General features: G+C 59.9%; 112 protein-coding genes (2 of these 112 running past the window's edge). 63 read left to right on the top strand and 49 right to left on the bottom strand.

Annotation, left to right across the window (positions count from 1 at the left end; all coding sequences use genetic code 11):
- A protein-coding gene (gene malM / locus BHU62_RS11385) for a maltose operon protein MalM (RefSeq protein ID WP_073532104.1) crosses the window boundary here: on the top strand, nt 1-34 show its 3' end. The gene continues 872 nt to the left of window position 1, outside the view; 34 of the gene's 906 nt are visible here — the last part of the coding sequence; its start codon lies off the left edge, out of view; its stop codon occupies nt 32-34.
- Between the two features lie 55 nt (nt 35-89).
- On the opposite strand, the gene BHU62_RS11380 is transcribed toward malM, so the two are convergent.
- The 3 genes from BHU62_RS11380 to BHU62_RS11370 are packed head-to-tail and all read right to left on the bottom strand — an operon-like array spanning nt 90 to nt 3,503.
- Nucleotides 90-1,073, bottom strand: coding sequence for a nucleoside hydrolase (locus tag BHU62_RS11380; protein WP_073532103.1), 984 nt, complete (start codon nt 1,071-1,073; stop codon nt 90-92).
- Between the two features lie 21 nt (nt 1,074-1,094).
- Nucleotides 1,095-2,096: a LacI family DNA-binding transcriptional regulator gene (locus BHU62_RS11375; protein WP_073532102.1), complete on the bottom strand. Its 1,002-nt coding sequence runs from the start codon at nt 2,094-2,096 to the stop codon at nt 1,095-1,097.
- Nucleotides 2,097-2,120: 24 nt separating this feature from the next.
- A complete protein-coding gene (locus BHU62_RS11370) occupies nt 2,121-3,503 on the bottom strand; it encodes an MFS transporter (protein ID WP_073532101.1) in 1,383 nt (460 codons plus the stop codon).
- A 392-nt stretch (nt 3,504-3,895) separates the two neighbouring features.
- Here BHU62_RS11370 and ubiC point away from each other — a divergent pair, with 392 nt between their 5' ends.
- Both ubiC and ubiA read left to right on the top strand, forming a co-directional pair.
- Complete coding sequence (gene ubiC, locus BHU62_RS11365; protein WP_038874327.1) at nt 3,896-4,411, top strand: chorismate lyase; 516 nt, start codon at nt 3,896-3,898, stop codon at nt 4,409-4,411.
- Between the two features lie 17 nt (nt 4,412-4,428).
- Nucleotides 4,429-5,301 carry a 4-hydroxybenzoate octaprenyltransferase gene (gene ubiA / locus BHU62_RS11360; RefSeq protein ID WP_073532100.1) on the top strand — a complete coding sequence of 291 codons (873 nt, stop codon included), beginning with the start codon at nt 4,429-4,431 and terminating at the stop codon, nt 5,299-5,301.
- A gap of 66 nt (nt 5,302-5,367) precedes the next feature.
- Here ubiA and plsB read toward each other — a convergent pair whose 3' ends face one another.
- Nucleotides 5,368-7,833: a glycerol-3-phosphate 1-O-acyltransferase PlsB gene (plsB, locus tag BHU62_RS11355; protein ID WP_073532099.1), complete on the bottom strand. Its 2,466-nt coding sequence runs from the start codon at nt 7,831-7,833 to the stop codon at nt 5,368-5,370.
- A 148-nt stretch (nt 7,834-7,981) separates the two neighbouring features.
- Here plsB and BHU62_RS11350 point away from each other — a divergent pair, with 148 nt between their 5' ends.
- The 3 genes from BHU62_RS11350 to dinF all read left to right on the top strand — a co-directional run bounded on the left by BHU62_RS11350 (nt 7,982) and on the right by dinF (nt 10,502).
- Entirely contained in the window at nt 7,982-8,350 is a 369-nt protein-coding gene (locus tag BHU62_RS11350; RefSeq protein WP_073532098.1) for a diacylglycerol kinase, read from the top strand.
- 102 nt (nt 8,351-8,452) lie between these two features.
- Nucleotides 8,453-9,061, top strand: a complete 609-nt coding sequence (gene lexA, locus BHU62_RS11345) for a transcriptional repressor LexA (protein WP_025160136.1) — start codon at nt 8,453-8,455, stop codon at nt 9,059-9,061.
- 103 nt (nt 9,062-9,164) lie between these two features.
- Nucleotides 9,165-10,502, top strand: coding sequence for an MATE family efflux transporter DinF (dinF, locus tag BHU62_RS11340; RefSeq protein ID WP_073532097.1), 1,338 nt, complete (start codon nt 9,165-9,167; stop codon nt 10,500-10,502).
- Between the two features lie 95 nt (nt 10,503-10,597).
- On the opposite strand, the gene zur is transcribed toward dinF, so the two are convergent.
- Nucleotides 10,598-11,110, bottom strand: a complete 513-nt coding sequence (gene zur / locus BHU62_RS11335; protein WP_015379223.1) for a zinc uptake transcriptional repressor Zur — start codon at nt 11,108-11,110, stop codon at nt 10,598-10,600.
- Nucleotides 11,111-11,354: 244 nt separating this feature from the next.
- Between zur and BHU62_RS11330 the strand changes: the two genes are divergently transcribed.
- Entirely contained in the window at nt 11,355-11,927 is a 573-nt protein-coding gene (locus BHU62_RS11330) for a sugar O-acetyltransferase (RefSeq protein ID WP_073532096.1), read from the top strand.
- 37 nt (nt 11,928-11,964) lie between these two features.
- Here the strand turns inward: BHU62_RS11330 and BHU62_RS11325 are convergent, their stop codons facing one another.
- Nucleotides 11,965-12,510, bottom strand: a complete 546-nt coding sequence (locus tag BHU62_RS11325) for an RNA polymerase sigma factor (protein WP_078062045.1) — start codon at nt 12,508-12,510, stop codon at nt 11,965-11,967.
- An 18-nt stretch (nt 12,511-12,528) separates the two neighbouring features.
- Nucleotides 12,529-13,062, bottom strand: coding sequence for a tetratricopeptide repeat protein (locus BHU62_RS11320; RefSeq protein ID WP_073532095.1), 534 nt, complete (start codon nt 13,060-13,062; stop codon nt 12,529-12,531).
- Between the two features lie 201 nt (nt 13,063-13,263).
- Between BHU62_RS11320 and dusA the strand changes: the two genes are divergently transcribed.
- Both dusA and pspG read left to right on the top strand, forming a co-directional pair.
- Entirely contained in the window at nt 13,264-14,274 is a 1,011-nt protein-coding gene (dusA, locus tag BHU62_RS11315; protein ID WP_073532094.1) for a tRNA dihydrouridine(20/20a) synthase DusA, read from the top strand.
- A 157-nt stretch (nt 14,275-14,431) separates the two neighbouring features.
- Nucleotides 14,432-14,650, top strand: coding sequence for an envelope stress response protein PspG (gene pspG, locus BHU62_RS11310; RefSeq protein ID WP_073532093.1), 219 nt, complete (start codon nt 14,432-14,434; stop codon nt 14,648-14,650).
- Nucleotides 14,651-14,949: 299 nt separating this feature from the next.
- Here pspG and BHU62_RS11305 read toward each other — a convergent pair whose 3' ends face one another.
- On the bottom strand, nt 14,950-15,933 hold the full coding sequence (locus BHU62_RS11305; RefSeq protein ID WP_073532092.1) for a quinone oxidoreductase: 984 nt from the start codon (nt 15,931-15,933) through the stop codon (nt 14,950-14,952).
- Between the two features lie 180 nt (nt 15,934-16,113).
- Here BHU62_RS11305 and dnaB point away from each other — a divergent pair, with 180 nt between their 5' ends.
- Nucleotides 16,114-17,538, top strand: coding sequence for a replicative DNA helicase (gene dnaB, locus BHU62_RS11300; protein WP_025160134.1), 1,425 nt, complete (start codon nt 16,114-16,116; stop codon nt 17,536-17,538).
- Between the two features lie 17 nt (nt 17,539-17,555).
- Nucleotides 17,556-18,635, top strand: coding sequence for an alanine racemase (gene alr, locus BHU62_RS11295; protein ID WP_073532091.1), 1,080 nt, complete (start codon nt 17,556-17,558; stop codon nt 18,633-18,635).
- 44 nt (nt 18,636-18,679) lie between these two features.
- Here alr and BHU62_RS11290 read toward each other — a convergent pair whose 3' ends face one another.
- Nucleotides 18,680-19,447: a transporter substrate-binding domain-containing protein gene (locus BHU62_RS11290; protein ID WP_073532090.1), complete on the bottom strand. Its 768-nt coding sequence runs from the start codon at nt 19,445-19,447 to the stop codon at nt 18,680-18,682.
- A gap of 215 nt (nt 19,448-19,662) precedes the next feature.
- Here BHU62_RS11290 and BHU62_RS11285 point away from each other — a divergent pair, with 215 nt between their 5' ends.
- The 5 genes from BHU62_RS11285 to maa all read left to right on the top strand — a co-directional run bounded on the left by BHU62_RS11285 (nt 19,663) and on the right by maa (nt 23,010).
- A complete protein-coding gene (locus BHU62_RS11285; RefSeq protein ID WP_004936775.1) occupies nt 19,663-20,130 on the top strand; it encodes an Lrp/AsnC family transcriptional regulator in 468 nt (155 codons plus the stop codon).
- Nucleotides 20,131-20,211: 81 nt separating this feature from the next.
- Nucleotides 20,212-21,405 carry an amino acid aminotransferase gene (locus BHU62_RS11280; protein WP_073532089.1) on the top strand — a complete coding sequence of 398 codons (1,194 nt, stop codon included), beginning with the start codon at nt 20,212-20,214 and terminating at the stop codon, nt 21,403-21,405.
- A gap of 125 nt (nt 21,406-21,530) precedes the next feature.
- Entirely contained in the window at nt 21,531-21,947 is a 417-nt protein-coding gene (locus tag BHU62_RS11275; protein WP_073532088.1) for a secondary thiamine-phosphate synthase enzyme YjbQ, read from the top strand.
- Between the two features lie 4 nt (nt 21,948-21,951).
- Complete coding sequence (locus BHU62_RS11270) at nt 21,952-22,305, top strand: MmcQ/YjbR family DNA-binding protein (protein WP_073532087.1); 354 nt, start codon at nt 21,952-21,954, stop codon at nt 22,303-22,305.
- A 147-nt stretch (nt 22,306-22,452) separates the two neighbouring features.
- A complete protein-coding gene (gene maa / locus BHU62_RS11265) occupies nt 22,453-23,010 on the top strand; it encodes a maltose O-acetyltransferase (protein WP_073532086.1) in 558 nt (185 codons plus the stop codon).
- Between the two features lie 31 nt (nt 23,011-23,041).
- Here maa and BHU62_RS11260 read toward each other — a convergent pair whose 3' ends face one another.
- Nucleotides 23,042-24,094 carry an NAD(P)-dependent alcohol dehydrogenase gene (locus tag BHU62_RS11260; protein WP_073532085.1) on the bottom strand — a complete coding sequence of 351 codons (1,053 nt, stop codon included), beginning with the start codon at nt 24,092-24,094 and terminating at the stop codon, nt 23,042-23,044.
- 229 nt (nt 24,095-24,323) lie between these two features.
- Nucleotides 24,324-27,152 (bottom strand): excinuclease ABC subunit UvrA, encoded by a 2,829-nt coding sequence (uvrA, locus tag BHU62_RS11255; protein WP_073532084.1) that lies wholly within the window; start codon nt 27,150-27,152, stop codon nt 24,324-24,326.
- Nucleotides 27,153-27,428: 276 nt separating this feature from the next.
- Here uvrA and ssb1 point away from each other — a divergent pair, with 276 nt between their 5' ends.
- The gene (ssb1, locus tag BHU62_RS11250) at nt 27,429-27,959 is read left to right on the top strand and encodes a single-stranded DNA-binding protein SSB1 (protein WP_073532083.1); all 531 of its coding nucleotides are present in this window, start codon (nt 27,429-27,431) and stop codon (nt 27,957-27,959) included.
- Nucleotides 27,960-28,020: 61 nt separating this feature from the next.
- Here ssb1 and BHU62_RS11245 read toward each other — a convergent pair whose 3' ends face one another.
- Nucleotides 28,021-28,935 (bottom strand): LysR family transcriptional regulator, encoded by a 915-nt coding sequence (locus BHU62_RS11245; protein WP_073532082.1) that lies wholly within the window; start codon nt 28,933-28,935, stop codon nt 28,021-28,023.
- A gap of 747 nt (nt 28,936-29,682) precedes the next feature.
- Between BHU62_RS11245 and BHU62_RS11240 the strand changes: the two genes are divergently transcribed.
- Nucleotides 29,683-30,897 (top strand): MFS transporter, encoded by a 1,215-nt coding sequence (locus tag BHU62_RS11240; protein ID WP_073532081.1) that lies wholly within the window; start codon nt 29,683-29,685, stop codon nt 30,895-30,897.
- Nucleotides 30,898-31,089: 192 nt separating this feature from the next.
- Here BHU62_RS11240 and BHU62_RS11235 read toward each other — a convergent pair whose 3' ends face one another.
- Together BHU62_RS11235 and bhsA are read right to left on the bottom strand one after the other, a co-directional pair.
- Complete coding sequence (locus tag BHU62_RS11235) at nt 31,090-31,839, bottom strand: 3-oxoacyl-ACP reductase family protein (RefSeq protein ID WP_073532080.1); 750 nt, start codon at nt 31,837-31,839, stop codon at nt 31,090-31,092.
- A 148-nt stretch (nt 31,840-31,987) separates the two neighbouring features.
- A complete protein-coding gene (bhsA, locus tag BHU62_RS11230) occupies nt 31,988-32,248 on the bottom strand; it encodes a multiple stress resistance protein BhsA (protein WP_073532079.1) in 261 nt (86 codons plus the stop codon).
- 280 nt (nt 32,249-32,528) lie between these two features.
- Between bhsA and BHU62_RS11225 the strand changes: the two genes are divergently transcribed.
- From BHU62_RS11225 to BHU62_RS11210, 4 genes are all read left to right on the top strand, one after another.
- Nucleotides 32,529-33,197 (top strand): glutathione S-transferase family protein, encoded by a 669-nt coding sequence (locus BHU62_RS11225; protein ID WP_073532078.1) that lies wholly within the window; start codon nt 32,529-32,531, stop codon nt 33,195-33,197.
- Nucleotides 33,198-33,244: 47 nt separating this feature from the next.
- Nucleotides 33,245-33,652, top strand: coding sequence for a VOC family protein (locus tag BHU62_RS11220; protein WP_073532077.1), 408 nt, complete (start codon nt 33,245-33,247; stop codon nt 33,650-33,652).
- 333 nt (nt 33,653-33,985) lie between these two features.
- On the top strand, nt 33,986-35,347 hold the full coding sequence (locus tag BHU62_RS11215; RefSeq protein WP_073532076.1) for an NCS2 family permease: 1,362 nt from the start codon (nt 33,986-33,988) through the stop codon (nt 35,345-35,347).
- A gap of 197 nt (nt 35,348-35,544) precedes the next feature.
- Entirely contained in the window at nt 35,545-37,194 is a 1,650-nt protein-coding gene (locus BHU62_RS11210; protein WP_073532075.1) for a Na+/H+ antiporter, read from the top strand.
- A gap of 76 nt (nt 37,195-37,270) precedes the next feature.
- Here the strand turns inward: BHU62_RS11210 and BHU62_RS11205 are convergent, their stop codons facing one another.
- Complete coding sequence (locus tag BHU62_RS11205) at nt 37,271-38,158, bottom strand: LysR family transcriptional regulator (RefSeq protein ID WP_073532074.1); 888 nt, start codon at nt 38,156-38,158, stop codon at nt 37,271-37,273.
- 140 nt (nt 38,159-38,298) lie between these two features.
- Between BHU62_RS11205 and BHU62_RS11200 the strand changes: the two genes are divergently transcribed.
- On the top strand, nt 38,299-38,721 hold the full coding sequence (locus BHU62_RS11200; protein WP_073532073.1) for a CidA/LrgA family protein: 423 nt from the start codon (nt 38,299-38,301) through the stop codon (nt 38,719-38,721).
- Nucleotides 38,714-39,403: an LrgB family protein gene (locus BHU62_RS11195; RefSeq protein ID WP_073532072.1), complete on the top strand. Its 690-nt coding sequence runs from the start codon at nt 38,714-38,716 to the stop codon at nt 39,401-39,403. The genes BHU62_RS11200 and BHU62_RS11195 overlap by 8 nt, the downstream gene beginning before the upstream one ends.
- Nucleotides 39,404-39,449: 46 nt before the next feature.
- Here BHU62_RS11195 and BHU62_RS11190 read toward each other — a convergent pair whose 3' ends face one another.
- The 4 genes from BHU62_RS11190 to lpxO form a co-directional block, all read right to left on the bottom strand.
- Nucleotides 39,450-43,388, bottom strand: a complete 3,939-nt coding sequence (locus BHU62_RS11190) for a non-ribosomal peptide synthetase (RefSeq protein ID WP_073532071.1) — start codon at nt 43,386-43,388, stop codon at nt 39,450-39,452.
- A gap of 700 nt (nt 43,389-44,088) precedes the next feature.
- Complete coding sequence (locus BHU62_RS11185; protein ID WP_073532133.1) at nt 44,089-44,784, bottom strand: CTP synthase; 696 nt, start codon at nt 44,782-44,784, stop codon at nt 44,089-44,091.
- A gap of 120 nt (nt 44,785-44,904) precedes the next feature.
- On the bottom strand, nt 44,905-45,825 hold the full coding sequence (gene lpxP / locus BHU62_RS11180) for a kdo(2)-lipid IV(A) palmitoleoyltransferase (protein WP_073532070.1): 921 nt from the start codon (nt 45,823-45,825) through the stop codon (nt 44,905-44,907).
- Nucleotides 45,826-46,126: 301 nt separating this feature from the next.
- On the bottom strand, nt 46,127-47,032 hold the full coding sequence (lpxO, locus tag BHU62_RS11175) for a lipid A hydroxylase LpxO (protein WP_073532069.1): 906 nt from the start codon (nt 47,030-47,032) through the stop codon (nt 46,127-46,129).
- Nucleotides 47,033-47,276: 244 nt separating this feature from the next.
- Between lpxO and BHU62_RS11170 the strand changes: the two genes are divergently transcribed.
- Nucleotides 47,277-47,618, top strand: a complete 342-nt coding sequence (locus BHU62_RS11170; RefSeq protein ID WP_046897212.1) for a hypothetical protein — start codon at nt 47,277-47,279, stop codon at nt 47,616-47,618.
- Between the two features lie 120 nt (nt 47,619-47,738).
- On the opposite strand, the gene fis is transcribed toward BHU62_RS11170, so the two are convergent.
- The 11 genes from fis to BHU62_RS11115 all read right to left on the bottom strand — a co-directional run bounded on the left by fis (nt 47,739) and on the right by BHU62_RS11115 (nt 57,473).
- Nucleotides 47,739-48,035: a DNA-binding transcriptional regulator Fis gene (gene fis / locus BHU62_RS11165; RefSeq protein WP_000462905.1), complete on the bottom strand. Its 297-nt coding sequence runs from the start codon at nt 48,033-48,035 to the stop codon at nt 47,739-47,741.
- A complete protein-coding gene (gene dusB, locus BHU62_RS11160) occupies nt 48,017-49,021 on the bottom strand; it encodes a tRNA dihydrouridine synthase DusB (RefSeq protein ID WP_073532132.1) in 1,005 nt (334 codons plus the stop codon). The genes fis and dusB overlap by 19 nt, the downstream gene beginning before the upstream one ends.
- Before the next feature lie 393 nt (nt 49,022-49,414).
- Nucleotides 49,415-50,296 carry a 50S ribosomal protein L11 methyltransferase gene (gene prmA, locus BHU62_RS11155; protein ID WP_073532068.1) on the bottom strand — a complete coding sequence of 294 codons (882 nt, stop codon included), beginning with the start codon at nt 50,294-50,296 and terminating at the stop codon, nt 49,415-49,417.
- Between the two features lie 11 nt (nt 50,297-50,307).
- Nucleotides 50,308-51,753: a sodium/pantothenate symporter gene (gene panF, locus BHU62_RS11150; protein ID WP_073532067.1), complete on the bottom strand. Its 1,446-nt coding sequence runs from the start codon at nt 51,751-51,753 to the stop codon at nt 50,308-50,310.
- Nucleotides 51,743-51,985, bottom strand: a complete 243-nt coding sequence (locus tag BHU62_RS11145) for a YhdT family protein (RefSeq protein WP_004936865.1) — start codon at nt 51,983-51,985, stop codon at nt 51,743-51,745. The genes panF and BHU62_RS11145 overlap by 11 nt, the downstream gene beginning before the upstream one ends.
- Nucleotides 51,986-52,137: 152 nt before the next feature.
- A complete protein-coding gene (accC, locus tag BHU62_RS11140; RefSeq protein ID WP_073532066.1) occupies nt 52,138-53,487 on the bottom strand; it encodes an acetyl-CoA carboxylase biotin carboxylase subunit in 1,350 nt (449 codons plus the stop codon).
- A gap of 12 nt (nt 53,488-53,499) precedes the next feature.
- Nucleotides 53,500-53,964, bottom strand: a complete 465-nt coding sequence (gene accB / locus BHU62_RS11135; protein WP_073532065.1) for an acetyl-CoA carboxylase biotin carboxyl carrier protein — start codon at nt 53,962-53,964, stop codon at nt 53,500-53,502.
- Between the two features lie 33 nt (nt 53,965-53,997).
- Nucleotides 53,998-54,450, bottom strand: coding sequence for a type II 3-dehydroquinate dehydratase (gene aroQ, locus BHU62_RS11130; protein WP_004936891.1), 453 nt, complete (start codon nt 54,448-54,450; stop codon nt 53,998-54,000).
- Between the two features lie 287 nt (nt 54,451-54,737).
- Nucleotides 54,738-55,337, bottom strand: a complete 600-nt coding sequence (gene msrQ / locus BHU62_RS11125; protein WP_073532064.1) for a protein-methionine-sulfoxide reductase heme-binding subunit MsrQ — start codon at nt 55,335-55,337, stop codon at nt 54,738-54,740.
- The gene (gene msrP, locus BHU62_RS11120) at nt 55,338-56,339 is read right to left on the bottom strand and encodes a protein-methionine-sulfoxide reductase catalytic subunit MsrP (protein WP_073532063.1); all 1,002 of its coding nucleotides are present in this window, start codon (nt 56,337-56,339) and stop codon (nt 55,338-55,340) included.
- Between the two features lie 156 nt (nt 56,340-56,495).
- A complete protein-coding gene (locus BHU62_RS11115) occupies nt 56,496-57,473 on the bottom strand; it encodes an MDR family oxidoreductase (RefSeq protein WP_073532062.1) in 978 nt (325 codons plus the stop codon).
- 204 nt (nt 57,474-57,677) lie between these two features.
- On the opposite strand from BHU62_RS11115, the gene csrD reads away from it, so the two are divergent.
- The 10 genes from csrD to BHU62_RS11065 all read left to right on the top strand — a co-directional run bounded on the left by csrD (nt 57,678) and on the right by BHU62_RS11065 (nt 72,016).
- A complete protein-coding gene (gene csrD / locus BHU62_RS11110; RefSeq protein WP_073532061.1) occupies nt 57,678-59,612 on the top strand; it encodes an RNase E specificity factor CsrD in 1,935 nt (644 codons plus the stop codon).
- Between the two features lie 412 nt (nt 59,613-60,024).
- Nucleotides 60,025-61,068, top strand: coding sequence for a rod shape-determining protein MreB (gene mreB, locus BHU62_RS11105; protein WP_003855260.1), 1,044 nt, complete (start codon nt 60,025-60,027; stop codon nt 61,066-61,068).
- Between the two features lie 94 nt (nt 61,069-61,162).
- Nucleotides 61,163-62,167, top strand: coding sequence for a rod shape-determining protein MreC (gene mreC / locus BHU62_RS11100; RefSeq protein ID WP_073532060.1), 1,005 nt, complete (start codon nt 61,163-61,165; stop codon nt 62,165-62,167).
- A complete protein-coding gene (gene mreD, locus BHU62_RS11095) occupies nt 62,164-62,652 on the top strand; it encodes a rod shape-determining protein MreD (protein WP_004936918.1) in 489 nt (162 codons plus the stop codon). Before mreC ends, mreD begins: the two co-directional genes overlap by 4 nt.
- Nucleotides 62,653-62,789: 137 nt before the next feature.
- The gene (locus tag BHU62_RS11090) at nt 62,790-63,374 is read left to right on the top strand and encodes a Maf family protein (protein WP_073532059.1); all 585 of its coding nucleotides are present in this window, start codon (nt 62,790-62,792) and stop codon (nt 63,372-63,374) included.
- A 38-nt stretch (nt 63,375-63,412) separates the two neighbouring features.
- A complete protein-coding gene (gene rng / locus BHU62_RS11085) occupies nt 63,413-64,882 on the top strand; it encodes a ribonuclease G (protein ID WP_073532058.1) in 1,470 nt (489 codons plus the stop codon).
- Between the two features lie 88 nt (nt 64,883-64,970).
- Nucleotides 64,971-68,777 (top strand): AsmA2 domain-containing protein YhdP, encoded by a 3,807-nt coding sequence (gene yhdP, locus BHU62_RS11080; protein WP_073532057.1) that lies wholly within the window; start codon nt 64,971-64,973, stop codon nt 68,775-68,777.
- Nucleotides 68,774-69,634 (top strand): deaminated glutathione amidase, encoded by an 861-nt coding sequence (gene nit1, locus BHU62_RS11075; protein WP_073532056.1) that lies wholly within the window; start codon nt 68,774-68,776, stop codon nt 69,632-69,634. The genes yhdP and nit1 overlap by 4 nt, the downstream gene beginning before the upstream one ends.
- Nucleotides 69,635-69,641: 7 nt before the next feature.
- Nucleotides 69,642-71,087 (top strand): metalloprotease TldD, encoded by a 1,446-nt coding sequence (gene tldD / locus BHU62_RS11070; RefSeq protein ID WP_073532055.1) that lies wholly within the window; start codon nt 69,642-69,644, stop codon nt 71,085-71,087.
- A 161-nt stretch (nt 71,088-71,248) separates the two neighbouring features.
- Nucleotides 71,249-72,016, top strand: a complete 768-nt coding sequence (locus tag BHU62_RS11065; RefSeq protein ID WP_073532131.1) for a CDP-diacylglycerol diphosphatase — start codon at nt 71,249-71,251, stop codon at nt 72,014-72,016.
- 58 nt (nt 72,017-72,074) lie between these two features.
- On the opposite strand, the gene BHU62_RS11060 is transcribed toward BHU62_RS11065, so the two are convergent.
- Complete coding sequence (locus BHU62_RS11060; RefSeq protein WP_073532130.1) at nt 72,075-73,754, bottom strand: PglL family O-oligosaccharyltransferase; 1,680 nt, start codon at nt 73,752-73,754, stop codon at nt 72,075-72,077.
- A gap of 702 nt (nt 73,755-74,456) precedes the next feature.
- Nucleotides 74,457-75,398, bottom strand: coding sequence for a nucleoside hydrolase (locus BHU62_RS11055; protein WP_073532054.1), 942 nt, complete (start codon nt 75,396-75,398; stop codon nt 74,457-74,459).
- Nucleotides 75,399-75,605: 207 nt separating this feature from the next.
- Here BHU62_RS11055 and BHU62_RS11050 point away from each other — a divergent pair, with 207 nt between their 5' ends.
- Nucleotides 75,606-75,881 (top strand): zinc ribbon domain-containing protein, encoded by a 276-nt coding sequence (locus BHU62_RS11050; protein ID WP_073532053.1) that lies wholly within the window; start codon nt 75,606-75,608, stop codon nt 75,879-75,881.
- The gene (locus BHU62_RS11045) at nt 75,878-76,222 is read left to right on the top strand and encodes a hypothetical protein (RefSeq protein ID WP_073532052.1); all 345 of its coding nucleotides are present in this window, start codon (nt 75,878-75,880) and stop codon (nt 76,220-76,222) included. The genes BHU62_RS11050 and BHU62_RS11045 overlap by 4 nt, the downstream gene beginning before the upstream one ends.
- Here BHU62_RS11045 and aaeR read toward each other — a convergent pair.
- The gene (aaeR, locus tag BHU62_RS11040) at nt 76,213-77,124 is read right to left on the bottom strand and encodes an HTH-type transcriptional activator AaeR (protein ID WP_073532051.1); all 912 of its coding nucleotides are present in this window, start codon (nt 77,122-77,124) and stop codon (nt 76,213-76,215) included. The genes BHU62_RS11045 and aaeR overlap by 10 nt on opposite strands.
- A gap of 315 nt (nt 77,125-77,439) precedes the next feature.
- Here aaeR and aaeX point away from each other — a divergent pair, with 315 nt between their 5' ends.
- The 5 genes from aaeX to BHU62_RS11015 all read left to right on the top strand — a co-directional run bounded on the left by aaeX (nt 77,440) and on the right by BHU62_RS11015 (nt 81,604).
- Nucleotides 77,440-77,643 (top strand): p-hydroxybenzoic acid efflux pump operon protein AaeX, encoded by a 204-nt coding sequence (gene aaeX / locus BHU62_RS11035; protein ID WP_004936952.1) that lies wholly within the window; start codon nt 77,440-77,442, stop codon nt 77,641-77,643.
- 7 nt (nt 77,644-77,650) lie between these two features.
- Nucleotides 77,651-78,586, top strand: a complete 936-nt coding sequence (gene aaeA, locus BHU62_RS11030) for a p-hydroxybenzoic acid efflux pump subunit AaeA (protein WP_073532050.1) — start codon at nt 77,651-77,653, stop codon at nt 78,584-78,586.
- On the top strand, nt 78,586-80,553 hold the full coding sequence (gene aaeB, locus BHU62_RS11025; RefSeq protein ID WP_073532049.1) for a p-hydroxybenzoic acid efflux pump subunit AaeB: 1,968 nt from the start codon (nt 78,586-78,588) through the stop codon (nt 80,551-80,553). The genes aaeA and aaeB overlap by 1 nt, the downstream gene beginning before the upstream one ends.
- A gap of 281 nt (nt 80,554-80,834) precedes the next feature.
- Complete coding sequence (locus BHU62_RS11020; RefSeq protein ID WP_073532048.1) at nt 80,835-81,299, top strand: ribonuclease; 465 nt, start codon at nt 80,835-80,837, stop codon at nt 81,297-81,299.
- Nucleotides 81,300-81,304: 5 nt separating this feature from the next.
- Entirely contained in the window at nt 81,305-81,604 is a 300-nt protein-coding gene (locus BHU62_RS11015; protein WP_073532129.1) for a barstar family protein, read from the top strand.
- A 30-nt stretch (nt 81,605-81,634) separates the two neighbouring features.
- Here BHU62_RS11015 and yjgA read toward each other — a convergent pair whose 3' ends face one another.
- Nucleotides 81,635-82,183 (bottom strand): ribosome biogenesis factor YjgA, encoded by a 549-nt coding sequence (yjgA, locus tag BHU62_RS11010; RefSeq protein ID WP_019453156.1) that lies wholly within the window; start codon nt 82,181-82,183, stop codon nt 81,635-81,637.
- A 190-nt stretch (nt 82,184-82,373) separates the two neighbouring features.
- Here yjgA and BHU62_RS11005 point away from each other — a divergent pair, with 190 nt between their 5' ends.
- The 4 genes from BHU62_RS11005 (at nt 82,374) to cybC (ending at nt 85,100) form a co-directional block, all read left to right on the top strand.
- Nucleotides 82,374-82,736 (top strand): type II toxin-antitoxin system RelE/ParE family toxin, encoded by a 363-nt coding sequence (locus BHU62_RS11005; protein ID WP_073532047.1) that lies wholly within the window; start codon nt 82,374-82,376, stop codon nt 82,734-82,736.
- Nucleotides 82,720-83,058, top strand: a complete 339-nt coding sequence (locus BHU62_RS11000; RefSeq protein WP_073532046.1) for a helix-turn-helix domain-containing protein — start codon at nt 82,720-82,722, stop codon at nt 83,056-83,058. Before BHU62_RS11005 ends, BHU62_RS11000 begins: the two co-directional genes overlap by 17 nt.
- A gap of 176 nt (nt 83,059-83,234) precedes the next feature.
- Nucleotides 83,235-84,575 (top strand): metalloprotease PmbA, encoded by a 1,341-nt coding sequence (gene pmbA, locus BHU62_RS10995; RefSeq protein ID WP_073532045.1) that lies wholly within the window; start codon nt 83,235-83,237, stop codon nt 84,573-84,575.
- Nucleotides 84,576-84,713: 138 nt separating this feature from the next.
- The gene (gene cybC / locus BHU62_RS10990) at nt 84,714-85,100 is read left to right on the top strand and encodes a cytochrome b562 (RefSeq protein WP_073532044.1); all 387 of its coding nucleotides are present in this window, start codon (nt 84,714-84,716) and stop codon (nt 85,098-85,100) included.
- A gap of 4 nt (nt 85,101-85,104) precedes the next feature.
- Here cybC and BHU62_RS10985 read toward each other — a convergent pair whose 3' ends face one another.
- Nucleotides 85,105-85,887, bottom strand: coding sequence for an AraC family transcriptional regulator (locus tag BHU62_RS10985; protein WP_073532043.1), 783 nt, complete (start codon nt 85,885-85,887; stop codon nt 85,105-85,107).
- A gap of 284 nt (nt 85,888-86,171) precedes the next feature.
- Here BHU62_RS10985 and BHU62_RS10980 point away from each other — a divergent pair, with 284 nt between their 5' ends.
- The 3 genes from BHU62_RS10980 to BHU62_RS10970 are packed head-to-tail and all read left to right on the top strand — an operon-like array spanning nt 86,172 to nt 89,285.
- The gene (locus tag BHU62_RS10980) at nt 86,172-87,626 is read left to right on the top strand and encodes an FAD/NAD(P)-binding protein (protein ID WP_073532042.1); all 1,455 of its coding nucleotides are present in this window, start codon (nt 86,172-86,174) and stop codon (nt 87,624-87,626) included.
- Nucleotides 87,623-88,504, top strand: a complete 882-nt coding sequence (locus BHU62_RS10975; protein ID WP_073532041.1) for a formyltransferase family protein — start codon at nt 87,623-87,625, stop codon at nt 88,502-88,504. The genes BHU62_RS10980 and BHU62_RS10975 overlap by 4 nt, the downstream gene beginning before the upstream one ends.
- Nucleotides 88,497-89,285 carry a sulfite exporter TauE/SafE family protein gene (locus tag BHU62_RS10970; protein ID WP_073532040.1) on the top strand — a complete coding sequence of 263 codons (789 nt, stop codon included), beginning with the start codon at nt 88,497-88,499 and terminating at the stop codon, nt 89,283-89,285. The genes BHU62_RS10975 and BHU62_RS10970 overlap by 8 nt, the downstream gene beginning before the upstream one ends.
- A gap of 37 nt (nt 89,286-89,322) precedes the next feature.
- On the opposite strand, the gene rnk is transcribed toward BHU62_RS10970, so the two are convergent.
- Complete coding sequence (gene rnk / locus BHU62_RS10965) at nt 89,323-89,733, bottom strand: nucleoside diphosphate kinase regulator (protein WP_004936993.1); 411 nt, start codon at nt 89,731-89,733, stop codon at nt 89,323-89,325.
- A gap of 453 nt (nt 89,734-90,186) precedes the next feature.
- Here rnk and BHU62_RS10960 point away from each other — a divergent pair, with 453 nt between their 5' ends.
- The 10 genes from BHU62_RS10960 to BHU62_RS10915 all read left to right on the top strand — a co-directional run bounded on the left by BHU62_RS10960 (nt 90,187) and on the right by BHU62_RS10915 (nt 99,115).
- Nucleotides 90,187-90,504 (top strand): glycine dehydrogenase, encoded by a 318-nt coding sequence (locus BHU62_RS10960; RefSeq protein WP_088776050.1) that lies wholly within the window; start codon nt 90,187-90,189, stop codon nt 90,502-90,504.
- A 36-nt stretch (nt 90,505-90,540) separates the two neighbouring features.
- Nucleotides 90,541-90,906: a glycine-rich SFCGS family protein gene (locus tag BHU62_RS10955; RefSeq protein ID WP_033636151.1), complete on the top strand. Its 366-nt coding sequence runs from the start codon at nt 90,541-90,543 to the stop codon at nt 90,904-90,906.
- Complete coding sequence (locus tag BHU62_RS10950) at nt 90,906-91,202, top strand: DUF4312 family protein (protein WP_019453147.1); 297 nt, start codon at nt 90,906-90,908, stop codon at nt 91,200-91,202. Before BHU62_RS10955 ends, BHU62_RS10950 begins: the two co-directional genes overlap by 1 nt.
- 30 nt (nt 91,203-91,232) lie before the next feature.
- The gene (locus tag BHU62_RS10945; protein ID WP_073532038.1) at nt 91,233-92,009 is read left to right on the top strand and encodes a DUF4311 domain-containing protein; all 777 of its coding nucleotides are present in this window, start codon (nt 91,233-91,235) and stop codon (nt 92,007-92,009) included.
- Nucleotides 92,010-92,020: 11 nt separating this feature from the next.
- Nucleotides 92,021-92,671 (top strand): DUF4310 family protein, encoded by a 651-nt coding sequence (locus BHU62_RS10940; protein ID WP_033636148.1) that lies wholly within the window; start codon nt 92,021-92,023, stop codon nt 92,669-92,671.
- A 64-nt stretch (nt 92,672-92,735) separates the two neighbouring features.
- The gene (locus BHU62_RS10935; protein ID WP_073532037.1) at nt 92,736-93,875 is read left to right on the top strand and encodes an amidohydrolase/deacetylase family metallohydrolase; all 1,140 of its coding nucleotides are present in this window, start codon (nt 92,736-92,738) and stop codon (nt 93,873-93,875) included.
- Nucleotides 93,859-94,977 carry a DgaE family pyridoxal phosphate-dependent ammonia lyase gene (locus BHU62_RS10930; protein WP_073532036.1) on the top strand — a complete coding sequence of 373 codons (1,119 nt, stop codon included), beginning with the start codon at nt 93,859-93,861 and terminating at the stop codon, nt 94,975-94,977. Before BHU62_RS10935 ends, BHU62_RS10930 begins: the two co-directional genes overlap by 17 nt.
- On the top strand, nt 94,974-95,714 hold the full coding sequence (gene dagF / locus BHU62_RS10925) for a 2-dehydro-3-deoxy-phosphogluconate aldolase (protein WP_033648993.1): 741 nt from the start codon (nt 94,974-94,976) through the stop codon (nt 95,712-95,714). Before BHU62_RS10930 ends, dagF begins: the two co-directional genes overlap by 4 nt.
- A 218-nt stretch (nt 95,715-95,932) precedes the next feature.
- The gene (locus BHU62_RS10920) at nt 95,933-97,147 is read left to right on the top strand and encodes a lactonase family protein (protein WP_073532035.1); all 1,215 of its coding nucleotides are present in this window, start codon (nt 95,933-95,935) and stop codon (nt 97,145-97,147) included.
- A gap of 51 nt (nt 97,148-97,198) precedes the next feature.
- The gene (locus BHU62_RS10915) at nt 97,199-99,115 is read left to right on the top strand and encodes a BglG family transcription antiterminator (RefSeq protein ID WP_073532034.1); all 1,917 of its coding nucleotides are present in this window, start codon (nt 97,199-97,201) and stop codon (nt 99,113-99,115) included.
- Between the two features lie 3 nt (nt 99,116-99,118).
- Here BHU62_RS10915 and BHU62_RS10910 read toward each other — a convergent pair whose 3' ends face one another.
- From BHU62_RS10910 to BHU62_RS10850, 13 genes are all read right to left on the bottom strand, one after another.
- Nucleotides 99,119-99,541: a helix-turn-helix domain-containing protein gene (locus BHU62_RS10910; RefSeq protein WP_073532033.1), complete on the bottom strand. Its 423-nt coding sequence runs from the start codon at nt 99,539-99,541 to the stop codon at nt 99,119-99,121.
- Nucleotides 99,538-99,849: a type II toxin-antitoxin system HigB family toxin gene (locus tag BHU62_RS10905; protein ID WP_073532032.1), complete on the bottom strand. Its 312-nt coding sequence runs from the start codon at nt 99,847-99,849 to the stop codon at nt 99,538-99,540. The genes BHU62_RS10910 and BHU62_RS10905 overlap by 4 nt, the downstream gene beginning before the upstream one ends.
- A gap of 297 nt (nt 99,850-100,146) precedes the next feature.
- Nucleotides 100,147-100,419, bottom strand: coding sequence for a PTS phosphocarrier protein NPr (npr, locus tag BHU62_RS10900; protein WP_073532031.1), 273 nt, complete (start codon nt 100,417-100,419; stop codon nt 100,147-100,149).
- Nucleotides 100,416-101,270: an RNase adapter RapZ gene (rapZ, locus tag BHU62_RS10895; protein ID WP_015379177.1), complete on the bottom strand. Its 855-nt coding sequence runs from the start codon at nt 101,268-101,270 to the stop codon at nt 100,416-100,418. Before rapZ ends, npr begins: the two co-directional genes overlap by 4 nt.
- A 129-nt stretch (nt 101,271-101,399) precedes the next feature.
- Nucleotides 101,400-101,861, bottom strand: a complete 462-nt coding sequence (gene ptsN, locus BHU62_RS10890) for a PTS IIA-like nitrogen regulatory protein PtsN (RefSeq protein WP_016930212.1) — start codon at nt 101,859-101,861, stop codon at nt 101,400-101,402.
- A gap of 156 nt (nt 101,862-102,017) precedes the next feature.
- On the bottom strand, nt 102,018-102,305 hold the full coding sequence (gene hpf / locus BHU62_RS10885; protein WP_004937038.1) for a ribosome hibernation promoting factor: 288 nt from the start codon (nt 102,303-102,305) through the stop codon (nt 102,018-102,020).
- A 23-nt stretch (nt 102,306-102,328) separates the two neighbouring features.
- Nucleotides 102,329-103,762, bottom strand: coding sequence for an RNA polymerase factor sigma-54 (gene rpoN / locus BHU62_RS10880; protein WP_073532030.1), 1,434 nt, complete (start codon nt 103,760-103,762; stop codon nt 102,329-102,331).
- Nucleotides 103,763-103,814: 52 nt separating this feature from the next.
- Nucleotides 103,815-104,540: an LPS export ABC transporter ATP-binding protein gene (lptB, locus tag BHU62_RS10875; RefSeq protein ID WP_004937040.1), complete on the bottom strand. Its 726-nt coding sequence runs from the start codon at nt 104,538-104,540 to the stop codon at nt 103,815-103,817.
- Nucleotides 104,541-104,546: 6 nt separating this feature from the next.
- Nucleotides 104,547-105,086, bottom strand: a complete 540-nt coding sequence (gene lptA, locus BHU62_RS10870) for a lipopolysaccharide ABC transporter substrate-binding protein LptA (RefSeq protein WP_073532029.1) — start codon at nt 105,084-105,086, stop codon at nt 104,547-104,549.
- Nucleotides 105,055-105,633, bottom strand: a complete 579-nt coding sequence (gene lptC / locus BHU62_RS10865) for an LPS export ABC transporter periplasmic protein LptC (protein ID WP_073532028.1) — start codon at nt 105,631-105,633, stop codon at nt 105,055-105,057. The genes lptA and lptC overlap by 32 nt, the downstream gene beginning before the upstream one ends.
- Nucleotides 105,630-106,184, bottom strand: coding sequence for a 3-deoxy-manno-octulosonate-8-phosphatase KdsC (gene kdsC, locus BHU62_RS10860; RefSeq protein WP_073532027.1), 555 nt, complete (start codon nt 106,182-106,184; stop codon nt 105,630-105,632). The genes lptC and kdsC overlap by 4 nt, the downstream gene beginning before the upstream one ends.
- A gap of 17 nt (nt 106,185-106,201) precedes the next feature.
- Complete coding sequence (gene kdsD / locus BHU62_RS10855) at nt 106,202-107,188, bottom strand: arabinose-5-phosphate isomerase KdsD (protein ID WP_073532026.1); 987 nt, start codon at nt 107,186-107,188, stop codon at nt 106,202-106,204.
- Nucleotides 107,189-107,204: 16 nt separating this feature from the next.
- Complete coding sequence (locus BHU62_RS10850; protein ID WP_033644493.1) at nt 107,205-108,182, bottom strand: calcium/sodium antiporter; 978 nt, start codon at nt 108,180-108,182, stop codon at nt 107,205-107,207.
- A gap of 302 nt (nt 108,183-108,484) precedes the next feature.
- On the opposite strand from BHU62_RS10850, the gene mlaF reads away from it, so the two are divergent.
- The 4 genes in view from mlaF to mlaC are tightly spaced (at most 14 nt apart) and all read left to right on the top strand, a layout consistent with a single transcriptional unit that may run on beyond the window.
- The gene (gene mlaF / locus BHU62_RS10840; protein ID WP_073532024.1) at nt 108,485-109,300 is read left to right on the top strand and encodes a phospholipid ABC transporter ATP-binding protein MlaF; all 816 of its coding nucleotides are present in this window, start codon (nt 108,485-108,487) and stop codon (nt 109,298-109,300) included.
- A gap of 4 nt (nt 109,301-109,304) precedes the next feature.
- A complete protein-coding gene (gene mlaE / locus BHU62_RS10835) occupies nt 109,305-110,087 on the top strand; it encodes a lipid asymmetry maintenance ABC transporter permease subunit MlaE (protein WP_073532023.1) in 783 nt (260 codons plus the stop codon).
- A 4-nt stretch (nt 110,088-110,091) separates the two neighbouring features.
- On the top strand, nt 110,092-110,640 hold the full coding sequence (mlaD, locus tag BHU62_RS10830) for an outer membrane lipid asymmetry maintenance protein MlaD (RefSeq protein WP_073532022.1): 549 nt from the start codon (nt 110,092-110,094) through the stop codon (nt 110,638-110,640).
- Nucleotides 110,641-110,654: 14 nt separating this feature from the next.
- On the top strand, nt 110,655-111,192 hold the 5' portion of the coding sequence (gene mlaC, locus BHU62_RS10825; RefSeq protein WP_073532021.1) for a phospholipid-binding protein MlaC. Its footprint extends 92 nt past the window's final position; 538 of the gene's 630 nt are visible here — the first part of the coding sequence; the start codon lies at nt 110,655-110,657; its stop codon lies off the right edge, out of view.

Raw genomic sequence — 111,192 nt, 5'->3', positions numbered from 1 at the left:
AACGTTTATCAGCAGCGTAAAAGGCAAGGGGTAACCCCCGACGCTGCCGATGCTGGCTCGATGATTGGTGCGCCTCGGCGCACCTTTTTTCATCCGCGAGCCAGCGTTGCACCGATCAACGCCAGCAAACGGGCGTTGTCCACCTGCTGCATGACGCGCACCGGCTTGCCCTGCGGCTCTGGCATGCCGACCGTCAGGCGCAGGCTGCCCGGCCGCCAGCGGCGCGAGCTGCCGCGCGTCAACGCCCCTTCCAGCGCCACATCCACATAGAACATATCGGTTGTGACCAACTGCGGTGCCAGCAGCCAGGCGATCACCAGCGCATCATGGATCCAGCAGCCCGGCAGGCGCCGCGTATGGCGCGAATAGTCGATCCACGGCTGCGTGGTGGTGCGCAAATAGCGACACAGCGGGGTATCCGGCTGGGTCAACGCGGCCAGATCCGCCTGGGTCAGCATGGTCTGCGTGGTGACATCCAGCGGTGCCAGCGTGATGTTAGCGCCGCTATTCAACACCAGGCGCGCCGCTTCCGGATCCAGACCGAAATTGGTGTCCTTGATGTATCCCTCGACGTTGAACACGCCGCCCATGATGACGATCTCCTTCACCGCCTGCGCCATCTGCGGGTAAAGCTGCATGGCGTGCGCGACGTTGGTCAGCGGGCCGATCGCCGCCAGCGTGATCTCGCCGGGATGCCAGCAGATCAATTCGCCGATGGCGATGGCCGCGTCCGGTGTGGGTGCGGTGGCCTGCGAGGGCGCGGGCAAGTCACACCACAGCGCCGCCAACTTCGGATCGGCGATCGGGCGGTCCAGATGAGCGCGCCACGGTTCCGGCGGCTCGCTCAGGGCGCGCGCCGCACCGAGGGCAACAGGCACCTGATAGCCGCTCTGCGCCAGCAGCTCGGTGGCGACGGCAAAGCCCACTTCACGCGGCGTATTGCCGGCCACGATGCTAATCAGTTCCAGCTGCAGCTGCGGTTTGGCCGCCAGCGCCAACGCCAGCGCCAGGCCGTCGTCGACGTTGGCGCCGGGAACGCCGTTGCCGGGATCGCAATCAATGATCAAACGCATATAGGGTGTCCTGAAAAACCGCTAACAGCCGCACGAGCGGCGGATGCGCAGTTGAAAAGCGAATTCATGCAGCTCGGCGGGCGCGGCACCGGCGGCCAGCATGGCGATGGCCCGCTTGGCCATGGCGTCGATCGGCTGCTCGACCGCGCTGAGCGGCGGCACGCTGAACTCGGATTGCTGCGTGCCGTTAAAACAGATCAGCGCCAGATCGTCCGGCGCGCGCAGCCCATGCTCCGCCAGCGCGGACAGGCAGCCGAGCGCCTGCTGCTCGTTGGAGGTGAAAACGGCGCGCGGGCGTGGGCCTTGCACCAGGCGCTGCGTGGCCTGATAGCCCCCGTGGCGGGTGTAGGGTGCCTCGAAAATCCACTCGTCGCGCGGCGCGATGCCGGCTTCAAGCAGCGCATCGCGCCAGCCGTTCAGGCGATCCTGCGCGTTGAGCATGGTCAGCGGGCCGATAAAAATGCCGATGTCGCGATAGCCGTGTTGCAGCAGGTGGCGGGTCGCCTGGCAGGCGGCGTCGCGCTCGTCGACGCGAATGGCGCAGACGCCGGCCTGGCTGTCGATAGTGTCTATCATCACGCAGGGGGTGCCGGAAGCGCGGATCAGATCGAACCACGGATGGCGATCGACGCTGGTGTACAGCAGGCCGTCGACCTGGCGGCGCAACAGGTTGTTGATCAACTCATATTCGCGCTGCCGGTCGTCGCCGGCGTCGCCCAGCAGCAGCACGCGGCCGCGGCTGAAGGCCTCTTGCTGCAGCGCCCGCGCCAGGGTGGCGAAGAACGGGTTGGAAATATCCGGCACCACCAGCCCGTAGGTTTGCGTGCTGCCGGAGGCCAGCGCCCGCGCGATGTCGTTCGGCCGGTAGCCAGTCTGCTCGATCGCCGCCAGCACGCGCAGCCGGGTGGCTTCCGCCACCGGACGCGGGCCGTTGTTGATCACATAACTGACCACGGCGACGGAGGTGCCCGCAACGCGGGCTACGTCGGCGCGGGTAACGCGTCGCGCGGAGTGATTATCCAAATTGGGGTCCTGTTCGCCTTCTCGCTATGCGGCATCCTGCGGCAGGTTGAGATCGCGGCCGCGGGTTTCGGGAGCAAAGAAGGTGGTGATTAAGCCAATGGCCGCCATTACAACAAAATAGCAGGCGACAGGCCACCAGTGACCGAAACCGGACAGCAGCGCGGTGGCGATCAGCGGTGCGGTGCCGCCGGAGAGGATCGAGCCGAGCTCCTTGGCGAACGCCATCTTGGAGTAGCGGTTCTTCACGCCGAACAACTCGACGCCGTAGGCCGCCTGCACGCCGAAGATCCCCAGCGACGCGATGCACATGCCGACCACGATCACCGAGATGACGATCGCCGGCTCACGGCTGTCGAGCAGCCAGAACGCCGGGAAGGCATACAGCACCAGCAGCAGGCAGAACCACCGGTAGGTGACGCGACGGCCGAAGCGATCCGACAGCCAGCCGGCCAACGGGATCACCAAAAAACCGCACAGCGAGGCGATCAGCACCGCCAGCGCCGGCACCGATTTGTCGACCATCAGCACCTTGGCGACGTAGCCGACGATAAAGCCCTGGCACAGATAAGACGGGCCGTTTTCGCCGATGCGCAGGCCGAGCATCACCCAGAACGCCTTGGTGCGTTGCAGGTAGCTGCGCGAGTCCGGCACGGCGCTGGCGGCGTCCAGCATGCGTTGGTGGTTTTGCTGCAGCTCGCGTTCGAAAACCGGCGTTTCCCGCACGTGGCGGCGCAGGTACAACGCTACCCCGGCGATCAGAATGCTGGCGAGGAACGGAATGCGCCAACCCCAGCTCATCAGGTCTTCCTTGTCGAGTTGCAGTACCAGCAGCCACACCAGCGACGCTAGCAGGGTGCCGCTGTTGGAGCCGATGGCGATGATCGACGCCACCAGTCCGCGCCGTTTGGCCGGCGCGTATTCCGCCAGCATCACCGCGCCGCCGGACAGCTCGGCGCCGGCGCCGAACCCCTGCGCGAAGCGCAGAATCACCAGGCAGGTGGGCGCCCAGACGCCGATTTGCGCATAGGACGGGATCAGGCCGATCAGCGTGGTGGAAATGCCCATCAGCGCCACGGTGGTGATCAGCACCACGCGGCGGCCTTTGCGATCGCCGATCCAGCCGAACACCAGCGCACCTATCGGCCGCGCGACGAAGCCGACGGAGTAGGTGGCGAAGCTGGCCAGCAGAGCGACCAGCGGCGTGGCTTCGGGGAAGAATACGTCGCCGAACACCATGCCGGCCGCCAGGCCGTATAGCGCAAAGTCGACGTATTCCATGGCGGTGCCGAGCCAGCAGGAGAAGGTGGCACGCCAAAATTGGCTGCGCCCCTCTTTGGTTGCCAGGCGTTCATCGGCCGCCAGCGCGGTGTCGGCGGTTTGTGGAGTGGCAAGCGTTGTTTCGCTCATGGCAGTGCTATCCTCTTTTGTTCTGCGCCTTGGCGGACGCGGTTAAAGATGGTTTCCCTGGTGCCGGCAACAAAGGTGTGCCGACGAATCATGTCGGACGCATGGCGATTCAACGCTGCTGTGTCAGGGTATCTACGCGCGTAGATAAAACAACGCAGCAAAGATGAAACTTTGCAGGCGATCACAGAATCGTCATCGCGTCGGAGAACGAAGATAGAGAACGCGGATGGCAAAAAGATGACAGAAGCCCGGTTTTTCCGGCGGGTGCGCCCGCCGTTTTCGCCACGAATCAGCCTGCCGCTTTCGCATTTCTGCGCTACAATGGGGGCCTGTTAACAGTTTGTATCGTCTGGCGCGCCGTACCGGCCGCGGCTCAGGCGAGGAGTAAAGCAATGTCTGGCATCAGGGATTCCATCCTGCCGCCGCTGGAGTGGCTATCCGAACAGGATCCTCCGGCGCCCGCCGCCGTCAGCGACTGGCTGATGGAGTTAGGCTCCATGACCCGCCGATTTGAACGCCATTGCGCCCAGGTGCGCGTCGAACCGCAGCGTGAATGCTTCGTCACGCGTGAGGCGCTGGGGGATGAGGCGAACCATCTGCCCGACAGCCCGCGCTACTGGCTGCGCGAAGTGGTGCTGCTGGGCGACGACCAGCCCTGGCTGCTGGGGCGCACGGTGATCCCGGAAAATACGTTGACCGGCCCCGACCAGGCGCTGGTGGATCTGGGCACGCTGCCGTTGGGCCGTTATCTGTTCAGCAGTGGCGATCTGACCCGCGACTATATTCATATCGGCCGGCAGGACGCGCTCTGGGCGCGCCGTTCTCGTTTGCGGCTGGCGGGCAAACCGCTGTTGCTGACCGAACTGTTTTTACCGGCTTCACCGCTGTATTCAGCGGTTCCCGCATAAGAGAGGAGAACAAGATCTTGGAGGGAAGCGTGACTCAAAGTAAATGGCGGGCTTACAGCCATTTGATGCGCATTGATAAACCGATAGGCACCTTGCTGCTGCTGTGGCCGACGCTGTGGGCGCTGTGGCTGGCCGGAAAAGGCGTGCCGCCGCTGTCGATTCTGCTGGTATTCGCGCTCGGCGTTTATCTGATGCGTGCCGCCGGCTGCGTAGTGAACGATTACGCCGACCGCGCGGTAGACGGCTATGTGAAACGTACCGCCGGGCGACCGATGCCGAGCGGCCGGGTGAGCGAGAAAGAGGCCAAGGTGCTGTTCGTGGTGCTGGTGCTGATCTCGTTCGCTCTGGTGCTGACGCTGAATGCGATGACCATCTGGCTGTCGCTGGCGGCGCTGGCGCTGGCTTGGGTTTATCCGTTTATGAAACGGGTGACCAACCTGCCGCAGTTCGTGCTGGGCGCCGCGTTCGGCTGGGGCATCCCGATGGGCTATGCGGCGGTCAGCGAATCGCTGCCGCTCAGCTGCTGGCTGCTGCTGCTGGCCAATATCTGTTGGACGGTGGCTTATGACACGCTGTATGCGATGGTCGACCGCGACGATGACCTGAAGATCGGCATCAAGTCCACCGCAATCCTGTTCGGCCGCTACGACAAGCTGATCGTCGGGCTGTTGCAGTTCGCCACGCTGCTGCTGCTGGTGTGGGTCGGTTATCTGGCGCAGCTCGGCGGAGCGTTCTACTGGTCGCTGCTGCTGGCGGGCGCGCTGTTTATTCACCAGCAGAAGCAGATCGCCGGCCGCGAGCGCGAAGCCTGTTTCAAGGCCTTTATGCAAAACAACTACGTCGGGCTGGTGGTGTTTATCGGCATTGCGCTGAGTTATCTGCCGGCGTAACGTCTGGATAAAGCAAGAAAAAAGGCACCCCTTGGGGTGCCTTTCGTTTTTCCGCTTCGGGCGAAATCACTCGTCTTTCTCTTCTTCCACATCGGCTTGCGGCAGGGCGTTGGTCTCCGCCGGCATGTTGACGCTTTCGATGGTCAGCTTGATTTCCGGTGTGATCAGATCGCTCAGCATGTTGTACACCTCGAGGGTGTGCTCGCGGATCGCGTCGCCGCTGTCGTTGATATAGCCTTCTTCGCGCAGCGTCGCCACCAGGGTGGAGAACACCGCCTTGTCGAAGAACTCCGGCGCGTTGATGCCGTGCAGCACTGACAGGCGCTGCGCCATGATGCGGCTCTCTTTCTCCAGCGCACCGCGGTTGATGCTCGGGTTGGCGCTGAGGATCGACATGGTGATGGCGTAGCGTTGCAGGGTTTCACGCACCCCGGCGGCCAGCAGCTGCAAGGGACGAATGCGCGCGGGGTTCAGCACCAGCTCGTCGCCTTTGTCGCAAATCAGCTGTTGACGGATCAGTTCGTCGATCATCGGCCGCAGCACCTCCGGCAGCTGTTCCTTATCGTGGTGCAGGAACAGTTCTGCTTTCAGCATCGGGTAGATCATGCCGATCTGCCGCAGCAGCTCGGCGCGCGATACCCGGCGGTGATGCATCACGATGCTGGCGATCAGCGACGGCAGCACCAGCAGGTGATGGATGTTGTTGCGGTAGTAGGTCATTAGCACCGCCTGCTCGCGCGGCAGGATGATAATGTCGCCGATGCTGTCCTTCTCCACCTCGAACTTGTTCATGTTCAGCGCGTGATCCAGCAGCTCGTCCGGCGTTTGCGTCGGCACGGTGACGTCACGCGCGTAAGGCGCGTTGCGCATCAGCTGCAGATAGCATTCGAGCTGTTCGATCAGCTGTTCGCGGGTCAGCGAGCGTTGGCGCGAGGCCAGCAGCGCGGTAGAACACAGGTTCATGGCGTTGGCGGCGGCGGCGTTGTTGATACGCACCATGATCTTGCCGGCCAGATCGTTGACCGTCGGCGTCAGCCAGCTTGGGCGCTGCGCTTCGATAGGATCGATAGACTCGCGCCACTGCGGCACGTGCTGGTTCAGGTAAGCGGTCAACGGCAGCGGCTCGCCAAAGTTGACGTAACCCTGGCCCAGGTTGCGCAGCTTGCGCAGGCCGCGCAGCATCTGCGGCAGGCTCTCTTTTTCCTTGGTGGCGCCGCGCAGCTCTTTGGCGTAGGTGCCCACTTCCATCACGTGCTCGTAACCGATGTAGATCGGCACCAGCGTGATAGGACGGGCGCCGCCGCGCAGCATCGCCTGGATGGTCATCGACAGGGTGCCGGTCTTCGGCTCCAGCAGACGCCCGGTGCGGGAACGGCCGCCTTCCACGAAGTACTCCACCGAGTAACCGCGGGTGAACAGCTCGCCGAGGTATTCGCGGAACACCGTCGAGTACAGCTTGTTGCCCTTGAAGGTGCGACGGATGAAGAACGCGCCCAAACGGCGGAAGATCGGGCCGGCCGGCCAGAAGTTGAGGTTGATGCCCGCGGCGATGTGCGGCGGCACCAGGCCCTGGTGATACAGCACGTAGGACAGCAGCAGGTAGTCCATGTGGCTGCGGTGGCAGGGCACGTAGACGATCTCGTGGCCGTCCTGCGCCAGCTGGCGAACGCGTTCGGCGTTGGTGACGTTGATGCCCTGATACAGCCGGTTCCAGGTCCAGCTCAGCACGCGATCGGACAGGCGCACGGTTTCGTAGGAGAAGTCGGCGGCGATCTCTTCCATCAGCGCGATGGCGTTCTGCTGGGCTTTCTCGTGAGAGATCTTCTTGCTGCGCGCTTCGTCCTCGACTGCTTTTTCGATCGCCTTGGACGCCAGCAGCTTGTTGAACAGATCCTGACGGGCAGGCAGGCTCGGGCCGACCGCGGCCAGACGCTGGCGCGAGAAGTGCATGCGCGCCACGCGCGCCAGTTTCTGCGCGATGGTTTTATCTGTGCCGTGTTCGGTGGCCATGCGGCGCAGCGAAACGGTGTTGGAGAAACGCACGAAGCTGTCGCGGCCAAGCCACAGCACGGCGAAGAATTTCTGCACGCCGTTCAACAGACGCAGGTGCGGCGTACCGTGGCCTTCGCGGCCCGGCGAACGGCCGAACATCACCGAAACCGGCAGCATCTGAATGTCGAGATCCGGATTGCTGCGATGCAGATCCAGATAGTCGTGAAACAGTTTTACCGACTCTTCTTTCGGGGTGTAATAGCGGAACACGCGCGGGCCGTCGTGAATGAACACGTAGCTCGGCAACACGGTGCCGTCGATCTCCAGCGAGTTGAGCGGATCGGGCAGATCCTGCGCCAGGCACTGGGTGCGCAGCGTCAGCAAATCCGCCTTGGAATTGTAAGGCAAAACATACAAAATCGGCCGCGAGGGATCCAATCCTAGCTCGGTAACCGGATCTGAAGGGATGACCTTACTTCTTACCAACAATTTAAGTGGTAAATTCAATATTTTATAATAAATTTTACGCCAACCTGACATAACAACGTGAAGCCTCTTGTTAGCAATGCGCCGCAAGCATACCAGAAACCGGGTAGCAGATCTGTGGTGTTCGAAAACCGAGAGCCGTCAGCGCGGACTGTTCTAGACTCTTTTTATTATGACCGACCTCTGAGAAAGGCACGAAAACATGGCAAACCAAGCAACCGGCCTAACCCGCATCATCAAAGCCGCCGGCTATTCCTATAAAGGGCTTTCCGCCGCCTGGCAGCACGAGGCGGCGTTCCGCCAGGAACTGGTGGCGACCATCCTGGCTATCATACTGGCTGTCTGGCTGGATGTGGGTGCGATAGCGCGCATTTTATTGATCGGATCGGTAGCGCTGGTGATGATCGTCGAGATCCTGAACAGCGCGATCGAGGCGGTGGTGGATCGCATCGGCAGCGAACATCACGAGCTTTCCGGCCGGGCCAAGGACATGGGATCGGCGGCGGTGTCGCTGGCGATCGTGTTGGCGCTGTTCGTTTGGGGAACGGTCTTATGGCAGCATTTTGGCTGACGCAAAGCGCCTACTGACTGATTTTTATTTATTCTTCGGTTTCCAATCCGCGCTTACCTGTATATACTCACAGCAAGACTGTATAAACAAACAGGGGGCGGAATGAAAGCACTAACTACCAGACAGCAAGAGGTCTACGATCTGATTCGCGACCATATTTCGCAAACGGGCATGCCGCCAACGCGTGCCGAGATCGCGATGCGTCTGGGGTTCCGCTCGCCGAACGCCGCCGAAGAACATCTGAAGGCGCTGGCGCGTAAAGGGGTGATCGAGATCGTCTCCGGCGCGTCGCGTGGTATCCGCCTACTGATGGAAGAAGAAGAGGGCCTGCCGCTGATCGGCCGCGTCGCCGCCGGCGAGCCGCTGCTGGCGCAGCAGCACATCGAAGGGCACTACCAGGTGGACCCTTCCCTGTTTAAACCGAGTGCCGATTTCCTGCTGCGGGTGAACGGCATGTCAATGCGCGACATCGGCATTCTGGACGGCGATCTGCTGGCAGTGCACAAAACGCAAGACGTGCGCAACGGCCAGGTCGTGGTGGCGCGCATCGAAGACGAAGTGACGGTCAAACGCCTGAAAAAGCACGGCAACGTGGTTGAATTGCTGCCGGAAAACAACGAATTCCAACCGATCGTGGTCGATCTGCGTCAGCAGAATTTCACTATCGAAGGGCTGGCGGTGGGCGTGATCCGCAACGGCGACTGGATTTAATCGTCGCGCCATCACCACCGCTTCCTGCTTAAATCGCCCCTGCCTTGGGGCGTTTTTGTTTCTGACTCAGCCATTCGGACCACTGCCACGGGAACATTGCATCATGCGCCTGATTTCCGCCTTCACCAGCGACACCGATAAAGCCTTGTGGCGCCTGGCCCTGCCGATGATTTTCTCCAATATCACCGTGCCGCTGCTCGGGCTGGTGGACACCGCGGTGATCGGCCACCTCGACAGCTCGACCTATCTGGGTGGCGTGGCGATCGGTGCGATGGCGACCAGCTTCCTGTTCATGCTGTTGCTGTTCCTGCGCATGAGCACCACCGGCCTGGCGGCGCAGGCGTTGGGGGCAAAGGATCCGCAGGCACTGGCACGCGCCTTTATGCAGCCGCTGCTGCTGGCGCTGTTGGCCGGGGGGGCGATCGTCCTGCTGCGCTACCCGCTGATCGAGCTGGCGCTGCGGATCGTCGGCGGCGATGGTGCAGTGCTGGAGCAGGCGCGGCGTTTTCTCGAGATCCGCTGGCTGAGCGCCCCGGCGGCGCTGGCCAATCTGGTGCTGCTGGGCTGGCTGCTCGGTGTGCAGTACGTGCGCGCGCCGGTGATTCTGCTGATTGTCGGCAACCTGCTGAACATCGTGCTGGATATCTGGTTGGTGATGGGCCTGGGCTGGAACGTGCGGGGGGCGGCGGCGGCGACTGCCATCGCCGAATACGCCACGTTGTTGCTCGGCCTGTGGCTGGCGTGGCGAGTGATGCGCCTGCGCGGCATTACCCTGCCGATGCTGCGCCACGCCTGGCGCGGCGATTTGCACCGGCTGCTGGCGCTTAATCGCGATATCATGCTGCGTTCATTGCTGCTGCAACTGTGCTTCGCCTCGCTGACCATCTTCGGTGCTCGCCTGGGGAGCGACGTGGTAGCGGTCAACGCGGTATTGATGAATTTGCTGACCTTCACCGCCTATGCGCTCGACGGCTTCGCTTATGCCGTGGAGGCCCATTCGGGCCACGCCTACGGCGCCCGGGACGACAGCCAGCTGCGCAAGGTGTGGCATGCAGCCTGTCGGCAGGCGGGGCTGGTCGCGTTGGTCTTCGGCCTGGTATATGCCGTTACCGGCCAGCAGATCGTGGCGGCGTTGACCTCTTTGCCGGAGCTGCGTGCGCTGGCCGCTCACTATTTGCCGTGGCAGGTTATTTTGCCGCTGGTCGGCGTATGGTGCTATTTGCTGGACGGCATGTTTATCGGCGCCACGCGCGGTGCCGAGATGCGCAACAGCATGGCGGTGGCCGCGGCGGGGTATGGCTTGGCGCTGTTAAGCGTGCCGCTGTTGGGCAATCATGGGCTCTGGCTGGCGCTGGTGGTGTTTCTGGCGTTGCGCGGCCTGGCGTTGGGCTGGATTTGGCGCCGTCACCAGGTGCGCGGCAGCTGGTTTGCCGCGCATTAAACCGGGTGCTTTAGTGGGTTAACCCTGCCCGGCCGGCGTCGCCATTCTTCCTTTGGCGCCCCGGCCGCAGGTACAGGGAGGTACCTGAAGTCGTATTACTTCTTCTTGATGGCGATGCTGTGATCGTGTTCAGCGCAGTCATGCTTGCTGTCGCAAGCCTCCACCTCCACGCAGCCGGCACACAGGCCGTGCGCTTCCACCACGCTGTGCCGCAGCGCAAATCCGGCTTCCTGCGCCAGCTTCTGCAGCGTTTCCTCGACGCCTTCGGTGGTGCGCTCGGTTACTTGGCCGCAGCGGTCGCAGATAAACAGTGCGGACGTGTGCATCGGCTGTTCGAAATGGTGGCACAGCACGTAGCTGTTGGCGGACTCCACTCTATGGATAAACCCTTGTTCCAATAGAAAATCCAGTGCGCGGTATACCGTCGGCGGCTTGGCCTGCGGTTCGGCGACGCGCAGCAGATCGAGCAGGTCGTAGGCGCTGATCGCACCGGGTTGCTGAGTCATCAGACGCAGCACTTCCAGCCGTTGCGGCGTCAATCGCACATTGCGTTGCTGGCAGAGGCGTTCCGCCTGCGCCAGCAGCTTTTCCTGGGTGGTTGAGTTCATCGCAAATATCCCGGTACGTAAAAAAGCCGATTTTACCATGATTACGGCGAATCGCCGAGAGTTGCCCCTTTTCCCCTGAGGATAGCGCAGGGAAAGGCGCGTTTGGCGCGCTAAACGAGAGCTGTATCACAGTTTTTCTCCGCCGCCGGGCGGCAAATCAACATTGCCGGTTTTAGCGCTGGAGGGCGAAGGGCGTGAGCGGTATAACGCGCCTCATGAGCGTTGTGAGCGGGAGCCATTTGCGATGACGGAAAGAGAGAAATTGTTGAGCGGCCAGGTGTACAACAGCCGCGATGAAGAACTGATCGCCATGTACCATCGGGCTCGGGCGCTGACCAAAGATCTGGGCGAGTTGGATTCGCATCAGGCTGACGAGAAAAACCGCCTGCTCGGCGAGTTGTTCGGCGCCTGGGGTGAGGCGAGCTGGATCGAAACGCCATTCTGGTGCGACTACGGGCAGCATGTCCGCATCGGTAAAAACTGTTTTATCAACGTCAATGCGGTGTTCCTCGACTGCAATACCATCACCATCGGCGATAACACGCTGATTGGCCCCAATGTACAAATCTACACGCCGAGCCACCCGCTGAAGGCCGACGAACGCTTTACCGGCGATCCGAACTTTCCCTTCCGCACCTCGGCGCAGCCGGTTTCTATCGGCAACAACGTGTGGATCGGCGGCAACGTGGTGATCCTGCCGGGGGTGACCATCGGCGACGGCACGACCATCGGCGCAGGCAGCGTCGTGACCGGCGACATTCCGCCCAACGTGCTGGCGTTGGGGCAACCGTGCCGGGTTATCCGCGCGCTGGAGTAGGGCTTTAAGGGCTGGCACGGAGAAGGCGGCCAACGGTTTATCGATGGCGGCGGGGGATGGGAGCCGAGGGATTCTTCCTGCGGTGTGAGTCGTCGGTTTGCAGCTGACTGTCCCCGGCCAAGGTCAGACGTGCGGTCGCCAGGCGGCTCATGATGGTGCCGATTGGCACCGCCAGCACTTCCGCGGCTTCCCGGTAAGAAAGCCCTTCGATATACACCAAAAACAGCGCATTGCGCTGGGCTTCCGGCAAGCGGTTCATTTGCCGCATCACTTCATGGGCCCAGATCGGTTGTTCGCCGTTGTCCGCATCGCCCAGTTCTTCCGCCGCCATGCAACCTTGCCCCTGGCGGAGGTGTAGGGCGCGGACTTCATTGACCCAGATGGAGTGCAAGATGGAAAACAGCCAGCGATCCAGGTGCGAGCCGGGAGTGAATTGCGCGGCGCGCTCCAGCGCTCGCACGCAGGTCGCTTGCACCAGATCGTCGGCGACATCCCGCCGGTGCGAGAGCACCAGCGCATAGCGCCACAGGCGGGACAGGTATTGGCCGAGTTCATCGCGTATTGCATCGCCGCTGATAGTCACCTCCGCCGGCGCGTCGGATCAAGATTCCGGGTGGTGGTCGATGGCCGCCGCCAAATCGCGGTATTCTTCGCACCCGGTGCCGCACAGCGACCGAATCACCTGCAGCTGTTGGCGCGCCAGATCGGGCCGGCCTTTCAACATATAGGCTTCACCCAGGTACTCGCGCACTTTGGGGTATTTCGGATCGAGGGCCACTGATTTTAAATAATAGCCGATACCTTCATCGGTGCGACCGAGTTTGCGCGTAGCATAACCGCGATAATTCAGCGCGACGGCGGTGTTGGGATCTTTCAGCGTGTTGAGCATGTCGAGCGCTTCCTGATAGCGGCCGCTTTTCGCCAGTGCATAGGCGTAGTTGGTGCGGTCAGCGTCGCCGACCCTGCTGCCTTTATCCACCATGCAGGTCTGGGTTTTACTGTCGTAGACCTGGCCTTTCGGGCAGGTGGGCGTGGTTTGGCCGCTGCTATCGCCGCCCATCGCCAGCGCTGCGCCGGAAAACAGCAGACAGCCGGCAATGACCGGCGATAGCAGGCGTTTAACGAAGCTGTTCATGGTTGTGTCCTCAAGGCAGAGGCGCCGTGCGCGCCCGTAACGAGATAACACCTGAATGGATGAATTTATTCGTTTCATCCCGTTTATTTACACCATCGGCAAGGCGGTTTTCCCAACGGCGCCGATTGTCGTTATAATAGCCGTTTGCGGCCGCGCGCCGTTCGTTGAACCCAGACAGATTCAGGTAGCCAGTAACTCAGCATGACGAAAGACAACCACGCCCCCACCTACGCCGCCAATCGTTTCTCCATCGCGCCGATGCTCGACTGGACCGATCGTCATTGCCGCTATTTCCACCGCCTGCTGACGAAGGAAACGCTGCTGTACACCGAGATGGTGACCACCGGCGCGATCATCCACGGCAAGGGTGACTATCTGGCCTACAGCGAAGAAGAGCATCCGGTGGCGCTGCAGCTGGGCGGCAGCGATCCGGCCGCGCTGGCGCACTGCGCCAAACTGGCGGAGCAACGCGGTTACGACGAGATCAACCTCAACGTCGGCTGCCCGTCCGATCGCGTGCAAAACGGCATGTTCGGCGCTTGCCTGATGGGCCAGGCGACGTTGGTCGCCGATTGTATCAAGGCGATGCGCGACGCGGTGTCGATCCCAGTGACGGTGAAAACCCGCATCGGCATCGACGACCAGGACAGCTATGCCTTCCTGTGTGACTTTATCCAAACCGTCGCCGGGCGCGGCGAGTGCGACATGTTCACCATCCACGCGCGCAAGGCCTGGCTTTCCGGCCTCAGCCCGAAAGAGAACCGCGAAGTGCCGCCGCTGGACTATCCGCGCGTCTATCAGCTGAAGCGGGACTTCCCGGCGCTGACCATCGCCATCAACGGCGGGGTGAAAACGCTGGAGGAGGCGCAACAGCACCTGCAGCATCTGGACGGCGTGATGATGGGGCGCGAGGCGTACCAGAATCCGGGCATCCTGGCGCGGGTCGACAGCGAACTGTTCGGCGCGCAGACCGCGGTGGCGGACAGCGTGGCGATCGTCGAAGCGCTGTATCCGTACATCGAGCGCGAGCTGTCCAACGGTACCTATCTCGGCCACATCACCCGTCACATCCTCGGTTTGTTCCAGGGCGTGCCGGGCGCGCGCCAGTGGCGTCGCCATCTGAGCGAAAACGCCCACAAAGCGGGTGCCGATGCGCGGGTGGTGGAGCAGGCGTTGGCGCTGGTGCGGCAACCGCGCGTCGAAATGGCATAACTCACAAAAAATTTGACCAACAGTTAGTCTTTTTCGCCAGGCATTCGGTGCGTTGCCGGATGCCTGCCCCGTATTTTCAATAGGTTAGCACTTTCGCCGTTCTGGCACGCTTCTTGTAATTCACTCTGCAGATACATTGCATTGCAAAGGAGCAATCATGTTGGAAATCTTCTTTCTCATTGGCTTTGTGGTGATGCTGATGGTCACCGGCATCTCGCTGCTGGGGATCTTCGCCGCGCTGTTGGTGGCGGCGGCGTTCATGCTGTTGGGCGGGCTGTTCGCGGTGGTGTTCAAGCTGTTGCCGTGGCTGATTTTGGCGGTGGTCGGCGTGTGGATTTACCGTGCGATGCAGAAACCACAGGCCGGGCGTTACTGATTTTTTGCTGAATAATCAGACAGTCGCGCTGAAACTTGCACGACGGCCCGTGCCGCTAATGCGGCAGCGATCACAGCTTGATAGTTTTCCACCGGGTTGTGGCACATAAAGCGTGTTTTTTGCCGGACGGGGCTGTTAGGATGTCTGTCGATGCAGTGATGCAACCAATTTCATCACCGTGAGAGACAACTAAAATTCGTGTTGCTGAAGCAACCCCTGTCTCTGGCGGACTCTGCTCTACCCCTACAAAACGCAGTAATAGAAAGGGCTCCGCAAGGAGCCCTTTTCTTTTGCCATTCTTAGGGGATCAGCAGGCTGGAGCCGCTGGTGCTGCGGCTTTCCAGCACCTGGTGTGCGCGCTGGGCGTCGGCCAGCGCGAACTTCTGTTCGTCTTTCACCTCCACCCGAATGGCGCCGCTGCCGATCAGCGAGAACAGCTCGTTACTGGCGTACTGCAGCTCGGCGCGGTTGGTGACGTACCCATTGAGAGAAGGGCGGGTGACATACAGCGAGCCCTTCTGATTGAGCAGCGCCAGATCGACGCCGGTCACCGGGCCGGAGGCGTTGCCGAAGCTGACCATCAGGCCGCGCCGTTTCAGGCTGTTGAGCGAGGCTTGCCAAGTGCTTTGCCCCACCGAATCGTATACCACGCCGACCTTCTCGCCGTGCGTCAGCTCGGCCACCCGCTGGGCGATATCCTCTTTGTGGTAGTTGATGGTGGCCCAGGCGCCGGCCTGTTTCGCCAGCGCGGCCTTCTCATCGGAGCCGACGCTGCCGATCAGGCGTGCGCCCAGCGCTTTGGCCCACTGACAGGCGATCAGCCCGACGCCGCCGGCAGCGGCATGGAACAGGAACACTTCACCCGGCTGCACTTCGTGGGTCTGGCGCAGCAGGTAGTGAACCGTCAGCCCTTTCAGGAAAGAGGCGGCGCCCTGCTCAAAGCTCAGATTGTGCGGCAGCAGCGCCACTTTTTCTTCCGGCACGTTGTGGACTTCGCTGTAGGCGCCGAGTGACGATTGCGCGTAGACCACCCGGTCGCCCGGTTTGATCGCGCTGACGCCGGCGCCGACTTTGATCACCACGCCGGCCGCCTCGGTGCCGAGGCCGCTCGGCAGGCTAGGCGGCGCGTACAGCCCGCTGCGCACATAGGTGTCGATGTAGTTGATGCCGATCGCCTTGTTCTCGATCTGGACTTCGCCGGCGGCCGGATCGAGGGGGATAAAATCAACGTATTGCAAGACTTCCGGCCCGCCGGTGGCGGAGAATTGAATGCGTTTGGCCATGTCGTTACCTCGTTTGAGTGTCTGAATTCACCCTATTCTTTTTAGTATCGGAGATCCAGTTCGCCCGCGTGAGGTTCAATGCCTTTTTTGCATCGGTTATGCCGCAAGAATCACGAATAAAAATCACGTATACTCTCGCGTCAGGATCCTTCATTCGCAACCGGGTAAAGACTACGTTTCATGGCAGGAAAAAAACCAACCAACAAAACAAACGCGGACGAAACCAGAGAGCGTTCCAGAGATCGTCAGATGGAAGGGCTGAAGATGCCGCCGCATTCGCTGGAAGCCGAGCAGTCGGTGTTGGGCGGTTTGATGCTGGATAACGAACGCTGGGACAACGTGGCGGAGCGCGTAGTCGCCAACGACTTCTTCAGCCGCCCGCACCGCCTGATCTTTACCGAGATGCAGCGGCTGCTGGAGATGAGCAAACCGATCGATCTCATCACCCTGTCCGAATCGCTGGAGCAGAAGGGCGAGCTGGACTCGGTTGGCGGCTTCGCCTACCTGGCCGAGCTGTCGAAAAATACCCCGAGTGCCGCCAACATCGGCGCTTATGCCGATATCGTGCGCGAGCGCGCGGTGGTGCGCGAGATGATCTCGGTGGCTAACGAGATCGCCGACGCCGGCTACGATCCGCAGGGGCGCAGCAGCGAAGACCTGCTCGATCTGGCGGAGTCCCGCGTTTTCCAAATCGCCGAGAACCGCGCCAGCAAAGACGAAGGCCCGAAGGGCATCGAACGCATCCTGGAAGACACCGTATCGCGTATCGAGCAGCTGTATCAGCAGCCGCACGATGGCGTGACCGGGGTCGATACCGGCTATCAGGACCTCAACAAGAAAACCGCGGGCATGCAAAAGTCCGATCTGATCATCGTCGCCGCCCGTCCATCGATGGGGAAAACCACCTTCGCCATGAACCTGTGCGAAAACGCCGCGATGACCCAGGAAAAGCCGGTGCTGATCTTCAGCCTGGAGATGCCCGGTGAGCAGATTATGATGCGTATGCTGGCGTCGCTGTCGCGCGTGGATCAGACGCGTATCCGTACCGGCCAGCTCGACGACGAGGACTGGGCGCGCATTTCCAGCACCATGGGTATCCTGCTGGAGAAGCGCAACATGTACATCGACGATTCCTCCGGCCTGACGCCGACCGAAGTGCGATCGCGTGCGCGGCGTATTTTCCGTGAGCATGACGGGCTCAGCCTGATCATGATCGACTACCTGCAGCTGATGCGCGTGCCGGCCTTGTCCGACAACCGTACGCTGGAGATCGCCGAGATTTCGCGCTCGCTGAAGGCGCTGGCGAAAGAGCTGCAGGTACCGGTAGTGGCGCTGTCGCAGCTGAACCGAAGCCTGGAGCAGCGCGCCGACAAACGCCCGGTCAACTCCGACCTGCGTGAATCCGGCTCTATCGAGCAGGACGCCGACCTGATTATGTTCATCTATCGTGATGAGGTCTATCACGAGAACAGCGATCTGAAAGGGATCGCGGAAATTATTATCGGTAAGCAGCGTAACGGCCCGATCGGCACCGTGCGCCTTACCTTTAACGGCCAGTGGTCGCGTTTCGATAACTACGCGGGGCCACAATACGATGACGAATAATAAGCTAAGGAACTGAAATGAAAGCGGCAACCGCTGTAATCGACCGCCGCGCTCTGCGACATAATCTGCAACAGGTGCGCCGTCAGGCGCCGCAAAGCCGCCTGATTGCCGTTGTGAAAGCAAACGCTTATGGACATGGCCTGCTGGAAACAGCACACACCCTGCAAGACGCCGACTGCTACGGCGTGGCGCGCATCGGCGAGGCGCTGATGCTGCGCTCCGGCGGCATCGTCAAACCGATCCTGCTGCTGGAAGGCTTCTTCAGTGCCGAAGACCTGCCGGTGCTGGTGGCGAACAATATCGAAACCGCGGTGCACAGCATCGAACAGCTCGAAGCGCTGGAGCAGGCCGAGCTGGCACGCCCGGTGCCGGTGTGGATGAAGCTCGATACCGGCATGCATCGGCTGGGGGTGCGCCCCGAACAGGCGGAGGCGTTTTACCAGCGTCTGTGCGCCTGCCGCAACGTGGCGCAGCCGGTCAATATCATGAGCCACTTCAGCCGCGCCGATGAGCCGGAGTCCGACGCCACCCTGAAACAGATCGCCTGCTTTGAGCAGTTCGCGTGCGGCAAACCGGGCCAGCGTTCGGTCGCCGCGTCCGGCGGCACGCTGCTGTGGCCGGACGCCCACAACGAGTGGGTGCGCCCCGGCATTATCCTGTATGGCGTTTCGCCGCTGGATAACGGCAGCGGTGTCGAACACGGTCTGCAGCCGGCGATGACGCTGAAATCCAGCCTGATCGCGGTGCGCGAGCACAAGGCCGGCGAAGCGGTCGGTTACGGCGGCACCTGGATCAGCCCGTGCGACACCCGGCTCGGGGTGGTGGCGATGGGGTACGGCGACGGTTACCCGCGCAGCGCGCCGACCGGCACGCCGATCCTGATCAACGGCCGCGAAGTGCCGATCGTCGGTCGGGTGTCGATGGACATGATTTCGGTCGATCTCGGGCCGGACGCCATCGATAAGGTGGGGGATGAAGCGGTGCTGTGGGGCCAGGCGTTGCCGGTCGAGCGCATCGCCGCCTGTACCGGCATCAGCGCCTACGAACTGATCACCAAGCTCACGCAGCGCGTGGCGATGGAATACATCGGCGACTGATGCGCCGCAGGGGCCGACGCGCGTCGGCCCCGTTTCTCAGCGGGTTACTTCTTTACCGCCAACCATTTGTCGATAATCTTCTGATACTCGCCGGTCGCCTTGGCCAGGTGTAGCCACTGATCCACGTACAGTTTCCAGCTCAGATCGTCGCGCGGCAGCATATAAGCCTTCTCGCCGTACTGCATCGGTTTGGTCGGGTTAACCGCGCACAGCTTCGGATAGCGCTTCTGTTGGTACAGCGCCTCGGAGGCGTCGGTGATCATCACGTCCGCCTTGCGGTCCACCAACTGCTGGAAAATGCTCATGTTGTCGTGCGTCAGCGTCAGCTTGGCTTTTGGCAGATAGGCGTGCACGAAGGCTTCGTTGGTTCCGCCCGCCGGCTCCAGCAGACGCACCGACGGTTTGTTGATCTGCTCGATAGTGCGGTATTTCTTTACGTCGGTGCAGCGCACCAGCGGGATTTTGCCGTCGGTGTCCAGCTTGTCGGCGAAGAACACCTGTTTCTGCCGCTCCAGCGTGACGGAGATGCCGCCCATCGCGATGTCGCACTTGCCGGCGACGAAGTCCGGCGTCAGGGTTTTCCAGCTGGTTTTCACCCATTTCACCTTGGCGCCCAGGCTCTTGGCCAGCGATTCCGCCATATCGATGTCGATGCCTTCATAGCCGCCGTCTTCCTTGAGGAAGGTATAGGGCTTGTAGTCGCCGGTGGTGCAGACCTCCAGGGTTTTTTGCTGCAGCACCTTGTCCAGGTGGGATTGCGCGCCGGCGCTGCCGGCGGCGAGCAGCAGCGCGAGAGGGAGTAGCTTTTTCATCTGGCGTCCTTTTTATACATTCGTGGTTTTATGCGTTACTTCGCCGTTAATTGTCGTTTGCCTGCATGAGTTAGCCGTTTTTTATGCCGCTTACCGGCGAAAACGCCGGGCGTTGCTGCTGTACGCGATTTAAGCGCCGGGGTGTGACGTCGGCAACGGTAAAAAAACTGGTAGGCTGTAACGTCAACATTTATTAACACAGTTTACAGGTGGCTATGTACAACATTGACGATTTTGATATGAAAATCCTGACGCTGTTACAGGCCAACGGCCGTCTGACCAATCAGGAACTGAGCGAGCTGGTGGGGCTCTCCGCCTCCCAGTGTTCACGGCGGCGCATCAGTCTGGAACAGGCGCAGCTGATCCGCGGCTACCACGCGCGGCTGGCGCCGGAGGCGGTCGGCCTGGGGCTGGTGGGGCTGATCGAAGTCAGCCTGATTACGCACGCGCAAGAGCAGATCGATAGTTTTCATCAGATGTTGGAGGAGGTGGACGCGATCCTTGACGCTTACAAAACCACCGGCGACGCCGATTACCTGCTGAAAGTGGCGGTGGCGGATCTGCCGGCGCTGAGCGAGTTCATCAGCCAGACGCTGTCGCCGCACAAAAGCGTGGCGCATATCAAAACGGCGGTGGTGCTCAATCGCATCAAGGAAAACGGTTTGTTGCCGGTGGCGAGATAAAGCTAAAACCGAATGCGGTTTTGCGTCTATATTAGGAACGTAACGCTGTGCCCAAACCACAATAACCAGGAGAAAAACCCCGTGTTCCAGAACGTTGACGCCTATGCCGGCGATCCCATTCTGTCGCTGATGGAAAAATTCAAACAAGACCCGCGCGCGCACAAGGTGAACCTGAGTATCGGCCTGTACTACGATGCGCAGGGCATCATCCCGCAGATGCGGGCGGTCGCCGCGGCGGAAGCGCAGTTGAACAGCGTCGAGCACGGCGCTTCGGTATACCTGCCGATGGAAGGGCTGCAACCCTACCGTTCCGCCATCCAGCAACTGCTGTTCGGCGCGCAGCACCCGATGCTGCAGCAGGGGCGCATCGCCACCATTCAGACCGTCGGCGGTTCCGGCGCGCTGAAAGTGGGTGCCGACTTCCTGAAAAGCTACTTCCCGGATTCGCAGGTGTGGGTCAGCGATCCGACCTGGGAAAACCACGTCGCCATCTTCAGCGGCGCCGGCTTCAAGGTGAATACCTACCCGTATTTCGACAGCGAAAGCCTGGGCGTGAAGTTCGATGCCATGCTCGCTGCGCTGAAACAGTTGCCGAAGCACAGCATCGCGCTGCTGCATCCGTGCTGTCACAACCCGACCGGTTCCGACCTGACCCCCGCCCAGTGGGACGAAGTGGTCAAGGTGATCGCCGAGCGTGAAATCATTCCATTCCTCGACATCGCCTATCAGGGCTTCGGCGGCGGCATGGATCAGGACGCCTACGCCATTCGCGCCATCGCGGCGGCCGGTTTGCCGTGCCTGGTGAGCAACTCGTTCTCGAAGATCTTCTCGCTGTATGGCGAGCGCGTCGGCGGCCTGTCGGTGGTGTGCGAAAGTGAAGAGGCGGCCGGGCGCGTGCTGGGCCAGCTGAAGGCCACCGTGCGCCGCAACTACTCGAGCCCGCCGAACTTCGGCGCGCAGCTGGTGGCCAGAGTGCTGAACGACGCCCAACTGAAAACCCAATGGCTGGACGAAGTGGAAAGCATGCGCACCCGCATTCTCGAGATGCGCCACGCGCTGGTTGACACCCTGAAGAGCGCGCTGCCACAGCGCAACTTCGATTACCTGCTGGCGCAGCGCGGTATGTTCAGCTACACCGGTTTCAGCGCGGCGCAGGTCGATCGCCTGCGTGAAGAGTTCGGCGTCTACCTGATCCACAGCGGCCGCATGTGCGTGGCCGGCCTGAACCACAACAACGTGCGTCAGGTGGCCGAGGCGTTTGCCGCGGTGCAGTAACGCCTGTTAGTCTGAACGGCGTTCATCGGGGAGCGATAGCGATATCGCTCCTTTTTTATTGCCGGCGCGCCGCCGAAGTTGCCGCAAACCGGAGAGAGAATATACTGATTGAGGGGCGCTCACTCATGTGGCATCAGCAAACGCTAATCCTCAGCGCAAAAGCGCGTGGCTTTCATCTGGTTACCGACGAGATCACCGACCAGTTAACCCACTTACACCGCCTGCAAACCGGCCTGCTGCATTTGTTGCTGCAGCATACCTCGGCCTCGCTGACGCTCAACGAGAACTGCGATCCCACGGTGCGAGCCGATATGGAGCAGCATTTTCTGCGTCAGGTGCCGGAAAATGCACCCTATCAGCATGACTACGAAGGGCCGGACGACATGCCGGCGCACATCAAATCCTCGCTGCTGGGCGCTTCCTTGACGCTGCCCGTCGGGCACGGGCGGCTGATGTTGGGCACATGGCAGGGCATCTGGCTGGGGGAGCACCGCATCCACGGCGGAGCACGCCGTATTGTGGCCACTTTACAGGGGGAATAACCCAATGAATAACAGCGCATTGCTGGAGTACTGCATGGCGAAGCCGGGCGCGGAGCAGAGCGACCAGAACCAGTGGCAGGCCAGCCAAATCAAGGTGGGCGACGTGATGTTCGCCATGGTGTGCGAGGTGCAGGGGCGGCCGGCGCTGGCGGTCAAGTCCAGCCCGGAGCTGGCGGAAAGCCTGCGTGAACACCATCCGGAGATCGTCGCCTGCGACGGCCTGAACAAGGCGCACTGGAATACGGTATTTCTTGATGGCAACCTGCCGAACTCGCAGTTTTACATGTTGATCGACAGCTCCTATCAGCTGGTGGTGGAAGGCCTGCCCGAACACGTGCGCCAGGAACTGCGCGCCTGATTGCCGGGCGGCGGCGCCGCCCACTTTCTCCCCATTTTCGTTTGAAATTGTGATCGTTATTTTAAATTGGGAACGTTCCCTTTTTATTGCCGCACCAAAGCGGCTACGCTTGGCAGGCAAAAAATGCGGATGGATAAGGAGACCGAGATGGCCATCAGCGAAGAAAAGCGCAAGATGATCGCCGGGGAACTGTACGACGCCGGCGACGAACTGCTGCGCAGTGAACGCCGGCGCGCGCGCCAGCTGACGCATCGTTATAACCACTCCTCGCCGGAAGAGGGCGAGCAGCGCAAACAGTGGCTGGGTGAACTGCTGGGCCGCTATCAGGGCGGCACTATCGAGCCGGCGTTCCGCTGTGACTACGGCTATAACATTTATCTCGGCAAGCGCTTTTACGCCAACTTCGACTGCGTGATCCTCGACGTGTGCGAGGTGCATATCGGTGACAACTGCCTGCTGGCGCCGGGCGTGCATATCTACACCGCCACCCATCCGCTGGATGCCGAGACCCGCCTCGGCGGGGCGGAGTTCGGCAAGCCGGTCAGGATTGGCGACAACGTGTGGATCGGCGGGCGGGCGGTGATCAACCCGGGCGTGACCATCGGCGACAATGCGGTAGTGGCCTCCGGCACCGTGGTGACCAAAGACGTGCCGGCCAACTGCGTGGTGGGCGGCAACCCGGCCAGGATCCTCAAGCAGTTATAAAAAAACGGGCGCCGCCGGGCGCCCGCTGTCATCAGACACGCAGCGAGTCGATATCCACCACGAAGCGGTACTTCACGTCGCTTTTCAGCATGCGTTCATAGGCTTCATTAATCTGCTGCATCGGGATCAGTTCGATATCCGAGGTGATGCCGTGTTGGCCGCAGAAATCCAGCATCTCCTGGGTTTCCTCAATGCCGCCGATCAGCGAACCGGCGATGCGGCGGCGCTTCATGATCAGATTGAATACCTGCGGTGACGGGTGATCGTGCTCCGGCGCGCCGACCAGCGTCAGGGTGCCGTCGCGGCGCAGCAGGTTGAGGAACGGGTTCAGATCGTGTTGAGCCGCCACCGTGTTGAGGATGAAGTCAAAGCTGTTGGCGTGCTGCGCCATCTCCTCCGGGTTGCGCGAAATCACCACTTCATGCGCGCCGAGGCGCTTGGCGTCTTCGATTTTCGACGGTGAAGTGGTGAACAGCACTACGTGTGCACCCATCGCCCGCGCCAGTTTGACGCCCATGTGCCCCAGCCCGCCGAGGCCGACGATGCCGACCTTTTTGCCCGGGCCCGCGCCCCACTGGCGCAGCGGCGAGTAGGTGGTGATACCGGCGCACAGCAGCGGCGCGACCCCGGCCGGATCGAGATTTTCCGGCACTCGCAGCACGAAGTCCTGATCCACCACCAGATCGGTGGAGTAGCCGCCGTAGGTCACGGCGCCGGTCTGGCGATCCTGGCCGTTATAGGTGCCGGTAAAGCCGTTCTCGCAGTACTGCTCCAGCCCCTCTTCGCAGCTCGGGCAATGGCGGCAGGAATCCACCATGCAGCCGACGCCGACCAGGTCGCCAACCCGGTAGCGCGAGACGTGGCCGCCGACGGCGCTGACGCGACCGACGATTTCGTGGCCCGGCACCACCGGATACATCGTATTGCTCCATTCGTTGCGCGCCTGGTGCAGATCCGAATGGCACACGCCACAGAACAGCACCTGGATTTGCACATCGTGGTCGCGCAGGGCGCGCGGTGGGTAATCGAAAGGCACCAGCGCAGACTTCGCGTCATGCGCGGCATAGGCATGGGTAATGTTCATGGTCGCTCCAGTTATCAATGTATGGGGGACAACGCTTGGCCGGCAGCGGAATGCCGGTGAGACGCGGCCTGAATCAGACTGGGTGGCCGCCGAGGGAACATTGATGATAAAAGCGGTGAGCGCGGAGGGAAATGCCTGAAAATGTCGAAATCTTGCCTGTTTCTGTTTGATTGCAGCGAAACGGGTCAGCGTGCGGGCCGCCTGAGCGACGGCCCGCACGCGGGTGGCATTACTTGTCCAGCAGCGGTTTCAGGAAGCGCGCGGTGTGTGACTTCTCACAACCGGCGACCGTTTCCGGCGTGCCGGCGACCAGGATCTCGCCGCCGCCGCTGCCGCCTTCCGGCCCCAGATCGACGATCCAGTCGGCGGTCTTGATCACGTCCAGGTTATGCTCGATGACCACGATGGTGTTGCCCTGATCGCGCAGCTGATGCAGCACGGCCAACAGCTGTTGAATATCGGCGAAGTGCAGGCCGGTGGTCGGTTCGTCGAGGATATACAGCGTCTGGCCGGTACCGCGCTTCGACAGCTCGCGCGCCAGTTTGACGCGCTGCGCCTCACCGCCGGAGAGCGTCGTGGCCGACTGGCCGAGGCGGATGTAGGACAGGCCGACGTCCATCAGGGTTTGCAGCTTGCGCGCCAGCGCCGGCACCGCGTCGAAGAACTCGCGTGCTTCTTCGATGGTCATCTCCAGCACTTCGTGGATGCTCTTGCCTTTGTACTTCACTTCCAGCGTTTCGCGGTTATAGCGCTTGCCCTTGCACTGGTCGCACGGCACGTAGATGTCCGGCAGGAAGTGCATCTCGACCTTGATCACCCCGTCGCCCTGGCAGGCTTCGCAGCGCCCGCCCTTGACGTTGAAGCTGAAGCGGCCCGGTGTATAACCGCGGCTGCGCGACTCCGGCACGCCGGCGAACAGCTCGCGCACCGGGGTGAAGATACCGGTGTAGGTGGCCGGGTTGGAGCGCGGCGTACGGCCGATCGGGCTCTGATCGATGTCGATCACCTTGTCGAAATGTTCCAGGCCGGTCACTTCGCGGAACGGCGCCGGTTCGGCGATGGTGGCACCGTTGAGCTGGCGCTGGGCGATCGGGAACAGCGTATCGTTGATCAGCGTCGATTTGCCGGAGCCGGAAACGCCGGTGATGCAGGTAAACAGACCGACCGGCAGCGCCAGCGTCACGTCCTTCAGGTTGTTGCCGCGCGCGCCGCTCAGCTTCAGCACCTTGGTCGGATCGGCCTGCACGCGTTGCGCCGGAATGGCGATCTCGCGCTTGCCGCTGAGGAACTGGCCGGTCAATGACTCCGGTTGCGCCATGATGTCGTCGACGGTACCTTCCGCCACCACCTGGCCGCCGTGCACGCCGGCGCCGGGGCCGATATCGATCACGTGGTCGGCGGCGCGGATAGCGTCTTCGTCATGCTCCACCACGATCACCGTGTTGCCGAGGTTGCGCAAGTGGATCAGCGTTTCCAGCAGGCGCTCGTTATCGCGCTGGTGCAGGCCGATCGACGGCTCATCCAGCACGTACATCACGCCCACCAGGCCGGCACCGATCTGGCTGGCCAGACGGATGCGCTGCGCTTCGCCACCGGAGAGCGTCTCCGCCGAGCGGGACAGCGACAGGTAGTTCAGGCCGACGTTCACCAGGAATTTCAGGCGATCGCCGATCTCTTTCAGCACTTTCTCGGCGATCTTGGCGCGCTGGCCGCTGAGCTTCATGTTCTGGAAGAAGGTCATCGCATGGCCGATGCTCAGATCGGAGATCTCCGGCAGCGTGGTGTCTTCGACGAACACGTTGCGCGCTTCTTCGCGCAGGCGGGTGCCGTGGCACGAGGCGCAAGGGCGGTTGCTGATGAACTTCGCCAGCTCTTCGCGCACCGCGCTGGATTCGGTCTCTTTGTAGCGGCGCTCCATATTGTGCAGCACGCCTTCGAACGGATGGCGGCGCACGGTGGTGTCACCGCGATCGTTGATGTATTTGAATTCGATCGATTCTTTGCCGGAACCGCTCAGCACCGCCTTCTGCACGTTGGCGCTCAGGGTATTGAACGGCGCCTCCACGTCGAACTCATAGTGCTCCGCCAGCGAGCGCAGCATTTGGAAGTAGTAGAAGTTGCGGCGATCCCAGCCGCGGATCGCGCCGCCGGCCAGCGACAGCTCGGGGTTTTGCACCACGCGATCCGGATCGAAGAACTGCTGCACGCCCAGGCCGTCGCAGGTCGGGCAGGCGCCGGCCGGGTTGTTGAAGGAAAACAGGCGCGGTTCCAGTTCGCGCATGCTGTAGCCGCAGATCGGGCAGGCGAAGTTGGCGGAGAACAGCAGCTCGTCCGCTTTCTCGTCGTCCATGTCCGCCACCACCGCGGTGCCGCCGGACAGCTCCAGCGCGGTTTCGAACGATTCCGCCAGGCGTTGCGCCATGTCGTCGCGCACCTTGAAGCGATCGACCACCACTTCGATGGTGTGTTTCTTTTGCAGCTCCAGCTTCGGCGGATCGGACAGATCGCACACTTCGCCGTCGATGCGCGCGCGGATATAGCCCTGGGTGGCCAGGTTTTCCAGCGTTTTGGTGTGCTCGCCCTTGCGGTCTTTCACCACCGGCGCCAGCAGCATCAGGCGTTTGCCTTGCGGTTGGCTCAGCACGTTGTCGACCATCTGGCTGACGGTTTGCGCCGCCAGCGGCACATGGTGATCCGGGCAGCGCGGTTCGCCGACGCGGGCGAACAGCAGGCGCAGGTAGTCGTGGATCTCGGTGATGGTGCCGACCGTGGATCGCGGGTTGTGCGAGGTGGATTTCTGTTCGATGGAGATGGCCGGCGACAGGCCTTCGATATGATCGACGTCCGGTTTTTCCATCAGCGACAAGAACTGGCGCGCATAGGCGGAGAGCGATTCGACGTAGCGCCGCTGCCCTTCGGCATACAGCGTATCGAAAGCCAGCGAGGACTTACCGGAGCCGGACAGGCCGGTGACGACGATCAGTTTGTCACGCGGGATGATCAGGTTGATGTTTTTCAGATTATGGGTTCGAGCACCACGAACTTCGATATTGTCCATTTACACTTCCCGTCTTGATGATACACCGCGCATGTCGCGATTTTTGCGGGGGATTTTGTGATGGATCTCGCAAAAAACCGGCACAGCCTGGTCGAAACGCATAATTATGACACAAAAAAACCTGAATGAATATCCAGTATGCGAATGCAACAAGGTCGATAGAAAAGACAATTCTGGAATGCAATTCGCACTTATCAACACGGGTGTGGTTTCGTACTCAGCGTGGTAAACTGACGCGTTTATACTGTGTAGAAATCAATCATCGGGAGAAGGCTCATGGCCAGCAGAGGCGTAAACAAAGTAATTCTGGTCGGGAATCTGGGTCAGGATCCAGAAGTCCGTTACATGCCGAACGGCGGCGCAGTGGCCAACATTACCCTGGCGACCTCCGAAAGCTGGCGTGACAAGGCGACCGGCGAACAGAAAGAAAAGACCGAGTGGCACCGCGTCGTGCTGTTCGGCAAACTGGCTGAAGTAGCGGGCGAATACCTGCGCAAAGGTTCTCAGGTCTACATCGAAGGCTCCCTGCAAACCCGTAAATGGCAGGATCAGAGCGGCCAAGAGCGCTACACCACCGAGGTCGTGGTTAACGTCGGCGGCACCATGCAGATGCTGGGCGGCCGTCAGGGCGGCGGCGCACCGGCCGGTCAATCTGCCGGCGGCCAGGGCGGTTGGGGCCAGCCTCAGCAGCCACAGGGCGGCAACCAGTTCAGCGGCGGCCAGCAGCAGTCTCGCCCGGCGCAGAACAGCGCACCGGCGACCAGCAACGAACCGCCAATGGATTTCGACGACGACATCCCGTTCTGATATCCGGTTGTTTGCAGCCAAACAAAAAAAGCCCCGAAAGGGGCTTTTTGTTTTTGCAGCATCAGAGTTCTGGCGATGAAGCCAACAATTGCCGGGCGGCATTCAATACGTTGGCCCGTTTTTCGTTTTTTCGCATCACCAGATAGACGTCGATGTTCAATCTTTCATTCATTTGTGCATCCAGATGGCGATAGCACAAACCCGCCCGGGTGGAGACGCACATCGATTGCGGCATCAGCGCCATGCCTTTTCCCCGGGCGATGCTGGCCAACATGATCAGAGAATCGTCGGGTTCCGCTTTGCGCTTCAGGACAAAGGGCAGCGATTGCAGGACATCTTCGCATTTGTCATAAAAACCCGGGTTTGCGCTGCGGGAGAACCAGTAAAGCGGCAGGTCGACAACGTCATGCAACGACACGGTGTCTTTAATGCTGGCGGGATGCGATGAAGGCAGCGCTAACATGAGCGGTTCTCGATACAACCAACAAAACTCAAAGTCTTCTTCGCCGTTGGGTACTTTCTCACCGACCAGCGCGATATCAAGATTCCCGCGTGCCAGGATCTGTAGCAGCTGCTTCGATGTCTGTTGGTGAGCAGAGATTTTATCGGTATCGATGAGCTTTTCCAAGCGGGCGTTGATGGTCGGTATCAGGCTGAAATCCAGCGTGCGCGTGACGCCGATTTTCAGCGTACCGCTTTCGACATTGAGCCGCTGAACCAAATGAGAAAGCTGGTTAATGAGTTGTTTAGCCTGCTCTTCCAGTTTGATCCCCGCTTCAGTTAAATGCACCTGATGAGTGTCGCGCGTAAAGAGCGGGCAGCCAATCACGTCTTCAAGGCACTGAATCTGCCGGGTCAGCGGCGGTTGCGTCATCCTCATTCTCTCGGCTGCCCGGCGAAAGTTCAGCTCGTGCGCGACGGCGATAAAGCACTGCAATTGCTTAATGGTGGGTAATTTTTCGTTGAAAATCGTCAATGACGGGCTCCGGCGTTATTTGGCCTTTCGCTGGCGGGTGAAAAATGTGGGCGATAGCAAACAAAATCAACACTCAACGTGTCGGGGATCGCGGTATTCCATTTTTTGTATCAGGTTACCGGAACGATTGTTATATAGCCATAATGTTAGTGATACAAAAGTTGTATTACAAAACTAACAATTCTCTCATGCCATGAGCTTGCTATTGTGAGGTCTCTGAATGCCCCGGTGTAGGTTTATGTTTTCTTTATTACACCTTGCCCGCAGAAAGATCATGTAGACAGCCGCAATTAAAATGGCCGACGGCTTTATTTCGGTGAAATAAGGCTATTTAAGCCGCGCTGACTGGAAAAAGAATGATGAGCATAAAGTGAATAATATTATCGAAGAAAGAATGTCCCCCTCTCCCTGTCCATTGTAGTGCACCGTTGGACAAAACAATCTTTGCGAAAGAGGCTCGGCGCTGATGTCATTCTTCGTGCCCAACGGTTGTTGGTCGCGAAAGAGGGGCATTGAGCGGGAGATCGGCGAGCCGCAAACTATCGGGCAGCTAAGCTGCGGACGTTATTGTCATTTAGCCAACGCCATCATATCGATTTGGCCAACGATTTTGCCTATGGCAACGGCCTTTCAGATATTCCGATGTTTATCGCGCCGGGAAATTCCGTTTACATAGGCGAACATTCAAACCTGGCGGAATAGGCGCGTCTGCATCAATGAAATATTCCCCAATTAATTGAGGATGCGATGAAAAACTTATCAAACGATAGCCAGCCATTGAGTATTAAAACCTGGCTGGCATTGGTGATATTGGCCCTGTCCACGTTCACCATTGTTACCACCGAATTAGCGCCGATTGGCCTGCTGACGCCAATGGCCGAAGGTTTGCATCAGTCGGAATCGATGATCGGCCTGACGGTCACTTTGTATGCGTGGGTTGGCGCGATCAGCGCGCTGTTGTCTTCGCTGTTTCTGGGCAACTGGCCAAAGAGGCCGCTGTTGCTGACGTTGACGTTGATCATCCTGGTGTCCAACAGCCTGTGTGCCATGGTCGAAAATTACCACTGGCTGCTGGCTGCCCGTGTGATCGGCGCTCTGGCGCACGGTGCATTTTGGGCGATGATCGGTGCTACGGCGGTATCGCTGGTGCCGGCAAGGTTTATCGGGTTGGCCACGTCCATCGTGTTTGGCGGCGTCTCTGCGGCCAGCGTGTTCGGCGTGCCGCTTTCGAACTACATCGGGCTGAACGTCGGCTGGCGGCTCGCCTTTTGGCTGATGTCTCTGCTGAGTGCGATTGCGCTGGCGGGAATTGCGTTGGCGGTGCCGAAGGTGAAAGCCAGCAGCGCTCTGGGCTTCGAGGCACTGGCGCGCGTACTGCGTTCGGACGCACTGTGGCGCATTTACGGCGCGACACTGCTGGCTATCACGGCGCATTTCGCCGCATTCACCTTTATTGAACCCTGGTTGCACAGCGTCGGGGCCGTCACTTCCGGCATGATCCCGGTGATGCTGTTCGTCTTTGGTATCGCCGGTCTGGCGGGCAACTTTGTCACCGGCATGTTTATCGACAAATGGTTGAAACCGATGGTGGTGTTGTCTGTTGTGCTGATCGCCGCAACGCTGCTTACCCTGGGCCAGATGGGGGGCGACCTGACAGGCGCTGAAATCCTGACGTTGGTGATTGTCTGGGGTCTGGCGGTTTCCGGTATCTTCGTCGGTTTCCAAACCTGGGTGCTGCGCCTTGCCGGTGAGAATGCGTTTCCCGCTTCGGCGATTTATGTCTCTTTCTTTAATGGCGCTATCGGCTGCGGCGCATTGGCGGGGGCATGGTTGGTGTCGGTGTACAGCATTCCAGCGCTGTTGATGTTTGCCGGTATCGCCATTGCACTCTCGTTGCTGCTGATTGCGATGATTCCTGTTAAAGCTGAACACGTGGATGAGCCGGCGGGTGAAACGTCATGAGAGGCGCTGACGTAACATGGGGAATTGAGGAAGTCTGGCATTGGCTGTAATGACAAGAGAATTTCAGCGTTGTCGATTCAAAAAAGGTATCGAGAGTGGCGTTAATGTGATTAAGCCGAATAATACCTCCTCATTTAATCCTGTTATTTCTATAAAAAGCCCCGAAAGGGGCTTTTTGCATTTCAGGAGTGATTACGCCGAGAAGCCGCCGTCGATGCTCAGGCTGGCGCCGGTGATGTAACCTGCCTGCGGGCCGGCCAGGTAGGCGACGAAGCCGGCAATCTCTTCATCTTTGCCGTAGCGGCCGATCGCCATCAGCTGCTTGAGCTGATCGGCGAATTCACCGGCGTCCGGGTTCATTTCGGTGTCGACCGGGCCGGGCTGTACGTTATTGACGGTGATGCCGCGTGGGCCGAGATCGCGCGCCATGCCTTTGGTCAACCCGACCAGCGCCGACTTGCTCATCGAGTACACCGCCGCGCCGCCGAACGGTACGCGATCGGCATTGGTGCTGCCGATGTGGATGATACGGCCGCCGTCATTCATGTGGCGCGCCGCTTCCTGGCTGGCGACGAACACGCTGCGCACGTTGACCGCCAGCATGCGATCCAGGTCTTCCAACGCCAGTTCCTCGGTGCTGCCCAGGGTAAATACCCCGGCGTTGTTCACCAGAATATCCAGGTTGCCGAAGCGGCTCACGGCCTGACGCACCGCCTGTTGCAGTGCCGCCGCATCGGCGCTGTCGGCCTTGATGGCGAGGGCGTTGCCGCCGGCGGCGGTAATGGCGCTCGCCACCGCTTCGGCGCGATCGGCCGAGGCGGCGTAGGTAAAGGCGACGGCGGCGCCGTCGCTCGCTAATCGTTTAACGATGGCGGCACCGATGCCGCGAGAGCCGCCCTGAACGAACGCGACTTTGCCTTGCAGAGGGAGTGCTGTGGTCATGTTATTTCTCCGAATGGATGAAGGTCAGCGGTTGTCTTCAGTATCGGTGAAATACCTCATGGTCACAGTGCACAAAGAGCGGTAGCCGCCAACAACGAGAAAAGCCCCTTGCGGGACTTCTTTCTTCCGTCGATTGGCTGTTCGACGATCAGTTGAAAATTTCTGCGGTACCGTACAGTTTGTTCTGACCGCCGGCGGCGACGATGCGGTATGAGCTGGCGCCCGATGCGGCGGCTTTGCTGGCCAGTTCGCTTTCCAGCGCGCTCAGGTTGGTGGCGCCGCTAACGGAGACTACGCCGATTTTCTGTGCGTCTGCGGTTGGCTGGCTGGAAGGCAGGTCAGCGGCGAAGGTAGCGAAAGAAGCGGTAGCCAGCAGTGCAGCGGTAGCAAAAATTTTGATGTTTTTCATGATGTGTTCCTCAGAGTATTTATTGAATAAGAGTCCGTTGTCTCTCGATGTGGTAAATACTAGTGCGCCAGGCTGGAATAAAAAATCGGAGAGTTTTGAGTATTTTTGTCAAATAAATTGACTGTTTTCTGATCGCTGTCGCGCAGCAAACATCGCCGCTACTTTTTACAGACTATCCTTAACAAGAGAAGCGTAATGACGCTAAACGCGTTTACCGATAACTGGGTGCCGGTGTCGCCGGTGTTTCAACACCGGGGCGGCAACGGATAGGAGTTTCGCCATGGTCATTGTTCATCATCTCAATAACTCGCGTTCGCAGCGCATTCTGTGGTTTCTGGAGGAGCTGGGCGTGCCCTACCAGGTGCAACGCTACGAGCGCGACCCGCAGACCATGCTGGCGCCGCCGGCGCTGAAAAAGATCCACCCGCTGGGTAAATCGCCAGTGATCGTCGATGGCGATCTGACGCTGGCGGAATCCGGCGCCATCATCGAATATTTGCAAGAAGCCTATGACGCGCAGGGGATGTTCATGCCGACCGACTTCCACGCGCGCCAACAGTATCGTTACTGGTTGCACTACGCCGAAGGATCGCTGATGCCGCTGTTGGTGATGAAGCTGGTGTTCGGCCGCCTCGGCCAGCCGCCGATCCCCTGGGTGCTGCGGCCGGTGGCCGGTGCGATCGGCAAGGGCGTGCAGCGCGAGTACCTCGATAAGCAGATCGCGCCGCACTGCGAGTACCTTGAGCAGCACCTGAACAAGGGCAGCTGGTTCGTCGGCAACGAGTTCAGCGCGGCGGACATTCAGATGAGCTTCCCGCTGGAGGCGATGGCGGCGCGCGGCGCGTTGGACAATTGCCCGAAATTGCGCGGCTTCCTGCAGCGCATTCACGCCCGGCCCGCTTACCAGCGGGCGCTGGAGCAAGGCGGCCCTTACGACCTGCTGAGTTAACCGCATGGGCTATACTCGATGGGGTCATTCTTCATCGGAGGTAGCCCATGACTACGCAAATCTTCGTTAACCTGCCCGTTCGCGATCTGCCCGCCTCGATGGCGTTTTTCACCCAACTGGGTTTTAGCTTCAACTCGCAATTTACCGACGATACCGCCGCGTGCATGGTGGTCAGCGACAGCATTTTCGTGATGCTGCTGACCCACGACAAATTCAGGATGTTTACCCCGAACCCGATCGGCGACGCCAAACAGGCCACCGAGGTACTGTTGTGCCTGTCGCAACCCAGCCGGGCGGCGGTGGACGAACTGGTGCGCAAGGCGGTCGCCGGCGGCGGCAATACCTACCACCAGCCGCGGGACTACGGCATGATGTATGGCCACGGTTTTCAGGATCTGGACGGCCATATCTGGGAGCTGATGTACATGGATCCGGCGGCGTTACAGGCGCAATAACCTCGCCGTGAATGATTTCACCGGGGCGCCAGCCGCCCCCGTTTTACCGCGCAGGCACCATTCCCGTCTCTTTCTGCATAAATTGCCGCGATCTTTAGTTGATTAGACGCTATGGAAGGCAGGATAATCGTTTGCCTTGAATAAACCACCATAAATCACCCGTACCGCGCGCTGCGAGTTAAACGTTTGCCTTGGTGCGCATCGCTGTTGGCGATGCGACGGGAGGGCAGGGAAGCGGAACGTGACGTAAACGATTACGTGGCGATCAGGCGCGGGCGAGATTACAGGCCTGCTGCGACGGGCCGATTCATGAAACACAGGGGACAGTAACCTATGTCGAACTCTCAAGCGAACCACGCCGCAAAACCAGCCGGCGGGCTTGATGGCTATTTTAAAATTTCCGCGCGCGGCAGCAGCGTGCGGCAGGAAGTGGTGGCGGGGCTGACCACCTTCCTGGCGATGGTGTACTCGGTGATCGTGGTGCCGAGCATGTTGGGCAAGGCGGGTTTCCCACCGGCGGCGGTGTTCGTTTCCACCTGTCTGGTGGCCGGGCTGGGATCGCTGCTGATGGGGCTGTGGGCTAACCTGCCGATGGCTATCGGCTGTGCGATCTCGCTGACCGCCTTCACCGCCTTCAGCCTGGTGCTGGGCCAGCACATCAGCATTCCGGTGGCGCTGGGCGCGGTGTTCCTGATGGGCGTGCTGTTCACCGTTATCTCGGTCACCGGCATTCGCGCCTGGATCCTGCGCAACCTGCCGATGGGCGTGGCGCACGGCACCGGCATCGGTATCGGTCTGTTCCTGCTGCTGATCGCCGCCAACGGCGTCGGCCTGGTGGTGAAGAACCCGCTGGATGGCCTGCCGGTGGCGCTGGGCGCGTTCACTTCCTTCCCGGTGGTGATGACGCTGGTGGGCTTGGCGGTGATCTTCGGCCTGGAGAAGCTGCGCGTGCCCGGCGGCATTCTGCTGGTGATCATCGCCATTTCGGTCATCGGCCTGATCTTCGACCCGGCGGTGAAATACCAGGGGCTGTTCGCTATGCCGAGCCTGGCGGACGCTGATGGCAAATCATTGATCTTCAGCCTGGATATCATGGGCGCGTTGCAGCCGGTGGTGTTGCCGAGCGTGCTGGCGCTGGTGATGACCGCGGTGTTCGACGCCACCGGCACCATCCGCGCGGTGGCCGGGCAGGCCAACCTGCTGGATAAAGACGGGCAGATCATCAACGGCGGTAAGGCGCTGACCTCGGACTCCCTGAGCAGCATCTTCTCCGGCCTGGTGGGCGCCGCGCCGGCCGCGGTCTATATCGAGTCCGCCGCCGGCACCGCCGCGGGCGGCAAGACCGGCCTGACCGCCACCGTGGTCGGCGTTCTGTTCCTGCTGATCCTGTTCCTGTCGCCGCTGGCCTATCTGGTGCCGGTCTACGCCACCGCACCGGCGCTGATGTACGTCGGTCTGCTGATGCTGAGCAACGTCACCAAGCTGGACTTCAACGACTTCGTCGATGCGATGGCCGGCCTGCTGTGCGCGGTGTTCATCGTACTGACCTGCAACATCGTTACCGGCATCATGCTGGGCTTCAGCTCGCTGGTCATCGGCCGCATCTTCTCCGGGGAATGGCGCAAGCTGAACATCGGCACCGTGCTGATCGCCGTGGCGCTGGTGGCGTTCTACGCCGGCGGCTGGGCGATTTAATCACCTCATATTTCCCTCGCCCGTCGGGCGAGGGAAACTGTCACGGCATTTCCCTTCTTAAGATAAGTCTTCTTCTGCTCTGCACCGCGTTTTGAAAGGCACAACAAGCTTTAACGGCTGTAAAAAAAGTGATCTACTATCGGGACCAACGCAGGCCCTGAGCCGATGTCGTCTGAATCGTAGAGTCTAAGGAAAGCATGGAAATCTTTTTTACAATCCTCATTTTGATCCTGGTGGTCTCCCTGTCCGGGGTGGTGACGCGCATGTTGCCGTTCCAGGTGCCGCTGCCGCTGATGCAAATCGCCATCGGGGCCCTGTTGGCCTGGCCGCATTTCGGGCTGCACGTCGACTTTGATCCCGAACTGTTCCTGGTGCTGTTCATTCCGCCGCTGCTGTTCGCCGACGGCTGGAAAACGCCGACGCGTGAGTTCCTGCACCACGGGCGTGAAATTCTCGGCCTGGCGCTGGTACTGGTGTTGATCACCGTGGTTGGCGTCGGCTATCTGATCTACGCCATGGTGCCGGGCATTCCGCTGGTGGCGGCCTTCGCGTTGGCGGCGGTGCTGTCGCCGACCGATGCCGTGGCGCTGTCCGGCATCGTTGGCAAAGGGCGCATTCCGAAGCCGATCATGGGCGTGCTCGAGGGCGAAGCGCTGATGAACGACGCGTCCGGCCTGGTGTCGCTCAAGTTCGCCATCGCGGTGGCGATGGGCACCATGGTGTTCACCGTCGGCGGCGCGACCCTGGAGTTCCTCAAAGTGGCGATCGGCGGCCTGCTGGCCGGCGTGGCGGTTACCTGGACCTACAGTAAATCGCTGCGGGTGATGAGCCGCTGGAGCGGCGACGATCCGGCGACCCAGATCGTGTTTCTGCTGCTGCTGCCGTTCGCTTCTTACCTGATCGCCGAACATATCGGCGTCTCCGGCATTCTGGCGGCGGTAGCGGCGGGGATGACCATCAGCCAGTCCGGCGTGATCCGCAATGCGCCGTTGGCGATGCGCCTGCGAGCCAACAGCGTCTGGGCGATGCTGGAATTCGTGTTCAACGGCATGGTGTTCATCATGTTGGGCCTGCAGCTGCCGGGCATTCTTGAGACCTCTATCCTGCAGGCAGAGCTGGATCCGACGATCCAGACCTGGTACCTGTTCGCCGACGTGGCCACCATTTACGCCGCGCTGCTGGTGCTGCGTTTCACCTGGCTGTGGGTGATGAAAAAGACCAGCAACCGCTTTATGAAAAAGCGTCCGCTGCAGTTCGGCGATTACAGCACGCGCGAGCTGTGGGTGGCGTCGTTCGCCGGGGTGCGCGGGGCGATTACCCTGGCCGGTGTGCTGTCGATACCGCTGTTGCTGAGTGACGGCACCGCCTTCCCGGCGCGCTATCAGCTGGTGTTTATCGCCGCCGGGGTGATCCTGCTGTCGTTGATCGTCGGCGTGCTGGCGTTGCCGCTGCTGCTGCGTGGCGTGCAGGTTACCGACAAGAGCGCCAGCAAGCAGGAGGAGCGCCTGGCGATCGCCATGGCGGCCGAAGTGGCGATAGAGAGCGTGAATAAAATGGAAGAACGCCTGGTCGCCGATACCGAAGAAAACCACGATCCGCAGGTGTTGAAAGAGATCAGCTCGCGGGTGACGGGTATGCTGCGGCGGCGCATCGCGTCGAAAGACGACATCGAGAATGCGCTGGCGATGGAAAACCTCGAGCGGCGTTTCCGCCTGACGGCGCTGCGCGCCGAGCGCGGCGAGCTGTATCACCTGCGCGCCACGCAGAAAATCAGCAACGAGACGCTGCAAAAATTGTTGCACGATCTCGACTTGCTCGAAGCGCTGTTGATCGAGCGAGAAGGGTAAACCTCAAAGGTGGAATAAACGTTTTTCCTCTTTATTCCTGTCCCGAAGGGCCGCCTGTGCGGCCCTTATTTTTCGGCTATTTGAGCGGCGGCCAGTAGTCGCGGCAGCAGGCGATCCAGGCCTGCGCGCTGTGCGACAGATAGCTGCCCTGGCGCCAGATCAAGCCAACCCGCCATTCCATGCGCGGCTCCAGCGGCAGCCAGACCAGGTTTTCCTTATCCAGCCAGCGGCAGACCGGCTCCGGCAGCATGGCGATGCCCACGCCGGCCTGCACCATCGAGGCGAGAAAGTCCCATTGGCCGCTGCGCACCGCGATTTGCGGTTCGAAACCGGCCTGGCGAAACGCTTTCATCAGCATCTTGTACAGCGCGAAGTCCTCGTTATAAATCAGGATCGGGCTGTCGGCCAATTCGGCGATATTGATGCGGGTGCGGTTGAGCCACTGCGGCGTGCGCGGCGCCACTACGCACATCGGGTGGCCCAGCAGCGGCAGAAAGGTCAGCGGCTGTTCCGAATCGAAGGGCAACACCGTCATCGCCAGATCCAGTTCGCCGGACATTACCGCCTGTTCGACCGACAGCCCGCCCAGCTCGGAAATTTTCAATTCGATACCGGGGTAGGTTTGGCGAAAACGGCGGATCAGATCGGCGATCTGCCTGCCGACCATCGGCGGAATGCCCAGCCGCAGCACGCCCTTTTTCACCGAGCCGATGTCTTCCAGCTCCGCCTCCAACTGGCGGAATTCGTCGAGGATGGTCAGGCCGCGTTGATACACCGCCTGGCCGCTGTCGGTCAGGCGCAGTTTGCGGCCTTCGCGGATCAGCAGCGTGCATTCCAGCTCCTCTTCCAGATGCCGCAGCATCTTGCTGATGGTGGGCTGGGTGACGAACAGTTTTTCCGCCGCGCGGGTGAAGCTTTGCTGGCGCACCACTTCAACGAAGTAGCGCAGGGTGCGGACATCCACGTTAGGGTTCTCCTTGGGGACGCTACCGGCGGGAAACTATTCCCGGACGGCATGATGCCGATAATTTTAATTCATTTCAGGCGTGGTTTCCCGGCTGCGTATACTGTAGGCCGTCAATTTATTGTTTGAGGTCATCTTTCATGTCCCTGGCGTTACGCCGCGTTGCCCCCTCCCTGCTGACCCGTTTGCAGGTGCCGATTCAGGTGGCGTTGTATGCGGCGCTGTTCCTGATCGCCGATCGTCTGGTGCAACAATTCCACCTGCCGCTCCCCGCCAATATCGTCGGCATGCTGATGCTGTTGGCGCTGATCCTGCTGCGCATTCTGCCGCTGAACTGGGTCAAGGCCGGTTCCCGCTGGCTGTTGGCGGAAATGCTGTTGTTTTTCGTGCCGGCGGTGGTGGCGGTGGTCAACTATGCCCAGCTGCTGATGGTCGAGGGATGGAAGATTTTTCTGGTGATCGCGGTCAGCACCATGCTGACGTTGGGCGCCACCGGCCTGGTGGTGGACAGGGTGTATCGGCTGGAGATCTGGCTGCAGCGGCGGAGACAGCGCCATGAATGATTTTATCCTCAGCCTGGCCTGTTTTCTGGCGACGCTGGCGCTGTACTTCGCCAACAAGAAACTCTATCGCCGCCATCGCACGTTGCTGCTGATGCCGCTGGTGCTGACGCCGATGATCCTGGTGCTGCTGCTGGTGGTCACTCATATCTCCTATCAGGACTATATCGGCGAAACCCACTGGCTGCTGTGGCTGTTGGGGCCGGCGACCATCGCTTTCGCGGTGCCGGTGTACGAGAACCTGCATATCATCCGCCGCCACTGGCTGTCGCTGACCGCCGGAGTAACGACGGCGGTGCTGGTGGCGGTATACAGCTCGGTGTGGCTGGCGCGCCTGCTGACGCTGCCGGAAGAGGTGCAGCGCAGCCTGGCGGTGCGTTCGATCACCACGCCGTTCGCGCTGGAGGCTGCCAAGCAGATGGGCGGGCAGCCGGATCTGGTGGCGCTGTTCGTGGTGATCACCGGGGTGTTCGGTATGGCGGTGGGCGACATTCTGTTTCTGCGTCTGGCGGTGCGTAGCCGCCTGGCGAAAGGGGCCGGGTTTGGCGCGTCGTCGCACGGCGCCGGCACCGCCCGCGCTTATGAACTGGGGCCGCAGGAAGGCGTGGTGTCGAGCCTGGTAATGATGCTGGCCGGCATTATCACGGTGGTGGCCGCGCCGCTGATTGGCCGGCTGATGTGGTAAGCGGGAATGATGGTCTGCGGCGCACTGCGCCGCAGACCGCATAATCTCAGCGGAGGTCGCCGAGCATCGCCGGTGTGTGGGATGATTCTCGCAAGGCGCGCCCGATTTCCTCGTGACTGAAGATGATGGAGTGATGATTGCAGGGCAGTGGATGCACCTGCAGATGTTGGCTGATTGCCGATAACCCATTGTCGGCGATCGCCAGCAGCTCCTGCTCATCGCCCAGACCGGCGATATTCAGGTTCGCATCTTCGGTCGCTTTGAACAGGGTGATGCGCGCATGTTGCAGCGGTGCGCTGAGCGTTTGCTTCGCCAACGCCAGCTCCGTCGGCTCTGCCTTCAGCGCTCGCTCGGCGGCTTCGCCATCGATGCCCAGCATGGCCAGCATCGCCGCCAGCATGCCCGGCTCGCTGCGGATTTGGAACGGGGTGTGGTAGAAGGTATCGAGTAAAAATAGCTGGATGTCGCGATAACCCTGACTTTCCAGTTGAGCGGCCATTTCCAACGCGATCACCCCCCCTAACGACCAACCCAACAGACGCACGGGGCGTGCCGGCGACAGCCGCATATGGCCGAGGTAGTACGCCGCCAGCTCGCGCAGTGAAGTGATGTGCGGTTGCTGGAACAGGTTGTAATTATTGATGCCGAAGACATTGAAATCTTTCTCTAAATAGCTCGCCAGGTCGCGATAAACATCGCAGCCGGTGACGGCCGGGTGGATCATCCAGACGTTGTTGGCGCCGATAGCGCGGTTGAGACGCTCCACCTGCTTAAAGGTAAAGCTGGCCTGATTCAGGCGCGTCAGCAACTGCTGCAGCGGCTCGGAGGTGGCCGGGGCCGTTGCGGGCGCGCCGTCGGTGAGGATACGCGCCTGGCCGCGGAGCGTCGGGTGGGCAAACAGCGTTTTGATGCCTAGCGAATGCCCGTATTGCTTCAGTTTGACCAACAGCTGAATGGCGTGCAGCGAATGGCCACCCAGCGCGAAGAAGTCGTCGTCACGGCCAATGCGCGCGGTGCCGAGCAGCTCACTCCACAGCTCGGCCAGCCGTTGCTCCAGTTCCCCCTGCGGGGCTTCGTAAGGCGCGGCATCCTGGATGGCGGCCGGCGCCGGCAAAGCTTTGCGATCCAGTTTGCCGTTGGGCGACAGTGGAAAGGCATCCAGTCTGATAAAGCTGGAGGGCACCATAAAGTCCGGCAGGTGCTGCTGCAGCTGCCGACGCCATTCGGCGGTGCCGGCGGTTTGATCGGGGGCGATGACATAGGCGACCAAGCGTTTGCCGCCGCTCTCGTCTTCCCGCGCCAGGATCGCGGCGTCTTCAATGCCTGCGCACTGTCTGAGCTGCTGTTCGATCTCGCCCAATTCAATGCGCAGGCCGTGAATTTTGACCTGGAAATCATTTCTGCCCAGATATTCGATGTTGCCATCCGGCAACCAACGCGCCAGATCGCCGGTTTTATACAGGCGCGCCCGTGGATCGAGGCTGAAAGGATCGGCGATAAAGCGTTCGGCGCTCAGCTCCGCGCGGTTCAGATAACCGCGGGCGACCTGAATGCCGCCGATATGCAATTCACCGGCGACGCCGGGCGGCAGCGGTTGCAGTTGGCTGTCCAGAATATGGAGCTGAGTATTGGCGATCGGTTTACCGATCGGCACCAGAGGACGTGGATCATCGGGCAGACATTGCCAGCTGGAAACGTCTACGGCGGCTTCTGTCGGGCCGTAGAGGTTGTGCAGTTCCGCCTGTGGCAACTGCTGCAGGCAGCGTTGCACCGTGGCGAGCGGCAATGCTTCGCCGCTGCACATGATGCGCTTCAGGGTGCCGCACTGCGCCATATCGCCGTGGCGCAAAAACAGTTGCAGCATCGAGGGCACGAAATGCAGCGTGGTGACGCCGTGTTGCGCAATGCAGGCGCTGAGATAATCCGGTTCCTGGTGGCCACCCGGTTTGGCGATGGCCAGCCGGGCGCCGACCATCATCGGCCAGAAAAACTCCCAGACCGAGACATCGAAGCTGAACGGTGTCTTCTGCAGCACGACGTCACCCGGCGTCAGCGGATAGGCCTGCTGCATCCACAGTAAACGGTTGATCACCCCGCGATGCTCGTTCATCACCCCTTTGGGTTTACCCGTCGAACCGGAGGTGTAAATCACATAGGCCAGGCTGCGCTGCGGATCGGCGGCCAGCGGCGGCGGGTTGCTCTCCGACGCTTGCCGCCACAGATAACTTTCGCGCTGCAGGTGCAGCCGCGGCACGGCGATGTCGCGCAGGGAATGCAGAGCATGTTCGCCGCCATCATCGATCAGAACGAATCTGGCGCCGCAATCTTGCAGCATGTGGCGCAGACGGTCTTGCGGATAGTCGGGATCGAGCGGCACATAGGCGACACCCGCCTTCAGTATGGCGTACAGCGCGATCACCATGTCCGGACTGCGGTTGACGCATACCGCGATGCGATCGTCGGGCTGCAGGCCCTGCAGCCGAAGAAATGCGGCCAGGCGGTTAGCCCGCTGATTCAGCTGTTGATAGCTGATCTCGTGGTTTTCGTCGCACAGCGCCGGTGCCTCCGGCGTCAGCGCGGCCTGTCGCTCTAAGAATTGATGTACGCCTTGCGGCATGTCCGCCCACGTTTGCCGGGTATTATTCCATTGGTGGAAGATTTGCTGCCTTTCCTGCGGCAACAACAACGGCAATTGCCCCAGCGGCAATGCCGGATCGCCCTCCAGCAGCGTGTCCAGCAGTTGCAATAGGCGGGTGGCGATACGTTCACCGTCTTCCGGGCTGAACCAGGCCTGATTGAGGTTAAACTCCAACAGCGGATCGTCGCCCGGATGGTAATGGCGCAGGTAAATGCTGATGGGTTGTTGTTCCTGACCGTGGTGCAGGCTTTCAACCTTGAACGGGCTGCCTTCCAACTCGATGTCGGTCGGGAACGTCTCCAGTGAAAAGCTGATGTCGAACAGTTGGCGCCGCCCCTGTTGATGCAGGTTTAAGCGGCGGTTGAGTTCGGCGATAGGGAAACGCTGGTGGCGATAGCATTGGCGCAGCTCGCCGCCGATTTGTCGCAGCAAGTGGCCGAAGGGCTGTTGTGGATCCACCGTGATGCGCAGCGGGATCATCGAGGAAAACATGCCCAATGTCTGCTTATGCTCGGCGGTGCTGCGGTTATGTACCGGCACGCCCAGAGTCAGTTGGTCGGTTTGCCAAATCCGCGCGAACCAGGTGGCCAGCAGGGCGCTCAGAAAATGCATCGCAGACCCACCCTGCGCGGCGGCGTATTGCTCCAACTGAAGGAAGCGCTCGCGTGGCAAACGCTTGGTTATCTGGCTGCTGGGATAGGTGTGCTGCTCGCAGTGATTTTGGCGGCGCTCCAGCAGGGAGGGCGGCGCGTTGGTGAAGCGTTCCAACCAAAAATCGCGGTCGCGCTCGTAGCGCGGCGACTGTTGATAGGTTCGATCGCTGATGACGAAATCTTGATAGCGCGACCCGGTAGCTTCGCTTTTTTCCCCTGCTTTTAATTGCTTGTAGCGATCCATGATCATTTTGCTCAGCAGGGAGATCGAAGTACCGTCCGCAATCAGGTGATGGGCGGCGAGCAGCCATAGCGTGCCGGATTCGCTGATTTTAACCAGATGGCAGCGCCAAAGCAGGCCGTCATACAGTGAGTAAGGCTGCAGGAATTGGGTGCGCAGGTGTTCTTCTGCCTGGCCGGCGGCATTTTGCCGCTGTGAGAAATCGTGGTAGTGCAGGTCGATGTAGGCCTGAGCGCGGGTTTCCTGAGTGATGCCTTGCGGCGTCTCTTTCAGCGTGGTTTGCAGCGCATCATGTTGTTGCTGTATTTGCCGTATGGCTTCTTGAAACAGCGGCAGCGAAATCTCGCGCGCTACGCGCCATAAACACCCCACGTTATATAAGGGGATGTCGGGGTTTAAAGATTGGTCGAGCCATACGGCTTGTTGCACGGTCGTCAAGGAATAAGCGGACACGGAACCACCTCCAAAAATAAGGAATTAATCGGCTTAAATAAAATGAGCAGTCGCCAAGCACTCGAACATTATAAAAGGTGGTTATTAAGTTGGCCTGTTTTTACATTAAATATTTTTAATGGTTTTGCGGGATTATTTAGAATTAATTTGTTTCTGGATTAATGATTTCGTATTAATCACTATATAAACTAATTATATGATATTTATTTGTATGGGGATTAATCATGGGTGAAGGCTGCTGTGGGTGGGTTTGTTGAATGGGGGAATCCATACATGTGATTGTTTTTTCTTTGTTTGCGTATGGATAAAGAGAGGGGGGCCACCAGGGGAAGTGGGCGGGAGAAAATGGTGGCACATTTGGCAGGGTATGGATTATCGGTTATCTGGAGAAGCTAACGGACTGAATCATAAAAAATTATAAAGAATTTCTTATGTTATATTATTCTAAATACAATAATAGATACGCTCTTATTACGGGTTTATGCATTGCTATATCTTTAATGTTGCTATTAACAGTTATGCCAGTGTGACGATTAAATTAAGTTGGGATGAATAATCCGTTATTTGGCAATTAATCGATTAACTTTAATGAGATGATAAACACAGGGAATTGCCGTTGATTATTATTCGGCATGAAAAACCGCAGCGAGAGCCGTGTCTCGCTGCGGCGGTGCTGCCCCGATTGCAGGGAAATAGGGCGTTATCCGGCGGCGGCGGTCTTGATCAGCTCCACCACCAGCGGCGAAAGCGCGCCGCGCAGCGCGCTGCGCTCTGACTGGAACAGTGTGGCGGCGTAAAAACGCCGGCCCGGCAGCTCGATAGCGCGCACGTCGCCTTCGGCGTCGTGGCCGCTGATGATCAACGGATAGCGCTGCAGATCGGCGACGAACTCTGGATTAACGCCGAAGTTGCAGTGGTAGCCTTCATGGCTGTTCAGGCTGCCGTAGGCCTGTGCGGCACGGGTGCCGGGTTGGAAAACGATGTCGCCGGTTTTTTCCACCAGCGAGCAGCTCAGCGGGGCGATCACCAGCCGGCCGCCGCTGTCGGTTTCCGCATGGCCGGCGTCGTGCCAGCCCATCACGTTGCGGGCATACTCGACGATGGCGTATTGAAAACCGCCGCAGGAGCCGAGGAACGGCACGTCGTTCTCCCGCGCATGGCGGATCGCCATAAAGGCGCCGTCGTCATAACGGTACGGGCTGCCCGGCACCACCCAGATGGCGTCGAAATCTTGCAGGGCGTTGGGGGAGGTCAGGGTTTCGGTCGGCAGCCACTGGGGTTGCACGTCGATGTCGAGGTGGGCGGCGGTGAGCTGGAGCGCCACGGGGATGGCCTGATGGGCCACGGCTTGCGGGTTGTAATCACCGACCAGAGCAATGCGGACTTGAGCTTTCATCATTTCCTTTCCTGTGCGGGTAAAAAAGGAGATTACAGGAAAGCGGGCTTTTGAGCCGCCGCTTTTTGCAAGCGGCGCACAAAAAAGCCCGGCGCAGGCCGGGCGGGGAAGTGAGGGCAATCAGTACAGCGAAGGCGCGCCGACCGGCCGGGTTTTGAAACGTCGGTGCAGCCACAGATACTGTTCCGGCGCCCGCATGATCTCTTTCTCGATCACTTTGTTCATGTAGGCTGCCGCTGCCTGTTCGTCGCTGAGCGGGTAGTCTTCCAGCGCCGGCTGAATCAGCAGATCGTAACCGCGGCCGCATTCGCGGCGGATCAGCACCACCGGCACCAGCGCCGGGTTGGCCATGCGCGCCAGCATAAAGGTACCGCTGGTAGTGGCGGCCTGATCGACGGCGAACAGCGGGGCGAATACGCTGCCGCGCGGGCCGTAGTCCTGATCCGGCGCAAACCACACTGCTTCGCCGCGCTTGAGTGCGTGCACCATGCCGCGCAGATCCTTGCGATCGATCATCGCCTTGTTGGAACGCATGCGGCCCTTGGTCTGCGCCCACTCCATCGCCTTGTTGTTATGCGGGCGGTACATCGCCATCATCGGCTGGCACAGCCCCATCGCCCGGCCGCCCAGCTCCAGCGACATAAAGTGCACGCCGATCACCAGCACGCCGCGCTTGTCACGCTGAGCCGCTTTGAGGTGATGGATGCCGGAGACGTTGAACCAACGTTTGACGCGTTTATCCGGCCAAAACCAGGCCATGCCGGTTTCCAGCAGGCCCATGCCGAGGGATTCGAAGTTGCCCACCACTTTGCGCTCGCGCTGCGCGTCGTCCATCTCGGGGAAGCACAGTTCAAGGTTGCGGCGGGTGATGGCGACGCGGCGCTTGAGAAAACGCATCGAAGTGCGCCCCATCCATACCCCTAACCGGTTGAGCAGCGGGTAGGGGAGCTGTACCAGCAGGAACAGCAGGGCCAGACCAAACCAGGTCAGCCAGTAGCGCGGGTGCAGCAGGGCCAGTTGAAATGCTTTTGCAGGCTTCATAGGAACTCGTTTTATGCGTTGTTAAAGGGGGTAGCACCTGTAACGCATAAAGGATCCACTCGATAGCGATACAACACTCAGACACCCGGGCACGACCAGGGTTTAGTCAGGATTCCATAATTGACTAAACATTTACATTCGAAGGGCGGTTTGCGCTGCTATCAGGCTTCGGAGGGATAGCTGTTGGCCAGCGGAGGCGGCTCTAGGAATGCTTATGCTAGCACAGGGTACGGGGTACAAAGGAAGAGGGGCATGCGAATATTCTCATTCGCGTTGCCCCAGAGTTGAAGATCGGCGCGGTTTACAGGCTGGGGAGGATGATTGCGGCGAAAATTGCGGCGATCACCAGCCATTTCAGCAGGTAGTAACCTCGGCGATTGCGTGCTTTCAGGCGCTGGCCGGCGTCGCGCACCGCGTTGACGTACTTGAAGATGCGGTTGATGCCGCCGGTGCGGTCCTGGTCGTCGTTCGGCGAGCTGGCCGCCGACATCAGCGTGGCGCCGACCCAGTGGTTGACCGCCTGCGCCCAGCGCCATTTCATCGGCCGCTCGACGTCGCAAAACAGGATGATGCGCGTCTGGTCGGTGGCGTTCTGCGCCCAGTGCACGTAGGTTTCGTCGAAGATCACCGCCTGGCCGTCGCGCCAGCTGTGTTGCTCGCCGTCCACTTCGATGAAGCAGCTATCGTCGTTGGGGGTCATCAGCCCCAGGTGATAGCGCACCGAACCGGCGTAAGGGTCGCGGTGTTTACCCAGATGGCTGCCGGCCGGCAGTTCGGCGAACATCGCCGCCTTGACCGACGGAATGCGGTTGAGCAACTCGACGGTTTGCGGACACAGCGTTTGCGCTGAAGGGTGGCTGTCGCTGTACCACTTCAGATAAAAACGTTTCCAGCCGCGTTTGAAGAAGGTGTTGAACCCGGCGTCGTTGTGCGACTGCGCTTTTTTGATGTGATCCTGCAGGCGCACCGCTTCTTCGCGGATCACCTGCCAGTTGTCGGTCAGCGTTTGCAGTTCCGGGAAGCCTTTCTCGTCGAAATAGGGCTGTTTGGCGGGCAAACGGGAGAAACCGGTCATAAACATGTTGATCGGCCCCATGAACGTGGAGTGATCGAACAGTTGGCGGGTCACCTTTTGTTTCTCTTTGCCGCGGGAGTGGGCATAGAGGAAGCTGATGATGAAAATGCCGATGATGATGACGGCAACCATAGAATCCATCCCTGTTAGTACTTGTTAAAATTTCGTACAAATTATAGTTTTGTGACAAGAAAAATTTAACTTTTTCGTGCTGTTTGCCTGATTTTTACTGCAACATGAAACATCAATAAACTTATCAACAATAAAATTTTATATCGAATTATTGGGTTTTAGTCCTATTCTTAAATCGCTAAACGGAGCTTTTGTGCCATCTTGTTTCATGACGAATGGCACGTATCTGAGAAAAGAGGGACTTATGAAGAAATCAATCATTGCCTTGTCTGCACTGCTGCTCGCTTCCCCGGTGTTCGCCGCTGAGACCGCGACCGACACCGCCGCTCACGCCAGCAACGAAGTCGTTGCCGAAGCGCACAAAGGGGCGGATACCGCCAAAGAAAAGCTGCACCAGTCTCAGGACAAAGGTGAAGAGCTGAAGCTGAAAGCCAAGCACGCCGCCGAAGGCAAAAGCGACAGCGTCGGCAGCAAAGTGAGTGAAGGCTCGCAAAAGGCCTGGCACTCCACCAAACAGGGTACGGAGAAGGCTTGGGATAAGACCAAGCAAGGGGCGGAAAGCCTCAAAAACAAAGTGACCGAGTAGGGTCTCGCTTTCACCACAAGGGCCGCGCTGCGGCCTTTTTTTCGTCCGCAAACCCGCCAAAAAGAAAAAGGCGCCGCCTCTTGCGAGGTTGCGCCTTTTCAACACGTTAACTGACTAGTATCAGTTCATGCCGTATTTTTTCAGCTTCTTGCGCAGCGTACCGCGGTTGATGCCCATCATCAGGGCGGCGCGGGTCTGGTTGCCACGGGTGTATTGCATCACCATGTCCAACAGTGGCTGTTCAACTTCAGCCAGTACCAGCTCATACAGGTCATTTACGTCTTGACCGTTCAGTTGAGCAAAATAGTTCTTCAGTGCTTGTTTAACCGAGTCACGCAGAGGCTTTTGAGTCACCTGATCTTGTGAGTTTACGGTAGAAACGGTCAGTACGTCAGAATTTACGCGTTGTTCGAACATAGTTCTGTCAGCTCTTTTTTTACGCTAAGATTTTCGAAATATGCCTCCAACGCCTCCAGCTGTTCGCTGGCATCCTCTATGGCGTTGAATGTGCGCCGAAACTGGTCATTCGGAGCGTGTTCCTGGAGATACCAGGACACGTGCTTACGAGCAATCCGGAATCCCTTGCCTTGGCCATAGAAGCCGTGCAATTCCCGAATGTGCCCAATCAACAAGCGCTTCACCTCGCCAAGTGGCATCGGCGGCAGCAGCTCCCCAGTGTCCAGATAATGCTGGATTTCCCGGAAGATCCAGGGTCTCCCCTGAGCAGCGCGGCCTATCATCAGGGCGTCGGCCCCGGTGTAGTCGAGCACTGCTCTGGCTTTATGCGGGTCAGTAATATCCCCATTCGCGATAATCGGAATGGAAACACTCTGCTTAACTGCCCGAATGCTGTCGTATTCCGCGTCGCCGTTAAACAGACAGGCGCGGGTTCGGCCGTGAATCGTCAGGGCCTGAATACCACAGTGTTCGGCCAGTTGGGCAATCTCTACACAGTTACGATGCTCTGGTGCCCAGCCGGTGCGAATCTTCAGCGTTACCGGCACATCCACCGCGTCAACCACCGCGTGGAGGATCCGTTTAACCAGATCCGGGTACTGCAACAAGGCGGACCCGGCAAGCTTCCGGTTCACTTTTTTGGCAGGGCATCCCATATTGATGTCGATGATCTGCGCGCCGCTGGCCACGTTGATACGCGCGGCGGCGGCCATATCATCAGGATCGCATCCGGCAATCTGCACGGAGCGGATCCCAGGTTCATCGCTATGCACCATACGCAGACGCGACTTATCCGTCCGCCACACCTCCGGGTTGGAGGAGAGCATTTCGGATACAGCCATCCCAGCACCCATTGCATGACAGAGGGTTCTGAACGGGCGATCTGTAATACCGGCCATCGGGGCCGCAATCAGGCAATTAGTAAGCTGGTGGTGTCCAATGCGCATAGACAAAGAGTGACCATACTGTGTCCGCAAGGGCGCGTATATTACGCATTTTTGCGTCGAGATGAAAGGCCAAACTTTAACCAATTGGCCCGATATTAGGACGAAAAATGCGCTATGCGGCGATTCATAAAAATATTGTATATATTTTACAATGAGTTGACGAAAAGTGCTTATTTTGTGTGCGCCAAAATATTCGCCTTTGTGCAGGATATTATCTGCATTCACCCGTTATTTTTGCCGGGATAGCCTGCCTGGAAGGCGCTCTGTCAGGGCGATCCGTCGCCGAACGGCGAAAAAGTGCATAAAATTTTGTGTCGCCCGTGGGCCGATCGTCAGGCAAAAAAAATCCACCGGCGAATGGCCGGTGGATCACAGGGCGACATGTCGTGACGCTTACTTGCGGCGACCGGTGATGCGGCACCACTCTTCACGCTCAGCGACCGGGTCGAGCGTGAATTTCTCTTCGTAGGCTTCCGCCACGCTGCTCGCCTGGCTGGCCAGTACGCCGGACAGCCCCAGATGGCCGCCGGCCTTCGGCAGGCAGCCGATCAGCGGCGCCAGCTCGCGCAGCGGGCCGGCGAGGATGTTGGCGACTACCACGTCCGCCTGCAGGTCCGCCGGCTGGTCTTTCGGCAGATACAGCTCCAGACGCTCTGAAACGCCGTTACGCTGCGCGTTGTCGCGGCTGGCCTGAATGGCCTGGGGATCGATGTCGATGCCGATAGCGCGCGCTGCACCGAGCTTCAGCGCGGCGATTGCCAGGATGCCGGAACCGCAACCGAAGTCGATGATGGTTTTGCCGGCCAGATCGAGGCCGTCCAGCCACTGCAGGCACAGCGCGGTGGTCGGGTGGGTGCCGGTGCCGAACGCCAGGCCCGGATCGAGCATCACGTTGACCGCGTCGGGATCCGGCACGTCACGCCAGCTCGGGCAGATCCACAGGCGATCGCCGAAACGCATCGGGTGGAAGTTGTCCATCCACTCGCGTTCCCAGTCCTTGTCTTCCAGCTGTTCTATCTTGTGGCGGAAACCGACGCCCAGCAGCGGGTGCTGTTCCAGCATCGCCACCACCTCGGCCATATCGGTTTCGGCGTCGTACAGACCGATCACATCGGTATCGCCCCACAGCAGGGTTTCACCCGGCAGCGGTTCGAACACCGGGTTGTCGTGGGTGTCCTGAAAGGTCACCGACACGGCGCCGCTTTCCACCAGCGCGTCGCTCAGGTCTTCCGCCTGGCTGCCGGTGGTATTCAGTTTGAGTTGGATCCAAGGCATAGCAATTCTCTTCAAGAGGGTAATGATGACGCCGCCCGACGCTTTTCGCCGACGACGTTACCGAGATAAAACGCCAACAGGCTGAGCAACAGCGAAGGCACGATAGGATGCAGCCCTGCCGGTTGCAGGTTGAAGCTGGCCAATAGCGTATAGCATACCGCACCCGACGCCATTGAGCTAAGCGCTCCCTGAGCATTGGCGCGCTCCCAGTACAGGCCCAGCACCAGCGGCCACAGGAACACCGCCTCCAGTCCGCCGAAAGCCAGCAGGTTAAGCCAGATGATCATCTCCGGCGGCCGCCAGGCCGCCAGCAGCACCAGCAGGCCAAGGATCAGCGTGGTCAGGCTGGAGAAGCGCTTGATCAAGCGCTCGTTGTGGATCTGCTGCGGCCGCACGCCAAGGTAAAGATCCTTGACGATGGTGGCGGAGGATTGCAGCAGTTGGGCGTTGATGGTCGACATGATCGCCGCCATCGGTGCCGCCAAAAAGATGCCGGCGGCGTAAGGCGGCAGCACGGTGATCATCAGCGTCGGGATCACCTGATCGGGGATCTTGAGATCCGGCAACACCGCGCGGCCGAGCGCGCCGGCCAGGTGCATGCCGAACATCAGCACCGCCACCACCACGGTGCCGAGCAGAATGCCGCGATGCACCGCTTTGCTGTCTTTGTAGGAGATGCAGCGCACGGCGGTGTGCGGCAGGCCGATCACCCCGAAGCACACCAGGATCCAGAACGACGCCATAAACGGCAGGCTGAGGATCTGATCGCCGCCCTGCGGCGACACCAGCGCCGGATCGATCTGCTGCAGCTTGCTCACCGCGCTGTCCAGTCCGCCAGCGGCGTGGATCACCGCTACCAGCAGCAGTACGGTGCCGAGCAGCATCACCAGCCCCTGCATGGCGTCGTTCAGCACGCTGGCGCGGAAGCCGCCGAAGGCGGTGTACAGCGCGATGCTGATGCCGAAGATCAGCAGGCCGGTGTCGTAGGGGATACCGGCGGCGGTTTCCAGCAAGCGGGCGCCGCCGATAAACTGCACCGTCATGGCGCCGAGGAACGCCACCAGCAGGCTGAGGCTGGCCAGCCACACCAGCAGGCGGCTCTGGTAGCGGCCATACAGCATGTCATTGAGGGTGATGGCGTTGTAGCGCCGCGCCAGGATGGCGAATTTCTTGCCCAGCACGCCGAGCGACAGCCACACCGCCGGCAGTTGGATCATCGCCAGCAGCACCCAACCCAGGCCGTATTTGTAGGCGGCGCCGGGCCCGCCGATAAACGAACTGGCGCTGATGTAGGTGGCGGTCAGGGTCATCGCCAGCACAAAGCCGCCCATCGAGCGGTTGCCGAGGAAGTATTCACTGAGGAAATTCCCGTTCTGGCGGCGGCGATAGGCGTACACCGACAGGCCGAACACCAGCAGCAGGTAGGCGACCAGCGGCACGATCACTTCAGTTTGCATCGCGATCCTCCAGCGAAATGTCGCGGAACACCGTGCGCACCATCAGCCAGCACAGGCCGATGAACAGCAGTGGCACCAGCAGGCAGGCCATTTCGAACCAGTGCGGCAGGCCGGTGACGCCGATAGCGCTGTCCGGCAGGTAGGCCGCCAGCCCCCAGGCCAGCAGGTAGAGCAGCGTCAGCCCCAGCGCCCAGCGCGCTTCGCGGTGCGCCTGGATAAAACGTTTGTCCATCCGTGTCTCCCATAGGTTTACGGTGATGGATTCATCAAAGGTAGGGAATTTTACGGCATGACGGCGTTTTGCCAAGCCGTTACTGGCGGCAGCACAAAAGAAAAAGGCCGGTGATTAACCGGCCTTTCATCAGACGATGCTGCGTGCCTGCCTTAGGTTTCCTGCAGACCCAGCTTCTTCTCCAGATAGTGGATGTTGGTGCCACCGTGCTGGAAGTTTTCGTCGCTCATGATCTTCTGCTGCAGCTCAACGTTGGTTTTGATGCCGTCGATGATCAGTTCAGCCAGGGCGTTTTTCATGCGGGCAATGGCCACGTCACGGTTTTCGCCGAAGGTGATCAGTTTGCCGATCATGGAGTCATAGTACGGCGGTACGGTATAACCGGCGTAGATATGAGATTCCCAACGCACGCCGAAACCGCCTGGCGCGTGGAAGCGGGTGATCTTGCCTGGGCTCGGCAGGAAGGTGTTCGGATCTTCGGCGTTGATACGGCATTCTACCGCGTGGCCGTGGATCTTCACTTCTTCCTGTTTGATCGACAGCGGCTGACCGGCAGCGATACGCAGCTGCTCTTTGATCAGATCCACGCCGGTGATCATTTCGGTAACCGGGTGTTCCACCTGAATACGGGTGTTCATTTCGATGAAATAGAACTCGCCGTTTTCATACAGGAATTCGAAGGTGCCCGCGCCGCGGTAGCCGATTTCCACACAGGCTTTCGAGCAGCGCTCGCCGATGTAGCGGCGCATTTCGCTGGTGATGCCCGGCGCCGGCGCTTCTTCGACCACTTTCTGGTGGCGGCGCTGCATGGAGCAGTCGCGCTCGGCCAGATAGATGGCGTTGCCCTGGCCGTCGGCCAATACCTGAATCTCGATGTGACGCGGATTCTCCAGGAATTTTTCCATGTACACCATGTCGTTGTTGAAAGCCGCTTTGGCTTCCGCTTTCGTCATGTTGATGGACTGCTCAAGGTCTTTGTCGCTGCGCACGACGCGCATGCCGCGGCCGCCGCCGCCGCCGGAAGCCTTGATGATCACCGGATAACCGATGCGCTTGGCGAAGGCACGGTTTTTATCCATGTCTTCGGTCAGCGGGCCGTCGGAGCCAGGTACGCATGGCACGCCGGCTTTCTTCATGGCGTTGATCGCGGAAACCTTGTCGCCCATCAGGCGGATGGTTTCGGCTTTCGGGCCGATGAAGATGAAACCGGAGCGTTCAACCTGCTCGGCGAAGTCGGCGTTTTCGGACAGGAAGCCGTAGCCCGGGTGGATCGCTACTGCGCCGGTGATTTCTGCCGCAGAGATGATGGCCGGGATGTTCAGGTAGCTTTTTACCGATGGCGCAGGGCCGATGCAGACGGTCTCGTCTGCCAGCAGTACGTGTTTCAGATCGCGGTCGGCCGCGGAGTGAACCGCAACGGTCTTGATGCCCAGTTCTTTACAGGCACGCAGGATGCGAAGCGCGATCTCGCCGCGGTTGGCGATAACAATTTTATCAAGCATGGGGGCGCCTCGTTATTCGATGACGACCAGCGGCTCGTCATATTCGACCGGCTGGCCGTTTTCCACCAGGATGGCTTTCACGACGCCGGACTTGTCCGCTTCGATCTGGTTCATCATTTTCATGGCTTCAACGATGCACAGGGTGTCGCCGGCGTTCACTTTCTGGCCCACTTCCACGAAGGCTTTCGCGTCCGGGCTTGGGGTGCGGTAGAAGGTGCCTACCATTGGAGAACGAACGACGTGGCCACTCATGGCCGCCGGTGCTGCAGAAGCTTCTGCGGCAGGCGCGCTGGCAACGGCGGTAGCCAGGGCAGGCTGCTGTGCCGGCATCGCGTATGCCTGTTGCATGACGGGATAAGCCTGCGCCGGTGCGGCACGGCTGATGCGAACCGATTCTTCGCCTTCAGAGATTTCCAGTTCAGAAATGCCTGATTCTTCAACCAGTTCGATCAGTTTCTTGATTTTACGAATATCCATGAGTGTGATTCCGTACTCTATTTTGTGGAGCAATTAGTGGGTTTTCGACAGACGGTTAACCGCTGCCTGTAAAGCGAAAGCGTAGCCATCCGCGCCGAGGCCGCAAATCACGCCTACCGCTACGTCTGAGAGGTAAGAGTGATGGCGGAAAGGTTCGCGGGCATGCACGTTGGACAGGTGGATCTCGATAAACGGGATCTGCACCGCCAGCAACGCATCGCGCAGCGCCACGCTGGTGTGCGTGAACGCCGCCGGGTTTATCAGAATGAAATCGGTATTGCCGCGCGCCTGATGGATGCGATCGATCAGCTGATGCTCGGCGTTGGACTGCAGATGGCTCAGGGTAATATCCAATGCGGATGCCTGGTTTTCCAATCCGTTAACAATCTCTGTCAGCGTCGTGCTGCCGTACTTCTCCGGCTCACGCGTCCCCAGCAGATTGAGATTGGGGCCGTTCAGAAGCAAAATGTGAAACTTATCCGCCATTGTGCTGGTATCTCCGGCAATAAAACCATCATCGTAGAAAATAACCCGATGTTACCGATTTGTCACCTGTTAAGGGGAAAATTCACCCTGAGAACAGAAACAAGGTCGGGCATTATAACGATATCGTAGCAATTCGCAGCTAAATACTGGTCTTATCAGCGAAGATATTCAACCCCAAATCGACGATCTGGGGGATCCGTGACAGGAATATGAGCGCTGGAACACAGAAAAAGTTCCCGCCGGCGGCACGCGTTTTTCAACGGCAATGACGCGTGCCGGCCCGCGCTTCAGCGCCACCAGGCGCGGAATTTCTTGTAACGCAGCCCCAACAGCGCCACCGCCACCAGCGCATAAATGAACGGCTGCGGCGAGAATGTTTTGACCGACCACAAATAGTGGATGGGTGCGAGGATCGCCGCCAGATAGACGAAGTTATGCAAGGTTTGCCATTTGGCGCCCAGTTTGCGCATCGCCCACAGCGTCGAGGTGGCCGCCAGCGCCAGCAGGATCAGCCAGGTAAGGATGCCGAGCGTCAGATAGGGCCGGTTTACCAACTCGCTGCCCAGCAGGCCGAGATTGCTCAGCCCCAGTTCCAGCGTGGAGTAGCTTATCAGGTGCAGCGTACCCCAGGCAAAGCACCACAGCCCCACCAGGCGGCGGCAGCGGATCAGCAGCGGCTGGCGGGCGTAGCGCGCCAGCGGGGCGATCATCAGCGTGGCCAGCAGCAGTTTTAGCGTCATTCTGCCGGTAAAGTGCTGGATGTCCTTGGCCGGATCGGCGCTGAACCAGCCTTGATCCACCGCCAGCAGCAACCAGAGAAAGGGCAGAAACGCCGCCAGATGCAGGGCGGCTTTCAGCCATTTGATATGAACAGGCGTCAGGCGCACTTAGAAATTCTCCCGCAGATCCAGGCCGCGATACAGCGACGCCACCTGATCGGCATAGCCGTTGAACAGCAGCGTTGGTTGGCGTTTGACGTCGAGAATGCCGCCGGAGCCGATGAATCGCTCGGTGGCCTGTGACCAGCGCGGATGATCGACGTGCGGATTCACGTTGGCGTAAAACCCGTATTCGTTTGGCGCAGAGAGGTTCCAGGTGGTCGGCGGCTGATCGCGTACCAAACGGATATGCACGATCGATTTGATGCCTTTGAAGCCGTATTTCCACGGCGTGATCAGCCGCAGCGGCGCGCCGTTTTGCGGCGGCAGGGTTTTGCCGTACACGCCGACAGTCAGCAGCGCCAACGGGTGCATTGCCTCGTCCAGACGCAGCCCTTCGACGTAGGGATATTTCAGGCCGCCGCCGATAAAGCGATCTTTCTGGCCGGGCATCTGCTCCGGATCGTACAGCGTCTGGAAGGCCACATAGCGCGCGTTGCTGTTCGGTTCGGCCAGCTTGAGCAGCTTGCTGAGCGCGAAGCCGATCCACGGCACCACCATCGACCAGGCCTCGACGCAGCGCATGCGGTAAATGCGTTGTTCCAGCGGGAAACGCTTCATCAGATCGTCGATATCCAGCGTCATCGGTTTTGCCACTTCGCCGTCGATACGCACTTTCCAGCCTTCAGTCTTCAAGCCGCCGGCGTTGGCGGCCGGGTCGGCCTTGTCGAGGCCGAACTCATAGAAGTTGTTGTAACCGGTGACCTTGTCTTCCGGCGTCATCGCCAGTTGAGCCTGCCAGGCGGCCGGTTTGCTGAATGTCAGCGCTTTGCCCGGCGGGGCCTTGGGGCGATCGTTGCCCTTGAACCACGACAGCAGATCCGCCCGCGCGCCGGTGGGCAGCGCCAGTGAAGCGGCGGTGATGCCGAGCGCCTGCAGCACCTTGCGCCGCTGGTGGAACACGCTCTCCGGCGTGACGTCGGCCTCGGTCAACTTGGGGTGTTTGTTCATGCTTATGTCCTCTGCGACGGATTCCCGCCGCCCGGCGAGCAGCTAACGGGTATCTATGAAATAAGCATGGCGCTAAAGCCGGTCGGAAGCGAGGGGGCGCGGGAAAATATGAAATTTCGCAGAGCGGGCGATCCCCCCGTTGCCGGGGGGCGAACGTCAGCGGATTTTCACCAGGGTGCGACCGGTGATTTGGTTGTTCAACAGCGCGGCGGCGGCGGCCGGCGCCTGCTCGAGGGGGATTTCGTGCGTGGCCTGCTGGTAGAAGCTGTCCGGCAGAATACCGGCCAGCCGTTCCCAGGCGGTTTGGCGGCGATGCAGCGGCGTGTGCACCGAATCTACCCCCTGCAGGCGCACGTTGCGCAGAATGAACGGCATCACGGTGGTCGGCAGCTGATAGCCGCCCGCCAGGCCGCAGGCGGCGACGGTGCCGTTATAGTTCATCTGCGCCAGCACCCGCGCCAGCAGTTTGTCGCCGACGGTGTCCACCGCGCCGGCCCACAGCTGTTTCTCCAGCGGGCGCGGCGTTTCGATATACCCATCGCGCGACATCACCTCTTTGGCGCCGAGCGCTTTCAGGTACTCGGTATTGCTGTCGCGGCCGCTGATGGCGGTTACCCGATACCCCAGCGCCGCCAGCAGGGCGATGGCGGTACTGCCCACGCCGCCGCTGGCGCCGGTGACCAGAATATCGCCGTCGTCCGGATGCACGCCGCCTTCCTCCAGCGCCATTACGCACAGCATGGCGGTGAAGCCGGCGGTACCGATGATCATGGCCTTGCGCTCATCCAGGCCGTTCGGCAGCGGCACCAGCCACTCGCCGGAAACGCGCGCCTGTTCTGCCAGCCCGCCCCAATGGTGTTCGCCCACGCCCCAGCCGGTGAGCACCACGCTTTGCCCTGCTTTAAAGCGGTCGTCGCGGCTGTGGCGCACGGTGCCGGCGAAGTCGATGCCCGGCACCATCGGGAAGTTGCGCACGATCTTGCCTTTGCCGGTGATCGCCAGCGCATCCTTGTAGTTAAGGCTGGACCAGTTGATGTCGACGGTGACATCGCCTTCCGGCAACCGATCGCTGCTGATATCTTTGATATGAGCCAGAGTTTGGTCGTCTTGTTGTTCCAATAACAGTGCACGCATGTCACTCTTCCTCTCGTTTACACTTTTCTATCAATGGCTGAATCACATTTATCTGACTATATGCATAATAAGCGGCTCAGGCCCTGATAAAGGACAAAAATGGCGCTTGCCGGTTTTTTTCCTCGGCAAGGCTTGTTAGGGTTCGACGGCCCCTTTTAACTAAAGGGTGAACTTTCACTTAACCATAGCGGACAAGGCACAGGGATGCGATTTACCACCAAACTCTCTGCATTGATCACTCTGTTGGTCGCGCTGGCGATGTTTTTGATGCTGATGGGGTGCTCATACAGCTTCTTTTACGTCACCCAGGATCGTCAGGAGCGCCGCTTTGATTCGCTGGTCACCTCGCTCGATCAATCCATGCTGCGCGAATCGCCGCACGATCAGGAAAAATGGCTGCCGATCGTCATGCGCCCGCTCGGCATCGTGTCGATCAGCGTAGAAGCCGGCACCAGCAAGCTCCTCGACTATAAATTGCCGACGGTAAAAAAAGTGCCCTGGGATGCGCTGAACGGCTACCGGCAGGTCTCGCGGCCGCTGCTGCAGCATCCGGGCAGCATTTTATACATTACTTACCTCGATCCCTTCGCCAGCGATGTGCGCACGCTGCAATCCACCGCCGCTGTGACGCTGTCGATCGTCGTGATGGTGGTGATCCTGTTGTTCAGCCTGCGTTGGCTGCGTGAACAGGCCGATGGGGAAGATCGCCTGGAGCGCCGCGCGCGGCGCATTTTGAACGGCGAACGCGAAAACGTCATGCAGGGCGACGTGCGCGAATGGCCGGCCAACGTCAGCGGCGCGCTCGATCGTTTGCTGGCCGATCTGGCGGAAGCGCGGGAGGAACGCAGCCGGGTCGATACGTTGATCCGCGCTTTCGCTGCGCAGGATGCCAAAACCGGCCTGAACAACCGTTTGTTCTTCGATAACCAACTGACCACTCAGTTGGAAGACGAAGGTTCGCACGGCATCGTGATGATGGTGCGGCTCCCCGATTTCGACACCCTGCGTGACACACACGGCAGCGCGGCGGTGCAAGAGCTGATGTATTCGCTGGTCAACTTGCTTTCCACCTTCGTGATGCGTTATCCGTCGGCGCTGCTGGCGCGCTATTTCCACAGCGATTTCACCGTGTTGTTGCCGCATCGCACCCTGAAAGAGGCCGACGGCATCGCTTCACAGCTGGTCAACGCCATCGATGCCCTGCCTTCCACCGCGCTGATCGACCGTGAGGCCTTCCTGCACATCGGCATTGTGGCGTACCGCAGCGGCCAAACCACTGAGCAGGTGATCGACTATGCGGAGCAGGCGACGCGCCACGCCACGCTGCAGGGCGAAAACGGTTGGTATGTGTACGACAGCCAGGTGCCGGAAAAAGGGCGCGGCAGCGTCAAGTGGCGCACGCTGCTGGAACAGGTGCTGGCGCGCGGCGGCCCGCGGCTGTATCAGAAACCGGCGGTGACCGTGGAAGGCGAGGTGCACCACCGCGAGATCATGAGCCGGATCTATGACGGCGTTCAGGAATTGTTGCCGTCGGAGTATATGCCGCTGGTGCAGCAGTTGGGGCTGGCGGAGAGTTACGATCGTCAACAGGTGAGTCGCATCATCCCCCTGTTGGCGCTGTGGCCTGAGGAAACCCTGGCGTTCCCGCTGTGCGTGGATTCGATTTTGCAGCGCTCTTTCCAGCGTTGGTTGCGCGACACGCTGTTGCAGTGCGAAAAAAGTCAGCGCCGGCGAATTCTGATTGAACTTGCGGAGGCAGATGTGTGTCAACATATCGACCGTTTGCGTCCGGTGCTGAGGCTGTTGTCAGGGCTGGGTTGCCGTCTTGCGGTGTCCAAAGCAGGGTTAACCGTGGTCAGTACGTCCTATATCAAGTCGTTGCAGGTGGAGATCGTCAAGCTCCACCCGGGGTTGGTGCGGAGTATCGATAAGCGGGACGAGAATCAGCTGTTCGTGCAGAGCCTGACCGGCGCCTGTGCGGGCACGCGCGCTCAGGTGTTCGCCGCCGGCGTGCGCACGCGCAATGAATGGCAGACGCTGAAAGAGCGTGGGATCCTCGGCGGGCAGGGCGACTTTTTCGCGTCGCCGGAGCCGATCGACGCGGGGCGTAAAAAATATTCACGCCGTTATCGCGTTTAAGCTGATTGCCGGGCAAAAATTGACGTAGAATGAGCGTCGATCCATCTGGGCCATGTTACCCGTCATTTTGGAGTTTTTTCCAAACTGCCTGCGACAACGACGCCTATTTGAGATAGGCTCTTGTCAGCCTTTTCCCGGTTAACGTTGGTAGGCGCTTACCACCGGCGGCAATCAGGGAATATGTTAGATTTTATGAGCTGTGTTACGCCGTTTCGTGCGTTGGCAGGGTGGTAAACTGAGCCTTTGTTCAGGGAATTCAGGCCTCATCCAATTTCCGTGCATTCGAGCAGAAACAATACAGACTATTTTTCACCGAAGTAGAACGTTTTTGCGCCTTGTCGCTGCTTCGTGTGGTTGGTAAAGTAGGCGGATTTTATTTTCCGCCCCCAGCTTGCAGGATTATCCTTTCGTTATGTTTAAGAAATTTCGTGGCATGTTTTCCAACGACTTGTCCATCGACTTGGGTACCGCCAATACCCTGATTTATGTTAAAGGGCAAGGCATCGTACTGAATGAACCTTCGGTGGTTGCCATTCGCCAGGATCGTGCCGGCTCCCCAAAGAGCGTAGCGGCCGTCGGTCATGACGCCAAACAGATGCTGGGCCGCACCCCCGGCAACATCGCGGCTATTCGCCCGATGAAAGACGGCGTGATCGCCGACTTCTTCGTGACTGAAAAAATGCTGCAGCACTTTATCAAACAGGTTCACAGCAACAGCTTTATGCGCCCAAGCCCGCGCGTGCTGGTCTGTGTGCCGGTCGGCGCCACCCAGGTTGAGCGCCGCGCTATCCGCGAGTCCGCCCAAGGGGCCGGCGCGCGTGAAGTGTTCCTGATTGAAGAGCCGATGGCGGCGGCGATCGGCGCAGGTCTGCCGGTGTCCGAAGCAACCGGCTCCATGGTCGTGGATATCGGTGGTGGTACCACCGAAGTGGCGGTGATCTCGCTGAACGGCGTGGTTTACTCCTCTTCCGTACGCATCGGCGGCGACCGCTTCGATGAAGCCATCATCAATTACGTGCGCCGCAACTACGGCTCGCTGATCGGCGAAGCGACCGCCGAGCGCATCAAGCACGAAATCGGTTCTGCCTATCCGGGCGACGAAGTGCGCGAAATCGAAGTACGCGGCCGTAACCTGGCTGAAGGCGTACCGCGCGGCTTCACCCTGAACTCCAATGAAATCCTCGAAGCCCTGCAAGAGCCGCTGACCGGCATCGTCAGCGCGGTGATGGTGGCGCTGGAGCAGTGCCCGCCAGAATTGGCCTCCGACATTTCCGAACGCGGCATGGTATTGACCGGTGGCGGCGCGCTGCTGCGCAACCTCGATCGCCTGCTGATGGAAGAAACCGGCATCCCGGTCGTGGTGGCGGAAGATCCGCTGACCTGCGTGGCGCGCGGCGGCGGCAAGGCGTTGGAAATGATCGACATGCACGGCGGCGATTTGTTCAGCGAAGAATAGTCAGCCCCTGGAAGGAGGAATCGTATCGGATGAATGCGCACAGCGAAAATCGGGTACGGTTCCTCTTTCTGTTGTCGAGGAACTCGCATAATTTATGAAGCCGATTTTTAGCAGGGGGCCCTCCCTGCAACTGCGACTTTTTTTGGCGGTGATCGCGGCCATTGGCCTGATCGTTGCCGACAGCCGGCTCGGCACGTTCGTGAAGATACGCAACTACATGGACACCGCAGTCAGCCCTTTCTATTTTCTGGCCAACGGGCCGCGTAAAGTTTTGGACAGCGTGTCGGAAACGCTGGCCACCCGCCAACAGCTGGAGCTGGAAAACCGAGCTCTGCGGCAGGAACTGCTGCTGAAAAACAGCGATATTCTTCTTCTTGGCCAATTCAAGCAGGAAAACGCCCGCTTGCGCGAGCTGCTGGGTTCCCCGCTGCGCCAGGACGAACACAAGATGGTCACCCAGGTGATCTCCACCGGTTCCGATCCTTACAGCGATCAGGTGGTGATCGACAAAGGCTCGGACAACGGCGTCTATGAAGGCCAGCCGGTGATCAGCGACAAGGGCGTGGTCGGCCAGGTGGTGGCGGTGGCGAAGGTCACCAGCCGCGTGCTGCTGATCTGCGATGCCTCGCACGCGCTGCCGATACAGGTGCTGCGCAACGATATTCGGGTGATCGCCGCAGGCAGCGGCTGTGCCGACGATCTGCAGCTGGAGCACCTGCCGAACAACACCGATATTCGCGTTGGCGACGTGTTGGTCACCTCCGGCTTGGGAGGCCGCTTCCCGGAAGGCTATCCGGTGGCGGTGGTCTCCTCGGTCAAGGTCGACAACCAGCGCGCTTACACCGTGATTCAGGCGCGGCCGACCGCCGGTCTGCAGCGCTTGCGCTACCTGCTGCTGCTGTGGGGCGCCGATCGCAACGGCGACATGCCGCTGCCGCCGGACGAAGTGCACCGCGTGGCCAATGAACGCCTGATGCAGATGATGCCGCAGGTGCTGCCGCCTGCCGGTTCGGTCGGGCCGCAGCTGCCTGCGCCGGCCACCGGCGTTGCGCCCGCACAGCCCCAACCTCAGCCGGCTGCGGCGGGAGTGGTGCAATGAACAGCTACCGCAGCCACGGGCGCTGGATCATCTGGCTGTCGTTCCTGGTGGCGCTGGTGCTGCAAATCATGCCGTGGCCGGAGCAAATCTACATGTTTCGGCCATCCTGGCTGGTGTTGATCCTGATCTACTGGGTGATGGCCTTGCCGCACCGGGTCAACGTCGGCACCGGCTTCGTGCTGGGGCTGATCATGGATCTGATCCTTGGCTCCACGCTGGGCGTGCGTGCGCTGGCGCTGGGCATCATCGCCTACCTGGTGGCGTTCAAATTCCAACTGTTCCGCAATATGGCGCTGTGGCAACAGGCGCTGATCGTCGTGCTGCTGTCGCTGTCGATGGACGTGGTGGTGTTCTGGGCTGAGTTTTTAGTGATCAACGTCTCTTTCCGCCCAGAGGTGTTCTGGAGTAGTGTGGTAAACGGCATTTTGTGGCCGTGGTTATTCCTGTTGATGCGCAAAATCCGCCGTCAGTTCGCCGTACAGTAAGGGTATTTATACCCGCAAGATTTGGAGTTGCAGCAAGGCGGCAACCGAGTGAATACCCAGGAGCTTGGGTTACCAAGTGACTGGGTTGATTGAGGGCAGCCAACGCCGCTGCAGCTTGAAATATGAAAGGTATATCAATGACTTCGCTTTATCTGGCCTCCGGCTCCCCACGTCGACGTGAACTGCTGACGCTGTTGGGCGTGCCGTTCGATATTCTGCTGACGCATACCGAAGAGCAACGCCGGGAAGGTGAAGCCGCCGAAGCCTACGTGCGCCGTCTGGCGCAGGACAAGGCCAAAGCGGGCGTGGCGCTGGCGCCGGAAGACCGGCCGGTGCTGGGCGCCGATACCATCGTGGTGCTCAACGGCCGGGTGCTGGAGAAGCCGCACGACGAAGCCCATGCGGCGCAGATGCTGGCGGCCCTGTCGGGCAAGCAGCACCAGGTGATGACAGCGGTGGCGATCGCCGATCGCCATGACGTGCGCTGCCAGCTGGTGGTGACCGACGTGACGTTCCGCAGCCTGTCGCAACAGGATATCCGCGACTATATTGCCACGGGCGAACCGATGGATAAGGCGGGCGCCTATGGAATTCAAGGAAAGGGTGGTTGTTTCGTCAGGACGATAACCGGGAGTTATCACGCGGTGGTGGGCTTGCCGCTGGTCGAAACACATGAGCTGCTCAGTAATTTTGTCGCATTACGTGATGTAAGAACCGGTTGATGGGCGCTGCCATTATCGACCGGCTCTGAGGAGAAGGCATGACAGCTGAGCTACTGGTTAATATCACACCGTCTGAAACGCGGGTCGCCTATATCGATGGCGGCATCCTGCAAGAGATTCATATCGAACGCGAATCCAAACGCGGCATCGTCGGCAATATCTATAAAGGGCGCGTCAGCCGCGTCCTGCCGGGGATGCAGGCGGCGTTCGTCGACATCGGCCTCGACAAGGCCGCCTTCCTGCACGCCTCCGACATCATGCCGCATACCGAATGCGTCGCCGGCGACGAGCGGAAAAACTTCCACGTGCGCGACATCGCCGAGCTGGTGCGTCAGGGGCAAGATCTGATGGTGCAGGTGGTGAAAGATCCGCTCGGCACCAAGGGCGCGCGTCTGACCACCGACATCACGCTGCCTTCGCGCTACCTGGTCTTCATGCCGGGCGCGGCGCACGTCGGCGTTTCACAGCGCATTGAAAGCGAAGCCGAACGCGAGCGCCTGAAGGCGAGCGTCGCGCCGCACTGCGACGAACTGGGCGGTTTTATCATCCGCACCGCGGCGGAAGGTATCGGCGAGGAAGAGTTGGCGCAGGACGCCGCGTTCCTCAAGCGCCTGTGGACCAAGGTGATGGAGCGCAAGAAGCGCAACCAGACCAAATATAAACTGTACGGCGAGCTGGCGCTGGCGCAGCGCATCTTGCGCGATTTCGCCGGCGCGGCGTTGGATCGCATCCGTGTCGATTCGCGGTTGACGCACGACCTGTTGGTGGAGTTTACCGGCGAGTACATCCCGGACATCACCAACAAGCTCGAGCTCTATACCGGCAGCCAGCCGATTTTCGATCTGTACGATGTGGAAAACGAGATCCAGCGTGCGTTGGAGCGCAAGGTAGAGCTGAAGTCAGGCGGCTACCTGATCATCGATCAGACCGAGGCGATGACCACCGTCGACATCAACACCGGCGCCTTTGTCGGCCATCGCAACCTCGATGAAACCATCTTCAATACCAACATCGAGGCGACGCAGGCCATTGCCCGCCAGCTGCGGTTGCGCAATCTGGGCGGCATCATCATCATCGATTTTATCGATATGAACAACGAAGAGCATCGCCGCCGGGTGCTGCATTCACTGGAGCAGGCGCTGAGTAAAGATCGGGTAAAAACCACGATCAACGGCTTCTCTCAGCTAGGCTTAGTTGAAATGACGCGTAAACGGACGCGTGAAAGCATTGAACATGTGCTCTGTCATGATTGTCCTACTTGCAATGGGCGCGGCACCGTGAAAACGGTGGAAACCGTGTGCTACGAGATCCTGCGCGAGATTGTGCGCGTGCATCATGCCTACGACTCCGATCGTTTCCTGGTGTACGCCTCCGCGGCGGTCGGCGAAGCGCTGAAGAGCGAGGAGTCGCATGCGCTGGCCGAAGTGGAGATCTTCGTCGGCAAACAGGTGAAGGTGCAGATCGAACCGTTGTACAGCCAGGAGCAGTTCGACGTCGTCATGATGTAACCCGCCCGACATCGGTAAGGGCCCGGCGTGCCGGGCCCGTCAGTGCATAGATATTCCCGTTGCCAGGCAGCGGAGCAAGGAGAACTGCGTGAGGCGACTGCCTGGGATTTTGTTAGCAACAGGCGCCACCCTAATTGTGATTGTGGCGCTGCTGATCAGCGGGCTGCGCCTGATGCTGCCGAAGCTGAACGACTACCGTCCCCAACTGCTGGCGCAGGTGGAGAAGCTGTCCGGCGTGCCCGTGCGAATGGATTTCGTGCAAGGCAGTTGGGAAACGTTCGGCCCGACGTTGGAAATGCGCAACCTGAGCGCCACGCTGCCCAAAAGCGATCTCCATATCGAACGCGTGACGCTGGCGCTGGACGTATGGCAGTCGCTGCTGCACTGGCGCTGGCAGTTTCGCGATCTCACCTTCTATCAATTTCGGCTCGATCTGAACGCCACGCTGGGCGGCGACCAGCAGGGCGAGGGCATTGAGCCGGGTAAAGTCAGCGATCTGTTGCTGCGCCAGCTCGACCATTTCGATCTGCGCGACAGCCGCGTTTCGTTCCTGACGCCCGCCGGCGCGCGCGCCGAATTCGACATTCCCCAGCTCACCTGGCTCAACAGTCGCGACCGCCACCGCGCTGAGGGGCAGATCAGCCTGTCGACGCTGAACGGTCAGCACGGCGTGGTGCAGCTGCGCATGGATCTGCGCGATCATCAGGGGCTGCTGGATACCGGTACGGTCTATCTGCAGGCCGACAACATCGACATGAAACCCTGGTTTACCCGCTGGCTGCGCGCCAACACCGGGCTGGAAAGTGCTGACTTCAGCCTGGCGGCCTGGCTGCAGGTGCAAAACGGCGAGATCGCCGGCGGCAATGCGTTGCTCAAGCAGGGGACAGCCAATTGGGGCACCGGCGCCGCGCAGCATCGGCTGGATGTCGATAATCTGGCGCTGTCGCTGCACCGCCAGGGCACCGGCTGGCTGCTCGACGTGCCGCAGCTGCGGTTGAGCACCGACGGCCAGGCGTGGCCGCTGGGGACGCTTTCCGCCCTGTGGCTGCCGGAAAATACCGAATTCATGGGGCCGGCCCAGAATGAAGAGCTGCGGGTGCGTGCGACCCATATTCAGCTGGAGCGTCTGTCGGCGCTGCTGCCGACCTTCTCGTTCCTCAGCCCGGACGTGCTCGATCGCTGGAACGATCTGCAGCCGCAGGGCCAGCTGGAAGCGCTGGCGCTGGACATCCCGATGAAGCAGCCGGAAAAGAGCCGTTTCCAGGCGCTGTGGCGCGATGTCAGCTGGCAACGCTGGCAGCTGCTGCCGGGTGTCAACCACTTCTCCGGCGCGCTGAGCGGCGGGGTGGAGAGCGGCCGTCTGACGCTGGGCCTGCACGACAGCACCTTGCCTTACGGCGACATGTTCCGCGCGCCGCTTGAAGTCAGCAGCGCGCGTGGCGCGCTGACCTGGCGTTACAACGATCAGGGCTGGGAGCTGGCGAGCCAAGGGCTGGACGTCAAGGCGAAGTCGCTGTGGGTCAACGGCGACTTCCGCTATCAGCAGCCGGCCAAGGGCGATCCGTGGCTGAACATTCTGGCGGGCATCCGCCTGTATGACGGCGCCGACGCCTGGCGCTATTTCCCTGAACCGCTGATGGGCAAGCATCTGGTGGATTACCTCAGCGGCGCCATTCAGGGCGGCCAGGTGGATAACGCCACGCTGATTTATTCTGGCGATCCGCAGCATTTCCCATACCGTAAAAACGAAGGGCAGTTCGAAGTCTTCGTGCCGCTGCGTCATGCCACCTTCCAGTTCCAACCGGGCTGGCCGGCGCTGACCGATCTGGCGATCGACCTCGATTTCGCCAATGAAGGGCTGTGGATGCATGCGCCGCAAACCCGGCTGGGCAAGGTGGCGGGCAAGAACATCAGCGCGGTGATCCCGGATTACCTGAAAGAGCGGTTGTTGATCGACGCCGAGGTGGCGGGCGCGGGAAGCGACGTGCATGACTATTTCATGCAGACGCCGCTGCACGATTCACTGGGGGCGGCGCTGGAGCAGTTGCAGATCGGCGGTGATGTCAGTGGGCGCTTACATCTGGATATCCCCCTGAATGGCGAGCAGGTCAGAGCCACCGGTGAAGTGGCGCTAAACAACAATGCGTTGCTGATAAAGCCGCTGGAAAGCGAACTGCAAAAGGTCAGCGGCAAATTCCGTTTCGACAACGGCACGCTGCAGAGTGACATCCTGTCGGCCAACTGGTTTGGGCAGCCGGTGGCGATTAACTTTACCACGCAGGAAGGCGAGCGCGACTACAAGGTCAACGTCGGCCTGAAGGGCGACTGGCAGCCGGGCAAGTTCCCCGGTTTACCGAAGGATGCCGCGGATGCGTTGAGCGGCAGCGCGCCCTGGCAGAGCCAGGTGGCCATCACGTTACCGCACCAGGGGGCGGCCAGCTACGATGTCGCTCTCGACGCGGATCTGAAGAAAGTAAGCAGTCACTTACCTTCGCCGTTGGACAAAGTGCCGGGAGAGGCGTTGCCGGTGAACGTCAAGGTCAAAGGCGGCCTGAACGGCTTCATGCTGACCGGCAGCGCGGGCAAACAGAACAGCTTTAACAGCGAGTGGAGCTTCGACAAGAAACAGGTGAATCTGGCACGCGGCGCCTGGCAAACCAACGGTGGCGGTACGCCGCCGCTGCCGGCAGGCAAGTCGATGACGCTGAACCTGCCGGCGCTGGACGGCGAGAAATGGCTGGCGCTGTTGGCGCCGGCGCTGAAACAGGGCGGCAGCGCCGGCCAGGTGGGCGGCTTCAGCTTCCCGACCACGGTGGCGCTGACCACGCCGCAACTGCTGCTGGGCGGCCAAGCCTGGCATAAGCTGACGCTGTCGGCCGAAAAACAGCTGGGCGGTACGCTGGTGAGCGCCAAAAGCGACGAAGTGGACGGCAGCCTGCGGGTGGCCGATCGCGGGCCGTGGCGCGCCGACATCAACTATCTGTATTACAACCCGCAATTCACCGAGACGAAAAGCGCCTCGGGTACCCCGCCGCCGCCGCCGACGGAGAGAATCTCCTTCCGCGATTGGCCTTCGCTGATGCTGCGTTGCAAGTCGTGCTGGGTGCTGGGGCAGAACTTCGGCAAGGTCGAGGCCGATCTGACCAATCGTGGCGACACCCTGACGCTGGATCACGGCCTGGTCGACACCGGCAAAGGGCGCATGACCGCCAGCGGCCTGTGGAAGCAGAACGCGCAGGAAGAGCGCAGCTCATTGAAAGGCAAGCTGCTCGGCGGCAAGATCGATGAAACCGCCGCGTTCTTCGGCATCACCACGCCGCTGAAAGGGGCCCCTTACGATGTGGACTTCGATCTTTACTGGCACGGCGCACCGTGGCAGCCGCAGATCAATACGCTGAGCGGCGCGTTGCAGGCCAAGATGGGCAAGGGCGAGATCGAGAGCATGGGGGGCGGCCGTGCCGGCCAGCTACTGCGGCTGGTCAGCTTCGACGCCCTGCTGCGCAAGCTGCAGTTCGATTTCAGCGATACCTTCGGCAAAGGCTTCTACTTTGATTCCATCCGCAGTACCGCCTGGCTGAAAGATGGCATAATGCATACCGACAATCTGTTGATCGACGGGCTGGCGGCGGACATCGCCATGAGTGGTCAGATCGACTTGGCGCGCCGCCGCATCGATATGGAAGCGGTGGTGGCGCCGGCGATTTCGGCGACCGTCGGCGTGGCCACGGCGTTTGTCGTCAACCCGATCGTCGGCGCGGCGGTGTTTGCCGCCTCGCAGGTGCTGGGGCCGCTGTGGAGCAAGATTTCGCTGATTCGCTACCATATCGGCGGCGATCTCGACCAACCGAAGATCAACGAGGTACTGCGTAAGCCAAAGGAGGATAAGGCGTCATGAGGAATGCTAACGTTGCGTTGTTGCAGTTGTGCAGCGGCGATCAGGTGCGCGATAACCTGGCCCAGATTGAACAGCAGATCAAGCAGCTCAATGCCGGGGTAAAACTGGTCATGACGCCGGAGAACGCGCTGTTGTTCGCCAATTCTGCGGCCTATCGCCAACAGGCGGAAACACAGGGCGACGGCCCGCTGCAGAGCGCGGTGCGCGAGCTGGCGCGCCGTTATGGCGTGTGGCTGCTGGTGGGCTCCATGCCGCTGATCAGCCGAGAAAACCCGGAGCGTATCACCAGCAGCAGCCTGTTGTTCGACGATCAAGGCGAGATCCGCGCTCGCTACGACAAACTGCATATGTTCGATGTGGACATCAACGATGCGCACGGCCATTACCGCGAGTCGGATACTTATCAGCATGGGCAACATCTGACGGTCGTGGATACGCCGGTCGGGCGCTTGGGCATGACCATATGCTACGATCTGCGTTTCCCCGCGTTGTTCCAGGCGCTGCGGGCGCAGGGCGCTGAACTGATTTCGGTACCGGCGGCCTTTACCCGGGTGACCGGCGAAGCGCATTGGGAAATCCTGTTGCGCGCCCGGGCAATTGAGAACCAGTGCATGATCCTGGCGCCGGCACAGGTGGGGCGGCACGGGCCGACCCGCCATACCTGGGGCCACTCGCTGGCTGTCGACGGCTGGGGCAAGGTGCTGGCCGAGAATGCGGACGCCGTGGCGGCGCTGAAGGTGCGTGTGGACACCGCAAGCCTGCAAACCCTGCGGCAGCAGATGCCGGTGTTGCAGCACAATCGATTCCAGACGTCGCTGACGGCGCCGTCTGACACGTTATCCTCCAATCAAGAGTGAAACCATTATGAGCCTGACGTTTGTCAGTGAGCAGTTACTCGCTACCAACAAGCTGAGTCATCAAGACCTGTACTCGGTACTGGGTCAACTGGCAGAACGCCGTATCGATTACGCCGATCTCTACTTCCAGTCCAGTTATCACGAAGCCTGGGTGATTGAAGACGGCATCATCAAGGATGGCTCTTACAATATCGATCAGGGCGTCGGTGTGCGCGCCGTCAGCGGCGAGAAGACCGGTTTCGCCTATGCCGATCAGATCACCCTGAATGCGCTGCAGCAGAGCGCCCAGGCGGCGCGCAGCATCGTGCGCGAACAGGGCGACGGGCGCACGCACACCCTGGGTGAGATCGGCTACCGGGCGCTGTATCCGCTGCTTGACCCGCTGCAAAGCCTGCCGCGCGAAGAGAAAATCGCTCTGCTGCACCGCGTTGACAAGGTGGCGCGCGCCGCCGACGCGCGGGTACAGGAGGTGAGCGCCAGCATCACTGGCGTTTACGAGCAGGTGTTGGTCGCCGCTACCGACGGCACGTTGGCGGCGGACGTGCGCCCGCTGGTGCGCCTCTCCGTCAGCGTGCTGGTGGAGCAAGACGGCAAGCGCGAACGCGGTTCCAGCGGCGGCGGCGGCCGTTTCGGTTATGACTATTTCCTGGAAACCGCCGACGGCGATGTGCGTGCCGACGCCTACGCCAAAGAAGCGGTGCGCATGGCGTTGGTTAATCTTGGCGCCGTGGCTGCGCCGGCCGGCAATATGCCGGTGGTGCTGGGGGCCGGCTGGCCGGGCGTGTTGTTGCACGAAGCGGTGGGACACGGTCTGGAAGGCGACTTCAACCGGCGCGGCACCTCGGTGTTCAGCGGCCATATGGGCGAGCTGGTGGCCTCTGAGCTGTGCACCGTGGTGGATGACGGCACTCTGCAAGGGCGCCGCGGTTCGTTGGCGATCGACGACGAAGGCGTGCCGGGTCAGTACAACGTGCTGATCGAAAACGGTGTGCTGAAAGGCTATATGCAGGACAAACTCAACGCGCGGCTGATGGGCGTCGCGCCGACCGGCAACGGCCGCCGCGAGTCCTATGCGCATCTGCCGATGCCGCGCATGACCAATACCTACATGCTGGCGGGCAAATCGACGCCGGAAGATATCATCGCCAGCGTTGAGTACGGCCTGTATGCGCCGAACTTTGGCGGCGGCCAGGTGGACATCACCTCCGGCAAGTTCGTGTTCTCCACCACCGAAGCCTACCTGATCGAGAAGGGCCGCATCACCAAACCGGTGAAAGGGGCGACGCTGATCGGTTCCGGTATCGAGGCGATGCAGCAGATCTCGATGGTTGGCAACGATCTGGCGATCGATAAAGGCGTGGGCGTGTGCGGCAAGGAAGGCCAGAGCGTGCCGGTGGGCGTCGGCCAGCCGACGCTGAAACTGGATACGCTGACCGTCGGCGGCACGGCGTAATCACTCCTCAAGGGGCCAGGCGTTGGCCCCTTAAAAACTCCCCATTTTGCGGTCTTTCTCGCATTCGTAACGCTAAGCGCGGCAGGACGCCGCAGCCCTGCAGGCGTGCCTGCACGAAGTGATGGAATGAAATTGACGTGGCGAAAAAACAGAACAATACGATGAAGGCGCGTTTGGCTTTATCCACCTGGCGTTGGCTGTTTTTACTGGGGATCTTGTCCCTGACGGGCTGCGCCCGTTCCGATGCGCTGTGGGGCGTGGTCGATAAGCTTTGCATGGCTAACTATCAGCAAAAGCGCGATCCGGCCCCGTGTGAGCAGATTTATATGCCGCAGGGGAAAGAGCAGGGCTTCAGCGTGCTGCAAAACCCGCGTTATCCCTATCACTTCATTCTGGTGCCGACGGCGCCGCTCTCTGGCATTGAAAGCCCGCAGCTGCTGGCCGGGGAACGCACGGACTATTTTGGCTATGCGTGGCTGATGCGTTACCGGCTGGCCGCCGAGTATGGTAAACCGGTACCGGACGATAAGCTGGGTATGGCGATCAACTCCGCTTACGGCCGCAGCCAGAACCAATTGCATATTCACCTGACCTGCCTGCGTGAGGATGTGCGGCGCCAGCTGCAAGCGGAGCGCCCTTACATACAGGATCAATGGCGCCCCTTGCCGGATAAGCTGTTGCGCCACACCTACTATGCTCGCCGCGTGATGCAGCCGGCCGCGATGGGTATTTACCCGATTAAGGACGTCGCGGATTATTTTCATCTGTCGCCGCAGCAGTTGGCGGAATATGGCGTGGCCGTCGTCCCGACCTCGTTTGCCGGCCAACGAGGGTTTATCTTGCTGGCCTCGAAGCGTGGCTGGGACGTTGGCAATCGCGCCTCGGTAGAATCGCTGCTGGATAAAGAGTGCGCGATTTTGCCGCGTTAATGTCGATGCGTAGGGTTATTATGCAGAGGAGAGCGGCAAGCTCTCACTCCATCCCCTCCTACCTGAAACGCGCATCCCACGTAAACAAGAAAGCGGCCTCACGCAGTCGGGCATCGGCCTCCGCCTGAGCGCCCTGATAACGCAAAATCATGATCAGCGTGGCGTAGACGTTGGCGTCGATGCGGCGCTGCAGATAGGCGTCTGCCCAACGCCGATAATCGGTCAGCAGGGCGTCATCGCGCGTTTGGTTATAGACCAGCAGCGCGTGAGATTGCTCGTCGAAGGTTTTGCGCTCCCGATAAATCCAGGCGGCCGGCGGCGACATGCGTTCGATACTGTCGATAGTCGCCAGCATGGTGCGCTCCGACTGGGTTAACGCCATGCGCCCCTGCCAGGCGAAGAGCGCCATCACCAGTACGCCGGCCGCCGCCATCGCCACCGGCAGGCTCAGTGCTTTGGAGAACGGCACCGGGCGGAACTCGCCGGTTTGGCTATCCAGCAGCGCCAGCAGCAGCAGAAACGCCAGCCAGTGCGGTATAGACAGATAGAAGGGGTATTCCAGCTGGCTGTGCACCAGCATTGGCAGCAGCACCAGAAACAGCCCGACGCGTGCGCCGCCCGGTTGCTCGCGGTCCCGTCGCCAGGCGCGTTTCACCAACAGCGCGCCGGCGGTGAGAATGATCATGATACCCGCCAGTGCCGGCAGGCCGCCCTCCACCCACCACAGCAGGATTTCATTGTGCGGGTGCCCGGCGACTTCCAGCACTTTTCGCCATGGTATTTCCTGCAAACGAAAATGCGCGAAGCTGTATTCAAAGCCGCCGTACCCCCAGCCCTGCAGCGGTTTGGTCAGGATCATCGCGCCGGCGTCGTGCAGCATGGTCAGACGCGCGCCGCTGGAGTCCCAGCGGTTGATAAAACCGATTTTTGCATCCAGACCAAATCCGGTCAGCAGTATCACCAAACCGAATGCCGCGCCCAACAGCAGCGCGCCGCAGGCCAGGCGGCAATCGACCGGACGATGGCGGGCAAAGCGCCACAGCAGCAGTGCCGCCGCCAATGCGCCGCCCAGCCAGGCGGCGCGCGACTGGATCAGTACCAGTAGGGTGGAGAAAGCGACCAGCAGCGCGAGTAAGGGAATGTGCCGCCGCCGTGCCGGTGCGGCGGCGGCAAGCAGCAACCAGAGTGCCAGCGCCAGCCCGGTGGCGATAAAGCTGCCGAGCACGTTCGGTTGTTGAAAGACGCCGTAGACCCGGTCGCCGTTGGGGGCGACCCAGGCCAGCGTAGGGGCGAACAGCTGCAGCGCCGCCAGCAGCGCCTGAATGCTAACGGCAAACAGCAGACCGTACAGCAACAGGCTGCGCTGTTGGGCTGTCACGCGCAGTTGCAGACAGGCGACATAAAACAGCCAGCCGCCAAGCAGGCCTGCACAGCGCCACAGGGCGCCTTCGCGCCACTCGGGGCGGGTATACAGCAGCGGCAGCGCCAGCACCGCGATACCGAGAAGCAACAGACGTGCGGTGGGGGTAAGCGAAAGACGGGTGTGGCCAACGCAAGCGCTGAAAGCCACCATCAGCGTTGTCAGCGCCATGGTGCCCCAAGCCAGAATATTTTGCGGCAGTGCCAGCCCGCCGCCACCCATGTTGGGCTGATAGAGCGGCAGGATCACCGCCATCCAGATCAGCAGCAGGGTCAGTACGGCGGTTGTCAGTGTGTTAACGGAGGTTTTATCTGTCATGGTAAAATTCGCCATGCGCCAGTATCGTTTATCGAATGCATTTTTTGATTATTCCCTATCCTTTTATCCTGGCGTCGGAGTTATTCCTATGTCTCAATCCTCACGCGATTATGGGAAATTGAAACGGTGTTCATGCTAAAAAATAATTAATCTTTGCCGCGACGCTACGGGGCAATGCCCTGAATAAGTAAAGTAAGGTCGTAAGTATTAACCCGCTAAAGGCGCCGCTGTGGGTTATGCAAACAGGTCGGTCATTTTCGCAAATTGATTGCATTTCAGTCAATTTTTAATGTTTTTTATTTTTTTAATCATAAAATTCAATTCGTTAACTTTTCATTCTGAAGGGGCATTGCAGTACGCGACGACGGTGGTCTCGTAGGTGTTCAGGCGTCGAGGGTAATGATTTAGGCATTTTCCTGTTAAATCTGTGCTGTCAATGACGGCGCGAAAGTTGCAATCTATTTTATCTGCTTTTACTGCCGTTTTTTAATGATTGTCTTTGACGTTGTCTTTTTATTTTAACTCGGATTGTTCTTGGGTGTTTTATTTATTATTAACTCTTTTTTGTTTCGTTTATTTTATTATTTAATAGGATTTTTCTTGCCTCTTTTACAAGGTGATAATAACGCGCATAGCCTAACGGCCCACCATAATGCCGGCTAACGCGCCTGTGAAAGCGCGTTAATCCCTGTTTCGTAAACTTCACTCCACCTCGCCAATTTGCGTCAGCGCATCCACCACCAGATCCCAGAACTTATCCTGATCCAGTTTGACTGCCACCTGGGTGTGGCAATCCGGCGGCGGCGGCGCGCGGAAGTCCGCGACCGTCATGCCCAACGTCAGGGTGCCGGTCAGCTCGATATCCACCGGCGCTTTACGTACCGTCATCACGGTCGGATCGATCACGTAGGCTACCGCGCAAGGATCGTGTACCGGCGGGGCACTGAAACCTTGCGCTTGCTGGTACATGCGCCCAAAGAATTCCAGCAGTTCGCCGACGAATTTGGCCGGCCCGGTGCCGAGGGCGACGATGCGTTCGCAGACCGCCGGTGTGGCCAGCGCCTGGTGGGTGAGATCCAAGCCAACCATGGTCAACGGCCATTTTTCGTTAAAGACGATGTGCGCCGCTTCGGGGTCGATTTTGATATTGAATTCCGCCACCGCGCTCCAGTTGCCCACATGATAGCCGCCGCCCATCAGCACCACTTCCTTGACCCGTTCGGCAAGGCGCGGTTCTTTGCGCACCGCCATGGCGATATTGGTCAGGCCGCCGGTCGGCACCAGCGTCACGCTGCCGGGCGGGTGGGCCATCACGGTATCGATGATCAGATCCACCGCGTGGCGCGGGTCTAACTGCAGGTGGGGTTCCGGCAGCACCGGGCCATCCAGGCCGGAATCGCCGTGAATGTAGGGCGCCACTTCGATATTGCGCACCAACGGGCGCGGGCAACCGGCGGCGAAGGGCACGCCGGTGATATTGGCGATGCGCGCCACCGCCAGCGCGTTGCGCGTCACTTTATCCAGCGTCTGGTTACCCACCACGGTGGTGACCGCCAGCAGGTCGATCTGCGGATTGCCCCAGGCCAACAGCAGGGCGATGGCGTCGTCATGCCCCGGGTCACAGTCCAGTATGATTTTTTTCATGGTTATTCCTGATGCAGGGAGAGGTTTCCGCAGCATAACGCAGCGCGCTGGCGTGGGGTAATACCGATGGTGATTTTGTTAACATGATCAAAGCCTTGCCGTTTTGTTGATGTAATGAAACGTAAATCCTCGTCGTCAGGCTTTACCCTGGAGTTTACTCCAGGGTTTACAGTGAGGTTCAGCGTCAATGTACAGAGGAGAGGTGGGATGAGCTTACTGAAAAGATTGTTGGGGCAAGGTGGTGTTAACGGCGGCCACCAGCGCGCGGGTCACCGCGGCGGGCATCATGGCAACCGCTATAACCAGCATGGCGGGCAGGGGCCGCAGTGCCCGGAATGCCAGGCGGTGAATAAACCGGGGGCGCGCTTTTGCCATCGCTGCGGCCAGCCGTTTGCCGCGATAAGCGCCAGCTGCGGACAGTGCGCCGCGCCACTGCCGCCGGGCAGCCGTTTTTGCCCGCAGTGCGGCGGCGGTGTGCCGTGAGCAGGGGCGGTTGGACGATAGCGCTGCTGCTGGGCGCCATGGCGCTGTGGACGCTGCTGGCCTGGGGCATAGCCGGCGTGCTGACCTGGCTTCCTGCGTTGGCGGAGGCGGTCGGCGGCGCACAGTTGCCGATGAACGGCGTGCTGAGCCTGGTGCCGCAGACGATGTTGGACGCCTGGCTGCCGTGGCTGAAACAGCTGGGCAGTGGGCTGGCGAGCGACTTTCCTCTGCTGCTGAACTGGGCGGGCTACGCCGTCTGGCTGCTATGGGGAGTGGGCATGTTGGCGCTGATGCTGCTCGGCGCGCTGGCGCACCGCTACTTAAGTGCCGCTCAGCGATAACCCTGATAGACCGCCGTCACGCGTTCGAAATAGTCGGTCAGGTAGTTGATGCACACCTGTACCTTCAGCGGCAGCTTGTCCTTCTCGGTGTAGAGCGCGTAGATTGGCCGCGGATCCGAATGGTAGCTTTTGAACAGGATCTCGATCTCGCCGCGCTTGATCTCTTCGATCACCCACATCAGCGGGGCGTAAGCGATGCCGGCACCGTTTTTCAGCCAGCGGATCATGGTAGAGGAATCGTTGGTCACGAAGCGCCCCTGCGGTGAAATGCGTGTGGTGATGCCCTCCGGCGAGATCAGCTCAAATTCGCTGTCGGGCCGCACGCTGTACTCCAGCCAGGAGAAATTGACCATATCGCTTGGCTTCTGTGGCGTGCCGTGCTGGCTCAGGTAGCTTTTGGCGGCGCACACCACCATCGGCATTTGCCCCAGGCGGCGGGAGAACAGGCTGGAGTCCTGCAGTGCGCCGGTGCGGATCACCAGATCCAGCCCGTCGGCGATCAGATCCGGAGCCGGTATGCCGGTCACCAGGTTGACCGTCAGGCCCGGGTACTCTTTCATCATCTCGGCGGTCATGTTCGCCAGCACGTTTTGCGCCATGGTGGATGAGCTGCCGATGCGCAGCGTGCCGGTGGGCGTATTGTTAAACGCGAACAGCTGCTCATGCACTTCACTGACTTCCTGCAGCATGCGCCGGCAGCCTTGATAGTAGATTTTGCCGGCTTCGGTCAGGCCGATGCTGCGCGTACTGCGGTTCAACAGCTTGACCTGCAGTTCATTTTCCAGTTTCGAGACGGTTTGGCTGATCGACGAAACGCTCATATCGAGTTGGCGCGCGGCCGCGGTAAACGACCCGAACTCAACCACTTTGGCGAATACCGACATCCGTTTTAATCGTTCCATTATTCACTCTGGCTTAAAAGTGATTTAGATCACAGATTGTTGATGCCTTGATAGTAAGCAGGCTAATATAACGTGGTCGGGTGAATAGACCTTACCAACGTGCGAGAGCGAGCGGCGACGCAATCCTGCCGCTCCCTCCGGCACCCTCGCAATCCCTGTCGTGGATGTCAGCCCCAAAGTTTACCCTTTTTTCAGGTTCGTGGCCCGGACAAGCTGTCTGGTCAAGATTTGTGGCGCGCGCACGCTAAAATGTAAAGAGAATGTGAATGGCAAGACCTGTTATCTCCCGGCGCAGTAAACAATAAGGAAAAAGTGATGAGTTTGCTTCCGGTTATGGTCATCTTCGGACTGTCGTTTCCGCCGGTGTTCTTCGAGCTGTTGGTGTCGCTGGCGTTGTTCTTCCTGCTGCGACGCCTGCTACAGCCTACGGGGATTTACGACTTTGTCTGGCATCCGGCGCTGTTTAACACCGCGCTGTATTGCTGCCTGTTCTATCTGATTTCATGTCTTTTTGTTTGAGGTCGCTGTGAAAAATTTTTCGATAAAAATAACCCGAATCGCGATCACTCTGATTCTTGTGTTGCTGGGCATTGCCGCCGTGTTCAAGGCGTGGGTGTTTTACACCGAGTCGCCGTGGACGCGTGACGCCAAGTTCACCGCCGACGTGGTGGCGATCGCCCCGGACGTCAGCGGCCTGCTGACCGAAGTGCCGGTGGTGGACAACCAGCTGGTGAAGAAAGGGCAGGTGCTGTTCGTGGTCGATCGGCCGCGCTATGAACAGGCGCTGGCGGAGGCCGGTGCCGACGTCGCTTACTATCAGACGCTGGCGGCGGAGAAGCGGCGTGAGGCCGGCCGCCGCGTGAAATTGGGCGTGCAGGCGATGTCGCAGGAAGAGATCGATCAGTCGAACAACTCGCTGCAGACCGTGCAACACCAGCTGGCGAAGGCCGTGGCGGCGCGTGAGCTGGCGCAGCTGGATCTGGAACGCACCACGGTGCGCGCCCCGGCCGATGGTTGGATCACCAACCTTAACGTGCACGCCGGTGAATACATCACCCGCGGTTCGGTGGCGGTGGCATTGGTGAAAAAAGACTCCTTCTACATCCTGGCGTATCTGGAAGAGACCAAGCTGAACGGCCTGAACAAGGGCGATCGTGCGGAGATCACCCCGCTCGGCAGCAACCGCATTATGCACGGCACCGTCGACAGCGTGGCGGCGGCGGTGAACAACAGCAGCAGCACGGTCAACAGCAAAGGGCTGGCCTCGATCGACAGCAACCTGGAGTGGGTGCGCCTGGCGCAACGCGTGCCGGTGAAGATCCTGCTGGACGCCAAGGATCAACAACATCCGTACCCGGCCGGCACCACCGCCACCGTGGTGATCGTCGGCCAGAACGATCGCAATGCCGACAGCGGTTCGCCTTTTGTGCGCCTGATGCACCGGCTGCGTGAGTTCGGCTAATGAACAGCCCAACCTTTATCCGGCTGAGATTTGCCTTCAAACTCAGCTTCGCGATTGTGTTTGCGCTGTTCGTCGGCTTCCATCTCAATTTGGAAACCCCGCGTTGGTCGGCGATGACCGCGGCCATCGTCGCCGCCGGCCCGGCCTTCGCCGCCGGCGGTGAGCCCTTCTCCGGCGCCATCCGTCACCGCGGCTGGTTGCGCATCATCGGCACCTTTATCGGCTGCTTCGTCGGCCTGATCATTATCATCACCACCGCCCGCGCGCCGGTGGTGATGCTGCTGCTGTGCTGCATTTGGGCCGGTTTTTGTACCTGGATATCTTCGTTGATCAAGGTAGAGAACTCCTACGCCTGGGGCCTGGCCGGTTATACCGCGCTGATCATCATCGTGACGGTCGCCAGCAGCGAGGCTCATCTGCTGGAAGCGCCGCAGTTCGCCATCGAGCGTTGCAGCGAGATCGTTTTGGGGATCGTCAGCGCCGTGTTGGCGGATCTGCTGTTCTCGCCGCGTTCGATTAAGCAGGACATCGATCGGGCGGTGGATCAGCTGCTGGTGGATCAGTATCGCCTGATGCAGATGTGCATCAGCAACGCCGACAAAGAGGACATCGATCGAGCCTGGAGCAATTTGGTGAAGAGCACCACGGCGCTGGATGGTATGCGCAACAACCTGATGATGGAGTCCTCGCGTTGGCAGAAGGTCAACCGCCGGGTGAAGGCGCTGCATACGCTGTCGCTGACGTTGATCACCCAGGCCTGCGAAACCTACCTGATCCTGCTGAATCACCCAGACGCGCTGCAAGAAAGCCTGCGCGAGCAATTGATGCTGCCGGCGGAAACCCCGCAGGAGATCCACAAGCGCATGAAGCTGTTGCGTCAGGTGCTGACCACGCATCGCTCCGATGAGACGCTGTCGACCCTCACCAGTTGGGTCGGCGCGGCGACGCGCTACCTGCTGCTGTCGAAAGGCGTGCACACCAACGGCAGCATCAGCGCAGTGGAAGAGGGCGTGTTGAGCAATGAAACCGTGGTCAAGCCGACCTCGGCGGAAGGGCATCACGCGATGATCAACGGCCTGCGCACCTTTGTGGCGACGGCCTTCGGCAGCCTGCTGTGGCTGTGGACCGGCTGGACGTCCGGCAGCGGTTTTATGGTGATCATCGCGGTGATCACCTCGCTGGCGATGCGCACCCCGGCGCCGCGCATGGTGGCGATGGATTTCGTGCTGGGCATGCTGGCAGCGATCCCGGTTGGTTCCCTGTTCTTCATGGTGATCCTGCCGGCGACGCAGCAGAGCATTTTGCTGCTGTGCCTCAGCCTCGGCCTGCTGGCGTTTTTCATCGGCATCGAGGTGCAGAAGCGGCGGCTTGGTTCGCTGGGGCTGCTGGCGGGGACCATCAACATTCTGGTGCTGAGCAACCCGATGGAGTTCAACGTCACCCAGTTCCTCGACGGTGCGCTCGGCCAGTTCCTCGGCAGCTGCGTTGGGCTGATGGTGCTGCTGCTGATCCGCGACAATTCGCGCGAGCGCACCGGCCGCACGCTGCTCAACCAGTTCGTCGGCAGTGCGGTGTCGGCGCTGACCACCAAGGCGGCACGCCGTCGGCAGAACCACCTGCCTGCGCTGTATCAGCAACTTAACCAGCTGCTGATGATGTTCCCGAACGACATCGCCAAGTACCGGCTGGCGCTGAACCTGATCATCGCCCACCAGCGCATGCAGCGGGCGGAAATCCCGGTCAGCGAAGAGCTGTCGGCCTTCCACCGCCAGATCCGCAGCACCGCCGATCGGGTGGTGTCGGCCAAGAACGACGTCAAGCGCGCCTATTACTACGATCGCTTGCTGGGCGAAATGAACGAGTACCAGCAGAAGCTGGTGGACAATCAGGCGCCCCTCAGCGTCACTGGGCCGGTGAAACGCCTGGCCGACATGCTGCATCGCTATCGCCACGCCTTGATCGATTGATGCGTTCCCGCCTTTCGCGCCGCGCTGTGCGGCGCCTTCCCCGACTATACTGAAAGCAGTATCCGGCACGACGATCCGCGCCTTCGGGGGCGGACCGTTTTCAGAGAGACTCCGAGTGCCAGAACGGCTGGAAAGTGGCATCATTGACATAAACGGATGAAGCGCCTCGCCGCCGCAGAAACGTTACGCGCCGGTCATCTTAGTTTCATCCTGGTCGTCTATATACCTAACTAGCCTGGGGGCGTTGCGGCGCCTCCGGCGAACATCATTCAGGGAATGCAATGAACAAGCGGATTCTGTTGGCGATCGTCATCGCCGTTGTTATCGCCGTCTTCAGCGCGCTGCGCGGCACCGATCATCGCGCGGTCGGCGGCAACGTGGCGGTGCAGGCGCCGGCGGGGCAGCAACAGAGCATCGACAGGCTCACGCAGCAGCAAACGGTGGTGAGTTACCTGCAGCAGCATCAGCGGTTGCCGGACTATTACGTCACCAAGAAGCAGGCGCGCGAGCAGGGCTGGGATCCGCGATCGGGCAACCTTTGTTCGGTATTGCCGGGCAAGGCGATCGGCGGCGATCGGTTCTCCAACCGTGAAGGGCAACTGCCGACCGCCGGCGGCCGGGTTTGGCGCGAGGCGGACATCAATTACCAGTGTGGCCGGCGCGGCGCCGATCGCCTGTTGTACTCGAGCGACGGTCTGATCTTCGTCACGCGTGACCATTACAAAAACTTCATTCGTGTGGAGTGAGTTTGATGGCAAAAGTAGAGTTTGATTTTGAACAGATCCAGGATGTGCCGACCTTCTACCGCGATTTCGCGCACAAGTTTGCGTTGGACGAAGGGTTTGGCGCCAACCTCGATGCGCTGTGGGACGTAGTGACCGGCGATATCGGTCTGCCGGTGGAGATCGAGTTCACTCACCTGAATGCCCGCAGCAAGCGTCGTTTCGGCGCGATAATCCTGCTGTTTGAAGAAGCGGAGGAAGAACTGGAAGGCGGCCTGCGCTTCAACATCCGCGAAAGCAGCGGCGAACCGGCACATCACCGGGGATGAAACGGGTTCATCCCGGGATGGCGGCGGCGCTTAGTCGGCCGCTTCGGCCAGCTCGCGCAGGTATTGGAAGATTTGGCGGTAAGCCTTAGGCGGCTTGTTGGCGGCCTTCTCTTTCTGCGCGTTGCGCACCAGTGAACGCAGCTGTTGGCGATCGGCGGCCGGATACAGATCCAGGATCGACGGAATGGCGTCATCGCCTTCTTCCACCAGGCGGTCGCGCAGCGCTTCCAATTTGTGGAACAGCGAAACCTGCTGGTTGTGGCGGTTTTTCAGCTTGTCGAGCGCGGTCTGGATCGGCTCGATATCGCGGGCGCGCAGCATCTTGCCGATCAGCTGCAGCTGACGGCGACGGCCTTCTTTCTTGATCTTCTGCGCCAGCTCGATAGCGGCACGCAAATCTTCGTCCAACGGAATGCGGTCCAGCGCGTTTTTTCCCAGATCGACCATTTCGGCCCCCAGGTCTTTCAGCGCTTCGGCATCACGTTTAATCTCACTTTTACTGACCCAGATAATCTCGTCATCGTCCTCGTTTTCATTCTCCGGGACATCGTCGAGCCAGTCTTCAGGCTGTTTGTTCATGGTAGGCTCCGTTAAAAAGAGGCTAATCCTAACAGGTTGTCCGGCAACCCGCCAATTGCGTGCCCTGAGCAAACTGAGTATAGCTGCCACGTTGGGGGATTATCGCGCCTTGCCGCGCGTCCTGCGAATTTGTGCTGTTGTTTTTATCACCTTGTCTGTATAAAATTTTGTACAAAATGAGGTGGTGTTCATGGATGATGACATCGAGAAAGCCATTGATTGGCGTGGTTCATCGTTAGCGGATTTGCTGGCCTTTCCAATCGATGCGCGAAAAGCGGCAGGATTTGAACTGAGTAAAGTGCAAAGAGCTCTGGAACCCGGTAATTGGAAACCGATGGCCGGCTGCGGAAGCGGCGTTATCGAAATCCGTTTATATGCCATCGGCGGGGCATTCAGGGTGGTCTATGTGGCAAAGTTCAGCGAAGCGATCTACGTCTTGCACAGCTTTCAGAAGAAGACGGAGAAAACCAGCCGCCACGATATTCAGATAATCAAAGCGCGTTATGACGCGGTCATTAATGAGCGGAGTAAAGGTCATGACCAAGCCGATTGATACCGATTCGCGCCACGTTACGCCCGCAGGCGGCAATGTGTTTGCGGATCTGGGATTTTCCGCCGACGAGGCTCGGCAATTGCAAGCGCAGTCCAATGCGGAGATTGCGCAGCTTATCGCACTGAAAAAGCAGCTGATGGGTGAGATCAGCGCGTGGATTGAGGAGGAGGGGTATCGCCAGGAGGAGGCGGCGCGTTATCTGCACACTTCCCGGCCGCGCGTGTCCGACGTGGTGAATCAGAAAACCGAGAAGTTCACGCTGGATGCGTTGGTCAACATGATGGCAAATATCGGCAAGTCGGTAAAACTGATCGTCGAGTGATGCGTGGGTTTTGCATGTTATCCCGGCTTTGCCGTTCGGCTTTATGCGAAATTCAACGCGGTTCCTGTTAGACTCAACGGCAGAGATCTCAGGATTTTTGCGCGCGGCCCCGCGTGCACAACTACGCCGCTCCAGGCACTTTTCTCAACGATTTTCTGATTAATTATGGCAGATTGATGAAAGTAGTCACTCAAGTTGCAGAACAGCGCAAGGCGCTGGAACAGGCCGTTTCTCAGGCGCTGGAGCTGGCCCGCGCCGGTTCCGACGCGGCGGAAGTTGCGGTTACCAAATCGACCGGCATCAGCGTCAGCACCCGCTTCGGCGAGGTGGAAAACGTCGAGTTCAACAGCGATGGCGCGCTGGGCATCACCGTGTATCACCGCCAGCGCAAAGGCAGCGCCTCTTCCACCGATCTCAGCCCGGACGCCATCGCCCGCACCGTGCAGGCGGCGTTGGATATCGCGCGCTACACCTCTGAAGATCCTTGCGCCGGCCCAGCGGAGAAAGATCTGCTGGCGTTCGAGGCGCCAGATCTCGATCTGTTCCACCCTGTCGAACTGGACGCCGAGCGCGGCATCGAGCTGGCGGCGCGCGCTGAGCAGGCCTCGCTGGCGGCAGACAAGCGCATCACCAACACCGAAGGCGGCAGCTTCAACAGCCACTACGGCATCAAGGTGTTCGGCAACAGCCACGGAATGCTGCAAAGCTACTGTTCCAGCCGCCACTCGCTGTCCAGCTGTGTGATAGCGGAACAGGACGGCGATATGGAGCGAGATTACGCTTACACCATCGGCCGTGCGATGGGCGATCTGCAAAGCCCCGAGTGGGTGGGGCAGGAGTGCGCCCGCCGCACGCTGGCGCGTCTCGCGCCGCGCAAACTGTCGACCATGAAGGCGCCGGTGTTGTTCGCCTCCGAGGTAGCCACCGGGCTGTTCGGCCATCTGGTGGGCGCCATCAGCGGCAGCAGCGTTTACCGCAAATCGACCTTCTTGTTGGACGCGCTCGGCAAGCAGATCCTGCCGGATTGGCTGACCGTCGAGGAGCATCCGCACCTGCTGAAAGGGCTGGCGTCGACGCCGTTCGACAGCGAGGGCGTGCGCACCCAGCGGCGCGATATCGTCAAGGACGGTGTGCTGCAGACCTGGCTGATGACCAGCTACTCGGCGCGCAAGCTGGGCCTGCACAGCACCGGCCATGCCGGCGGCATCCATAACTGGCGCATTGCCGGGCAGGGGGCCGACTTCGCCGGCATGCTGAAACAGCTCGGTACCGGGCTGGTGGTCACCGAGCTGATGGGCCAGGGCGTCAGCGGCGTCACCGGCGACTACTCGCGCGGCGCCGCCGGTTTTTGGGTGGAAAACGGTGAGATCCAATATCCGGTCAGCGAGATCACCATCGCCGGCAACCTGAAAGACATGCTGCGCAACATCGTCAGCGTTGGCAGCGATATTGAAACCCGCAGCAATATCCAGTGCGGTTCGGTGCTGCTGCCGGAAATGAAGATCGCCGGCCAGTGATCCTCTGTGCGGCCGGCGCCCGTCGGCCGCGCGTTATCCCGTCTCAACCTTGCTTACAAATCTCCGGTTTCGATTTTGCCCGGCCTTGCCTAAGGTAGTGGTGGATTGACTAAAACAATAAACGGAAGGTGAGCAAACATGCAGAATACCCTGAAAGCCTTGGCGGCGTTGGTGCTGCTGGCGGCCAGTTCGCTGGCGGCTGCCGCCGATCTGGGCGACGATATGGACACCCTGGCTGAAAACTACAAAACGGTGCTGAATACCGATTCCGCCGCCGCCCTCAAACAGAGCCTGCAAAACATGCGCGCCGCCGCGCAGGATGCCAAACAAGCCACCCCGCCGAAGCTGGAGGACAAAGCCGCCGATAGCCCGGAGATGAAAGACTTTCGCAGCGGATTGGATACCTTGATTGGCCAGATCGATCAGGCGTTGGCGCTGGCTGAACGGGGCAAAGTCGCCGAAGCGAAGCAGTTGGCGAAGGGCTTCAAGCAGACCCGCGACGCCAATCACCAGAAATTCCGCTAAGTCGTCAACTATCGCGCCCCTCTTCCGCCAGATAGGAGGAGGGCGCCTGCCCCAGCACGCGGCGAAACATGGTTGAAAACGCCGCGCTGCTGTCATATCCCATCTCCATCGCTACCTGCGTCACGCTGCACCCTTCGGCCAGCAGCGCCAACGCCAGCACCACGCAGGCGCGCTGGCGCCATTGCGAAAAAGGCATGCCGGTCTGCGCGCGAAAGAAGCGGCTGAAGGTGCGAATGCTCATATACAGGCGAGGGGCCCAATGCTGCGCGGAATCGTGGGCGTCGGGCTGCTGCAAGAAGGCGCGGCACAGCTCGCTCAGACGAGGATCGGCGGGCAGCGGGATGTGCAGCGGCAAGGGCTGCAGCCGCGCCAGCTCGTGCAGCAGCAGCGTCGCCAGCGCCCCGTCGCGCCCTTCTCGCGCATATTCCAATGGCATATCCACCGCCGCCATCAACAGCTGGCGCATCAGCGGCGTGACGCTGACCACCTGACACACCTGCGGCCGTTCGACGGGCAGCGCGCTCGGTTCCAGGTACAGGCTGCGGGTGGTGACGCCGACCATCCTCACCGCATGCGGCATCTGCGGCGGTAACCACACCGCGTGCTGCGGCGGGACGATCCAGTTGCCCTGCTGTGTGAAGACGTGCATGACGCCGGTGGCGCCGTACAGCAACTGTGCGCGCCGGTGGCTGTGCATCGGCAGCAGATGCCCCGGCGGATAGTCGGTGCCGATGGCGATCACGGCGCGCGCTACGTGGTCGATGTCATCAATGCGGACGTTGCGCATGTGTTCTCTTTGGCAGACAGATTGGCCGAAACGCAATGATAGTTGGCCTTTCATATAAAGCAAGCCAGCAGCCGGCGGCCTACTATCGGGGCAGAAAAATAATGCTTGTCTGGGTAGTCGCTATTTTTAGCGGCGATAAAGCCTATGCAAGTTTTCACACCGGGGTGGGGCGGGTTATCTCGTTTCCGCAATACAAGAAGTTAATAAGGAATAAGGCGTCTTTTTATTCCAACACCTGAAGCAATAGTTCTTAGCGCAGTTCAATGACTATAAGGTGATATTTCATGTATAAGTTCGGTGTGATTGGCGGCGGAGCCGCCGGCATCTCTTTTGCGTATAACTTTATAAAAAATAAGTCGGTTAATCATTGCAAAAGGCCGCTTTCCCTGAAGGTTTTCGATAAACAGGGCTTCAAGGGCGGTATGGCGTACAGCAGCGACTTTGACAGCCATATATTGAATATGACGCCGGAAAACATGTCGGCGGATATTTTCGACGACGCGCACTTCGTTGATTGGATCGCCATGCATTTCCCGCAGTTTTGCCAGGATCGTTATCCTCCGCGTTGGTTGTATCGGGAATATCTCGATTTTATTCGCGACATGGCGATTTATATGGCGGCGGACAGCAACGTGACGTTGAATTTCGTGACCGCCGAAGTGAATGCCATCGCGACGCACGAGGCGGGTTATCGGCTGACCACCGCCTGCGGCGGCGCCGAGCAGATGAATGCGCTGGTGTTGTGCTCGGGGCACAACCCGCCGGAATGCCTCTATCCGGTGGATGGCGTGATCCCTTATCAGGCCAACCAGGATCTGCCGGCGATTAACCCTTATTCGGCTATCGGCGTGATTGGCTGCAGCCTGACGGCGATCGACGCCATCGTCGAACTGACGGAGCGCATGGGGGCGACCGATATCTGCGCCCTGTCGCGTTCGGGTCTGTTCCCCAGCGTGCAGCCGGCGTTGATGCGTCCGCCGCCGGCGGCGTTCGTTGAGGGGCTGCGGCGCTTTGTCGCCGGCAACGATTTCATCGACGCGCATCAGTTGGTTCATGCGATCAACGCCGCGCTGGCGCGCCACTACCCGGGGCCGGAGCGGTTAACGGTGCTCTCGGCACTCGGGGAAGGGCGCGACTGTTATCGCGATCTGGCGGAGAGCCTCGATCGCGCGCGTTTTGCCCGGGAACACATCTGCAGCTATCTGGCGGCGATCCACCCGACGGTATGTGCCGCCTGGGTCAAGATGGATGCCAACAACCGGCAGGTCTTTATGCGTTTTTACAACTCTTCCTGGATGCGCAATCGGCATGCTATGCCGCTCAAAAACGCCAACAAGATCGTGGCGGCCCTGGAGAGCCAGCGCCTGCGCGCCTGCGGCGGCCTGGTGGATATCGGCAAGGATAAGGACGGTTTTACCCTCCGTTGCCAGGATGAACGGGTGCGCGTGCAGTATCTGTTCAACTGCACTACGCCGTCTTATCAACTGCCGCCCAACCGCCTGAGCCATCAGCTGCTGCAAGACGGGCTGGTGCAAGAAAACCTGTTCGGTGGCGTGAAGTGCAACCCGCACACGCTGAAAATCGCCGATCAGCGCGGCCATGAACAGCATCTCTATTCGCTCGGCGCGCCCGCCAAGGGCGATCTTTTTTACACCTCGGCGATGGAGTCCATCACGCGGGATATCAGCAAAATCGTGTTCAACAACCCTATTTTCAACGCAAAGAAGGCTGAAGTATGAAAAACGTAGCGCTCTTTGTCGGCAACGACATTTTCTCCTGGCTGGCGTGTCAGGATCTGATCGTCTCTTTGAAGAACGAGTGTGCTTTCACGGTGTATTTTCCCCTGGCGAAAAGCACCGGCCGCACGCAGGAGCCGGCGGTTCGCCGTCTGGGGTTGTATGAGCGCGAGGTGCTGAACGATTTCGTGTTCCCGTTCGTCGGCCGCAACGCCGGCGCCTGTGTGGGCGCCTATCAGCCGCCGACGCTGTTTCTGGCCGCCGCCGGGGTGAAAGCGCATCGCGTCGCCGACATCAACGACGCTGCGTTTATCAGCAGCCTGGGGCACATGGACGCCGTGATCTCCCTGCGCTGTTATCAGAAATTCTCCGCCGACTATGTGCGCGCCTTCAGCCGACGCGGCAAGCTGCTGTGGAACCTGCATCCGGGGGATTTGCCGCGCTATCGCGGGGTGATGACGCTGTTCCGCGCGATGATGAACGGCGACAAAGACTGCGCGGTGACGCTGCATGAAATGGACGAGCACTGGGATGCCGGCCCGGTGCTGGCCCGGCTGCCCGCCGAGCTGCGCCACGACCTGTCGTTCCTGGAAAACATGATGCTGCTGGGCGTGCAGAGCGGCGCTTTCTTGGCCCGTCAGCTGATGCGGGCGGAGCGAGGAGGCGCGGTAGCGACGGAAAAGCAGGGCGACTCGCGCTATTGGGGCTTCCCGGACGCGCAGACGCTGGCGCAGGCGGAGCAGGCCGGCATTGAGCTGGCGGACCATGACGCCGTGCGCGAGCAGTATCTGAGCCTGTTCGTCGGCGATCGTTTTCATCCGCTGGCGGGGCAGTTCTGCGCCGGGTTCGACGACTTCGTTCGGGCGCACGGCCATGATTGAGACGTTGATTGTTCTGGGTGCCGGTTTTCTGACCGGCATCACCACCATTCTGTTCGGTTTCGGCGGCGGCTTTGTGGTGGTGCCTTTCGTCTACCATTTGATCTCCGCCTCGGGCGAACAGCCCGGCCAGGCGATGCATATCGCGGTGGCGACCTCGACGGCGGTGATGATCCTCAATGCGGGTTATGCCACGCTGACCAACTGGCGCAGCGGCAATCTGCTGCGTGAAACCATCGTGCCGCTGATTTTTTTCATCGGCATCGGCGCGGCGCTTGGCGCGCTCGCCTCCTCGCTGCTGGCGGACGGCGTGATACGCTGGCTGTTCATGGTCTATATGGCGGTGACCATCGCCGACTGTCTGTTCCGCCGGGGCTTCCTGGTCAAACCGGCGCGCGCCGAACTTTCCACCGCTACGCTGTGGGGCGGCGGGCCGCTGATCGGCGGCATCGCCACGCTGCTGGGCGTCGGCGGTAGCGTGATGACCGTGCCGTTGCTGCGCCGACACGGCTATGACATGAAGCACTGTGTCAGCGCCGCCAATCCGCTGTCGATCCCGGTGGCGGTGATCGGCGCGCTGATGTATATCGTGCTGGGATGGCGAGAAATGAGCGGGCCGCAGTATCTGGGCTACGTCAATCTGAACATTCTGGGGCTGTTGGTGGTGGCGGGGATTGCGGGAATTGTCTTCGCCAGGCGCTGTTTACCGAAGGTCAGTGATGCGCTGCACGCCAAAATTTACGTGCTGCTGCTGATCGCCGTGCTGATCGCTATCTGCGTCTGAGACAGAAAGGGCGGCCGGACGCCGCCCTGAGAACCGCTTAACGGTGGTATTCACCCGCCGCTTCCGGCTGGTACAGCAATTCCAGCACTTCAATCCGCGCTTCTTCACCGTTCGGCAATTGCCAGGAGATCTGCTTGCCGACGTGCATGCCGAGCAGCGCTGCGCCCAGCGGCGCCATCACCGACAGCTGATCGTGGCTGTCTTTCAGCGATGCCGGGTAAACCAGCGTGCGCACGTGTTCCTCATCGGTGTGCAGATCGCGAAAACGCACGCGGCTGTTCATGGTCACCACGTTGGCCGGCATTTTCTCCGGCGGCAGGATTTCCGCGCGATCCAACTCGTCGTTCAGCGCGGCGGCAACGTCGGTGTTGGCAAAGGCCGGTTGTTCCAATAGCGCATCCAGGCGTTCCGCATCCAGCTCATTAATAGTAATGATGGGTTTGGTCATTCCACTCTCCAGTCAAATCAAAGGGTGCCAGTCTGTGCACCCATAAATTCGGAAAAACAACACAAAGCAACACCCCCGCGCCAGAGGAGCGGGGGTGTTGGTAATGTCGATTTGTCCCATTGATAGTAGGCGGTTGGGGCGAGAAAAGAAAGAGATCCCGATCACGAAGGCTTTTATCGTCAATCGTGGCAAAAGAAACGGTTAGCCCGGTTATCTATTTGTTATCTCATTGACTTTTTCACCGCCGCGCCGTTTTGCGAAATGGATCCCCGTGCGTCATTCGATTTCCACTTCGAACTGGAAAAAACTGGTCTACACAGAAAGTCTGACCGGGGTTAGGGTAAAGACAGCAAAGAAAGCGGGTTATTTAGGTGATGCGCTTTACGACTTACGGATTAATGTGGGATCTAGGGGTACTGAAAAGTGAATGATGGATCTGCTTCGGTAAAAGAAATTGAACAGTCCGATGTCAGCGAAGCCGGAGCGGTTACCGCTCGGGTGTTGGCGGATATTACCGCGATGCTGAATGCGGAAAATATTTATACCAATTCGGTACAGCAACAAATGCTGGAGTCACATATTCGCGCCATGGTGCTGCGCTCAATAACCGGCGAACCGTTGCCGGAGGTGGATAAATCGCTGTTCGACGAGATTTCCGCCGAATCCATGCAGATGGCGGAGCGCGTGGTAAGTCAATTTGGCACATTGCCTATCGAAGAGGCCTATTTGCTTTCGGTGCACTTCGAAGTGGCGAAAGATAATAACGCATAGCGGTTAACGCATCTATTTCAATCAGGAGAATATACCATGGGTCAAATTACCGTAGTGATCGGCGATCGTTTGGGTAAAGGGCAAAAAGTCGGCCAGGGCGTTGAAAACGCAGGCGGAAAAGCGGTGGTCATCCCCGGTGTGGCGGCGGACATGAAGCTGGGCGACGTGATGAAAGCGGAAAATGCGCAGCTGGGCATCTCTTTTTGCGGCAGCGGCGGCGCCGGCGCGATTACCGCGCAAACCAAACACGGTTACAAGGCTAAATACGGCATGCGCTCGGTGGAAGAGGGCGTGACGGCAATTAACGAAGGCTGCAACGTGTTGGGCTTCGGCTTTATGGATAAAGAAGAGCTGGGCCAAAAACTGGTGGAAGCCTACATCAAAAAACATGGCAACCCATAATGAAAGAGCAATATACCACATCGGTAAAGGTGGAGGGTAAAGGCGATAGCAAAGCGAAAGCTTTTGCTTCCGCCTTGGCTAATGTGCAGGGCGCGGTATTAAAGTCCACCAACAATATTCTGCTGCGCATCGAGCCGCAGGACGTCAGCGTATTGAAAGCGGAAGAGAAAATAACTAAAGAGAAATTTCTTTTCTTCTTTTTGCCGCGTGAAAGAAAGAGCTATGCCGTTTCTCTGGAAATAACCGTGAACGTAACCATTATCAACACCGAGAAGGTTGTCTTCGTCACGAAATAAAAACGTTAGCATAAATGAAAGGGTATACTGATGTTTTTAATCATCTTATTTAAATCGATTATTATCGGCGGGTTGGTGGGGGTCGGCGTAGGGGCCGGCGCCGCGCGCATGTTCCACGCGCCGACCACACAGGGCATGGGGGCGTTTCGCACCCTGGGCGAGCTGAATTCCTGCGAAGGCGATCCGGCTTCCCACTTCTCATTCGGTCTGGGCTTCTTCTTCAACGCCTGGGCGTCTTCCGTGGCGGCGGGTTCCTTCACGCAGGACGTCGACCACCGCATCATCCCGCACTGGGGCGCGGCGGCCTTGATGGTCAAGAACCGCAATTTGGCGAAAACGCTGCACGATCCGAAAAAAATGGCTATCGCCTGCGGCATCATCGGCATGCTGGTGGTGACCTTCCTCAATACCACCGCTTCCGCCGTGCCCGCCGCGCTGCAGGTCACCGCGATCAAGGTGCTGGTGCCGGCGGCCAACCTGCTGGTGAACACCGTGATGCCGGTGATCTTCTGGCTGGCGGCGATCGACGCCGGGCGCCGTTCCGGCTTCTGGGGCACCATCTTCGGCGGCCTGGCACAGCTGATCATGGGCAACGCCGTGCCGGGCCTGGTGCTGGGCATTCTGATCGGCAAAGGCGTGGAAGAGAGCGGCTGGAACAAAATCACCAAGATCATGATGGCGGTGATCGTGCTGCTGTTCGTGCTGAGCGGCTTCTTCCGCGGCTTCGACATGAAAGTTCTCGAGTCCTTCAGCCTCGGCGTGCCGGGCTGGCTGGACGCCATTCACAACACCCTGAGCGGTAAATAAGGAGCGGGATGATGGAAGAGCAAACCCAAAAAGGCTTCTGGTACGCCGACTGGTCATTCCCGATTTTTGTTGGCCTGCTGTCCTCCGGCGTGTTCGCCGGGACGCACATGTACTACCTGTATGGCATCGGCGCCTTTAACGAAGTGGCGTTCGTTTCCATGCTGCGGGCGGGGATGGATACCGGCGTGTACGGCGCGGTGGCGGCGTTCGGCGCCAGCTTCCTGTTCGCACGCATCATCGAAGGCTCGCTGGTGGGCATCCTGGACATCGGCGGCGCGATCCAAACCGGCGTCGGGCTGGGTGTACCGGCGCTGCTGCTGGGTGCCGGCATCGTGTTCCCGGTCGCCAACTTCGCCGCTTCGCTGGTGACCGGCCTGGTTATCGGTCTGGCGATCGGCTACGTGATCATCCTGGCGCGCAAATTCACCATCAATCAGAGTAACTCCACCTACGGGGCGGACGTGATGATGGGCGCCGGCAACTCGTCGGGCCGCTTCCTTGGGCCGTTGATCATCTTGTCGGCGATGACCGCCTCGATTCCGATCGGCATCGGTTCGCTGCTCGGCGCGCTGTTGTTCTATATCTGGGGTAAACCGATCACCGGCGGTGCGATCCTCGGCGCGATGATCCTGGGAGCGATCTTCCCGGTAGCCATTTCTTAACAGGCCTGCGCCAGGCGCCGCCCGAAATAGCGAGCGGCGCCCGGGCTAACAGGAGCAATGCGGTATGTATGACTTAGTAATCAGAGGCGCCAGACTGGCGGACGACACGCTGATCGATCTGGCGGTGAAAGACGGCAAAATAGCCTCGGTGGGGCGGTTGGCGGCGGACGTCAGCGCCGTTCGCCAGCTGGATCTGGCGGGCAACTGCCGTCTGAGCGCCGGCTGGATCGATGCGCACGTGCATTGCTATCCGGCTTCGCCGATTTACCATGACGAGCCGGATCGGGTCGGTGTCGCCAGCGGCGTCACCAGCGTGGTCGATGCCGGCAGCACCGGCGCCGACGATATCGACGCCTTTTATCAGCTGACGCGCAGCGCCAAAACCAACGTGTTCGCCTTCCTCAACATCTCGCGCATCGGCCTGCTGCGGCAGAACGAGCTGGCGGATATGGCGGACATCGACAAACGCGAGGCCGGCCAGGCGATCGCCAACCACCCCGGTTTTATCATTGGCATCAAGGCGCGCATGAGCAGCAGCGTGGTGGGCAAAAACGGCACCCGGCCGCTGGTGCTGGCCAAAGAGATCCAACGGGAAAACCGCCAGCTGCCGCTGATGGTGCATATCGGCAACAACCCGCCGAACCTGGACGAAATCGCCGATCTGCTGACCCGCGGCGACATCATCACCCACTGCTACAACGGCAAACCGAACCGCATTCTGACACCGGCAGGCACGTTGCGCGAGTCTATCCAGCGCGCACTGCGGCGCGGCGTGTTGCTCGACGTGGGGCACGGCACCGCCAGCTTCAGCTTCGAGGTGGCGCGCCAGGCGATCAAGCTGGGCATTTTGCCGCACACCATCAGCTCCGATATTTACTGCCGCAACCGCATGAACGGGCCGGTGCACAGCCTGGCGACGGTGATGTCCAAATTCTTCAGCGTCGGCCTGACGCTGCCGCAGGTGATCGCCTGCGTGACGGAGAACGCCGCGTCGGCGCTGCAACTGAGCGGCAAAGGGCGGCTGGAACCGGGCTATGACGCCGATTTCACGCTGTTTGAACTGCGCCGCGAACCGCAGGTGTTCGCCGACGCCGAAGGGCAAACCGCCGAGGGCGAACAGCTGCTGGTACCGCTGGCCGCGGTGGTAGCCGGGGAAATCCTATTAACCGAACAAGGGGAGGCTGCGCATGTCTTCGATTTATGAAAAATACGGTTTGAAGCAGGTGATCAACACTTCCGGTCGCATGACCATTCTCGGCGTTTCCACGCCGCGCCAGGACGTGATCGACGCCGTTAACTACGGTCTGAATCACTATTTCGAAATCAAGGATCTGGTCAACAAAACCGGTGCCTATATCGCCGATCTGCTCAATGTGGAAGATGCGGTGATCGTTTCCTGCGCCTCGGCCGGCATCGCCCAGTCGGTGGCGGCGGTGATCGTCAAAGATAACGCCAATTTGCTGGTGAACCTGCACTCGGCGCCGATCAGCGTGCCGCGCGAAATCGTGCTGCCGCGCGGCCACAACGTCAACTTCGGTGCGCCGGTGGACACCATGGTGGCGCTGGGCGGCGGCAAGGTGGTGGAGGCGGGTTACGCCAACGAATGTTCGCCGGAGCAGATTGAAGCCTGCATCACGCCGCAGACGGCGGCGATCCTGTACGTCAAATCGCACCACTGCGTGCAGAAAAGTATCCTGTCCGTCGAACAGGCGGCGGTGGTGGCGCGCAAACATAACCTGCCGCTGATCGTCGACGCCGCGGCGGAAGAAGATCTGATGTGTTACTCCCAGATGGGGGCCGATCTGGTGATCTACAGCGGCGCCAAAGCCATCGAGGGGCCGACCAGCGGTTTGGTGATCGGCAAGAAACAGTTCGTCGAGTGGGTGAAGCTGCAGTCCGGCGGCATCGGCCGGGCGATGAAGGTCGGCAAAGAGGGCATCCTCGGGCTGACGCAGGCGATTGAAAGCTATCTGACGCTTGAGAAAACCACCGGGCAACAGATGGTGGAGCGGATGACGCCGTTCCTCGACAGCCTCAACACCCTGACCGGCGTCAGCGCCAAAACCGTCTGGGACAGCGCCGGCCGCGATATCGCCCGCGCAGAGATCGCTTTCGACGAGGCGGTGCTGGGGCGTTCGACCTATGACATCGTCCAGGCGCTGAAAACCGGCGACATCGCCATCTACTTCCGCGGCTACAAGGCCAACGAAGGCAAGATTGAGGTCGATGTGCGCAGCGTTGACGAGCAACAGCTGATGACCGTCTTTACCTGTATTAAAAACCTGTTTACGGAGAAACAAGCATGAAGCTGCAGCCTAACTACTATCGCGATCGTGTCTGCCTGAACGTGCTGGCCGGCTCCAAAGCCAACGCGCAGGACATCTACGCTGCGGCGGAAGGCCATGTGCTGGTGGGCGTGCTCTCCAAGAACTACCCGGACGTCGACAGCGCGGTGACCGACATGCTGCGCTATGCGCGCCTGATCGAGAACGCGCTCTCGGTTGGCCTGGGCGCCGGCGATCCGAAGCAGTCGGCGATGGTCAGCCTGATCGCTCAGCAGGTGCAGCCGCAGCACGTCAACCAGGTGTTTACCGGCGTCGGTGCCAGCCGCGCGCTGTTGGGCCAGAACGACAGCGTGGTCAACGGCCTGGTGTCGCCGACCGGCCGCGTCGGTTGGGTGAAGATCTCCACCGGTCCATTGAGCGCCGCGGCGCCGGACGGCATCGTGCCGGTGGAAACCGCTATCGCCTTGCTGAAGGACATGGGCGGCAGCTCCATCAAGTATTTCCCGATGGGTGGCCTGAAGTGCAAAGACGAATACCAGTACGTAGCCAAGGCCTGCGCTGAACATGACTTTATGCTGGAGCCGACGGGCGGCATCGATCTGGAAAACTACGAGCCGATCGTCGAGATCGCGCTGGCGGCCGGCGTGAAACGCGTGATCCCGCATATCTACAGCTCGATCATCGACGCCGCCAGCGGCGACACGCGCCCGCAGGACGTGAAAACCCTGCTGGCGATGACCAAAAAGCTGGTGGGCTGAACGCGTAATGGGATGAGGTATGCCCTAAATAATTGGAGTTGCTTCCAGGCGGCAAGAGCATGAGTCCCCAGTCACTTACTTAAGTAAGTGACTGGGGGGAGTGCTTGCAGCCAACACAGAAGCAACTTCAAGTATGACGGGGATAACGCTGGGAGGCGAAGGTTTTCCCGTGGCGCGGCATGCCGCGCCGTTACCTATACTAAGGATTGAGGATTACTATGCGAAACTGGCAGGCTCCAACCCGACGCACCGCGTTGTTTCTGGCGCTGCTGGCCGTGACCGGCCCGGCGCTACATGCTGAGGATGCAATGAACTCCACGTCATCTCATTTTGCCTATATCGGCACCTACAATCCCAACGGCGAAGGCGTTTACCGGGTGCAGCTCGATCCGGCCAGCGGCGCGCTGAGCCACGCTACGCTGGTCAGCAAAGTGCCGAATCCGGCACAGTTGACACCGGGTCTTGACGGCAAGACGCTGTATGTCGCCAGCGAAGTGGCCGATTTCAACGGCGGCAAGCACGGCGGCATCACCGCTTACCGGGTCAATCCGGCCGACGGCGCACTGACGCCGCTCAACCAGGTGGACTCGCAGGGGGCGGGGCCGGTGTATCTCTCATCGACGCCGGACGGGCGCCACCTGCTGGTGGCCAACTACGTCAGCGGCAGCGTGGCGGCCTTCCCGATCGAAGCGGACGGCAGCCTGGGCGCCGCCAGCTCGGTGCAGCAACAGCAGGGCCCTGCGGGCGCGGCCCGACCGGCGGCGGCGGTGAACGGCAGCTTCGCCATCAGCGATCACAATGGCTCGCATGCCCATATGATCGCCAGCGATCCGAGCGGCAAGTTCGTGTTCTCCACCGATCTGGGGCTGGATCGCATTTACCAATGGCGCTTTGACGCCGCAAGCGGCCAGCTGACGCCGAACGATCCGCCGTGGATCGCCGCCTCTTCCGCCGGTGCCGGTCCGCGTCATTTCGTGTTCCACCCGGACGGTGAAACCCTGCTGCTGGTGAACGAAGAGGCCTCGACGTTGACCAGCTACCGTTTTGATCGCCAAAAAGGTACTCTGAAACAACTGCATGCGGTTTCCACGCTGCCCGCCGACTATCAGGGCACCAGCTTCGCGTCGGGGCTGGCGCTCAGTAAAAGCGGCGACACGCTGTACGTCGCCAACCGGCTGCATAACAGCATTGCTCAGTTCAGTGTGGGTGCCGGCGGTGCGTTGAAGCCGGTGGCGGAAACCTGGACGCGCGGCGATTACCCGCGTTCGCTGGCGCTGAGCCCGGACGGCCGCTATCTGTATGCGTTGAACCAGCGCAGCGATAACGTTACCCGTTTCAGCGTAAACCCGACGGACGGCAAACTCAGCTTTGCGGGCGGCTATCTGCCGATCGGCAGCCCTTCGCAAATGGCGTTCCTGCCGTCGCCGAAGTAACCCGTGGCCCGCCCGGTTCGCCGGGTGGGCCGCCTGATTGACGGATACAGAATGGTGCGATTTCCTTACCCGCGTTTGGCTTACTTGTTCGATGCTTTGCAAACCGAGACTTTGCCGCAGGATGAGCTGGCGAAGCGGTTCGCCGTGTCCACCCGCACGGTGCGGGCGGATATCACCGCGCTGAACGATATTCTGGAAAAGTACGGCGCGCGCTTCGTGCATAACCGCGGGGCCGGCTATCGTCTGCAGGTCGACAATGCCGCACTGTTCAGCGCCTTGCAGCATCAGGAGCGCCGCAAGCACGCCACCCCGCGCAGCGCGCAGGAGCGGGTGCATTACCTGCTGGTGCGTTTTTTGACCTCAGCCTTTTCCCTTAAACTGGAAGATCTGGCCGACGAGTGGTTCGTCAGCCGTGGCACGTTGCAAAACGACATGGCTGAGGTGAGAGAGCGTCTGGCGAACTATCAATTGACGATCGAAACCAAACCGCGCTACGGCATGAAGCTGTTCGGCGCGGAGATGGCGATCCGCGCTTGCCTGACCGATCTGCTGTTTCAGCTGCAGCTGGCCGATGCCGAGAACCCGCTGCTCAACAACGAGATCCTGCTGCAGCCGCAGGTGGCGGCGTTCGCCGGGTTGCTGCACCCGCTGTTGTCGCAATACGCCATTCGTCTGACCGACGAGGGCGAGCAGTACCTGATCTTCTACTGCGCGGTGGCGCTGCGGCGCATCAATGACGGCTATCCGCTGCCGGACTTCGAGGTGGAGGACGGCGACGACGCGGTGCGTCAGGTGTCGACCCGCCTGGCGGCGGAGCTGCGCGCAGCCTCCGGCAAAGAGATCTCGATGGCCGAAGAGGCCTATCTACGGGTCAACATTGCCGCGCGGCGGGTGCAGGACGTACAGCCGACCGAAATCAACGCCGACGACGAAGAAGCGCTGGTGGACTACATTCTGTCCTACATCAACGCGCACTATAACTACAACCTGCAGGGCGACGAGCAGCTGCGAGCCGATCTGCTCACCCATATCAAAACCATGATTACGCGGGTGAAATACCAGATCAACATCCCCAATCCGCTGCTGGCCAACATCAAGCAGCACTATCCGATGGCTTACGACGTGACGCTGGCGGCGGTCTCCAGCTGGGGCAAATACACCCCCTATACCCTGAGCGAGAACGAGATCGGCTATCTGGTGCTGCATATCGGCGTGGGGCTGGAGCGGCATTACAACATCGGTTATGAGCGCCACCCGCAGGTGATGCTGGTGTGCGATACCGGCAACTCGACGGTGCGGATGATCCAGGCGCAGATTGCGCGCAAGTATCCGCAGCTGGTGATGACGCGCATCGTCTCGCTGCGCGATTACGAGATGCTCGTGCATATCGACGAAGACTTCGTGATTTCCAACGCCCGCATCGGCGAAAAGAATAAGCCGGTGGTGGTGATGTCGCCGTTCCCGACCGATTATCAGCTGGAGCAACTGGGCAAGCTGGTGCTGGTGGATCGCACCAGGCCGTACATGCTGGAGAAGTTTTTCGACGCCGAGCATTTCATGGTGCTCAACGAGCCGCTGACGCAGGCGGAACTGTTCAGCCGGGTGTGCGGCCAGCTGGAACGGGAAGGGTACGTCGGCGCGGACTTCTACCCATCGGTGGTGGAACGTGAGGCGATCGTCTCCACGCTGCTGGGCGAGGGCATCGCGCTGCCGCATTCGCTGGGGTTGCTGGCGAAAAAAACCGTGGTGGTGACGCTGCTGGCGCCGCAGGGCATAGCCTGGGGTGAAGGCGAGGTCGCGCAGGTGATTTTCCTGCTGGCGATCAGCAAACGCGACTATGAAGAGGCGATGGCGATTTACGAGCTGTTCGTCACTTTCGTGCGTGAGCGCTCAATGAGCCGCCTGCTGGGCAGCGACAGCTTCGACAGCTTCAAGGCGGTGGCGCTGGACTGCCTGAGCCGGAGTTAAGGGCTAATCTGCTTCCGGCAGAAAGAGGGCCGGGGGCAGATTGAAGCGTTTGGCCAGCGCCATAATGTGCGGAATGGTCAGCGATCTTTTGCCGCTCAGGATTTGGTTGACCAACGACTTTTTGCCGATCTCATGTTCAAAATCACTTTGGCTGAGTTGGTGCTGTTCCATCAATACGCGAAGCGCGGCCACCCCCTGCGGGAGTTGGGCGATACGCTGGTTGAATGCGGTAAATTCGGCGCTGTTATCTTCATATTCGGCGATTTTTTTTGCCAGCATGTCAATCAGCGGATGGTGTTCATCGTTTTCCAGCAGATATTCCACCAATTCGAGCGCTTCCCGGTAGTCTTGCTGAGAGCTGCTGCCCTGCAATAAGGGCACGGCGCGCAGTAGTGCATCGGCGGCCTTAATGGCATCTGAAATCATGACGAACTCCTTCGATAGTGCTGCATCAGCTTGTCGTACTCGGCGTGGCTAACGATGTGTTTTACGAATATTTTCTGCGTTTCGAAGCTGGCGAAGAACAGGATCCGCAGGTGGTTGCCGCCGACGTCAATGACCCACCATTTCTCTTTATATTTCATCCGGTCAAGCGAAGGGAACAACGCCTTTAACTCGACTGGCGTGCTGAACTCGCCCCGTCGCAAGGCTTTGTAAACGGCCTCGAGAGCCGCGGCTGCATGGGGGTATTGCTTGGTTGCGTTATTGAACGGTTCCCTGGAAATGATGTGCATCGCTCCCTCGATTCATACCCGATGAACATTATAGCGACCGCCGTGTGTGTTCACAAATTGTAAACTTATCGTCCCTCGTTCGTAAAGAGAGAGAAATACCCGGCCGCAGCCCATTCTTGTCGTTGCACACTATTGCGGTTAGCGCCGTGCTGGTAAATCAATGCCTCGCATTTACAGGCAGCTACTGCTGATTTTGGAAGCGGATACGCAAAGTGAAAAGCGGGAGGTTGTGTCAGGGTGAGGAGGCAAAGAGAACGAACGCGCCGGTGCGACGCATTCGCGAGAGGGCTTCAGCGGCTAATCTTCATCAAAACCGGAGTTGAACAGGTCGACCACCGCCGCCAGCGCGTTGACTTCGTCGGGGCCGGTCGCTTCGACTTCGATGTGCCGGCCCTGGGCGGAATCCAGCATCAGCAGCGCGATGACGCTGCTGGCTTCGGCCTCGGTACCGCTTTCGTTGCGTAGCATCACTTCGGCGTCGAAACTTTGCACCAGCTCGAACAGTTTCATCGCCGGGCGCGCGTGCATGCCCAGCTTGTTTTTGATTTCAACCGTCTGTTTGACCGTCATTGCTTGCGCTTTTCCAGCGTGCGGTGGCGCGACTGCACGTTCTTGCCGCGTGAGCGGAAATAATCGGCCAACTGTTCCGCCACGTATACCGAGCGGTGTTTACCGCCGGTACAGCCGATGGCGACCGTCAGGTAGCTGCGGTTGTTGGTTTCCAGCATCGGCAGCCACTGTTCCAGATAGCTGCGGGTCTGGTAGATGAAGTTGTGCACTTCGGTGTGGCGATCGAGGAACGACGCCACCGGTTTATCCAGACCGGTCATCGGCCGCAGCTTCGGATCCCAGTGCGGGTTAGGCAGGAAGCGCACGTCGAACACGTAGTCGGCGTCGATCGGGATGCCGTGTTTGAAACCGAAGGACTCGAACACCATGGTCAATTCGCGCTCGCGCTTGCCCAGCAGGCGGGTGCGCAGCATTTCGGCCAGTTCGTGCACCGACATTTCCGAGGTGTCGATGATCAGGTCGGCCCGCGAACGCAGCGGTTCGAGCAGGTCGCTCTCTTCGTCGATGGCGCTTTCCAGCGACAGGTTTTTGCTGGAGAGCGGGTGCAGGCGGCGGGTATCGCTGTAACGACGGATCAGCGTGTTGCGATCGGCGTCGAGGAACAGCAGCTGCGGCGAGAAGCTGTCCGGCAGCTGAGTCATCGCATATTCGAACACCTCCGGCGATTCCGGCATGTTGCGCACGTCGATGCTGACCGCCGCCGAGATATTGCGTTCCGCCAGCGTATTGGCGAGCTGCGGCAGCAGCACCACCGGCAGGTTATCAACGCAGTAAAAACCCATGTCTTCCAACGCCCGCAAGGCGACGGATTTCCCGGAACCGGAACGGCCGCTGACAATCATCAGCACCATGTGACAACTCCCCTGGCATCGCGGCGGCGTTCATCGCCACCGTTAGAAACTCTATTATTCCGGCCGCAGCCGGATCCATCATAGTGAAACAGTATCGTTATCCGGGCTGGAAGTCACGCCAGCCGGGCGTCACTCGGTGATGATTTGGTAAAGCTCTTCGTCACTCTGCGCGGCGCGCAGGCGGCGGCATACGGTTTTGTCGGCCAGGCGTTTGGCGACCAGCGACAGGGTATGCAAATGGGTTTTGCACTGATCGGCAGGCACCAGCAGCGCGAACAGCAGGTCGACCGGCTGGTTGTCGATAGCGTCGAAAGCGATGGGTTGGTCGAGACGGATAAACACGCCAACGGCCCGCAGTGTGTCCTCTTCCAGTTTGCCGTGGGGAATGGCGATACCGTTGCCGATACCGGTGCTGCCCATGCGCTCCCGGGTGAGAACCGCGTCAAACACCACCTGCGAAGGCAGGTTGAGCTGTTTAGCGGCCAGTTCGCTGATAATTTCCAAAGCCCGTTTCTTGCTGGTGCAGTGTACCGAGCTTTTGGTGCACTCGATGTTTAACACCGAGCTTAATTGCATATATTCGTTGTTCATCTCATCTTCACTTAAAACCGCGCCGCCGGGCGAACCCGGCAAGGCGGTTTTTCGTCGGTTTTAACCCTGATTACCGTTCGGCGCGTCACCCATGCGGGTCACGCGCCGAAGGGCGAGGTTGCGACGGAGGCAACCTCAACGGAATGGGTTAGGGTGTCAGTGTTGCTTCAATTTGTCTTTATGTTTGTTCAATTGACGTGCCAATTTGTCGATCAGCGTATCAATTGCGGCATACATATTCTCGTCTTCCGAGGTGGCGTGCAACTCGCCTCCATTCACGTGCACCGTTGCTTCCGCAATTTGCTGCACTTTTTCCACACTTAATACAACATACACCTGATTGATGCGATCAAAATACTGTTCGAGTTTGGCGAACTTGTTGTTCACGAACTCGCGCAACGGATCGGTGATTTCAATGTGGTGTCCGGTAATGTTGAGCTGCATAGTGTCTTCCTTCTCAATAGAGGTCAAACCAACTGTTTACGCTGGTTCGACGGCGGGATGGACAAAGACTCTCGGTACTTGGCGACGGTGCGCCGCGCCACGATGATTCCCTGATCGGAAAGCAGGGTGGCCAGCTTGCTGTCGCTGAGTGGTTTGGCGGGGTTTTCCGCCGCAATTAATTTCTTCACCAACGCGCGGATCGCCGTCGAGGAGGCTTCGCCCCCGCTGTCGGTATTCACGTGGCTGGAGAAGAAATATTTCAATTCGAAAATGCCGCGCGGGCTGTGCAGAAACTTCTGCGTGGTGACGCGCGAGATCGTCGATTCATGCATCTCCACGGCCTGAGCGATATCCGCCAACACCATGGGTTTCATAAATTCTTCGCCTTGCTCGAAGAACGCCTGTTGCTGCTCGACGATGCAGCGGGTGACTTTCAGCAGGGTTTCGTTGCGGCTCTCCAGGCTTTTAATCAGCCACTTGGCTTCCTGCAGGTTGCTGCGGATAAACTGGCCGTCGGCTTCGCTGCGGGCGCTGTTGCCCAGCGCGGCGTACTGCTGATTGATCTTCAAACGCGGCACGCTGTCGGCGTTGAGTTCGACCGTCCATTTGTTCTGCGTCTTGCGCACCAGCACGTCCGGAATGACATATTCCGACTCGCCGGTGTTGATCGACTGCCCCGGGCGCGGATCGAGCGACTGAATCAGCAGCATCGCTTCTTTCAGTGTATCTTCTTTTAGCCGGGTTGATCGCATCAGGCTGCGAAAGTCGTGGTTGGCCAGCAGATCCAGATGGTCGCTGATGATCAACCGCGCTTCGGCCAGGTAGGGCGTGTCTTTGGCGTATTGGGAGAGCTGCACCAGCAGGCAGTCGCGCAGATCGCGCGCGGCGACGCCGATCGGATCGAAACGCTGCACGCGCTTCAACACCGCTTCGACTTCCTCGAGGGTTACGTTCTCGTCACCCAGGCTCTCCAGAATGTCTTCCAGCGGCACGGTGAGATAACCGGTGTCGTCCACCGCGTCGACGATGGAGGTGGCGATGGCGGCGTCGGTATCGGAGAACGGCGTCAGATCCACCTGCCACATCAGGTAGTCCTGCAGCGTTTGGGTGGTTTCGCCTTGATAGACCGGCAGCTCGTCGTCGCTGTAGTCGGTGCCGGTGCCGGATGGCGTGCCGGCGGTGTAGATCTCATCCCAGGTAGCGTCCAGCGGCAGCTCTTCCGGCATGTCTTTCTGTTCCAACGCCTCGCGAGTGTCGAGCCCTTCGGTATCGGGGGCTTCTTTGGCGTCGATTTCGTCGTGCGGTTCGGTCTGTTCAAGCAGCGGATTGCTCTCTAACGCCAGCTGGATCTCTTGCTGAAGCTCAAGCGTGGACAACTGCAGCAGGCGGATCGCCTGCTGGAGCTGAGGAGTCATGGCCAGCTGTTGACTGAGCCTGAGTTGCAAACCTTGCTTCATAGTTTTCTGTCTACTTCCGTTAACGGTGTCGTCCCGCAGGACGCGCCGGCGTTTAAAGGCGGAATTCTTCGCCCAGATAAACGCGTTTTACCTGCTCGTCGGCCAGAATAGCATCCGGCGTGCCGTGGGCAATCAGTTTGCCCTGGCTGACGATGTAGGCGCGTTCACACACGTCCAGCGTCTCGCGCACGTTGTGGTCGGTGATCAGCACGCCCAGGCCGCTGTCACGCAGGTGCTCGATGATTTTCTTGATGTCGATAACGGAAATCGGATCGACCCCGGCGAAGGGTTCGTCCAGCAGAATGAATTTCGGGTTGGCCGCCAGCGCGCGGGCGATTTCGACGCGGCGGCGTTCACCGCCGGACAGCGCCTGGCCGAGGCTGTCGCGCAGATGGGAGATATGGAACTCTTCCATCAGCTCTTTGGCGCGGTCTTCGCGCTGTTCGCTGGTGAGGTCGGGGCGAATCTCCAGCACCGCCATCAGGTTGTCGTACACGCTCAGGCGGCGGAAGATCGACGCTTCCTGCGGCAGATAGCCGATGCCGCGGCGCGCGCGGGCATGCAGCGGCAGCAGACTGATGTCTTCTTCGTCGATGACGATGCGCCCGGCGTCGCGTGGCACGATGCCAACCACCATGTAGAAGGTGGTGGTTTTGCCGGCGCCGTTCGGCCCGAGCAGGCCGACGATCTCGCCGGATTTCACTTTCAGGCTGACGTCTTCGACAACTTTACGGCCCTTGTAGGCTTTCGCCAGGTTTTCTGCGATGAGTGTTGCCATAAGTGATTAGTTACTCTTTTTTTGCCCGTTTTTGTCTTGCAACTGCGACGGTACCAGAACCGTTGTCACGCGTTTGCCTTTATCGCTGAACGCCTGCATTTGCTGCTGTTGCACCAGATAGGTGATGCGATCGCCTTTCACGTTGCTGTCGAGCTGCTCCAGATAGGCGTTGCCCGTCAGGGTCACCAGCTGGGTCGCCACGTCGTAGCGCACTTTCTGCGCGTGGCCCTTGACCGGCTTGCCGCTGTCCTGCATCTGGTAGAAGGTTACCGGGTTGCCGAACGCTTCAATATAGGTCTTATTCTGATCTCCGCCAGGGCGGGTGACCACCACCTTGTCGGCGCGGATATCGATGGTGCCCTGCTTGATCACCACGTTGTCGGTGAAGGTGCTGACGTTGCTCTGCATGTCCAGCGACTGCTTGAGCGAATCGATGCTGACCGGCTGGCTGGAGTCGGATTTCAGCGCCAGGGCAGGGGCGCTGACGGCCAAAACGGTGCTGGCGATCAATAGATTACGGAGTTGGTTTTTGGTTCTGGATTTCATAGTTGGTCTTAACCTTATCAATCAGCTCAGCGGTTTTGGTCCGCAGGTTCCCACGCATTTTCATGCCGTTAGAGGTAAAATTCGTCCCGAAAAGCGTGACTTCGTCATCGGAGGAGACGTCCTGGGTGACCAGGTTTACCTGAGCGTTGTCTGTCTTAATTTTTTCCAGCTGCGAGGTGGTGGTCAGGCTGTTTACCTCGACGTGGCCATACAGATACAGCATCCGGTCTTTAGTCAGTTTGGCTCGATCGGCGCGTACTGACCAGGTGGCCAGCGCATTCTCATCGAACAACGTCATGACCGGCTGGGTGAACCAGCTCAGCTCGCCGGCGGTGTAATACTTCGCGTCTTCCGCCACCAGCTTGTAACTCAGCTTGCCGGCCGGGTTGTACACCACGGTGAGCGTGTGCTGGCTCTGGTAAGTCGGATCCTGGTCGTTGACCGGGCCGGGGGCCGTGTCGTCGCTGAAGTCCGTCATGTTCCAGCCGATCAGCGCCAGAACGATCACCGTCAACAGGAGGGTGATCCAAAGTTTGGTTTTACTCATATCGACAGCCCTTTGGCGTCCTCCAGCTTATTTTGAGCCAAAAGAATAATGTCGCACAGTTCGCGCACCGCGCCGCGGCCGCCGGCAATATGGGTGACGTAGTGGGCGCGCGGTGTCAGCAGCGGGTGGGCGTCCGCCACCGCGACCGCCAGGCCTACCTGCGCCATCACCGGCCAGTCGATCAGATCGTCGCCGATATAGGCCACCTGATCTGCCGTTAACGACAGTTTATCCAACAGTTCGCGGAAGGCCAAAAGCTTATCGGATTGCCCCTGATACAGATGGGTGATGCCGAGCGTCTGCGCGCGGTCTTCCAACAGCTTGGCGGAGCGGCCGGTGATGATCGCCACTTCGATGTCCGAAGTTTTCAAGCAGCGGATGCCGTAACCGTCGCGCACGTTGAACGCCTTCAGCTCTTCACCGTTGTTGCCCATGAAGATCAGGCCGTCCGACAGCACGCCGTCAACGTCGCAAATCAACAGGCGGATGTTCCCGGCACGCGCCATAACCTCTTGTTCTACCGGCCCGTAGCAGGTTTCTACCATACCCATTCCGTTCTATTCCTTAATTAAACGACGCCGGCGCGCAGCATGTCATGCATATGTACCACACCCAGCAACTGGTCGCCATCGGCAACCAGCAGCGCGGTGATGTGGCGCTGTTGCATCAGATTCAGCGCATCGACCGCCAGGATGTTGGGGCGCACCCGCACGCCGCCCGGCGTCATGACATCGGCGATCTTCGCTTCATGAAGGTTGATGCCCATATCGAAGACTCGGCGCAGGTCACCGTCGGTGAAGATACCGGCGATTTTCATCAGATCGTCGCAGATCACCGTCAAACCCAGATTTTTGCGGGTGATTTCCAGCAGCGCGTCGCGCAGCGAGGCGTCGGCGCTGACATGGGGCATTTCGTCGCCGCTGTGCATGATATCGCTTACCCGCAACAGCAGCTTGCGGCCGAGTGCGCCGCCCGGATGCGATAGCGCGAAATCTTCCGGCGTGAAGCCGCGCGCCTTCAGCAACGCGACGGCCAGCGCATCGCCCATTACCAATGTGGCGGTGGTGCTGGTGGTCGGCGCCAGCCCCAGCGGGCAGGCTTCCTGTGGCACCTTGATGCACAGGTGGATATCCGCCGCCTTGGCCATCGCGCTTTCCGGGTTATTGGTCATGCAGATCAGGGTGATCCGTTGGCGTTTCAACACCGGGATCAGCGCCAGGATCTCGCTGGACTCGCCGGAGTTGGAGATGGCGAGCACGATGTCTTGCGGGGTGACCATGCCCAAATCGCCGTGGCTGGCTTCCGCCGGGTGAACGAAGAAGGAGGGCGTGCCGGTGCTGGCGAAGGTGGCGGCGATCTTGCAGCCGATATGGCCGGATTTGCCCATGCCCATCACTACCACTTTGCCGCTGCAGGCGGCGATCGTTTCGCAGGCGCGGGTGAAGTCTGCGTTGATGTAGCGATCGAGCTGAGCCAGCCCTTCACGCTCGATCTGAAGCACTTCTTTGCCGGCCTGTTGAAAATCGAAGCCCGGTTGCAACTCAATGTTCGACATACTCATTCCCGTCGGTTTAGCCGAAAGTACTGAAAGGGTTAAAGAACAGCACCGCAAGATACGCAATAAAGCCGCATAATAACAGTGCCCCCGCCAGGTGGCCGATGCGATGCTTGCGGCCGATGCACAGCACGCTCAGCAGCACGCTGGCCGCCAGCATGACCCAGTAATCGCGCTGGAAGGCGGCGGCGTCTACACTGCCCGGCGACAGCAGGGCGGGCACGCCCAGCACGATCACCGTGTTGAAAATATTGGAGCCGATGATATTACCAATCGCCATATCATCCTCGCCCTTTAGTGCGCCGGCGATGGAGGTGGCCAGTTCTGGCAGGCTGGTGCCGATGGCGATAATGGTCAAACCGACCACCAGTTCGCTCAGGCCGAAATAGTGCGCGATCACCGTCGCGTTATCGACCACCATTCTGGAAGAGAGCGGCAGAATGATAAACGCCAGCACCAGCCACAGCACCGCCACGGTGTTGCTGCTGTCCTGCGGCAACTCGGCTATCTGCTCCATGGTCAGGCTGTCGCTGCCCTCGCGCTGCGCCAGGCGGGCGATTTTCAGCATCAGCAGGATAAAACCGGCGGCGGCGGTCAGCAGCAGCACGCCGTCCAGCCTGCTCAAGGTGCCGTCCATCAGCACGAAGCCGCACAATACTGTGACCGCTAACATCAGCGGCAGTTCGCGCCGCAATATTTCGGAGCGCGCCGCCAGCGGGTGGATCAGCGCCGCCACGCCCAGGATCAATAAAATGTTGGTGATGTTGGAACCTAATACGTTGCCAACGGCCATATCTATCTGCCCGTTCAGCGCGGCGGTGGTCGACACGATCAGTTCCGGCAGCGAAGTGCCGATACCGACGATGGTCATGCCGATGATCAACGGCGGCACGCCGAGCGAGCGGGAAATCACCGCAGCACCGTAAACTAAACGGTCTGCACCATACACCAGTAGAAATAAACCAACGATTAATAATGCTATCGCGAGAAACATGCAGGGTCCTTTGTCGGGTATTATCCCGGTTCGTTGGTTAAAGCCGTCAATGCGGCGGTATTGCTTGCCCTCCGTTGCGCGTGTTTGAGCCGCAGCAACGGTTTTTCCCGGCTAATAGTTGAACACTTTCGTTTTTTTCGTTATGGAGCCAATTTTGACCGCGTGGCGCGTAAAAGTAAAACCAATGGCACCATTGGTCGCGAAATGGCAGTAAGTTTTTGTAAAGATGAGACGGATTGTGCCCGTTGCTTTAACATCACGGGTAGATTCAGCAAAAGATGAGTCGTAAAGGGTCCATTAACATGCTCCAGAAGGCAGATAATTTGGTCGAAGTGCGCGACATGAGTTTCTCGCGCGGCGACCGACGGATATTTGAAGACATCAACCTGACGGTGCCTCGCGGCAAGATCACGGCGATCATGGGGCCATCGGGTATCGGCAAAACCACGCTGCTGCGCCTGATCGGCGGCCAGCTGACGCCGGACTGCGGGGAGATTTGGTTTGACGGCGACAACATTCCCGCGTTGTCCCGCCGCCAGTTATACGACGCGCGCAAGAAAATGAGCATGCTGTTTCAATCGGGCGCGTTGTTCACCGATTTGACCGTATATGAAAACGTGGCTTACCCGCTGCGCGAGCACAGCAACCTGCCGGAGCCTCTGCTGCGCAGCACGGTGCTGATGAAGCTGGAAGCGGTGGGGCTGCGCGGTGCGGCTCAGCTGATGCCCAACGAGCTCTCCGGCGGCATGGCGCGCCGGGCGGCGTTGGCGCGGGCGATCGCACTGGACCCCGAACTGATCATGTTCGACGAACCCTTCGTCGGCCAGGATCCGATCACTATGGGGGTGCTGGTGAAGCTGATCGACGAGCTGAATCATGCGCTGGGCATTACCTGCATCGTGGTGTCGCACGACGTGCCGGAGGTGCTGAGCATCGCCGACCACGCCTACATCGTGGCCGATCACCGGGTGATCGCCGAAGGCACCACGCAGCAATTGCAGAACAATCCTGATGCGCGCGTGCGTCAGTTCCTGGATGGTATAGCGGATGGGCCGGTGCCGTTCCGCTACCCGGCCGGGGATTATCAGACTGAACTGCTAGGCTTAGGGAGTAAATAAGCTCATGTTATTAAGAGCGTTAGCGTCGTTGGGGCGCAGTGGCATCGACACCAGTGCCAGCTTCGGCCGCGCCGGGTTGATGTTGTTCAACGCGTTGATTGGCCGGCCGGAACCCGGCAAGCAGTGGCCGCTGTTGTTGAAACAGCTCTACAGCGTCGGCGTACAGTCGTTGTTGATCATCATGGTGTCCGGGCTGTTTATCGGTATGGTGCTGGGGCTGCAGGGGTATATCGTGCTCACCACCTACAGCGCCGAGGCCAGCCTGGGTATGATGGTGGCGCTGTCGCTGCTGCGCGAGCTGGGGCCGGTGGTGACCGCGCTGCTGTTCGCCGGCCGCGCCGGTTCCGCGCTCACGGCGGAAATCGGCCTGATGAAGGCAACAGAACAGATCTCCAGCCTGGAAATGATGGCGGTCGATCCGCTGCGGCGCATCGTGGCGCCGCGTTTCTGGGCGGGGTTGATCAGCATGCCGCTGCTGACCATCATTTTCGTGGCGATCGGCATCTGGGGCGGCTCGGTGGTCGGCGTGGATTGGAAAGGCATCGACAGCGGCTTCTTCTGGTCGGCGATGCAGGGTGCCGTGGAGTGGAAAAAAGATCTGCTCAACTGCCTGATCAAAAGCGTGGTATTCGCCATTACCGTAACCTGGATTGCCATTTTTAACGGCTACGACGCGGTGCCTACCTCTGAAGGGATTAGCCGGGCGACGACGCGTACCGTGGTGCATTCGTCACTGGCGGTGTTGGGATTGGATTTCGTGCTGACAGCACTGATGTTTGGGAATTGATTCGATGCAAACGAAGAAGAGTGAAATCTGGGTTGGGGCATTTATGCTGATCGCGCTGTGCGCCATCGTGTTTATCTGCCTGCAGGTGGCGAACCTTAAATCGATCGGCAGTGAGCCGACCTACCGCGTTTACGCGACGTTCGACAACATCGGCGGCCTGAAACCGCGTTCGCCGGTGAAGATCGGCGGCGTGGTGATCGGCCGCGTGGCGGACATCGAACTCGATCCGAAAACCTACACGCCGCGCGTGGCGTTGGATATCCAGAAAAAGTACGACCAAATCCCGGATACCAGCTCGCTGGCGATCCGCACTTCCGGCCTGCTGGGCGAGCAATATTTGGCTCTCAATGTGGGCTTCGAAGATCCTGATATGGGCACCACCATTCTGAAAGACGGCGGCACCATTCAGGACACCAAATCAGCCATGGTTCTGGAAGATTTGATCGGCCAGTTCCTGTATAAGAGTGGCGGTCAGGACAGCGCCAAACCGGGAGACGCGGCCGCTGAGCCGGCTGCCGGCGCCGCACCGCAACCCGCTGTTCCAAATCATTAAGAGAGGATACCTGCATGTTTAAACGTTTACTGATGGTGGCCCTGCTGGTGGTTGCACCGCTGGCGAGCGCAGCCGACCAAACCAATCCTTACAGCATGATGCAAGAAGCGGCGCAGAAGACCTTCAGCCGCTTGAAGAACGAACAGCCGAAGATCAAGCAGGACCCGAACTACCTGCGCACCATCGTGCATCAGGAACTGATGCCGTTCGTGCAGGTGAAATACGCCGGTGCGCTGGTGCTGGGGCGTTACTACAAAGACGCGACGCCTGCGCAGCGCGAAGCCTATTTCACCGCCTTCCAATCTTACCTGGAGCAGGCCTACGGCCAGGCGCTGGCGATGTACCACGGCCAGACTTACCAGATCGCGCCTGAGCAACCGCTCGGCGGCGCCGACATCGTGGCCATCCGCGTCACTATCATCGACAACGGCGGCCGCCCGCCGGTGCGTCTGGATTTCCAGTGGCGCAAAAACAGCAAGACCGGTTATTGGCAGGCGTATGACATGATCGCCGAAGGCGTCAGCATGATCACCACCAAGCAAAACGAGTGGG

It is taken from the genome of Serratia marcescens (genome assembly GCF_001902635.1).
GTDB lineage: Bacteria > Pseudomonadota > Gammaproteobacteria > Enterobacterales > Enterobacteriaceae > Serratia > Serratia marcescens_F.
The sequence above is the reverse complement of the archived record's forward strand: the minus strand, read 5'-3'. Positions and strand labels throughout refer to the sequence as shown.

Excerpts from the sequence above, each read along its gene's own strand:
- BHU62_RS11225 (WP_073532078.1), top strand. The coding sequence starts at position 32,529 with ATGGTCATTGTTCATCATCTCAATAACTCGCGTTCGCAGCGCATTCTG.
- dinF (WP_073532097.1), top strand. The coding sequence starts at position 9,165 with ATGCGCCTGATTTCCGCCTTCACCAGCGACACCGATAAAGCCTTGTGG.
- dusA (WP_073532094.1), top strand. The coding sequence starts at position 13,264 with ATGACGAAAGACAACCACGCCCCCACCTACGCCGCCAATCGTTTCTCC.
- BHU62_RS11210 (WP_073532075.1), top strand. The coding sequence starts at position 35,545 with ATGGAAATCTTTTTTACAATCCTCATTTTGATCCTGGTGGTCTCCCTG.
- BHU62_RS10950 (WP_019453147.1), top strand. The coding sequence starts at position 90,906 with ATGAAAGAGCAATATACCACATCGGTAAAGGTGGAGGGTAAAGGCGAT.
- mlaF (WP_073532024.1), top strand. The coding sequence starts at position 108,485 with ATGCTCCAGAAGGCAGATAATTTGGTCGAAGTGCGCGACATGAGTTTC.
- yjgA (WP_019453156.1), bottom strand. The coding sequence starts at position 82,183 with ATGAACAAACAGCCTGAAGACTGGCTCGACGATGTCCCGGAGAATGAA.
- aaeB (WP_073532049.1), top strand. The coding sequence starts at position 78,586 with ATGAACAGCCCAACCTTTATCCGGCTGAGATTTGCCTTCAAACTCAGC.
- kdsC (WP_073532027.1), bottom strand. The coding sequence starts at position 106,184 with ATGGGTATGGTAGAAACCTGCTACGGGCCGGTAGAACAAGAGGTTATG.
- BHU62_RS11260 (WP_073532085.1), bottom strand. The coding sequence starts at position 24,094 with ATGAACATTACCCATGCCTATGCCGCGCATGACGCGAAGTCTGCGCTG.
- BHU62_RS11200 (WP_073532073.1), top strand. The coding sequence starts at position 38,299 with ATGTCCCTGGCGTTACGCCGCGTTGCCCCCTCCCTGCTGACCCGTTTG.
- BHU62_RS10915 (WP_073532034.1), top strand. The coding sequence starts at position 97,199 with ATGGTGCGATTTCCTTACCCGCGTTTGGCTTACTTGTTCGATGCTTTG.
- accB (WP_073532065.1), bottom strand. The coding sequence starts at position 53,964 with ATGGATATTCGTAAAATCAAGAAACTGATCGAACTGGTTGAAGAATCA.
- lpxO (WP_073532069.1), bottom strand. The coding sequence starts at position 47,032 with ATGGTTGCCGTCATCATCATCGGCATTTTCATCATCAGCTTCCTCTAT.
- rng (WP_073532058.1), top strand. The coding sequence starts at position 63,413 with ATGACAGCTGAGCTACTGGTTAATATCACACCGTCTGAAACGCGGGTC.
- BHU62_RS11350 (WP_073532098.1), top strand. The coding sequence starts at position 7,982 with ATGGCAAACCAAGCAACCGGCCTAACCCGCATCATCAAAGCCGCCGGC.
- bhsA (WP_073532079.1), bottom strand. The coding sequence starts at position 32,248 with ATGAAAAACATCAAAATTTTTGCTACCGCTGCACTGCTGGCTACCGCT.
- BHU62_RS11330 (WP_073532096.1), top strand. The coding sequence starts at position 11,355 with ATGACGGAAAGAGAGAAATTGTTGAGCGGCCAGGTGTACAACAGCCGC.
- BHU62_RS11220 (WP_073532077.1), top strand. The coding sequence starts at position 33,245 with ATGACTACGCAAATCTTCGTTAACCTGCCCGTTCGCGATCTGCCCGCC.
- kdsD (WP_073532026.1), bottom strand. The coding sequence starts at position 107,188 with ATGTCGAACATTGAGTTGCAACCGGGCTTCGATTTTCAACAGGCCGGC.
- BHU62_RS11060 (WP_073532130.1), bottom strand. The coding sequence starts at position 73,754 with ATGACAGATAAAACCTCCGTTAACACACTGACAACCGCCGTACTGACC.
- BHU62_RS10945 (WP_073532038.1), top strand. The coding sequence starts at position 91,233 with ATGTTTTTAATCATCTTATTTAAATCGATTATTATCGGCGGGTTGGTG.
- pmbA (WP_073532045.1), top strand. The coding sequence starts at position 83,235 with ATGAAAGTAGTCACTCAAGTTGCAGAACAGCGCAAGGCGCTGGAACAG.
- tldD (WP_073532055.1), top strand. The coding sequence starts at position 69,642 with ATGAGCCTGACGTTTGTCAGTGAGCAGTTACTCGCTACCAACAAGCTG.
- aaeR (WP_073532051.1), bottom strand. The coding sequence starts at position 77,124 with ATGGAACGATTAAAACGGATGTCGGTATTCGCCAAAGTGGTTGAGTTC.
- msrP (WP_073532063.1), bottom strand. The coding sequence starts at position 56,339 with ATGAACAAACACCCCAAGTTGACCGAGGCCGACGTCACGCCGGAGAGC.
- uvrA (WP_073532084.1), bottom strand. The coding sequence starts at position 27,152 with ATGGACAATATCGAAGTTCGTGGTGCTCGAACCCATAATCTGAAAAAC.
- BHU62_RS11320 (WP_073532095.1), bottom strand. The coding sequence starts at position 13,062 with ATGAACAGCTTCGTTAAACGCCTGCTATCGCCGGTCATTGCCGGCTGT.
- BHU62_RS10985 (WP_073532043.1), bottom strand. The coding sequence starts at position 85,887 with ATGCGCAACGTCCGCATTGATGACATCGACCACGTAGCGCGCGCCGTG.
- BHU62_RS10850 (WP_033644493.1), bottom strand. The coding sequence starts at position 108,182 with ATGTTTCTCGCGATAGCATTATTAATCGTTGGTTTATTTCTACTGGTG.
- BHU62_RS11055 (WP_073532054.1), bottom strand. The coding sequence starts at position 75,398 with ATGAAAAAAATCATACTGGACTGTGACCCGGGGCATGACGACGCCATC.
- prmA (WP_073532068.1), bottom strand. The coding sequence starts at position 50,296 with ATGCCTTGGATCCAACTCAAACTGAATACCACCGGCAGCCAGGCGGAA.
- BHU62_RS10970 (WP_073532040.1), top strand. The coding sequence starts at position 88,497 with ATGATTGAGACGTTGATTGTTCTGGGTGCCGGTTTTCTGACCGGCATC.
- lptC (WP_073532028.1), bottom strand. The coding sequence starts at position 105,633 with ATGAGTAAAACCAAACTTTGGATCACCCTCCTGTTGACGGTGATCGTT.
- BHU62_RS11290 (WP_073532090.1), bottom strand. The coding sequence starts at position 19,447 with ATGAAAAAGCTACTCCCTCTCGCGCTGCTGCTCGCCGCCGGCAGCGCC.
- BHU62_RS11145 (WP_004936865.1), bottom strand. The coding sequence starts at position 51,985 with ATGGACAAACGTTTTATCCAGGCGCACCGCGAAGCGCGCTGGGCGCTG.
- csrD (WP_073532061.1), top strand. The coding sequence starts at position 57,678 with ATGCGATTTACCACCAAACTCTCTGCATTGATCACTCTGTTGGTCGCG.
- plsB (WP_073532099.1), bottom strand. The coding sequence starts at position 7,833 with ATGTCAGGTTGGCGTAAAATTTATTATAAAATATTGAATTTACCACTT.
- mreB (WP_003855260.1), top strand. The coding sequence starts at position 60,025 with ATGTTTAAGAAATTTCGTGGCATGTTTTCCAACGACTTGTCCATCGAC.
- BHU62_RS11235 (WP_073532080.1), bottom strand. The coding sequence starts at position 31,839 with ATGACCACAGCACTCCCTCTGCAAGGCAAAGTCGCGTTCGTTCAGGGC.
- dnaB (WP_025160134.1), top strand. The coding sequence starts at position 16,114 with ATGGCAGGAAAAAAACCAACCAACAAAACAAACGCGGACGAAACCAGA.
- BHU62_RS10910 (WP_073532033.1), bottom strand. The coding sequence starts at position 99,541 with ATGATTTCAGATGCCATTAAGGCCGCCGATGCACTACTGCGCGCCGTG.
- rnk (WP_004936993.1), bottom strand. The coding sequence starts at position 89,733 with ATGACCAAACCCATCATTACTATTAATGAGCTGGATGCGGAACGCCTG.
- accC (WP_073532066.1), bottom strand. The coding sequence starts at position 53,487 with ATGCTTGATAAAATTGTTATCGCCAACCGCGGCGAGATCGCGCTTCGC.
- BHU62_RS11370 (WP_073532101.1), bottom strand. The coding sequence starts at position 3,503 with ATGAGCGAAACAACGCTTGCCACTCCACAAACCGCCGACACCGCGCTG.
- dusB (WP_073532132.1), bottom strand. The coding sequence starts at position 49,021 with ATGCGCATTGGACACCACCAGCTTACTAATTGCCTGATTGCGGCCCCG.
- nit1 (WP_073532056.1), top strand. The coding sequence starts at position 68,774 with ATGAGGAATGCTAACGTTGCGTTGTTGCAGTTGTGCAGCGGCGATCAG.
- lexA (WP_025160136.1), top strand. The coding sequence starts at position 8,453 with ATGAAAGCACTAACTACCAGACAGCAAGAGGTCTACGATCTGATTCGC.
- BHU62_RS10935 (WP_073532037.1), top strand. The coding sequence starts at position 92,736 with ATGTATGACTTAGTAATCAGAGGCGCCAGACTGGCGGACGACACGCTG.
- mreC (WP_073532060.1), top strand. The coding sequence starts at position 61,163 with ATGAAGCCGATTTTTAGCAGGGGGCCCTCCCTGCAACTGCGACTTTTT.
- BHU62_RS10955 (WP_033636151.1), top strand. The coding sequence starts at position 90,541 with ATGGGTCAAATTACCGTAGTGATCGGCGATCGTTTGGGTAAAGGGCAA.
- BHU62_RS11090 (WP_073532059.1), top strand. The coding sequence starts at position 62,790 with ATGACTTCGCTTTATCTGGCCTCCGGCTCCCCACGTCGACGTGAACTG.
- fis (WP_000462905.1), bottom strand. The coding sequence starts at position 48,035 with ATGTTCGAACAACGCGTAAATTCTGACGTACTGACCGTTTCTACCGTA.
- ssb1 (WP_073532083.1), top strand. The coding sequence starts at position 27,429 with ATGGCCAGCAGAGGCGTAAACAAAGTAATTCTGGTCGGGAATCTGGGT.
- mlaE (WP_073532023.1), top strand. The coding sequence starts at position 109,305 with ATGTTATTAAGAGCGTTAGCGTCGTTGGGGCGCAGTGGCATCGACACC.
- BHU62_RS11065 (WP_073532131.1), top strand. The coding sequence starts at position 71,249 with ATGAAGGCGCGTTTGGCTTTATCCACCTGGCGTTGGCTGTTTTTACTG.
- BHU62_RS11000 (WP_073532046.1), top strand. The coding sequence starts at position 82,720 with ATGACCAAGCCGATTGATACCGATTCGCGCCACGTTACGCCCGCAGGC.
- lptA (WP_073532029.1), bottom strand. The coding sequence starts at position 105,086 with ATGAAATCCAGAACCAAAAACCAACTCCGTAATCTATTGATCGCCAGC.
- BHU62_RS10940 (WP_033636148.1), top strand. The coding sequence starts at position 92,021 with ATGGAAGAGCAAACCCAAAAAGGCTTCTGGTACGCCGACTGGTCATTC.
- lpxP (WP_073532070.1), bottom strand. The coding sequence starts at position 45,825 with ATGAAGCCTGCAAAAGCATTTCAACTGGCCCTGCTGCACCCGCGCTAC.
- BHU62_RS11005 (WP_073532047.1), top strand. The coding sequence starts at position 82,374 with ATGGATGATGACATCGAGAAAGCCATTGATTGGCGTGGTTCATCGTTA.
- BHU62_RS11185 (WP_073532133.1), bottom strand. The coding sequence starts at position 44,784 with ATGAAAGCTCAAGTCCGCATTGCTCTGGTCGGTGATTACAACCCGCAA.
- BHU62_RS11170 (WP_046897212.1), top strand. The coding sequence starts at position 47,277 with ATGAAGAAATCAATCATTGCCTTGTCTGCACTGCTGCTCGCTTCCCCG.
- BHU62_RS11305 (WP_073532092.1), bottom strand. The coding sequence starts at position 15,933 with ATGGCCAAACGCATTCAATTCTCCGCCACCGGCGGGCCGGAAGTCTTG.
- pspG (WP_073532093.1), top strand. The coding sequence starts at position 14,432 with ATGTTGGAAATCTTCTTTCTCATTGGCTTTGTGGTGATGCTGATGGTC.
- dagF (WP_033648993.1), top strand. The coding sequence starts at position 94,974 with ATGAAGCTGCAGCCTAACTACTATCGCGATCGTGTCTGCCTGAACGTG.
- rpoN (WP_073532030.1), bottom strand. The coding sequence starts at position 103,762 with ATGAAGCAAGGTTTGCAACTCAGGCTCAGTCAACAGCTGGCCATGACT.
- alr (WP_073532091.1), top strand. The coding sequence starts at position 17,556 with ATGAAAGCGGCAACCGCTGTAATCGACCGCCGCGCTCTGCGACATAAT.
- ptsN (WP_016930212.1), bottom strand. The coding sequence starts at position 101,861 with ATGAACAACGAATATATGCAATTAAGCTCGGTGTTAAACATCGAGTGC.
- BHU62_RS10930 (WP_073532036.1), top strand. The coding sequence starts at position 93,859 with ATGTCTTCGATTTATGAAAAATACGGTTTGAAGCAGGTGATCAACACT.
- BHU62_RS11275 (WP_073532088.1), top strand. The coding sequence starts at position 21,531 with ATGTGGCATCAGCAAACGCTAATCCTCAGCGCAAAAGCGCGTGGCTTT.
- cybC (WP_073532044.1), top strand. The coding sequence starts at position 84,714 with ATGCAGAATACCCTGAAAGCCTTGGCGGCGTTGGTGCTGCTGGCGGCC.
- ubiC (WP_038874327.1), top strand. The coding sequence starts at position 3,896 with ATGTCTGGCATCAGGGATTCCATCCTGCCGCCGCTGGAGTGGCTATCC.
- BHU62_RS11020 (WP_073532048.1), top strand. The coding sequence starts at position 80,835 with ATGAACAAGCGGATTCTGTTGGCGATCGTCATCGCCGTTGTTATCGCC.
- hpf (WP_004937038.1), bottom strand. The coding sequence starts at position 102,305 with ATGCAGCTCAACATTACCGGACACCACATTGAAATCACCGATCCGTTG.
- panF (WP_073532067.1), bottom strand. The coding sequence starts at position 51,753 with ATGCAAACTGAAGTGATCGTGCCGCTGGTCGCCTACCTGCTGCTGGTG.
- BHU62_RS11240 (WP_073532081.1), top strand. The coding sequence starts at position 29,683 with ATGAAAAACTTATCAAACGATAGCCAGCCATTGAGTATTAAAACCTGG.
- mlaD (WP_073532022.1), top strand. The coding sequence starts at position 110,092 with ATGCAAACGAAGAAGAGTGAAATCTGGGTTGGGGCATTTATGCTGATC.
- BHU62_RS10920 (WP_073532035.1), top strand. The coding sequence starts at position 95,933 with ATGCGAAACTGGCAGGCTCCAACCCGACGCACCGCGTTGTTTCTGGCG.
- BHU62_RS11115 (WP_073532062.1), bottom strand. The coding sequence starts at position 57,473 with ATGCGTGCACTGTTATTGGAACAACAAGACGACCAAACTCTGGCTCAT.
- BHU62_RS11015 (WP_073532129.1), top strand. The coding sequence starts at position 81,305 with ATGGCAAAAGTAGAGTTTGATTTTGAACAGATCCAGGATGTGCCGACC.
- maa (WP_073532086.1), top strand. The coding sequence starts at position 22,453 with ATGGCCATCAGCGAAGAAAAGCGCAAGATGATCGCCGGGGAACTGTAC.
- BHU62_RS11050 (WP_073532053.1), top strand. The coding sequence starts at position 75,606 with ATGAGCTTACTGAAAAGATTGTTGGGGCAAGGTGGTGTTAACGGCGGC.
- rapZ (WP_015379177.1), bottom strand. The coding sequence starts at position 101,270 with ATGGTGCTGATGATTGTCAGCGGCCGTTCCGGTTCCGGGAAATCCGTC.
- BHU62_RS11285 (WP_004936775.1), top strand. The coding sequence starts at position 19,663 with ATGTACAACATTGACGATTTTGATATGAAAATCCTGACGCTGTTACAG.
- BHU62_RS11380 (WP_073532103.1), bottom strand. The coding sequence starts at position 1,073 with ATGCGTTTGATCATTGATTGCGATCCCGGCAACGGCGTTCCCGGCGCC.
- lptB (WP_004937040.1), bottom strand. The coding sequence starts at position 104,540 with ATGGCAACACTCATCGCAGAAAACCTGGCGAAAGCCTACAAGGGCCGT.
- BHU62_RS10905 (WP_073532032.1), bottom strand. The coding sequence starts at position 99,849 with ATGCACATCATTTCCAGGGAACCGTTCAATAACGCAACCAAGCAATAC.
- BHU62_RS11215 (WP_073532076.1), top strand. The coding sequence starts at position 33,986 with ATGTCGAACTCTCAAGCGAACCACGCCGCAAAACCAGCCGGCGGGCTT.
- aroQ (WP_004936891.1), bottom strand. The coding sequence starts at position 54,450 with ATGGCGGATAAGTTTCACATTTTGCTTCTGAACGGCCCCAATCTCAAT.
- aaeX (WP_004936952.1), top strand. The coding sequence starts at position 77,440 with ATGAGTTTGCTTCCGGTTATGGTCATCTTCGGACTGTCGTTTCCGCCG.
- BHU62_RS10980 (WP_073532042.1), top strand. The coding sequence starts at position 86,172 with ATGTATAAGTTCGGTGTGATTGGCGGCGGAGCCGCCGGCATCTCTTTT.
- BHU62_RS10975 (WP_073532041.1), top strand. The coding sequence starts at position 87,623 with ATGAAAAACGTAGCGCTCTTTGTCGGCAACGACATTTTCTCCTGGCTG.
- BHU62_RS11195 (WP_073532072.1), top strand. The coding sequence starts at position 38,714 with ATGAATGATTTTATCCTCAGCCTGGCCTGTTTTCTGGCGACGCTGGCG.
- mreD (WP_004936918.1), top strand. The coding sequence starts at position 62,164 with ATGAACAGCTACCGCAGCCACGGGCGCTGGATCATCTGGCTGTCGTTC.
- npr (WP_073532031.1), bottom strand. The coding sequence starts at position 100,419 with ATGACGGTCAAACAGACGGTTGAAATCAAAAACAAGCTGGGCATGCAC.
- zur (WP_015379223.1), bottom strand. The coding sequence starts at position 11,110 with ATGAACTCAACCACCCAGGAAAAGCTGCTGGCGCAGGCGGAACGCCTC.
- BHU62_RS11270 (WP_073532087.1), top strand. The coding sequence starts at position 21,952 with ATGAATAACAGCGCATTGCTGGAGTACTGCATGGCGAAGCCGGGCGCG.